The organism is Vibrio hyugaensis, from assembly GCF_002906655.1.
Taxonomy (GTDB): Bacteria; Pseudomonadota; Gammaproteobacteria; order Enterobacterales; family Vibrionaceae; genus Vibrio; species Vibrio hyugaensis.
This window is the reverse complement of sequence record NZ_CP025795.1, coordinates 1,268,770-1,384,112: the sequence shown is the minus strand read 5'-3', so window position 1 is coordinate 1,384,112 and position 115,343 is coordinate 1,268,770. Positions and strand designations below refer to the sequence as shown.

Here is a 115,343-nt window from a genome sequence, read left to right as displayed (position 1 = left end):
GCGCCGCGTGACACATCAAATGCTCTAATGCAGGGAAAACAAAACCTTGGAATTGAAATTCGGCTACAGGTCGTAAACCTTGGCTCGCCATACCAACGGTTACACCGCCAATTAGCGCTTCGGCAAGTGGCGTATCGATAACGCGTTTGAGACCATATTTCTGTTTTAGACCAACGGTTGCACGAAATACACCACCGTTGTCACCCACATCTTCGCCAAGGACGATGACATTAGGATCGTGCTCCATTTCATGGTGCAGTGCGAGGTTCACTGCTTCAACTAACGTGAGTTCAGCCATGTTTCCCTCCCTGCATTCGCATTGCTTTATTGATTAGCTCATCCCTTTGCGCATGAAGCTCTTGGGGTAGGGATTCATAAAGGAAATCGAAGCCCGTTTCAGGCGCTTGATTTGGCATGTTGAGATAACGCTCAACGGCGAGTTCAACTTGTTCTTTACAGTGGGCTTGCCACTCTTGCTCTTTCTCGTTACTCCAAACGCCTTGATTGGTGAGAAAGGCTTTAAGTCGACGAACGGGCTCATATTGCCAAGCTGTTTGAACTTCATCCTCGTTACGATAACGGGTCGCGTCGTCGGCAGTGGTGTGATCGCTCAAGCGGTAACTTACTGCTTCAATTAACGTCGCGCCTTTGCCTTTTCTCGCTCGTTCAAGGGCCGTCATTGTTGCATCAAACACAGCGACTACGTCGTTGCCATCAACCGTAATGCCGGGGATGCCAGCACCTTTGGCTTTTTCTGAGAGAAATTTCGCAGCACATTGCAAACTGCGCGGCACGGAGATCGCCCATTGGTTATTGTTCACCACAAAGACTAAAGGGACGTTCCATGCCCCCGCGCAGTTGATGGATTCAAGGAAATCGCCTTTGGAAGTACCGCCATCACCGCACATCACCAAAGCTGCATCGTGATTGCCTTGGATTTTCAATGCTGCCGCAACACCAACGGCATGGGTGCACTGGGTTGCGATTGGGACACAGAAGGGGAGATCTTTACTAGGAAAAGGACTGCCTTCAGGCGCGAAGTCGCTGCCGCGTTCATCGCCTCCCCAATATTGCAGGTTCTTTTCCATTCCTATGCCACGGCACCACATTGCTGGCATATCACGATAATAAGGCACGAAAACATCGGTGGTGTTAAGCGCTCTGCCCACAGCAATACCAACAGCTTCCGAGCCAAGGTGTGATGGGTAGGTGCCCAATTTCCCCGTGCGTTGCAGGGCAACGGCTTTGTTATCGTAGGTCCGAGTTAATACCATGTCTTGGTAAAATCCGACCAAAGTTTCAAGATCAGCCCAGTTGGGTAGTTGGCTGACGAGGTTCCCATCATGGTCGATAAACCGATGCATGGGTAATGCCTGAACGTTCATCTCAAGCTCCTTTTGACGCTGCAAGTCTTTTGGACAGCAGCTGCTCATTATTAAATCAATGTCTGCATGGGTACTCAGACTTTGATATCAGCGCAAAAGGTCATACCTAGGATTGCAGTTGTTTTTGATAGTTATTGACGCATCTGTCGTTCGTCTCTCTAGCAAAACTGTGTTCTGGAAAAACACAAGGCGTCGCTTGATACTGCTGTCTACACCGCCTAATCCAGTGATGAATCTTGATATAACCAGATACTGTAAGTGTAAACAAATTGTTAAATTGCGCTTTAATTTACGCAATGCTCCACAGTAAAATTTCGCTTACAGTGTGTTTTTATAGGATAAAACACTGGCTTTTAGAATTGTACGTTTTCAGAATTGAATGGAATCACTGACTTTGACAAGAAATTTGCGACAAAATTACGCTGTGAAATTTTACAACTTGAATGGTTTTTCAGCACTTTGAGGTGATAATTCAGTAACACGTTATTCTCGTCGTCACGCTTTGACTAGACAGAGTCACTTGTCACTTCCCAAGGTTGGGGAATGCATGTAGTGTGACCCATAATTAAAGTCTGTGATACTCATGGAGAAGTTATGTACCACATTCATGTTTACTTTCCGCTTCAGCAGCAGGAAAAAGCTCAAGCCTTGAATGAAATTATTCGTCAAGAACGCCAAGATGTACTGCGCGTTTTTCCGTTAGTGTGCAAATTGGTTGGGCCCCATAAGATGCCAATGTTTGAACTGCACGTTGAATCCGTGAGCGAGGAATTTATCGCTTGGTTAGATACCATTCGAGGTGGTTTCTCTGTCTTAATCCATCCAGTCAGCGATAACGAATTACGTGATCACACAGAACATGCGATTTGGCTCGGGCGCGAACTCGGAGTATTTGAGGAAAAGCTCGAAGCGTAAATCGTTGGGGTAGGCGACGTTCCCCCTCCTTGTTCGTCCTACCCAGATTCAGCAATTCCGTCCATCGTGTGCTAAACCTAAATAACGATAGTGATAAAAGAGTCACCATCGTATGTTGTTATATTTGATGTTTAGCAACGCATTAAAACAAGATTAAGCTCAAAAATCAGGGAAGTGCAGTTTACGACCCCAACGCCATTGGCAGTGGAAAAGGACATTTCTAGAGGGGAAAGGGGATGCTAACAATACTCTTGGTAGCACTTGCGCTGTATATCTTTTGGCTGTTGTTTCGTAATGGCCCTGCATTTGCCGAGCGTGTGCCAAGTAAAAAACGCAACTGGGTCGGACCAACCGCTAACCAAGAAGAGTGGCAAGGCTATTGTTCAGAAGTCTTTCAACCATTCAGTTCTCAAACTACCTTTTATGCCATCGCTTATTTTGCCAACTTCGTTGCGGCTGCGAATGCGATTTCGTGGTCGATCATTTATGAAGGTGACTATCCCATCATCATGAGTCGTTTTGGTAGCTATTTCATCGTTAATACGCATGACGCGCTGTTGGTTTCAGGGTTTGTCGCGTTGGCGTGCTTTATTATAAATTGGCAACTTGCTGTCCATTGCGCAGGAATCATGAGCCAATATTTGGTGCGCATACTCATCATTAACCGCACTCGTTTCGTGGCGATTAGCTTAGTGTTTTGTAGCTATTTTGCATACTTACTTACGGTAGGCATTTTTTGGCTCTTTCACGATGGATACTCCATTTGGCATGGGCTTACGCTTACCCCGGTATTTCTGCTTTTAGCGCTGCTTCTTGCGTTTGTACTGCCTTCAATGAAAAAAGAGTCTGTAGAGAAAGACTAAAGCCACATTCAATTCAAGTTGTTGCGCTAGAATTTCCACGGCTGTTGAGGTAGGATTGCCGACCTTTTTTGTCAGTGGGAGGACTTATGTACATCGGCTTTGACTACGGCACCGCAAACTGTTCGGTGGCGAAAATGGAACAAGGTGAGCCTCAGTTGCTTAATCTTGAGGGGAGTAGCCCTTACATTCCTTCCACCCTTGCGTCACCAACGCGTGAATCGGTGTCTGAACACCTATTTCGTCATCGTAATATCAAGCCTTTTGATAAAGTGGGTGAGCAAGTTCTGCGTCGCGCTATGAACTTCAACCGCGAGGAGAGCATTGAACTTGAGCCTGAAGACATGGCGTTTGGACAAGCGGCGCTGAATCGTTATTTAGAAGATCCTCGCGATATTTACTATGTGAAGTCACCGAAGTCTTTCTTAGGTGCATCTGGCCTGCGTGACGTTCAGTTAAGTTTCTTTGAAGATCTAGTGTGCGCCATGATGGACAACATCAAGTCGCAAGCTGAGAGCGATGCGCAGCAAATCATTACTGATGCGGTGATTGGTCGTCCTATCAATTTCCACGGTCGTGGAGGAGAAACGGCGAACATCCAAGCAGAAGGTATTCTCTTAAGAGCTGCAAAACGTGCTGGCTTCCAAAATGTTGAGTTTCAATTTGAGCCTGTTGCCGCGGGTCTGGAATATGAAGCGACGCTAACGGAAGATAAAACCATTCTGGTGGTCGATATCGGCGGTGGTACGACAGACTGTTCTTTGATTCAAATGGGACCATCTTGGCGTGGTAAAGCGGATCGCACAGCAAGTCTGTTGGCGCACAGTGGTCAGCGTGTCGGTGGTAACGATTTGGATATTGCATTGGCGTTCAAACAACTGATGTACCCATTTGGTGTGGAGAGCAAGATGGAGTCGGGCATCGTTATGCCAACCACACAGTTCTGGAACCCAATTGCGATCAACAACGTAGAAGCGCAGAGTGACTTTTATTCTCGTGAGAACCTTTCGGCGTTGAAACTTCTGCACAAGCAAGCGCAAGAGCCACAAAAGCTTGCTCGCTTGTTAGAGGTTTACCATGAGTCTCTGGGTTATAACATTGTCCGTCGTGCGGAAGAGGCGAAAGTCGCGCTTTCTGAACAAGCATCCTACCGTACGGGCATTAACCTGTTGTCTGAGTTGATTGAGGTGGATGTTCAACGTGACGAGATGATCGAAGCGATTGAATCGCCAAAGAACAAGATGACAGCGTTAGTAACAGAAGCGGTAGAGCAAGCCGGCGTGAAACCGGATGCAATCTTTATGACGGGCGGATCGGCACGTTCACCTATTTTGCGTGATGCAGTGCAGACAGTATTGCCAAATATTTCGGTGGTGAGTGGTAACTACTTTGGTTCGGTAACCGCAGGTCTAGCGCGCTGGGCTGAGGTTTGTTTTAAGTAAGACTGAGCTAGCTGCTATTAGATTCCTTATCTCGTCTAGGCTCGTCGCAGTGACGAGTAGGGAGTCTTTCAAGCCCACATGAGTGAAATCAAAGGTGCATACAGCTAAAACAAAAGAACCCGCTGAAATAGCGGGTTCTTCTCGTTTAAGTGATTAATGGTGGTGCATGTGCTTCTCTACGTGATCCTTCTTCTCCACCGCCATTTCGACTTCCACTTTACCTGCTTTTTTGAACGTTAACGTCACAGGGAAACGGTCGCCTTCTTTTAGCGTTTGTGTTGGATTGAAGATCATCAAGTGAAAGCTACCTGGTTTAAATTCAACTTTTTGTTGCGGTTCTACCATTACTTCATCGATCTTAATCATCTTCATCATGCCGTCTTCTTTGGTGTGAGTATGAATCTCAACACGGTCAGCAATCGGCGTTGAAGCTGCAATCAGCGCGTCATCGGCATCTCCTAGATTACTTAACTGGAAGAAACCGCCAATCACAGGCGCATTTGGTGGCGCTTCACGGCTCCAAGGATGATCGATGTGAATCTTGCCTGCTTCGTATTCGTGAGCAAGGCTCAGTGGGCTCGCTAGTAGAGCAATAAGAGCGAAGGCAGTGGTTTTCATTGTTTTAAGCATTGGTGTTTTCCTTTTGAAATTTTGCTTCTCCGAATCGTTTGTTCGATCGGGTTAATTGTTATTGTTGTGCGCCATATGCAGAGCATTAGGCAAGGAAAGCACGAGGTGGTGATTGTTTTGGTGCGACGTGTTTATACACTTGTCGACCACATAGGGCGAAGTCGTAGGATATTAACGTGTGCTTGCTGCGTCGCAGCCAAAAGATGGTGGCAAGAAAGAGCCCTAACGCAACGGAGATAAAGAATTGAGCGGCTTGCAATAACGGACATTCAAATTGAATGCTGTCGTGCAGATTGAGATCTTGGATGAAGTCTGAGTTGGGAAGTGCATTCGCTTGAATTAACTCGTTAACATCGACCCATTTAAAACCGTCTGCTGTACACAGTAGCACCTTCTCATCTTGTACTTGGTTGAGCCAGTTTTCGCCGTGAATTTGCGTAGGGTTGAGCGCGACGGTGGATGTCAGGTACAACTGGAACAGCACTGCGATGATGATCGCTACAGCGCTTACAGTTGGCTTTCCTGATTGTATTTTGACTGTTTCCATACGACGCGATACTTCATTGTTTCGGCGCGGGATACTAACAAATGAGCGTTAAATTGTAACTGGTAGTTTATAAAAAGGTGATGTGAGTGTGTTTTATTTGTTTTATGGATTATTGTTCTAAAGATAAATATCGAAAATTGCGTTGCTCACAGCACTGCTTAACCTATTGACTTGCTGAATGGTGTGGATTTGGCTGGTGATTTTGCGTTCTAGAATCGCGCTTATTCAATTCAAAGTGACTATCTATTCTTCACTTGTTTTCCATTAACGGAATTATGACAGTAATTTAATAAAGGATACGGTATTCTCCGCACCTTTGTAGTTGCCTGAAGCGCCCGTCATATAAGGGCTGCGGAATCTTAAGAAATTTCTCCAATGAAATACGAACAACAGATCGGATATCGATATCCTAAAGGTCGCTTTGCGATGGTGAGCGTGTATGCGTTTACTGGTGCAGCGATTTTAGCATCGACCATTTTCTCTCTTTTACTGTTTTTGTCGATTGACGAAAACCCAATGATGCAGGCGCTATTTGGCGGTCTGGCCATCATATTTGAAGCGGGTAAATTTTACGCTTGGTATGAATATGGTGAGCGTCGTGCCCATCGAAACTACACCGGAGCTTTAACGGCATTGGTGTTTTATTTGGTTCTCGCTGCGATTTCTATTGGTGGCAGTGTCGGTGGCATCAACAGTGCGACCAACAGCGCACAAAGCCATATCTCGGTAGAGCAGGCAAAAGTTGAAGCCTACAACCGTCAGATTGCATCAATCGATAAACAGATTGAACTGAACAACATGGCGGCACAAAAGTACATTGAAATGGAACGCATCGCGACAGGTGTCTCTCGTATTCAAGAGCAAAACAAGAAACTGCGTGAAGAACAGCAACGCCTAGCGACAGAACGCGACAGCTTACCGCCAGTGGCGCAAGGCTCGGTGATTGGTCTGATTGATAGCTTAGCAAAAGCTTTTGGTACGACGTCATCTCAAGCGCAGTTGGGCTTGGTCGTATTCCTGTCTATCTTGCTCGACTTCTTTGCGGCGTTCTTCGTTGGCTTGATTGGTGAAGAAAACCGTTTTCGTCATTTCTTCCGCAGAAATGATGGCATTACGCTAGCAAATGTTCGTGATATTGACCTAGAGCCAGCGGGCTACTTACCTCACCTTAAAGAGGAAGAAGAGCTTGAAATGCCTGCGTCAATCGAGCCGGAAGAACCAAAGTCGCTATTAGAACAGGTGAGTGATGCGCTAAAAGGGCATCAAGTGACGTGTACTAAGAAAGCCGTTGCGAAGCAGTTCCGACTTTCGGCAGAAGAAGTCGATAACGTGTTTGAAGAGCTGACGGAGCTAGGCTTAGTCGGCAAGAAAGCAAACCACCATTATCACTGGATTGGCCAAGCAGAAGCGGTTTAATCAATCCAAATGAACAAAACAAAAGAGCGTCCAATTCGGACGCTCTTTTTTATACTCTTCCCCAATACTAATCAGTGATGATTTTCTTAGTGGTGTTTTTAATTGGCTTTTTCTCTTTTTCAGGCATTGCTGCGTCCACAGCCTTACCTGCAATGCCTTCGTCTGGCAGTGCATCTTTACCGGCTTCTACCGTCGTGTCTTTCAACGCTTCTTTAGGAGTACAACGACCGCCCACACCAACAACAGCTTTAGTGGCCGTCGCTTTGGCTGCTTTTTCTGCGTCACAGTCAGGATCCATTACACCAGCATAGCTTGCAGTTGAACCAAACAAGAAAAGGAGTAGGGCAAGGTTACGTTTTTTCATTACAGTTACCGTTTTCATGTAAACATAAATTAAGTGTAACTGACCAATTAAGATTTGCAGGAAAAGAAAAGCGCCGCCGAAGCGACACTTGTGAGTTTCTGTTGTATTTTCGGAACTTTAGTCGTTTGAGAGCTCAATTTCTCTTGCGATATTTTGATTGTTAATTACCACACCATCGACTTCGATGGTCGCCCCGTCTAGATTGGCCTCTTGTACGCCGTCAATCTGAGTATTGTTATCAATCACGACGGTTTTGGTTTGGAAATCCGGGCCATGTTCATTTTGGCAGGCCAGAACAAAAGTTCGGGAATCCGCGTTGTAACTGTTCACTAAGCCGGTGCACTCAAACGATTCTAGTCGCTCTGGAGTTGCATCACTCTGTGTTGCAGCAAAGCTGCTGGCTGAAGCACAAGCACCAAAAAGCATCATTAGAGGTAGTGTTATTTTACGCATTATTAATCCCTCATTTGGTCATACGTATCTGTTTTAAAAAGGATAGAAGAAAAGTCGATACGAGAGGGGAAAGAAGCACCAAAACTATGATGCTTCTTGGATGTGTGTTTGCGCTTATTTGTTTTTGCTTAGTCGTCGTGACCTTCTGCTTCTACTTCACGAGCCACGTTTTGGTTGTTGATGATCACACCTTCAACTTCTACTTTAGTGCCGTTTAGGTTGTGCTTTTCTAGGCCCTCAAAGCGAGTTTGAGCGTCAATTACAACGGTGTTGTTGGACATGACTTGGTCAGCATCATTTTCACAACGTGAAACTTGGAATGTTTCCGTGTTTACGTTGTAGTTTGATACCACACCTTCACATTCAAACTCTTTACCTTGCCAGTTGCTGTCGTGGTCACCACCAAAATCTGGGCCGTCGATTTCTACTTCGGTGGCCGTGCGAACGCCATTTTTCATTACGGACGTTACTTCAACTTCTTGGCCTTGTTTCAAGTCGGTTTTAGTACCGTCTTCAAAGCGGGTAGCATTATCGACAACGAAGTTACCACGGTAGTTTAGTGAGAATTGGCTGTAGTCATTTGCCACCCAAGTAACAATGCCTTCTACGTCGTTATCACCAACTAAGCTATCGTAGTTTTCTACTTCAACGTCTGTTGCTACGAACACATCGCCTTGCATTGAGCCTTCTGCTTCAACCCATTCACCAACATTCAAACCATCTACACGGTTGTAAGAGACCGTGACGTTTGCACCCAATTTGAATGTGCTGTTGTTGATGTCGATGCTTGAAATTCGACCTTCAATTTCATCAGGGCCAGTGTAGTTGAAGTCAAACTTCACAACGGATAGCACTTTGTAGCCAGCATCAGCGGTTGGTAGTGAAGACACCATGACCCAATCGCCTTGGTCGATTTCATCACTCAAACCTTCAAAATGAAGTTCAACACCGTTTACCGTGAACGTTTTGTTGATGTGGTCAATCGCAGTCACCGTGCCAGTCATGGTCGGCTCAAGCGTAACAACAACAGGATCTTCTGCTGATTTTTCTGTACCAGAGCCGACTTGAACCATCATGTTTGGTTGAACGGCACCAAGATTCGTTTCTGTTGAACCATACATGACTTCAGAAACGTGGTAGGTGTAGCCATTTACCGTAATGGTGCTTTTCGCTTCGTTGACCGATTCAACCGTACCAATCGCAGAGCTAGGTTTTGCTGCCGGTTGAGGTGAAGAGCCACCACCGTCACCAGACCCACCACAACCCGATAATGCCATGCCCACTGTGGCTACAAGCGCTAATTTTTTCATGATTTATACCTGTTTTTGAAAGCTTATTTATGAATTTGGTTGTATCTTATGACGCGTATCGTGAAGTGTTCGTGAAGAAACGTGAGCCTATGAAAATATTAATTGTCGATGATAATCACAATGTTTCAGAAACTATTGCCGACTATCTGGAATTGGAAGGGATGACGATAGATTGCGCTTACCATGGAGAGGCTGCGCTAAATTTAATTCAAGAAAATCATTATGATGTGATCATAATGGACATCATGATGCCGAAACTTGATGGCATCAGTACCGTCCAAAAACTGCGTCAAGAATACCTATGTGGTACACCGATATTGTTCTTAACCGCCAAAGATACGTTAGACGACAAAATCGCAGCGTTTCAAGCGGGTGGTGATGACTATTTGATGAAGCCATTTGCAATGCAAGAGCTCAGCCTGCGTGTGCATGCCTTGGCGAACCGTGGTCCAAGGCAAGACATCGGAACACTCAAATTTGCCGACATCAGTTTGGATGTGCGTACCGACCAAGTCACGCGCATGGGTAAAGTGCTAAAGCTGAGTCGTATTCAAACCAAAATTCTAAAGCTATTGTTGAAGCGTGCACCAGCTTCGGTGTCTCGAACCGAAGTGATTGAAGATGTGTGGGGAGACGAGCCTCCTGGCAGTGACGCATTGCGTAGCCATATTTATGGGCTAAGAACTGCACTCGACAAGGGTTTTGATGATTCCATATTAGAGACCATTCATGGACAAGGCTACCGACTCAAACCATAAAGAATACCCAAGCATCTATCGCAAAATTCGTTGGGGTTTTGGCCTTATGACGTTTGCGATGTTCACGTTGTTTTGGTCATTAATCTACGTTGCTGAAAACAAACTGGAAGTATTGAGCCTACATCACTGGCTCGATACTGAAGTGGCGCTTTACAAAGAGAATTACAAAAAGCAGGGTTGGGATGCCCCTTTGCCAAATGTGATGGAGTTCGATTCCTACTGGAGCAAGGCACCGACACCTGATTGGCTGCTGTCGTTTAAGTTTCCAGGCTTCTATGAATACCTATTAGGTGAAGAGGATAAGCACTTTGTTGTCTTCGAGCACCCATCTGGTGAGGGATTGATGTACATCGTCTTTCAAGATGATTCCGATGATTATCTGGATGAGTACGAAAGCTCGTTGCATCAGTTTACTTTTTTCTTGGGTGGCTTGTTTTCCATCATCATGGTTGGCTACGGTGTTTACATGGTGCGAATTCTTTCTCGTCCACTGGCGAAAATTGAAGGCAAAATCGGCTGTATGCCGCCAGACCAACCCGCGTTTGAAGTCGATACTAAGTTCAGTGAAACACGACATATTGAGCAAACTTTGCTGGACAGTAAAAACAACATCGCAGGTTACTTCCGACGAGAGCAAGAATTTAGCCGATTTGCGTCTCATGAGCTTCGAACACCAATCATGGTGATCAAAGGTTCCGCTGATATTTTAAGCCGAGTGCCAGATCAACCTCGTGTGGCACAAAAAGCCATTGCACGTTTGCAGTCGGCTGGTGAAGAGATGCGAGTTCTCACGGAAGCGTTCCTGTTGTTGGGGAAAGAAAACGTCGAGCCACAGCATTACGGTGACCATGCTTTGATCACTTGTCTAAATCAGCAGTTGGAAGAACTTGCTCCTTTGTTTGCTAAACAAGGGGCAGAGTATCAGTTAAAAGAAATGGATAGCGGTGTGGTGCATGCGCCTGCAAGTTTTATCACCATCGTGATTAATAACCTGATTAAGAATGCATTCAGCTACAGCGTCGGTGACATCGAGATTGAACTGAATGGCACTCAATTGGTGGTTGTGAATCGCCATGATGGTAATGAGACTTACAATGCCGGTTATGGTTGTGGCTTAGTGATTGTGCAACGCATCTGTGAGCGCATGAATTGGCCATTTGAATTAGAGGATGATGGCGCAAGGTTTACGGCCAAAATCGACTTTGTTTCCTAATTCAGCACTTCGCTTACAGACCACTGCAAGCGGTATGAATAACGAAAAGCCAGAGACGTAATTCTGGCTTTTTTGTGCCTAACTGCCAGTGAAAAAAGAAAAAATACCGATTTGAATTAGACTCTAGAGAGTGAAAGGGAAACTCAAGGAGCGACTATGCTTTCGTATCACGTCAGTAAGATCATTGAAATTGAAAAGACGCAGAGCGAGATTGTTGATTACCTCAAAGATTTTAAGAATTGGCCGGAATGGTCTCCTTGGCTCATTTTAGAGCCGGATTGCGAGCTGACTTACAGTGATGAGCAAGGACAAGTCGGATCTGGCTATCAGTGGAACGGGAAGCGTGTCGGTACTGGGGCAATGGTCTTAGAGAGCACACAAGAACATCGTTTAGATATGGAATTGCACTTTTTCCGCCCTTTTAAAAGTCATGCGAAAGTGACGTTAATCGTCACACCATCGGAGAAAGGATCTGCGGTGGAATGGCAGATGCAATCGAGCGTGCCGTGGTTTTTATTCTTCTTGAAAGGCATGTTTAAAAGCATGATTGAGATGGACTATGAACGTGGACTGCGCATGCTGAAGCGCCAATTAGAGACCGGTACTGTCTTATCTGAATTGGTCGAAGTCGGTAGCCGTCGGCAAAATGAAATTAACTACATTGGCTTAACGGGTTCAGGTGTGATGAATGATCTGGGACCAATCATACAAGATCACATTGAACGATTATTTGACCTCGTAGAAAAAGAGAAACTACCTGTGACCGGGGAGCTCTTTTGTTATTACTTCTCCATGGACATGAAGCGTGGATACTTTGAATTTATTACTTGTTTACCAGTTAAAGCTGGCGTTGCCGCGATGGGGGGTTTTGTTGCTGGAACCATTCCTGCCAGTGACACCTTTGTCGTGGAGCATAAAGGTGAATATTGGTTTCTGGGTAATGCGTGGTCGATGGCGATGAGTGTGACCCGACATGATGGTGTTAAAGTGAAAAACAAACCTTTGGGTATTGAACGCTACTTAAACAGTCCGCATGATACGGAGCAGGCTGAGCTGCGCACTGAGGTTATCTTATTTAAGAAATGATGTGCGTTGTAAAACTATGAACTAACGCCATGTTTCATCCTAACTGCATGATAGTATTCGTTAATGCTTTAACATTAGAACGATACTCAAGTTGATGAGTGCCATATTGGCACCATCGCATTATGTCATGGATGAGATATGAAACTGAAAACCCCTCTAATAACTGCCTGCTTATTTGCCAGTCCTGCCTTTGCCAGCGAGGCGCCTAAAAACATCATCTATATGATTGGTGATGGGATGGGACCTGCCTTTACCTCTGCGTACCGTTATTATCATGATGACCCAGCCACAAAAGAGATTGAGCCGACAGTGTTTGACTCCATCTTAGTTGGTATGGCAAAGACGTATCCTGATGACGTCACCTATGTTACTGACAGTGCAGCGAGCGCGACGGCACTGAGCAGTGGCATTAAGAGTTATAACGGTGCTGTGGCGGTCGATGCAAACAAAAAGCCTGTAAAAACCATGCTTGAGATGGCAAAAGAGCAGGGAATGACGACTGGATTAGTTGCAACGTCACAAATTAATCACGCCACGCCAGCGAGCTTTGCGGCTCATAACGAATCACGTCGAAACTATGATGAAATTGCCAATGATTACATTGATAACAAAGTCGATGATCAGCTACCGGTTGATTTATTGCTTGGCGGCGGCGTGCGTTATTTTGAACGTGAAGATCGCAACTTGGTTGAAGAATTTAAACAACAAGGTTATCAGTACATTACCGATTTCAAAGACCTTCCTGCATTGCAAACTTTACCTGCGTTAGGTCTGTTCGCAGATAAGGCATTTCCATTTGCGCTTGATGAGAATCCCACTCGTCTAGCGGAAATGACCAACAAAGCTCTCTCACTGTTGCAACGACGAGATAACGGTTTTTTCGTTATGATTGAAGGCAGTCAAATTGATTGGTGTGGCCACGCGAACGACATTGCGTGCGCGATGGCAGAAATGGATGATTTTGCTAAATCGATTGAATTGGCGAAAGCTTATGTCGATGCGCATCCAGACACTTTGTTGGTGGTGACGGCTGACCACTCCACAGGCGGTTTAACCATCGGTGCAAATGGACAATACCAATGGGATACCGAGGCGATCAAAGGAGTTCATCAAACGGCATGGCCATTAGCGATGTCATTAGCGCAGTCTCACGATATGATCAAAACATGGAATGCTTCTGTGGATTGGGAATTGTCGAAAGAGCAAGGTAGACAACTCGCTTATGCGAAATTAAGTGAAGAACCAGCGAAAGCGCTTTATAAAGAAGTGAAAGACATCATCAACAAGAAGAGTTTTACTGGTTGGACGACGAAGGGCCATACCGCTGTTGATGTTCAAGTGTTCGCTTACGGGAAAGGGGCTGATAAGTTTGTGGGCTCACAGAACAATACCGATATTGCCAAGAAGTTGATCGGGTTTATTCAATAAATCAGATTGAAGCTGATTAGTAAAGAAAATGCCTCAGCGATTGCTGAGGCATTTTTATCAGCCAACTTCTCTTGCTAGAGAATTATTGTGCACGGTATTTACCGCTGTTTAGTTCAATTTTAGACGCTTTTACGCGACTGTCTGCATTCAGGTAATCACTGATGCCAAGAAGATCTTGGCCTTCTGATGCTTTAAACACCGCGGATTCACCCTGTGCGAAGACAACTTCAAGTTTCAGTTCCTTTGCTACGGCTTTTGCATCCGCAGGGCTTTTTACTGTTACAAAGATAAGGCCTGTGGCTTTAGATACGTTACTAAACGCGTTCTTAAACACCTCATCACCTGCATGCAGTTCTGCGGCTTCAGATAAGTTATCGACCGAAAGCTTACGGTAGTCTTGGCCGTTCACTTCTAACGCGTCAGAAGCGACGAATAGCTCAGGAGTTGGTTGCTCTGCCAATTGCTGTGCACTTGCAGTTGCCGCCATTGTTGAAAGAGCCAGAATAGAAAAAGTCATAAATTTCATGTGATTGACTCCTTAGTGACCGAAGATACGCATAGACCAGTTTTTGATAACCCCTGGTTGTGCGTTGTTTGCCATCGGTACATCATAGATAGCAGAAGAGTTGAAATATGCAATGAATGAGAATACTTCATCACCATTGGTATCGATCGCACGTAGCGTCCATTCGCCTTTCGCATTCTCACCGTAGAACTGGTTCGACAGCATTAGTTGGTTTTCGTAACCTGCCACTGTTGGATCAAGTGATTGACCAACAAGACCGTTGCGAGGCGTTTGTAGAACAGAACGCGTACCTGATGGAGAAATTAGTTCAATTGCCAAATCTGGTAGGCGTGAGTGTTCTAGCGTGAGTTTCACTTGAACAGACTCAACCGTTACGTCTTCAGTGATAGCGATAGCAGAAGAGCCGCCCGTTAAGCTTGCATCTGGAACGCTCACTTTAGTTGCATTGTTTGCCCATGGTGTAATTACCTGTGCAGGTAGAACGTTGTTTGTCATACGTGCACGCTTCATTGCTTCATCTAGGTTAACGGCACCAAAACCATAGAAGGAATGGAAATCAACGCCCGCTGCGTTTTTCTGCCATGGTGAAATAGCTTCATAACTGACAACTTCACCTTGGTTGTTGACAAATTCAAGTGCAACACCTGGGTGATCTTTGTCTGTGACACTTGCTGTTTCTGCAAGAAGAGCACGAACATCACGAGCCGATAACGCGTGGTTGGTCGACATGATTGCTGCAATCGCACCAGAGGTGTTTGGCGCAGCAGAAGACGTACCATTCATCGTACTGGTGTAGTTACAGTTTGGATCTTGCTCTGTACCGCCATGCAAGCCATTAATACCCAAATCTGCGCTGGTGTTTTGACCTTCTTCACAGCCCATTAAGTCCGTTGTTACCATTGCTGGAAAGTCTTGACCGTATTCACCCGCTGGCGCAGCAACCCAAACGTTTGTACCTACAGACGAGTAACTTGCACGTGTACCATCGGCACGTAATGCACTGGTGACTAGGTTGTAGTAACTTGCGTTGTCATAAGACTGCTGTGAGTTGTGCATTGGTAAGCCTTTGTTACCACCGCCAGCGAAGAAATCGCCTGGAAGCACAAAGAATCGGCCAGTATTGAAGTAACGATAACCGTTACCAGCAGACTTAACGAAGACCGCTCCACGGCCCCATGCGTTACTTTCACTCACATCTTTCATGACATCTATTTCGAGTTTGAACTGAGGATCGTTCTCGTCGAATGGAATAGGGGTAAGTGGGCTAAAGCCATAACTCTGGTTGAATACGCGCACGTCGCTGGTGGAAGCATCTGCACCGTGAGAGATTAACCAACCTTCAAGCGTTTGGTTAGCGAGCCAGTTAAAGCCCATCAAAGAAGAGCGAGAAGCGACACCGCGAACGCCTTCACCGTTATTACCGACCGCACTGATCAAACCGGCAACGGCAGTACCGTGACCATTTGCATCGACTGGGTAGTCGGCTGGGAATGAAGAGTCTTCAACAAAGTTTCTGCTGCCTGTGACTACGTTACCTGCAAGGTCTGGGTGATCGATTTGAACACCAGAGTCGATAACGGCAACTTTCACACCGACACCTGCAATACCCATTGCTTGTGTCAGTTTGGTGTTTAGATCGTTACCCGCAACCGCAGGGTTGGCTGCGAATGCAGTTTGGCCTGTGTTGTTGAGGTGCCATTGCTCTGAATAGAGCGGATCGTATGCCGAGACGGCAGGAGAAATACCTACTGCCAACATCGCGGCGAATAGGCGATTAATGCGTGTTTCCATTTGTGACCTCATGTCTTTGTTTGGAATTTTTGTCCCTGTTCGATACTCCTTTAAACAGGTCTAAACAAAGCTAGCGGTTAACTATGGAGACGAAAACTGTTTACATCTCATTTACTTTCATTTTTCGACGCACGACAGTATCTTGATGTTAACTACTTGAAGTCACTTAGGATTCTGGATATCTGAATGAAAGATAGCGAGTATAAAAAGCAGGAAAATCAGAGTAATTTCCTGCTTTTTATGGAATGGGGTGATTTATATGGCAGGTTGTATGGTTGCCTCAGGTTCTGTAGGGGCTTGTTCTTTACGAGACAGCAGACCGTCAACGACCTTTTCAACATAAAATTTATTGAATTCTTGATCGCACCATTTTTTGTTCAAACCACGGCGGTTGAACTCAGCACCAATCGCCACGCGAGTTTGATTTGTAGCGCGATTGTAATAGAGCGTTTCACATAACTGCATGTTACTCATTTGCTGAGCATACACATTAACACTGCTGCTTCTCATTCCGAGTTGTGAGGCTTGTTGGTTACTGCAAGCGGCCAAAAAGAAAGGGGCAAATGCAGCAAGAATCCATGTTTTTTTCATTGTGCTTTTCTATGACGTCGAGTGAATTTTGTGCTGGTTACGTCCAGCTTGTTTGGCATCGTAAAGAGCTTGGTCCGCGGCAAAGAACCACTTATCCCACTCTTGTTTGATCGATTGAGCGCTTAACTCGTTGACCGCGCCGAGAGAGATTGTGGCGTTTAGCGATTGTGAGTCAACCTCTAGCTTGTCGTTTTCAACTGCAAGTCTCAAACGTTCCAACGTTTTTGCGCAATCATTCGCGTGACCAATTTCAAATAGAAGGACAAACTCCTCACCACCCCAACGAACCAAAAGGTCGCCAGAGCGAGTTGCCTCGTTCAAGATTGTGGCAACGTGTATCAGCATTTTATCGCCCAAATCGTGCCCGTATTGATCATTGAACGATTTGAAATGGTCGATATCGATGACCGCCAAAGCAAACTTTCTATTTGGATTACGACGTGCCATATTTTCCAACCAACTCGGAAGATAGCGGCGGTTATGAACTTTAGTTAGCGGGTCGGTTGTGTTTTGTTGTGTCAACTCTTCGTTGATCTTATTCATCTGGCGGATGTAGCGGAATAACCAAAAACCGATCGCTGCGACCACACAGAAATAGAAGATTTCACGGTAACGCTGTGATTCAAGCTCAGACGCTTGCAAGGCATTCTTCGCTTCAAGCAGGGTAAGCTCTTTTTGCGCCAACTTCGCCTCAAGGTCGAGCTTGATATTGATCATCTCCTCACCGTGGACATGGCTAGAAAAATTACGTTCCAAACTACGCAACTGCCCCAAGTAATCAAACGCTGCTTCAAATTTCTTCAGCTCTTGGTTTGCTCGAACCATGACAAGCAGAAGATCCATTTTTTGTTTGGTTTCTGCGCTAGCCGATTCATTCAAGCTATCGAGTGCCATCTTCGCGTTCAATATCGCTTGATCAAATTGGTTGTTTGCGAGGTAGGCCTCGGCATACGCCTCATAACAAGCCGCTTTAATAGTCTTTAGATTTTGAGGGTTTGGCAGGGCTAAGCAGGCTTCTGCTAACTCTAAAGACTCATCTATCTTGCCAAGGGTACTTAAAAGCTGGGATAGGTTGGATACCGAATTGTGTTTGATTCTTATCGAGCCTGTTTCCATCGACAGTTTAGCGGCTTGTTCAAAATAGTGTTCAGACTCGAGATATTCTTCCATCCCAAAATAAATCACGCTCATGTTCGCGTACATAATCGCAAGGAACAAACTATTGTCGTAGTGCTTATCGCTGTTCAAGTACCCTTCGATCGCTTGATCCAAGTAGCTTTTGGCGCGTTTCCAATCGGATAGTTCCATATAAAGAGAGGCGATATTGTTGAGCGTCATCGCGATTTGAATTTCAAATTCGGAGTGTTCAAGCAGATCGTAAGCGGTGCGATAGTGTCTTAGGCCTGTTTGCACTTGAGCGCGTTGTACTTCAGCATTACCAAGCCAGCGATACGCACGGCCCTGCAAGGAGTCGTAGCCGATTTCACGTGCTGTGTTGATCACTTCATGCAATAGAAGTTCTCCTTGCCATACTTCGTCAGCTTCGACCAATTCTACTGCTCGATTAAGCTTGGCTTCTGCAATAACCCAAGGCAGTTTGTGCTTTTTACCAAACTCCACAAGGTTAGGGAGTTTAGGTAAAGGCACACCTTCATAACGTTCTAAATAGATACGGGCGAAGTAGTACAACGCTTGAGAATCTGGTGAGGCGCTAGGTGGCAGCGAAAGATCGCTAGATTTAATTGAGCGGGGTTTACCAATGGAGTCAAAGTAAAACTCCAGCATTGGATAATCTGCGGCAGCAAGATGTTGTTTTAGGTAGCTTTCCTTTTTGGGTACGTCAGCAGCAAAGCTGGGCAATGAACACAGCACACTAAATACAATAGGAAAAAGGAATCGTAGCGTTTTTAACGGTAAAGGCATCAGACGGTTGATAGAAAAGCTGACTCTTATAATGAAACACTGGATAAGTTTATCACCTCTTAACCGTGATTACCCATAGATTTAGTTGTTTTGTGCCGCTTATATTTTCTTCACCGAGTCAATAAAACTAGGCATATGAAAGAAGTAAACGTTTAAAAAGTTCAGCTTTGCCTTAGTGGGTCAAGGTAGAGTCAGTTAGTGGTTGTTTATATAAGAAGGGTAGGAGAATCGGTGGGGGAAATTTTCGCTGATAGGTTGAAAGTAAAGACACCATTTGACGAGAATTCAGTCTTAAAAAATTGTTCGTTCCTTAAAAGTTCACATGACTGTAATAAAAATTTAATCTTAGTATGAGTTGTGGAAAAATGCTTTTTTCGACATAGTGTTAGTAAGCCAAGAGAAAATGGCTTGTTTTCACTAAAAAGGAGATTGCCTATGCACAATGAAATGATTCAACCTTCCCACTTCGGTATCATCGGCAGAACTTGTATCGCATCTATTCTTATGCTGGCCGGCGTTTTCACTCTCATTTAACGAGAGCAGTTACTTTCAATACTAACTAGAAAACCATAGCAAAATTCAGGGAATTACCTTAATAAAAAATAAGGTATTCCCCTGAAAATAAAAGCCACGTCTCTTTTCTTAACTCAACAAGCTAAAAACCAACGCACTTACCGCAATAATCCCCGTCATCAGGACAAAGTACGTCGATATTTTCCCACGATACTGCTGTAACGCCTTCACTTTGTATACGGCCATCATTGGCATTATGAATAAGATCATCGCGATAACTGGGCCAGAGAGTGCTTCCATCATACCAAGAATGCTTGGGTTCAAAATGGCTGCAATCCAAATCGAGATAAATAGCACCACGACACTGATGTGATCAACACGTCGTTTTGGTATGTCCGAATGCTTAGTGATCAAACCATTCAAGCTTTCACGCGCACCAAGGAAGTGACCAAGGAAAGAGGAGGTAATCGCGACAAATGCTACAAGTGGGCCAAGCGTTGCAATGAATGGATTGTCTGTTGCATTCGCTAAGTAAGACAGTACTGATACGTTTTGCGATTTCGCCTCTGCCAGTTGCTCTGGAGAAAGAGCAAGTACGCATGAGAAGACAAAAAGCAACACGAATGCGATTAGCATGACGCTTGTACGACGCAGAATCAGCTCTGATTTATTATCGGCCGCATCATCATAATGACGACGTTGAACATTTGCAAAAGTGGAAATTGCTGCTGCGTGACTGAAAGAGAAGATCACCACGGGAATCGCCAACCACATTGTGCTTGCGAAAGACGACATTTCTGGTGCATCCATCACTGGCATGCTCCAGTTTGGCATTAGATAAAATGAAAGAAACGCTAGAATCGCAACCAATGGGTAAACCATGATAGCAAACGCACGTAGCATCACTTTTTCACCCGCCATCATGATAGCAATTAAGCTAAACACCAATACGCCAGACAGTAGGGCACGCGGTAATGGCTCCATACCCGCTTGGTTCACCATAAAACTATCGACGGTGTTGGTAATTCCTACACCATAAATGAGCAGGATCGGGAAGATCGAAAGGAAGTACAAGAGAGAGATAGAGCGTCCCGCTTTTGCGCCAAAGTGTTCTTCAACCACATCGGTAAAATCTGCGTTTTTCACTTTTGATGACAGCACAAATCGTGCTAGGCCACGGTGTGCCAAATAAGTCATAGGGTAGGCGAGTACCGCCATGACGACAAGTGGCCAAAAACCGCCAATACCTAAGTTAATCGGTAAGAATAAAATACCCGCACCCACGGCGGTACCAAACAGGCTTAGTACCCAATGGGTATCATGTTTAGTCCAAGCGTTTGTTGTGTTTAATTCACTAAAATTTAATGTGTATCGAGATTCTTTCACTTAAAACTCGCCTTTATAAAAATAATAATCGCGCGGATGTTAACTGTTTTAGTGATTGTTATCACATGGGGGTGATGGTGAATCATGCTAGTGAAGAGGCAAAGGTGTAAACTATCGAACCATGTAAAATTGAAAAAAGCGATATATAGTTTTATTTTTGTAGGTGATAATTGAAATTATATCGTGAAATATAAGGATTTTTTGGTTTTAGATGTTGTGGTTAAGCTTTGTTCGATAACTTTATAAGGTACTCGGTAAGCGGTTGTGGCCTTGCAACGCCAAACCCTTGAGCAAACTGGATATTTAAGGATTGAAGCGTTTTTTATGTGGGCTTCTGATTCGACGAACTCCGCAACGGTCGTGAGCTTCATGCTACTAGCAACTTGGCTGATAGCTTGGACAATAATCCTGTCGTTCTCACTATCAATGATGTTTTTTACAAACGAACCGTCCACTTTTAGCACATCCAATGGTAATCGACGTAAATAGTCAAAACTTGCATAGCCAGTACCAAAGTCATCAAGCGCAATAGTACTACCGGCCTTTCGCAACTGCTTTAGGTTTTGAATGGCAATGGGCTCGTTACGTAAAGCGTCTGATTCGGTGATCTCAAAGCACAGTTTATTCATTGGAATTCGTTGTTGCTGTGCTTGGGTTTTCACCTGTTCCGCAAAGCCATCCGAATTGAGTGCTTTCGCGGTTAAATTAATGGCACAGCGACCGACTGAGCCCCAATCATTAATTCTCGCTCTAAGCGTAATGAACGTGTGTTGTATTACCCATTCATCGAGTTCAAGCTCTAGGCTGAACTCATTAATTAAAGGGAAGAACTCGGCTGGTGACATCAACTTACCTTGGTGTGGTTTAAGGCGAAGTAAGATTTCAAAGTGGGCTGCTCGAGGGGTTTCAGACAACGAACGGTAGGGTTGACAGTACAGCTCAAACTTGTTTTCCCGAAAGCACTGCTGAATAAAACTGAGTTGGTTAAGCGTTTTATGTTCTTGTTGGTTGTGGGTAACCCAATTCACACAAGCATTATTACCACCTTGTTGCTCGCACAATTTGGAAATCATCGGGTCGAGATTGCGATTGCCTTGGACAGAAGCGCACTGAATCGTTCGTTTTACAAGGCTGACTGCGCTGTCGTCGAAGTAGAAGTAAAAGCGATCTAAAAGCCCAATGAGTGTTGCTAATTCAGTGTCCATATTTGGCAAACGTGGAGCAAAGCAGAGTAGGCCACTGGCAAATGGAGGCAGGTATGCACGTGTTAAGTGATCGGTGTTAGATGCGAGATACTGGCTAAGTTGCTTCATTAACTGTGCACGACCTTGGTGGCCTAATCCATGCAGTTTGGATAATGTAGGCTCAAGATCGATGTAGATAAGCGTTGCATTGACTTGTTTGGCGACATCTTCTTTTAACTGAGCAAGATTATATAACCCAGTGAAGCTGTCGATGCGCTCTTTACGGATAGCATTGCGTGTCGTCACGTAGTTTTTGATCGTATGCGCAACCAGCATAAAAGTCAGCGTGGTAAGTGCAAACAATACCAATAGCATTGCATACACTTGTTCACGAGAAATGAAACCAAGGTTATGGCGGTCAATGATATTTTCTACACACACCAGTAACGTCGCTGCGCCAATCATCATTGGGCGTAATAAGCCGAATTTTCCTAATCCCATGCCTACTAGGCACAGCAACATCAAGCTAAGCGCATTTAGGGTAAGTGGGTTTTGTGCTGATATTCCTGCCACCAAAAATAACCCACATACCATCAGCCAAAATCGATAGTGCAACGGATTTGAATAGGCTGCCATCATTGCTCGGTCGAGCTTAATATACGGTGTATTTTCTCCATCAAGGACATAGCTAAGGCCAAGGCTTAAAAGTGGTGTAAGCACCATTTGTGTCAAAATGGCACTCAAGACGGAATAGGCAATAAACTCAAAAGAAAAACTCGTTGAACTCCCCAAAAGTGCGCTGATCAGCATTAATAGCATGGTGTTCGCAACTGGATAGAGAATACCGATAAACACTGCATAGTAACTAAGCTTTAAGGTGAAGTTATAAGTGGCGACGCGTTTTAATGCTATGCGGTACAAGTGACAAAACAGCAGGGGCAATGCAGGTAGCAACACGGAAAACAGCAAAGCCATTTCCCATGGACGTTTGGAAAACCATCCATAGTGAAACAACAATCCTGTGATTATGGCTGGCAATACGCGCCAACTGTATCGGAGTGTTACTGTTACAACGAAAGCGGCCGTAAAAGAGAGTACGTGAACACGATCTTGTGCAATCACGTAAAAATTTGAGAGGCTATAGCTTACTTGTATTGCGCAAAAGATTAGGGTTTGAATACCTAAAAACTGCCACCACTTTTTATTTTTATAATCGAGCAAAGGGGTTGATTGCTCGAATTCAGACATCGACATTATTCAACTCTAATTCTGACAGCTTAATCGAAGCCCTGACGTAAACGTGAGATCTTCACTTTTATAATGATTCGCCTAGCAAAATGAGCGTAGTTGCTCATGGTGGGCGATGTTCGCCCTTATCGTTTTTATTATTTTTGTATATAAGAACCGCGATTATTCTACAAAAAACAACCAACAATCAAATAAAAACTGGTACGACGTTCTGTTAATATGAAAGAAGACTCATGAATATGGTATTACCTTGGTAAAATCAGGCTTTGCCTAAGGTGTGTAAAGCAATAGAATCTATTAGGCTTTACCAAATTTAGGCTCTATCTATATATCACTTGATGTGCCCCAAGGGAGTGAGTTGTCGTGAAAATTATCGCAGTAGAAAAACAAGATTTAGTCGCACTTTATCAATTAGAAAATGACTTGTTTGGTCATCATGCTTATCCAGGTTTCTTTTTTAGACAGGCCTTTGATTGTTGGCAAAATGGTTTATTGATTGCTAAGGAAGATGACCAAATTGCGGGTTATGTTTTGATGGCGCAGAGCGATGAGGCCAAGACTCATTGGATATTGTCATTAGCGGTTGGTAGCGAATACCGCGGCAAAGGCATCGCACGTTTACTTGTAGAGCAGGTGCTTAATCAAGTGAATGTCAGTGATTTGGTCAAACTCACCGTCGACCCAAATAATGCACCAGCTTGTAGGTTATATCGCTCGCTTGGTTTTGAAGTTGTAAAAGAAGAGGCTAACTATTTTGGTGATGGTGAGGCTCGCTTAGTCATGCAATTGACACGTTAATTCTGCACATCAGTGATTCAACCGCGCACCTAATTTGTGCAAGGTTAAAAATAAACGATCAGCAATGTTGGCTTAAGTAATTGAAAAGTAGTTGTATTTATTTTTGGCATTGCGTTTGCAATCCAGATAGTGTTCATCGTTAACTCGATGCGTCGCTTTCCCTTAGCAGGCGGTAAAGCGGATAGGGTATTACTTTTTGAGCTTTTATAGGCAATGCAGCCTCTCTCGTTTCGGGAGAGGTTTTTTTTCGCTTGTAGCTCGCCATTCAAAGAAAAGAATCAGGGGGCGTAATGTCGCAAGGATGCAAGAAAACCACTTGTCCCTATTGTGGTGTTGGATGTGGTGTCGAGGTCAATGCGAAAGGAATCGTTGGGGATGCGTGTCATCCTGCGAATGCGGGGTCACTGTGCGTAAAGGGCGTCGCGTTGGCAGAGAGTTTGAATATGCCTTCGCGCTTGTTGTATCCAAAACTTGTAAGCCAGGATCGATCCCAGGGTAAGGAAGTGCAATGGCAACAAGCTACGGATCTGATTGCTGAAAAGATCCATCAAGCAAAAGCGGAGTTTGGACCAGATTCTGTCGCTATGTATGTTTCTGGTCAGTTGTTGACGGAAGACTATTACGTCGCCAACAAACTCATGAAAGGCTATGTTGGCAGCGCAAACATCGATACTAACTCGCGTTTGTGTATGTCTTCGGCGGTTGCGGCTCATATACGAGCATTTGGTGAAGATGTCGTTCCCGTCAATTACGACGATATTGATAAGACTGAGCTATTGATCATTTGCGGTGCTAATACCGCTTGGACGCACCCTGTTTTATTTCGACGTATTCAACAAGCGAGAGAAAACAATCCTAATCTCAAACTGGTGGTCATTGACCCTCGTGAAACGGTCACCGCACAGCAAGCCGATTTGCATCTACCGATTAAAAACGATGGGGATGTATCACTTTTTAATGGGCTGCTTAAGTTTCTTATTGAGCAGCAATGCATTGATTCTCAATACATAAACTCCTATACCGATGGGTTTGATGCGCTTGCAGAAGAAGTTTCTGGCTTGCGTTACGATGTCACTAATCTATCGTCTTCCTTTGGTATTTCAGAAGAAAAGCTGACTACATTCTTCCAATGGTTTGCGCAAAGCCCAACCGCAATCACGTTGTTTTGCCAAGGGGTTAACCAAGCCGAAAATGGTGTCGATAAAGGCAATGCCATTATTAATGCACATTTGGCATCAGGTAAAATTGCCAAGTCAGGTTGTGGGCCGTTTTCTATTACAGGTCAGCCGAATGCGATGGGCGGGCGAGAAGTCGGTGGATTGGCAAACCAATTAGCGGTTCATCGTTCTTTTGACGCAGAGTCTATCAAGCAAGTGCAAGCGTTCTGGGATTCACCAGAAATTGCCACTCAGCCCGGATTAAAAGCCGTTGAACTGTTTGAGGCGGTAGAACGTGGTGAGATTAAAGTTCTGTGGATCATGGCAACCAATCCCGTTGTCTCTTTGCCAGATAACCAATTGGTAAAACGTGCACTAGAGATTTGTCCGTTTGTGATTGTTTCTGATATCACAGCGGATTCGGATGTAGCGCATTACGCGGACCTGTTGCTGCCCGCCGCTGGCTGGGGGGAGAAACAAGGCATGGTAACCAACTCTGAGCGTCGACTTTCTAGGCAGCGTCAGTTTCAAACGCCTCCCGGTGAAGCAAAATCAGATTGGTGGGCGATAAGCCAAGTCGGACAAGCTCTGTGTGCATTGGAAAAGACACAAAATGGCTTTGCGTTTACTTCTGAGCGGGCGGTCTTTAGGGAATATGCGGCGATGACAGGCATGAATGCAGATTCGCTATTGAAGCTCGACCTGTCTCAACACGCGAACTTAACCGAGCAAGAATACGAAGAATGGGTGCCGACACAATGGGGAGGAGAACGTCCTTTTGCTGATGGCGTCTATTCGCACCCAGATGGTAAAGCGCGTTTTGTCGTGACCAGTGAATCTCCGATGCGTTTAGAAAGAACAAAAGGTTGGTGGCTCAATACGGGCAGGCAACGCGACCAATGGCATACCATGACGCGCACAGGGCATATCGCCCACCTTGCCGCGTCTGAGTTAGAACCAACGGTCTACATGAACACACTCTCCGCCACCCAAAATCGCTTAAAAGCAGGACAGCTCACCAAGCTGTTTCAGCCTGCTTCAAACACCGGTATTTATGCCAAAGTTGCCATTGATGAAGGTTTGGGTTTTCAGGAGCTGTTTATGTCAATGCACTGGGCGGGTCGATATGGCGGTGAAAGCAGTGTTAACGCGATAGTAAACAGTGCAAAAGACCCTATTTCTGGGCAACCTGCGTTTAAGTCATCTTATGTTGAAGTGCAAGACGCAGCGGTAAAAACCTACGGTGTGTTCATTGGTACACAGTTTGATTCCGGCAAGTTTCTCTACAGCGCATTTCAAGCAGAAAGTAATCTGGGCATCTGGCGCTTTGCACACGACAAACGACCAAAGAAGCAGAGTTTTTGTCGAACAGAAAAGAGCCGCAGGATTACGATAGATATTGCCCAAGGTTGGCTAGCGGTGGATTACGACCTTGTTGGAGACGTTCGTATCATTCGTTCTGTTTTGGTGGTGTCTAGTGAACCGATTCAAACCGACTACACCAACTTTATCGGCTTGATTGGCAAACCGATGGAGCTATCGCAACTGCTTACCATCACTCAATCGCAAAGCAGTGCCAAACTGGTTTGTAGTTGTTTCCGTGTTACTGATAAACAAATACATGATGCTATGGAGAAACAAGACTGTACTTCACTGACCCAGCTTCAAAACAAACTCAAATGCGGTACTAACTGTGGCTCGTGCGTTTCTCAAATCAAACAAATGGTCGACAGCCATCAGCATCAAAAGGGCAAACAGCAAGCGAACCAACAGAGTCTGGCGATTCAAATAAAGTAAGTCACAAAGAGGATAAGCACATGGAAGCGCCTTATCAAAAGTCTTGGTTTAAGAAAGGACAAGCGGACCAGAATCAAGAACGCTCGTCTCGCTTTTCTAAGCATGACCAAGCAAGCAAACTGAACAAGCTTTTAGAAGACCAATCCGTAGATCTAGATGCGAACCACAAAGGTTTTGTCTCGATTGTCGGAGCAGGGCCGCACGATCCAGACTTGTTAACGGTGAAGGCAGTGAAAGCGATTATGTCGGCAGAGGTTCTTCTGTACGACCGTTTGGTTAACAAAGATATTTTGGAGTTGGCTTCGCCACAAGCCGATTGGATTTACGTGGGTAAACGATGCGGACAACCTAGTATTGGTCAGGAAGAAATCTGTGATTTGATGGTATCGCTCGCCCGGCAAGGAAAGCGAGTTGTACGCTTAAAAGGGGGAGATCCTTTCGTATTTGGCCGTGGAGGTGAAGAGGCGTTAGCGCTCGTCAAACACTCTATCGCTTATGAAGTCATCCCCGGTATTACTGCTGCCATCGGTTGTTCGGCAAGTAGCTTGATCCCGCTTACTCATCGTGGCGTTGCTCGTAGCGTTACCTTTGTGACGGGGCAAGTTGTGAAAGGTGCATTTGAGGCTTGGAGCCAACTGATGCAAAGCGGTCAGACGCTGGTATTTTACATGGGTTTGGAAAAGGCTAAAGCGATACAAGCGGGTTTGCTTGGTTCTGGATTAGAGTCTGATTTCCCTGTTGCGATCATTACTCACGGCTGTAGTCCTGAACAGCAAGTTCACGTAGCAAGACTCAATCAGCTCAATGATTTATCGATTACACTCAAAGGAGTCAGCCCAGCATTGATTGTGATGGGAGAAGTTGTCAAACTGCGTGAACAACTAATAGAAACCGTACAGACAGTGACGGAATACGAGGGAATATGAGCAGCATTTTGGAATGTATCAGAACAGTCGGTCGAGGTGAACGTGGCAGAAAGCCACTTAACTTTGATCAAGCCTTTCGAGTTATGGATGAGTATCTAAACGGTGACTGCGAAGATGATCAGATGGCGATGCTACTGATGCTGATCCGTGTACAGAACGAGACTCAACAAGAAATCGCAGGCTTTGTAAAAGCATTCCAATCGCGTATGCCTGCTATCGGTGCAGACATTGACTGGCCGTGTTACGCAGGTAAACGAGAGGCCGCAGGCCAACCTTGGCACTTACTTGCTGCAAAGATTCTTGCCGACAATGGTCACAAGATTTTGATGCACGGTTATCATGACCGTCAATCTGGCCGCTTACATGCTGAAGATTACTTAGAGACATTTGGTATCACTAAAGCAGACTCAGCAGAAGAAGCAAAGCGCGTTCTCGAAACGCAGAATATCATTTATCTACCTCTTAGCGCGTTTGCTCCGCGAGCCGAAACCATGATTGGTTGGAAGAATCGCTATGGGTTAAGAACACCAATCAACACCGTGGTGCGTGCGCTTAATCCTGGACAGGCAACAGTGGGTATTAGGGGCAGTTTTCACCCAGGATTCCAGCAGCTTCATGCGGAAGTGGAATTTGAAATTGGTCAAACCGCGCACGCTGTCGTCTCATTCAAGGGGCAATCGGGCGAGTCTGAATACAACCCGAAAGTGAGTCAAACGGTGTGGTTAAGCCAAACCAGTGGTGTGACGTCGCATTACTGGACCGAGCAAATGTTGTCAGAGGTTCCAATGCCAACACATTGCCCATTTGGCACTGCAGAAGAAGACCTAAATCAAATGGTGAATACAGTGCTTGCGACTATGACCGTGGTCTTGTTTGCTCAAATGCACGACAGAGAAAAAGCCTTTGAGTGTGCGTTCTCTTATTGGCAGGTTTACTGCTCAAATAAGTAAAGCCAAAGTGTAAAAACATGTAAAACCAACAGTGCAAAGTTGTTGAATCTGCATCCATTATCTATTGTATGAAGATGATCCACAGATCTAAGCTCACCAGTGATATGTCTCGCTACTTTGTTCCATATCAAAGTGGTGAACTACAGTTCTAGCTCTCAATCGCGTCCCAATTAAGGTCTGCTATTGAGACTTCGGAAATCCGTTTATGGTAAGAAATAGAGGACAAGGATAATGGTTCTAAAGCATACCACTCCAAGTGAAAAAGCTTCTCACCCGATCCCGCAAGAGGCCTTTGATTGGTACGATGAATACGCGCATGGGAAGATCTCACGTCGAGAGTTTCTAAACAGGCTTGGCGGCCTTGCTGTATTAGGTTTTAGCATGACAGCTCTCGTCGATGCTTTAACGCCGAACTATGCGCTTGCCGAGCAAGTTTCCTTTAATGATCCAGAAATCAAAGCGACTTACGAAACTTTCCCGTCTCCAAATGGGCACGGAGAAGGGCGTGGTTATTTGGTTATGCCGCAGAAAAAGACTCTTAAATCGCCCACGGTACTTGTTATACATGAGAACCGTGGATTAAATCCGTACATCAAAGATGTGACGAGGCGACTTGCTAAAGATGGCTTTATTGCTTTCGCGCCCGATGCCCTATACCCACTTGGCGGTTACCCCGGGAACGATGACGAAGGGCGAGCTATGCAAAAAGAGATGGATAGAGCCAAGATAGAGCAAGATTTCATTGCAGCTGCTAACTTCCTTAAGCAATACGAGGGTGGCAACGGTAAATTGGGAGCGGTTGGATTCTGCTTCGGTGGATACATTGTCAATATGCTTGCAGCGGTAATGCCAGAAGAACTGGATGCGGGCGTGCCTTTTTATGGAACACCTGCTGCGCAAGAGATTCAGAAGCAAGTCAAAGGGCCACTAATGTTGCACTTTGCTGGGCTAGATAAACGCGTCAACGACACTTGGCCAATGTACGAACAACAACTCATTGCGACCGACGCTCAGTATCAGGCGCTAATGTACGAGAACGTGAACCATGGTTTCCATAACGACTCTACTGGGCGCTATGCTCCGGAAGAAGCAGCGTTGGCTTGGGAACGTACCTTAGGCTTTTTCAAAGAACATCTCGCCTCTAGTTAAATACCTTTCATTTGTAGTTGGCACATTCCTTGTTATGTATCTCTTAGTGAGTGAGATATAAACAAGGAATGTGCATGACTCATATAACATCGAAAACCCCCATAATTGTATGCTGTGATAGCTTGCCTGAACAGGCGAGGTTGTCCGGTTTATTGAGCAAAGATTACGATAACATTTTAGGTTGCCAATTAGCGCAACTGGAACCGCTAATGCAGCGTGAACCTACGGCTAAAGTGGTTGTTGGTTGGCAGCAACCGACAGCAGAACTGCGCCTAGTCGTTGATTTTTGTCGCCGAAAATCAGCGCCACTTCTTATCGTGCTAAAGAAATTATCATCTAATGATATCAATCGTTTATCAGAAAAAATGGATTATGTTCTGATGCCGCACGATTCTGACTTTGCGCTACAGCCTTGGATTGAACATGCCACTCTAGTGCGAGCAAGATTCGTGAGTATGGAATCAGAAATTGAATCACTGACCAATAAAATCGAAGAGCGAAAGCTAATTGAAAAAGCCAAAGGGTTACTGATGAAAATGCACAATGTTGATGAAGAACAGGCGTACAAAGCCCTTCGCAATTCCGCCATGCAATCGAGCCAAACGCTCGCTCAAGTTGCCAAGAATTTGATAACAACATTAGAGGTTTTGGATTAGCGCCCCTACCACTTTGGGGTTAGGGTGCATTTTCTAACGTGGTGCGTGTTGCACTATCAATAAGCAATAACGGGGAGTTGAGAAAGGGATGAACAACTAATCTATTGTATTTACAGTGAAAAATAAGTTGGCACAGTAATTGGATTAATAGAAACGGGTTTATTGTTGAATCGCTTACCTCAATTATCAACGGCGGTAATTTGAGACTTAGCAACGGCGCTACTGCTCTTCGGAGTAGTGGCGCTTTTTTTATGGGAGCAAACCAATGAAATGGAGTTCGATACTGAAAGTGTCAGCAATTTCGTTATCGGTATTCACCACGGTCAGCGTAAAGGCAGAGTTGGGTGAGCCAGAAATTGAGGACCTGAAGTTTGGTTTTATTAAATTGACCGATATGGCACCGTTGGCGGTCGCGTATGAGAAAGGCTTTTTTGAAGATGAAGGCTTGTATGTCACCTTAGAAGCGCAAGCAAACTGGAAGGTGCTATTAGACCGAGTCATCGATGGTGAGCTTGCTGGTGCGCACATGCTTGCTGGTCAGCCATTGGGCGCGACGATTGGTGTCGGCACAAAAGCAGAAGTGATTACTGCGTTCAGTATGGATTTGAATGGTAACGCAATCACGGTTTCCAATGATACTTGGGAGCAGATGAAGCAATATATTCCAAAGCAGCCAGATGGCAAACCTGTTCACCCAATCAAAGCGGATGCACTGAAGCCTGTGGTCGACAGCTACCTGGATAAAGGTAAACCGTTCAACATGGGTATGGTGTTCCCTGTGTCGACGCACAACTATGAGTTGCGATACTGGTTAGCGGCAGGTGGGATTCATCCAGGTTTTTACGCACCAGACTCAGGCGATAACAGTGGCCAATTGGATGCTGACGTTCTTTTGAGTGTTACACCGCCACCACAAATGCCAGCCACAATGGAAGCGGGCACGATCAAAGGGTACTGCGTAGGCGAACCTTGGAACCAGCAAGCCGTGTTCAAAGGCATTGGTACGCCAGTAGTGACCGATTACGAGATCTGGAAGAACAACCCAGAGAAAGTGTTTGGTGTTTCCAAAGCTTGGGCTGAGAAGTATCCAAACACGCACATTCGCGTAGTGAAAGCCTTGATTCGAGCTGCACATTGGTTGGATGAAAACGACAACGCTAACCGTCAAGAAGCGGTGAAGATGCTATCAAAAAGCGAGTACGTTGGAGCCGATGCCGAAGTTATCGCCAACTCAATGACCGGCACATTTGAATACGAGAAAGGCGACAAACGAGACGTGCCAGACTTCAACGTGTTCTTCCGTCATAACGCCACTTATCCGTATTACAGCGATGCGATTTGGTATCTGACTCAAATGCGCCGTTGGGGACAAATCTCAAGCGAGAAATCCGATGATTGGTACATGGATGTGGCAAAAGAGGTTTACCGTCCTGATATCTACCAGCAAGCAGCTCAAGCGCTAATTGAAGATGGTGTGTTGAACAAAAAAGACTTCCCAGATTTCAGTGCTGAAGATGGTTTTCGTGCGCCACAAACACACTTTATTGACAACATCGTTTATGACGGTCGTGAGCCAAACAAATATCTAGAAAAGTTCTCTATCGGGCTTAAAGGAAAAGACAAAGTTTAATCATAACGATAAACGCCACAGGCGAGGGGACTCGTTTGTGGCAACAAGGATGTAAATTTCTTAGGAGTGAGTATGTCTAGTAATGTCATTTCCCTTTTTCCTGCTAAGCAGGTAGTGAACCGAAGTCGGCTGGTGCTTTTGCCCGTCATTGGTTTGATGATCTTTTTGGCAATGTGGCACTTAGCGGCGAGAGAAGTGCAAACCTCATTAGGTACGCTGCCGGGACCGGTGCAGACTTTTCAGCAGTTCAGCAACCTTGTCGATGACCATTGGCAAGAGCGAGAAAAGGAACAAGCGTTTATCGAGCGTCAGGAAAAGCGCAATGCTGCAAAATTAGCCAAAAATCCAGATGCGGAAGTGAAGATTCGTCCTTACACAGGTAAGCCGACGTTCTTTGATCAAATCGTGACGAGCTTAGTAACTGTGACAGCGGGCTTTCTGCTGGCGACGGTTATCGCGATTCCACTTGGCATCGTGCTTGGTCTTAATCAAGGGCTGTATCAAGCGTTCAACCCAATCATTCAACTGCTCAAGCCCGTATCACCTTTAGCTTGGCTACCCATCGTTACCATGGTTGTAAGTGCCACTTATGTGAGTGATGACCCGATGTTTGCGAAGTCGTTCATTAACTCTCTGATCACAGTGGCGCTGTGTAGCTTATGGCCGACGCTGATTAATACCGCTGTGGGTGTAACGAGCGTTGATAAAGACTTAGTTAACGTGAGTAAAGTGCTTCAACTTTCGTGGTGGCAGCACATTCGCACCATCGTTTTACCTTCTGCCATTCCAATGATTTTCACTGGTTTACGTCTCTCTTTAGGTATCGCTTGGATGGTATTGATTGCGGCAGAAATGCTCGCGCAGAACCCTGGGTTAGGCAAGTTCGTTTGGGATGAGTTCCAAAACGGCAGCTCAGCGTCATTGGGTCGCATCATGGTGGCGGTCATCACTATCGGCTTTATTGGTTTGATGCTCGATAGAGGCATGCTGCAACTTCAAAAGTGGTTGTCTTGGAATAAACAACAAGCGTTGAGATAAGGGAAAAGATCATGGAAAAGGCATTATTAGATCTAACGCGTTTAGGGATGCGATTCCCAACGCCAGATGGTGAGTTCATCGCGTTAAAGAACGTCGATTTACAAATCAATAAAGGCGAGTTTGTGTCGCTGATTGGCCACTCTGGTTGCGGAAAATCAACGGTATTGAACTTAGTTGCGGGTCTGCACATGCCAACAGACGGCGGTGTGATCGTCGATGGACGAGAAGTAGCTGGACCGGGACCAGACCGCGCAGTGGTGTTCCAAAACCATTCATTATTACCTTGGTTAACCGTGTATCAAAACGTTGAACTCGCAGTAAAACAAATCGCCGGCAAAAAGGGCAAAGCGTGGATTCAGGAGCAAGTGAATCACTATTTGGAGCTGATTCAAATGCAGCATGCTGCGCACAAAAAGCCGGATGAAATCTCGGGTGGTATGAAGCAGCGAGTCGGCATTGCGAGAGCACTGGCACTTCAACCAAAGGTTTTATTGATGGATGAACCATTTGGTGCGTTGGATGCGTTAACACGTGCGCATTTGCAGGATGCACTGATGAAGATCCAAGCCGAGCTAAACAACACCGTCATCATGATTACCCATGACGTGGATGAAGCGGTGCTGCTATCCGACAAAATCGTGATGATGACCAACGGACCGGCTGCAACCATTGGTGAAGTGTTAGAAGTGAATCTACCGCGCCCTCGTGAGCGTGTAGCACTGGCGGATGATGCGCAGTATCAGAAGTGTCGACAAGCGGTGCTGAAGTTCCTTTACGAGAAGCAATCCAAAGTCGAGATTCCGGCTTCGAAAGAAGACAAACCCAAAACCGCAGCGCAAACGGCATAAGGAGGCAGCGATGAACAGTCCTTTAACGATCCCAGTAAAGAACGCATTGAGCCACATCGTTGTGGTAGGTAACGGTATGGTCGGGCAGCATCTCGTCGAGCAATTAGTGCAGAAAAACGCGCATATGGAGCACAGAATTACCGTGATTGGTGCAGAGCGTTTTATCGCGTATGACCGTGTACAACTCTCTTCTTTATTTGCGGGTAAGTCTCATGATGATTTGATGCTGAGTAACCAAGAATGGTACGACATGCATGGCATCCAACTAGTACTTGGCAGCCAAGTAACGGGCATCGACAGAGAGCAAAAGCGTATTCTGCTTGATGGTGAAGATGTGCTGGGTTACGACCAACTCGTGCTCGCTACCGGTTCTTACCCATTTGTGCCACCAATTGAAGGTAAAGACCGCGACAACGTGTTTGTCTACCGCACGCTTGATGACCTTTCACAAATCAAAAAGGCATGTGAAGGCGCAAGAACGGGCGCAAGAACGGGCGCAGTGATTGGCGGTGGCTTGTTGGGTTTAGAAGCTGCAAATGCACTCAAACTATTAGGGCTAGAAACTCATGTCATTGAATTTGCTCCTCGCCTGATGCCCGTGCAGTTAGATGATGGTGCTGGCTTAGTGCTAAAAGAGAAGATTGAAGCGCTAGGGCTAACCGTTCATACCTCAACGGGTACGGAACGAATCTGCGATGGTGAAACGGCTAAGCATCGCATGGTGTTTAAAGACAAAGATCCTCTCGAAGTGGATGTGATTGTCTTCTCCGCAGGGATCCGCCCTCAAGATGAGTTGGCAAGGTTGGCTGAGCTAGAAGTAGGCGAGCGAGGCGGCATTGTGATTAATAACCAATGCCAAACCAGCGATGAGAACATATACGCGATTGGCGAATGTGCCCTTTGGGAGCAGAAGATCTTTGGTTTGGTCGCCCCCGGTTACACCATGGCGAGAACCACCGCCGATGTCTTGACTGGGATGCCGAGCGAAGGTTTTAAAGGTGCAGACATGAGCACTAAACTCAAGCTGCTTGGGGTGGATGTGGCGTCTATCGGCGATGCACAAATGCAAACCGAAGGCGCTCAAGAAATGGTGTTGCAAGATGCGGTCGCAGGCATCTACAAAAAGCTGGTGGTAGATGCGAGTGGTACCCAATTGCTTGGTGCGATTCTCGTTGGTGACAACAGTGACTACGATGCGCTTTTGCAGTGTTATTTGAACAAAACGGTTCTGCCAGACCACGCAGCGAACCTGCTGTTTGATACAGGAATGCTGGACGGAGAGATGCCAGACAGCGCCATCATCTGTTCTTGTCACAACGTCACAAAAGGCGACTTAGTTGCCGAGATTCAAGCTGGCACTACCAACCTGACGGACCTTAAAGCCAACACCAAAGCCGGTACTGGCTGTGGTGGTTGTAGCAATATGGTGAAGTCGGTATTGGATACTCAACTGGCAGCCATGGGGGTAGAGGTTAACAACCACCTTTGTGAGCACTTTGAGCTTAGTCGCCAAGAGATGTTCCATATTTGCCAAGTGGAACAAATCAAAGGCTTCGACACCTTAATTGCACTGCATGGCAAAGGGCATGGGTGTGATATCTGTAAGCCGACAGCGGCATCTGTGTTTGCTTCTTTGTGGAATGAACACATCATGGAGCCACAGCATCAGTCTCTACAAGATTCTAACGATGCCTTTATGGCAAACCTACAAAAAGATGGCTCTTACTCGATTGTGCCTCGTGTACCGGGCGGTGAGATTACTCCAGACAAGCTGATTGTACTTGGCGAAGTCGCGCAACAATATGACTTATATACCAAGATCACTGGCGGTCAGCGTGTGGATTTATTTGGTGCTCAGTTAGAGCAACTTCCGGAAATCTGGCAAACCTTAATTGATGCAGGTTTTGAGACCGGGCATGCCTACGGCAAATCGGTACGCACCGTGAAATCTTGTGTTGGCTCTACTTGGTGTCGTTATGGTGTCGATGATTCGGTCGGTTTAGCCATTGAGCTTGAGAATCGCTACAAAGGATTGCGAGCGCCCCATAAGCTTAAGTTTGCCGTATCGGGTTGTACTCGTGAGTGTGCAGAAGCGCAAAGTAAAGACATTGGAGTGATCGCCACTGAAAACGGCTGGAACCTATACGTGTGTGGTAATGGGGGTATGCGGCCACGACACGCTGACTTGTTTGTATCCGACTTATCCAAACAAGAATTGATCACCATGATCGACCGAGTATTGATGTTCTACGTGAGCACAGCAGACCGCTTGCAGCGCACGTCTGTGTGGATGGAGAACATGGAAGGGGGCTTAGACTACCTCAAACAAGTGATTTTGGATGATTCTCTTAACCTTTGTGACTCTTTGGACGAGCAAATGGCGCGAGTCGTAGATGCCTATCAATGTGAATGGAAGAGTACGTTGGACAACCCGCAGAAACTGCAACGCTTCCGCCCTTTCTTGAACAGCACGTCGGGCAGTAAAGTATTGCCGTATCAACGTGTGCGTGGTCAACGTATTCCAGTGAAACAGGAGGTGTAAATGGCGGCATTAATTAAAGTGAAACTGTGTCAGCTCGGTGACCTTATGCCGTTCATTGGAGCCACAGTGTTGATTGAAGGCGAGCATGTCGCGTTGTTCTACATTCCAGATAGCGGCGTTTATGCAGTTCAAGATTGGGACCCGATAGGCAACGCTTATGTGATGAGCCGAGGGATCGTCGGTGATATTGATGGTGAGATTTGTGTTGCGTCGCCTCTGTACAAACAACACTTCAGCTTGAAGACAGGGCGATGTTTGGAAGATGAAGCTCACAGCCTAAAAACATGGCAAGTCACTATCGACGGTGATGAAGTCTGTTATTTAGTCGAAGAATAAAACCTCGAGTCTAGCTAGATTTCTTATCACGAGTTATAAATAACGAATAAAGCTCCAGAGACCACAAGAGTATGGCTTTGGAGCTTTTTGTTTATTGGTTGTTTATGGAATAGACTTCGAGCTCAGTATAACCAGTGGTTTCGTCCTTGGCTCTTGTAAACTCAAGGTCTGAGTAGGAGTGGATGATCAACTCTGCTGTGGTATCAATAACCGTGCCTTCCATTAAATGCCCACCCCAAACACGTCCTTCATGATCAGAAACCGAAATATGTACGTGCTGATGTTCTGGCGTTAATGTCCCCATCAAAGACACAATCTCAAATGGCTCTTGTCTCGTTAACGCGCTTTCTGCGCCCGCAAGACGAAGCTTGAGGTCAGAGACACAACCGACACAAGAGGCAATCGAGCCTGCTTTGATGCCGTGTTCCTTGACCAATTTCGCTAGGCTCTGCTTCAAATCCAAGCCTTTGGTAAGGCGTACTGCTATCACTTCAATCGACATATTACTTCCTAATCAAGACCAGCAAGCAAGAAAGCGCTGTATCCAAGTCTGCATAACGCTTTGCTTTACCCAACACACGCATGCCTTGCATGTGATTAAGAACAAATCGTGCAAGTTCATCGGGCTTAAGCGTTTTAGGAACCAAGGTTTCTTTCTGTGCGTTGGTGAGAGTGTCAGTAATGATACCGATGAGGTGATCAAACAAGAAGTGACCTTTACGCAACACATCATCATCTTCACCTGCGTGCTCAATCAGTGCGTTTTGAATGAAACAACCACAGTTGCGTTTACGCTGTAACTCAGCAAAAGATTTTAGGAATGATTCAAGCTCTGGCAATGACGCGTTATCTTTCTCTAAGTTATTCAGTGAGGGTAGCGAGACCTTTTTCAAATAGGTATCGAGTGCTGCGTAGTACAACTGCTGCTTGTCACCGTAGGTGTTGTAAAGACTGAAGCGGTTGATGCTAAGTTCATCGGTTAAATCCGAGATAGACGTATTCGCAAATCCTTTGCGCCAAAACACATCCATCGCCACAAGGAGCTTTTCGTCTCGGTCGAAGTTAGCTTTTCTTGCCATAAATTACCTGCCTGGGCCCATTTCTTAAAGATTTTATTGCTTGGAGGGATGGAACAGAGAACCTTCGGTGTTCGAACTGAACCAAAATGGTGAAAACACTCAACCCCAATTTCATGCGAACCCACAAACGGCATCAAAATTCCTCTCGCGGTAAATAGGCCCACAACTGTTTGAAGAATTTTGATAGTGAAGTTCTTGACTGATCGTTTATAAACTGGCTACAGTATATCCTAACCAATCGGTTAGAAAAAGATAAAAGGATGTGAAATGAAGCTCTATGAAACCGCAATGACTCCAAGTTGTAAGCGAGTTAGCATTTTTCTAAAGGAAATCGGTGGCGAGGTTGAGCGAGTTGCGCTGAATGTTCGTGAAGGTGACAACCTGACTGATGTGTTTAAAACAAAGAGTGTCAACGGCAAAGTGCCACTGCTAGAACTAGAAGATGGCACCACAATCTGTGAGAGCGTGGCAATTTGTCGCTACCTCGATGAAGCGTTTGAAAATGACTTGTCGCTGTTTGGCACCAATCAACTCGAACGAGCACAAGTAGAAATGTGGCATCGCGTTGTTGAATTCCAAGGTTTGTACACGGCATTTCAAGCGTTCCGCAACATCACGGCAATTTACCAAGACCGTGAAAATTGCGTAGCGGCGTGGGGTGATGAGTCAAAATCTCGCGTTCTAGAATTCTTACCTATTTTGGAAAAGCGTCTGTCAGAGAGTGAACATATAGCCTCTGATAACTTCACCATAGTGGATATTACCGGCTACATTTTTGTTGGGTTTGCCGTGAATGGCTTGAACATCGAAGTCTTCAAAACTTACCCTAATATCGCACGTTGGTTTGAGCAAGTTTCTGTGCGCGAGGCGTTCCAAAGTTAATATTTCCAAAGCAGCAATCTCGAATTGGGTTTGCTGCTTTCTTTCCTTTATCGGCAAAGATCTTCAATTTCAGCAGGTTTTCTCTTCTTTTCTCCTCATTAATCTATAATTAATTTTATTAGTGCAACAACCTCAATTGGCTTTCACGGCGTTTTGGAACGACGAGTTCTTAGTCTGTAGACGTTCTATTCATCATTGGACTTCACCAAGAAACGAAGGACACCAAACGACAAGGAGAGGTTATGAGTGTTCAGAATAAACCCATCAACACCATGTTGTTTGCTTTGCTCGTGGCATCCGTCTGTGGACTGATTGCGATGTACATGAGCCACAGCCAGCAACACCAACAAATCGAGTCATTGCGTGGGCAGTTGATAGAGAAAGAAAATCAGATCGTCATTTCAAACGAGGCACTGTCTTACACCCGTTATCAACACCAACTTTTATCAGAAGATTACAGTCGATTTAAAGACGAGCAATCCACTAACGCCATACTTCGTTAGGTGTTGCTTCACAAGTAGGGAGCGTTATGAAGTCAATTTTGTTGGTCGACGACAGTAAAACGGTGTTGCTTTACATGACCAGCGCACTACAAAAACAAGGCTATGATGTGATTGCAGTTGAAGACGGTGAGTCTGCACTTGAGGTGTTGACTCACCGTGATGATATCCAGTTCGTGCTGAGTGACTTGATGATGCCTGGCATCAGCGGTATTGAATTGTGTCGCGAACTGAAATCTTCTGCCTTTTCTCGTTATATCTTTTTTGTGTTGCTCTCATCGAGAAATGACCAAGCTTCCATCATTCAAGGTATGGACGCAGGAGCCGATGATTTTGTTGATAAGAAAACGTCGGTAGAGGAGCTTCAAGCTAGAATACGCGCAGGCTTCCGCACTCTTGAGCTGCACAATACGCTCACAACAAGAAATCGCGAACTCGATTTAGCCTATCAAACCATTCAACAAGATCTCGATTCTGCGGGCGATTTGATGGCCCAGTTATTACCAGTGGAAGAACAAATTCACACAGTACAATTTAGTTTTACTTACTTACCCTGCTCCAAGATAGGTGGTGACATGCTTGGGTTTATCGAGCTTGATGAACAACACATCGCTTTCTATGTATTCGATGTATCGGGCCATGGTATCTCTTCTGCGTTGATGGCGTTTTCGGTACAGCAAACTTTGTCACAACGTCACCAATCAGAGTCTGTGACATTAGACTGGCACCAAAATGAATATCAAATAAGTGAGCCAGCGGCCGTGGTTGAAAGGCTTAATCGACGCTATCAGCAAGCCAATAACAGCCAGTTGTATTTCACCATTGAGTACGCGGTACTTAACACCCAAACAGGGGAGCTGAAATACTGTACGGCGGGGCACCCTAAGTTTGTTTGGCAGCGATCTAACCGCGATTCAATAGAACAAGTCGGGGACGGCAACTTCATTGTTGGCGCACTTGACCCCATGACATACCAAGGCGGTACGATTCAGTTAGAACCTCAAGATACGCTATGGTTGTTTTCTGATGGGGTACTTGAGGCAAAACGTGGCGATGAACTTTATGGGATGGAACGGCTGGTGTCTGCAATCAGTCATGCTCAGGTTGAAAGCACGAGACAAACAACGAATGCGGTATTAGAGCAAGTACAACAATGGCAAGAAAAGCCAGAACTGGATGATGATGTCAGTCTACTTAGAGTGAAATGGTTAGGGCCATTAGAGCTTACTGTTGGTGAATTAAACCAAGCCGTTTTTAAGTGTACTTATCATACCTCGTTAGAAACCTCCCGTGAGGCCAGCAAAGAGGTCGTCCAATTTCTTAATCAGCAGTCTGTTTCCACTCAGATAAGTCAGACCTTAGAATTGTGTGTGGTCGAATTGATGAATAATGCCTTTATTCACGCCTACCAAGAGCAGGAACGAACCATCGAGTTAGTCTGTGAAGTCTGCAGTGATAATAATCCTAAGGTGGAACTTCGTATTACGGATGAAGGTAATGCCATCGATGAAAATACCTTTCAAAGTTATACCTCAAAGCAAATCGAAGCTCCCAATCGTTTCGATGAAAGCAGTTGGCTCCCTTCAGGAAGAGGGCTGATGCTGATCTCACAAATGACCGACAAGTTCACCGTTTCTCATGAAGCGGGGCGCAATTGTTTTAGTGTGGAAAAAAGCATTAGTTAACTTGCAACAACTATGCTCTTTACCTATCACTAGTCGAGCAGTGACCAAATCTACAATTGAAATAAAACGAGATTGTCCGCGCGTTGGTTGCATTGTTTCAAAGTGCGCCGCTACTTTAGCGGCGTTCTCTATTGCTATTTTAACGTGAATTTGTGGCGATCACTTGTAACTTAGCTCAGTCGCTTTGCCTTTAAAGATTCGGTACACCATAAAGGTGTAAAGCAGTATCATTGGCATGACGATCATGACGCCATAACCGACAATCATTAATGTCGCAGGAGAGGTCGCAGCTTCTTGCGCGGTCATCAACCCTGGGACCACTTCTGGAAAAAAGCTGTACGCTAGACCTAAAAAGCTCAATGCGAAAATGACGGTGACACCAAAGAAAGGCCAGCGCACGCCCAGATCATTCACCATTGGAACCTGACGTAAATAGCGATCAACTAGAAAGATGGTCGCCAACACAATCAACGGAACTGGGGCTAGCAATAATACTTCAGGGAAACTGAACCATCGTAATGCCACTTGCTCGTTTACAATCGGGTTCACCACACTGACCACTAAGATTCCCAAGGCAGCCAACCAACCAGCTCGACGAGACCAACGAGCAGAGCGAACTTGTAAGTCTCCTTCTGTCTTTAATACCAGCCATGCGCCACCAATGTAAACGTACGCTGCTGCGACACAAAGTGCGCTCAACCAAGCAAAGCCATACGCTTCGGTATTGTGTTCAAAGCCCATGATGTAACGACCAACCATGTAGCCTTGGGTTAAGGCTGTGATTAAAGAACCGATTCTAAAACACCAATCCCATCGAGGTTTATGGTCAGCGTTTGCTTTGGCACGAAAATCGAACGCCACGCCACGCATTATCAAGGCGATCAGCATGATGGCCGTTGGCATATAAAGCTCGGTCAGAATTAAACTGTGCGCGGTAGGAAAGGCAATCAGCAAAATACCGACAGCCAAGACCAGCCAAGTTTCATTTGCGTCCCAAAATGGTCCGATTGAAGCGATCATTCTGTCCCGCTGGGCTTCATTATCACTGGGCAGAAGAATCCCCACGCCAAGGTCATAACCGTCTAAAACGGCGTACATAAAGACCGAGAAACCAAGCAGGAGAAGATAAATTTCCGGTAGATAATCGAGCATGGATTAGGCCTCTTTTTGAGTAAACGTTTCTTGTTGTGTCAACGCTTCTTGCTGTGTCGATAGTACTTGGTGTGCCGCTACGTCTTTGCGCGCGAGATAAAACAGTGTGTGTATGTACGCCACTAACAATACGGCATAGATTGTCAAATACATCACAAGGGAAGTCAGAACACTGCTGCTTGCCACGGTTGTGACTGCTTCTGAGGTGCGTAACACGCCGCTGACTAGCCACGGTTGTCGACCAATTTCTGTTACGTACCAGCCTGCTAATGTCGCAATCCAACCAGAGAAAGTCATGGCTAACACGGTGTATAGATACGGTTTAGACAGGGCTTTTTTGCGAGCCACTTTGGCTGCGCCATACCAACTGACGAGCAGCATGAGCACACCAACCCCAACCATGACTCTAAAACCGAAGAAAATCGGTTTTACTGGTGGATGATCAGGAGCAAACTCGTTCAGTCCTTTGATTTCGCCCTCTAAATCATGCGTAAGAATCAAGCTCGCGAGCTTAGGGACACCAATTTCTAAATCGTTACTTCGGGTTTCTTCATTTGGCATAGCAAAAAGAAGAAGTGGTGCACCTTGCTCGGTTTCCCAAACACCTTCCATCGCTGCGATTTTAGCTGGTTGATGTTCTAGGGTATTCAATCCATGCAGGTCACCAACAAAAATTTGTACTGGAATAAAAGCGGCCGCAGAAAAGAGCGCAACTTTCAGTCCGAGCTTTGCTGAGCGGTGGTCAGGTTTCTTAATCACTTGATAGGCAGAAATGCCAGCAATCAAAAAGCTTGCGGTTAACGCCGAAGCAAGCAAGGTATGGGCGAATCGGTAAGGAAGAGAAGGGTTGAAAATAACTTCCTTCCAGCTTGTCACATGCACAATGCCATCGATGACTTCGTAACCACTTGGGGTATGCATCCAACTATTTAGGACCAAAATCCAAAATGCGGACATGCTCGTACCAACGGCGACGAGAACGGTGGCAAGAGTGTGAACCCATTCTGGCACGCGTCCTCGCCCAAACAGCATCACGCCAAGGAAGGTGGCTTCCATAAAGAAGGCGGTCATGACCTCATAACCTAAAAGAGGGCCTGCGACGTTGCCGACGCGTTCCATAAAGCCCGGCCAGTTAGTACCAAATTGGAAACTCATGGTGATGCCAGACACCACGCCTAGAGCGAAAGTTAATGCAAAGACCTTAACCCAGAAGTAATAAACATCTAGCCAGACGGGGGCTTGGGTACGGATATATCGCCATTTGAAAAACACCAACATCCACGCTAACGCGATGGTGATGGTAGGGAAGAGAATATGAAAGCTGATATTGGCCGCGAACTGAATTCGCGACAACATGAGGGTGTCTAACATCTTGGTTCCTCAAAAACGTGTCGTGCTACAAATCGTGTCTATCTGTAATTTATTTACGAAAAAACGACAGTTTGGATTCATGTATCGAGAAATACAGATCATTCTGTTTTCTTCTAACAATGATTTATATCAACTCATGTGAGAAAAGGAGTGCAGGAAATTGTCTCAAAATGCCGCTCATGGTAGCGAAAAGTGAGCAAAAGAAAGCAAATGTAACTAAGAAGTCTCTAGTGAAAATAACTTCGAATTATCCTTAGTGTTATTTCGTAATATGTGAAATAAAATTACATAAACAAGGTTTTTCGTAAGGATATTCTATTTCGACTTCCAGGCTCGATTAGAACACTGGTGTTTCATTCTTTCTCAAGAGCGTTTCATTCTCCATTTACCAGTAACCAATATATATGTTTGGGTGCATATTTTAGCGATTGGGTATATTCAGTAAATTAGCGAAATTGGGTTGAAATTTGTTTCCTTGGAGGTTAATTTTACTCGGTACCCAGTATTCCGACGTCTTCTTTCTTATCTCTTCCTTAACGGTCGTCGCTGTGACGATACAACCAGACGATAGCTCCACTATTCATTCGACACTCACTTCAAGTTTCGGCTTACCCAAAAGCTAAGTTTTTAAATGCAAGTGGACGTGTACGCTTCTAATTTCTATTGTTTACGAACTAGCTCCTATCAGCACCAGAATGCCGTGTTGAATAACTAGCTTTTTCCAAAGATCCAACAACGGCGACAACACCAATTTGAGAACAACCAACGACGGGCATACAAGGTCGGAGAGCGAACATAATCTTTCAACAATTGAGGTCTATATGAATAATCTAATTGTATTTACAGGTGGCCCCGGTGCGGGTAAAACCTCAGTGATCGAGCACCTTATTGAACTTGGTTATCATTGCGCGCCAGAGGCGGGGCGTAAAGTGATCCAACAACAAGTCGCTATTGATGGTGATGCGCTGCCGTGGCGAGACAAAGTCGCATTTCGGGATGAAATGGTACGAGAAGAAAAGAACAATCACGATACTTATGGGAGCCATCATACGTTCGTATTTTTCGACCGTTGTATTATCGATTCTTATGGCTATAGCAAGTTGGAGAGCCTGCCAGTATCCGATGTTCTGTTGAGTGCTTGTCATCAATTACATTACGCCAAACAAATCTTCATCTTCCCTCCGTGGGAGGCTATCTTTGCCAACGACAAAGAGCGTAAGCAGGACTTTACGGAAGCGATGAGAACTTACGAAGAAATGGTCAAAGCGTACCACCAATTTGGTTATGAATTGATAGAAGTACCAAAACAAAGCGTGGAACAACGAGTGAAATTTATTTTGTCGTTTATCCAAGAGGGGTAAAGACAGAAGTTTTTAACGTTGAAGTGAACTAAATGTCGGTTTGGCCATCATATAAAGGCCATGTTTATTCGCGCTTTTGTCCAAAAGGTTTCTCTTGGTAAAGAGGCACTTAAAGACAACAAAAAAGCTTAAAAACAAAGTTCTCAATTACGCATGGTTTAAATTGCATTTGGTGGATGTTATAACATAACAATTACTATTCCCCGATTTACCTGTGTATTATGAAGTTAGTCCGCTATTCCTTAATTGCTATTGCTGCCACTGCATTTTCTTTTGCAGCTTATCTCACCTATAAAGCAGAAACCGAACCTGAAATAATCTCCATCAAAGTGACGCCATACTCTCAAAAAGAGCAGGCCGAATCGCAAAGTAAACCAGTCACAAAAGAACACGATAATATCGCTCGCATTCACTACTTCGTAAAAGTAGGCGATACGCTTAGTACGATCTTTTCATCGTGGGGCGTACCTTACGAAACCACGCAAAAGCTCCTTGAAGCTGATTTGACGTCACTTAAGCTCGACACGATCAAACCCGGAGACCACTTGGAGTTTATCGTTGATCGAGATTCTATGGTTCTTAAGCAAGTGATCTTTCATGAGAGCCTTGTCGAGCGAGCGATTTATACTCATAACGACGAAGGCACGTTCAGTTATGATTTTGTTGAAGACCCGGGGGAGTGGAGAGATACACTTTACTCAGGGACGATCAATGGCAGCTTCTCCGCATCTGCTCACCGTCAGGGTTTGACCACCACTCAAATCGCCAATATTACTCGCGTACTGAAAGACAAAGTGAACTTTGCACGTGAATTACGAGCAGGTGATAGCTTCCATGTCTTAGTGCGCCGCCAGTACGTCGATGATCATTTGACGGGCAACACTGAAGTGCAGGGTATTGCAATTAGGATGCGTGGCAAGAATGTGGAAGCCTTCTTGGCTAAAGATGGTCGCTTCTATGACAGAGAGGGAAATAGCTTAGAGCAAGCGTTTGATCGTTATCCTATCGATAAACAATTTAGAAGAATTACGTCGCCTTTTAACCCATATCGTAAACACCCAGTAACAGGGCGAATCTCACCACATAATGGTACAGATTTTGCGACGCCAGTTGGTTCCCCAGTCTATTCTACTGGCGATGGTAAAGTGATTGCGATTCGAAATCACCCATATGCAGGTAAGTACTTGGTGATTGAGCACAACAGCGTATACAAGACCCGTTACTTACATTTAAGTCGATTTTTGGTGAAGAAAGGAGATCATGTCAAACGTGGTCAGAAGATTGCTTTGTCTGGTGCGACAGGGCGCTTAACTGGTCCGCATCTCCATTTCGAAGTGCTAGTACGTGATCGTGCTGTTGATGCTATGAAGGTCGATTTGCCTTTGGTTACCTCGATTCCTACAAAAGACAAAGCGTCATTCTTGGCAGGTATTGCTGAGTTCGATGACCTCGTCGCGACAGAACAAAGTGCCAGTAACGTGAAAACAATTCAGAGCAAACCAAACTCTTAATTATTAAATTCTAAAATCAAAGGCAAGCTTCGGCTTGCCTTTGTTGTTTTTGGTTAGCCAAGTTGTTTGAGGCTAAATGTTAGTCAGGGAAAAGCAAACATGTTGAAGGTAGAATGACGATTTATAATACGGATGTAAAATAAAATAGCTAATAAGAAAAATTATATTTATACAAAAATTAACGACATTAGGTAAGTAAGGTGTTTATTAAATTTTTATGACAGTTAAATAGAATTTAAACTCTAACTTTTCCAGTTTTTATTATTTTTGTAATGGGAGGTTCATGTGTGACATTTATTCCAAAAATCCAATTTTGTAAGATGGGTTTTTATATGTAGTTATCTGAAGTAAGTTTATGTCTTATTGTTATGTAATAAGTTAATTCATATTAAAAACTAATGATTTGATTTATCTTGTTTCTATCGAAGGCGAGACTTTACACATTATTTCTCTATGAGAGTAAAGTTTACTGTGTTTCAAGTTATTGTAATTATTGGTATAAATTCGGATTTCATTGTGTTCTAAGGTTATGTTTAAAGAAAGCTACTTAATAATGATAGCAGGATCTTAATTAAATTAAGATAAGCTAATTAAGTGTATTCTTTATCATTGATTTAATCGATTTTTTTATAACTCTGTGGTTTATAAAATAAGCAATAATTAAATAATGTAAGATAAATTTTGATATTTATCCCAGAAGTAAGAATGAATTTTTGCCTTGGTTATTTTTATTTATAAATTAAGTGCGCTTGCAAAAATTAAATGAACCATTAATTGCAGGCCTTTATGCACTACCTAAATAACTATATAAAACTAAGGACGTAATTATGTATCTAAGAAAGAGCAGTGCTACGAAAACAAACTCCATTGGTTATCGCACTTTAGGGCTTACCATGCTTTGTTCTGGCTTATTGCTAAATCCAATTTCACAAGCCATGGCGACGGAATTCAGCGCAGACACCATAGCTCAATCAGAGAGTGAATACTGGAGCACATACAAGCTAGTGGTCAAAAACACAGGAACAGATTCGGCGGACATGCGTGATGCTGTGATTGAGTTTGTGTTGCCTGTCGCGATTAACGACATCGGTTGGGCGTCTAATCATCTTTCATACCCTTCTTGGGAAATCTCCCATACCACACAACCTGATGGTGTTCTAAACGCCGTAACACTGACTTTCCCTGACGGCTCATGGGTCGACAGTGAATTGGCCTCTGGCGAATTTGCGGCATTGACGATTTCGTTTGGTGGTGAACTGGCAGATTTAAACGCGTTTGAAGATTCTGTTGTCGTGAAAGTCGACGGTGAAGTTGTTCCTCCGCCAGAGTTCACTTTGGATATATTGGCTCCCACACAAAACTCTGTGGTTTACACTGGCACTAACGTTGACATTATCACCAGCGTAGAAGGTGAAGGCGTAAGCAAATTAGAGTTCTGGGTAAACAATACTAAGTTAGCAGAGCAACCCGTCGTTGAAGGCACAGCTGAGTATCAACAAGCTTGGCTTCCATCAGAAATTGGCGCTGCCTCTATCGCGGTCATGGCATTCAATGCGAGTGGTGACAAGTTAACTGAACAACATGTCCAAGTAACCGTCGAGTCGGAATCTACAGCGCCAAATCCTCCTGTGATTGAGTTTATCTCTCCTGACGCGGGCTCTTCTCATCAAAAAGGTGACACCATTACGATTTCGGCGAATGTCACTGATGCAGACGACGATTTAGCCACAGTTAAGCTCTTCGCCAATGATGCTGAAGTTTGTAGCCTAGACGCGAAAACGACACAAGATTTCTCATGTGATTGGACGGCACAACCCCCGGGTTCTGCAACGCTTCGCGCTGAAGCTCAGGATGACGAGAATCATGTATCACGCAAGAGCTTAACGGTTACAGTTACTGACACAGGCACAAGTTGTGGTAACGTACCTCCTTACGAAGATGGTGTACCTTACAAAGTCGGTGATGAAGTCACTAACATCGGTAATATCTACTCATGCACGGTTGCGGGTTGGTGTGGTAACCCAGTTTGGACACCGGGTACAGGTCATCCAGACTACCCAGATGCATGGAAAGACGCTTGGAATGAAGTAGGGCAATGTGATCCTAACCCACTCCCAGAAGTCAATGTTCTATCACCGCAAGATGGTCAGAAAATTGCGCCGAACCAACCGTTTGGTGTGATTGTTGAAGCCACGGATGATACAGAGGTCGCACGTGTCGATGTTCAACTGAATGGCGAAGTGGTGGCGACCGCAAACACACCTTCAGAAGGCGATACCTACACCATTACGGTTCCTGCTCAAGATGAAGGACAATACACACTGACGGTTGTCGCTTACGATGATCAAGGGGCGAGTGCTGAAGCCACACCAATTTCACTTGCGATAACCGATAAAGATCTGGTTGTTTCACTTTCGTCTCCGGTGGATGGTTCAAGCTACTTCGAAGGTCGTGCGATTTCTATCAAAGCAGATGCGAAGAGCTACGAAGGAGATATCAAATCAGTGAGTTTTGTCGCCAATGGTAACGAGCTGTATAAAGATACCGAAGCACCATACGAGTACGAATGGCTTGGTGCACAGAAGGGTGCTTACGCCATCACTGCAAAAGCGATGAACACTGCAAACCAAGAGCAAACGTCTGCAACGTCTAACATCACAGTGAAAGAAAGCACTGGCGGCGGCTTGGTGGATAACCCTGATCGCTCAATCAGTTATCTGACTTCTTGGGGCTTAAACGATTATGAGCAACTGTTCAATTCTGAGGGTGATGGTTACCTATTGTCATTTGGTAAGTGGGACGCAAGCGGTAACATCACGATCTCTGATGGCATGCTAACACCACCGGATTACAACCCAGATTGGATGCCAAGTCAGTATCTAGCATGGTCAACGCTTAAGCATGACAACAATAACGTAACCATGATGGTCGCGTTTGGTGGCCAAACTTACGAAAGTATTTGGTCTGCGATTAGCACTCCACAGAGCCGTGAAGCCGTCGCAAATGGTCTGGTTGATTTAGTTCACACGCCATTCCCTGTGTACAAGAAGAACCTAACGGCGGAAGAGGTTGAAGGTGAGTGTCTTGCTACGACATCAGATGGTAGCTGTGACTACAGCAAGTATCAGTTAGCGGGTTACGTACAAATCGATGGTCTGGACTTCGACTTCGAAAAAGCAGCGCGAATCACGGACAAAGAAAACCAAGACCTAACCGCATTGATCAAGTTGATCCGCGAAAAAGTTGGCAACACCAAGGTTCTGTCTCTGACTACTTACCATGTAGGCGCAGACCCTGTTGATTGTATGAATGCTAACGTGTTTGAAAACTGTTCTTACGTTGAGCCATCAGGTCGCTCATCTCACCACGGTGAAGTTATTGATTTATTGAAAGATACGAAGAACGACTTTGATTTCTTCAATGTCATGACTTACGACGCAGGTGAGAACTTCCTCTACGATGTCGCGATGGCGAACTATGCTGAATATATTGGAGACAAGTCGAAGATTGTTTTAGGTAACACGATCAACAGCCAATGGGGCCCAGACGGCAACTTCGTTGAAACACGTCAGAACAACCTAGACCGCGCCAAATGGCAAAAAGACAACGGTTATGGTGGTTTCTTCATGTGGACGCTTGGTTCAAACAACCAAGGTTTGAGCATGGCAGAGCAAGTTGAATACTTCAACGAAATGATCAGTGTAAGCAAGTAGTACCCACCTCATCTTGTAATCTACTTGAAAAACGGAAGGCTCTGATGCCTTCCGTTATTTCTTCAATCTTCATTCATGGGATAGCACTTCGCTCGCAATATTCCCATGCAGGTACCAATTTCTATTCAGTGGTGACAATATGCCCAAACTAGATTCTGGTCAGCACCAGAAAGCGATTCCACACGTCCAAAATAAACCCACTCAACATTATGATGCGTTCAGTAAATGGCTGCATTGGGTGATGGCTGTGATCATCATTTATGCCACTATCGCAGGTTATGGCATGCTCTTCGTGATGGATATGCCGCAGCTGTTCCACGTCCTGTCTACACTTAACATGTCTTTTGCGACCATCGCTTCGGTATTATTGATTGTGCGTTGGGGATGGTCCTACTTTCGTCAATCCCCTGAGCTACCACACACCGTTTCTTGTACGCAAAAAAGCATCGCAAAATTGGCACATAGCATGATCTATTTGGTGATGTTTGTTGTCTTTGTTAGCGGTTTCTTAATGCTAAAACATGAGTTCCCGTTTTTTTGGCAGTTTACTATTCTAAACCCAATTTCTAATGCCGAAGTGAATAACTTTTTCTTTATGGTCCATCGTGTTGGCTGTGCAACGTTGGCTACGTTGGTGGTGGTACATATATTGGCGGCGCTGAAACATCATTATGTGAGTAAGAATGATGTGCTGCGAAGTATGGTGCTGAGCACTTCAAAGCAAGGTTAGTAAAAAAGAGCTGAATTGCGCAAATCAGGGTCGTACAGAAAGAAAAAAGGCTTGGTGAGACTCCAAGCCTTTACTTTCATATATCTAACTATTTTTTAAATGTTAGATTCAGAGTGAGCGGTACTTGGTCTGAAATCGCAATGCCACCAACCGTAGCGGCTAGGTTGGTTAAGTTCTCACTTGGGATGCCAAAGTCTGAGGCGGCGATAATAACTGGTGCGCTTGAGCTAACCATAACAGTATCGCCTGCATTTAGAATGACGACCGGGAATTCAACAGATTTGGCTTTACCAAACAATGTTACTTCCGCTGGCACTTTCACTTTGTGCGAGCCTTTTTCTAGAGAAGCCCAATCCACTTTACCAACCACCTTTACTGGTACGTGTTTCGCTGATTCAAAGAAGATCTCATTTAGGCGTGTGTTACGAATAGGAATGCCAGTATTGATACTGTTGAGATCGACAGAAACGTCAAACTGCCCTTGAGCATCAAGCGTACCGGTTAGAGCATCGATTGTTGCGGGTTCGACAATATATTGCTTTTTGATTGTTGCGAAGCTGAGGGAGGAGAGTTCGGAATCTAACATGTACTTGTCAGCAGCAAATGATGCACTTGAAAACAGTGCCACTGCGATGCTGAGAGTGGATAAAGCCTTTTTCATTATTGTTTACCTTATATACGTTGAGCAACGGTTCTACTCGATAATAGCCCGGATTTATAAAAGTTAATAAGGAATTAAATTGATTAGGCGGAGTGAACTTTTGGTGTGACTTATAACGCAATGGGTGCTCTTTCGAATCAACAAGCTTGATGGTAATCGATTATCTATTGTCAAAATCACGCTAAATAGCAATGGCTTATTAAGTTTGTTTGAATGTAAGAACGCTTATCTCATGCTTCTCCTTCGCTTATTTCCTTTTTGTTTGAAATCCCCCGGAAATTTTTTGGTAAGTGATTGAATATACGGGCGAGTGTACTAGGTTTTATATGAACGTGGATTGTTGGAATTTCGATGCATTGAAGTTTCGAGTTTTTTAACTCTGCGATGAAGACTGTGTTGGGATGTCATTTAAGCGTTAGTGCTCTTCTACGACTTGAAAGTGTATTTATGACGCGAAACCAAAGGGATAAACAGTGAATAACTCAAACGAAAACCTAGAGAAAGTGTTAACTAAGGCGTTTACAACGTCTTTGATAAAATTCTCCGTCACTACGCTCATTGTTATCGTATGTTGGTGGGCGTTCTTACCGTTTCTACCAATTTTGCTTTGGGCGCTTGTGCTTGCTATCGCGTTATACCCAGTCAAGCTTGTTATTGAAAGAAAAGTTGGCCTAAGTTCAACGCGTTCAGCAGTGTTCATTGCGATCATTGGCGTGTTAATTCTCGGAACGCCAACGGCTATGGTAGGGAACTCATTTGCGTCAAAAACACTGGGTGCATTTGAATCATACCGAGATGGCTCTTTAGTTATCACCAAACCTGCGGATAGTGTGAAAACATGGCCGTTAATCGGGGAGAAAGTTCACTCAGTGTGGTATGAGGCGGCAAATGATCTTCCAGTTTTCGTTGAAAAGCGTCAGCCACAAATTAAAGGTGTTTTTAGTTGGTTCGTTGACAGTGCAACGGGCGCAGCGAAAAGTGTGTTCATGTTGATTGGTGCGATTATTATTGCAGGAATTATGCTTGCTTGGGCACAACCCGCAGCAAAATCGATACGAAAAATATTCATTAGTTTCACCGACGAGGTGAGAGGCCCCGAGCTCCATGAACTCACTACGGCGACTATTCGTCAAGTCGCCATCGGTATTATTGGTATTGCGTTCTTAACGGCGATGGTCTTTGGTGGGGTGGTTGCGCTATCTGGTGTACCTGCTGCGGCATTGTTTACTTTGATCGCGTTGATTTTTGCCATCGTCCAGTTACCCGTGACTATTATTGCGCTTGTGGTGGTCGGCCTACTATGGTCTGGTGACAGTGGTACGGTTCACAATGTTATTTTTACCGTTTTGCTCCTTGCGGCGAGTTTAATCGATAACTTCTTAAAGCCGTTGATTCTTGGACGCGGATTAGAAGTGCCCATGCCAATCGTACTGATTGGTGCCGTCGGAGGTATGATGTCCGGTGGTATTCTTGGTATGTTCATCGGTTCGGCTTTTTTAGCGGCAGGTTATCAGGTGTTCATGAAGTGGGTGGATACGGAAACTCAAGACGTGGCTGAGGTGATAAAAAGCGCAGAAGCACAAGAAACGAAAGACTAAGTTTGCTCGCAAAGTAAGTTGAAAGACGGTTTTTATGACCGTCTTTTTCATGTGTGAAATTTGATATAACTGCTTATCCAGTGAGCAATCAATCAGAAAAGGAGTTTCTATGAACCTCAACCAAGTGTTATTGGCCGTAAAAGATATGTAGTAAGCGGTCTCGTTTTACCAAAAGCTAGGATTCCAATTCATTGTTGAAACGGAGTAATACGCTTGTTTTGTATGTCTAGAAGGGGACGCGCCACTTTTTCATTTTCTCACTTTGCTCATGCGTAGTTGCAAATGTTAATTGTCCTAACGGTAGTTATCTGATGCTAGTACACAGAATAGGTTGATATAAAATTGATAGAAATTAACCTTTTTGGTTGCGTTATTTCCGTGAGTATTGAACATCAAAGCTCAATCAGGGTCTTAGGTGTTATCTGTATTGTGAATATATTGGTGGTGTAATGAAACATTGGATGATGGCAGTGACTTTAACAGGTGCTTTCTCAAGTACCATCATGGCGAATGATGTTGTGGAGTTTTCTACAGTCGATGTTGAAGGAAGAGTATGTGAAAGCGTTGTTTGCAAAAATATCATCAAGTCGGAAAGTGTCAATCAAGCAGGCGAATTCTCTGAAAGAAAGGGTAATGAAACCTTGTCAGCGATAGGGAGTGTTCTATATGTAGCTGGTGAAATTGGTCTGGCAGAGAATTTACAGGAAGAAGAGCCAGTTATTAACGCCGTAAACTAGCTCAGTATTCATCAACGGAATGTCAAGTGCGCGGAGAGCAATGCACTGTGTGCACAAGACTTGGATAGAACGTGGGAAAACGCCCAACGAGTGATGAATTAGGCGACTAAAAAATCGCCTGCTTCTTGTCTTTAAAGTAGAAAAACACACTGATGGCGAGAAATAAAAACGTGAAGTAGTAGAAGAATGAAGACAGCGATGCGATGAAATCGATGTGTTGTTCTATCTGCTCCTCGGTATAGTTCTGCGATAGCAACTTGTAGTAGTAGGCATACAACATGCCGATCAAGCCGTAACCTAGGTTAAACATCAAACCTTTAAAACTTAGTACGGTGGCTCTATTGTGTGATTCGGTGTTTTTATTAAGGTGATAACTGATAAAGATGTTCATCGTCATAATAATAAAGATCAGGATCAGAGCAGGAATTACACCGTATATCGACCATCCTAGACTAATCCAATAGTAGGTCGCCATCGTCGCGAGCCCCATCACTGCAATAAACGTCTTCGGTGCCATGCTCTCTGCCAAACGACGACTTTGACCAGCCAAGATAATTTGTAATAGGCTGATGCCAGCACCGATAAAGCCGAAGTAGATAATTGGAATATCAATCGCACGATAGTACTGACTGTTCATGGTCAAAAACATTCGCGATGTGTGTTCGAACAAACTGTAGTAAAGCAAAATGAACAGCACATAAGGCGTGGAAAGTACCCATTTAGCCGTATTGAGCGTCAGCTTCATGCTTGCCATGATTGAAGCCAGCTTGCTTTCGCTGCTTGGTATCACCTTTTTCTCTTCTCTCATGCTAAATGCAGCGTAGATCGCGACCATCGCAACAAACAATGTCGCGTAGACGGGGATGCGCATGATGTCTTGAGTCGTTTCTGGCTCAGCCAACCCGAGGAATTGATAGGCGCTAGCCATAAAGTTTACATCATACATCGCCGCACCAACGAGCGTGACAACAATACTAACGCTCGAAGCAATACGAAGTTGGATCTGTAACACTCGTGGCCACAACGCTTCTTTGCCTTGTTGTTTCAAGGTGTCGTAAGCCAGTGCTTCATCGGCACCACTTGCCAACGCCATCGCTAAGCCACTTAATACTCGGTTAATCAAAAACACAACGAAAACAAAAGTGGGGTTCCCGGTAGGGACAAAGGCGATCATTGCGATTTCGATAAACATGACGATGGAAGACAAGACCACCAGTCTTTTTCGCCCTAACGTATCGGCAAAGGCACCTGATGGGACTTCGGCAAGTACAATAGTGGCTGCCCAAACCACGTTTAGCATGGCAAATTGAGACAAAGTTAGCCCGTAGTCTAAATAGAGCAGAGTGAATACTGGGTAGTAGAAGCGCGCAAAGTAGCTACTTCTAAACATTAAGAAGTAGCGGACGTTGCGTATTTGAAGGATCTCTTTCGACGTCATGAAATATTCAGCACTTTGATTTATATAAGTTATGTATAAACCTTTTTCAGTTTGATGGGAAAGGTTTGTGCTTTGAAATCATGTGTTTTTATGAAATAGCCAGTATGCGTTTATCAGCGACTTAACGCATCACCAAGCGGGCGGAAATAGGCTTGCAGCGCTTTGTGAATGATTTGTCTGTGTTGTAAGTCTGGATAAATAACGAGGTTGTCAGGCTGAGTCGTCCCAGAAACCAAATAGGAATTTTCTATGCCGGAGCAGGATTCGACTACCGCTTCAAACGCTCTTGCCATCATCTCAGTGGGTTGCGAGAAATAACGCGTTCCCATCGCTTTGTCTGCTCTTACACTGCGCGAGACGTAATCATGCCGATCTTGACCATCAAGCGTAAGTAACGTCGCGTCAAAAATCTCGAGCAAACGTTCGTTTAAAGGGTGAGGTAAAAGGGTGGTATTTTGTAGCCAGCAATCACTCGCGAAAATGATTTGGCGCTGAGGACCAGATCTATCACCAATGTCGAAGGCTTTCTCTGCGATGTAGTGGTCGAAAGCGTGCCAAAACTCATGAGCAAGCGCACCCGCACCCGCATTTTTTGCCAAAGCCAACTCACGTTGATTAGGGGCGTAATGGGCTTGAACACCTTTGCTCCCGCCAGTACCGAATGCAAGGTTCAAATTACCACGAAGCCCAATAGCAGAAGGGGGTAATGCCAATAGGTAAGCCAGATCGGCCAACGAATCGAATATCAAGTTCGCCGCGAGCGCTTTTTCTTCATTGTTGACCCATTTACCAATGCGAATCCCGCCGATGCCAAACGTCTCTTTAATATCAATGAATGACACTTGGTCACCATGACGATAGTCAGGACCTTTGCGTGTTTTGTATTTAAAGCTGGTTAACTGCAAAAGATTCCTCGAAGGTGGTACTGGTTGAGCTACGTTGAAACTTATACTCAAAGCATAGGCAGCCAGATTATACCGCAACAGAAGAGATAGTCAGGGGCCCATTAAAGTAGAAGAACGAAAAAGCCTCTTGAATATGGTATTCGCGACAAACTCGCTAACTCCTTTATTCCTTCTACACTAAAAATAAAGCTTTGGTTTCAATAGCTTTAGTATGTGATTCAGTCACTCGGCTCTATTCACCTAAATACGGAGATTTTATGGGACAAAAATTTCTGGTTTTTGAAAGCGACACCGAGAACACGCCATGGACCCGTTAACTCAAGGGTTACTGGGTGCATCATTATCCCAGTCAACGAGTAAGAAACAACACTTGGTTGTTGCTGGTGTATTGGGAATGCTTGCTGGAATGGCTCCGGATTTAGATGTGCTAATTCGTTCATCAAACGATCCGCTGCTGTTTTTGGAATACCACCGACAGTTTACCCACTCAATGATCTTTATCCCCATTGGCGGTTTTATTTGTGCTTTGGTATTACACCAACTCATCGCCAAGAGGTGCGGATTGTCGTTTAAACAAAGCGTGTGGTACTGCACCTTAGGCTACGCCACTCACGGGTTACTCGATGCTTGCACCAGCTATGGCACACAGCTTTTTTGGCCGATAACCGATGTCCGTTATGCGTGGAATACGGTATCGGTGATTGATCCTGCTTTTACGCTCCCCGTTTTTCTATTCCTCCTATTCGCGATACGGAAGCGAAACCCTTGGTATGCGCATTTCGCTTTATTCTGGGCGTTTGCCTATCTCATGTTTGGCATGATTCAACGAGACAGAGCAGAAGAGGTTGGTTGGGCGCTGGCGGAACAAAGACAACATAAGCCAATACGGCTAGAAGCCAAACCTTCGTTCGCCAACTTGCTGGTCTGGAAAGTAATCTACGAAACGCAAGAGAACTACTATGTGGACGCGGTAAGGGCAGGGAAATCAGTAAAAACCTATGCTGGAGAGTCTATCGCCAAGCTAGATGTGACTAAAGACTTTCCGTGGTTAGATCCTCAATCACAACAAGCCAAAGACATAGAGCGCTTTCGCTGGTTTTCAAATGGCTTTATTGCGAGAGATCCTAACGACGAACTGGGTGTCATTGATGTGCGTTACTCAATGATACCAAATCAGATTAACGCGTTGTGGAGTATCCAATTATCACCCGCCATAAGTGGGGCTAGTCATGTCGAGTACACAACGCGTCGCGATATTTCTCCCGAATCTAAGCAAGCCTTTATAGGTATGCTTAGAGGCGTTGATTGAGGCTCATATAAGCAAGAATAAACTATCCACTCAGTCGGCTATTAAGCGCATTCAAAGTCTTTAATCAGAGTTGGTTTTTTAGAGAAGAAGAGTTTGCTAAACCAAGATTTGTATTCCCAGCCCCACGACAACAATCGTTTAGCCAACTTGGTGTTTTCAATGATGGCCACTTCAACACCTTGATAGTGATACGGATTGTTTCTTACGTAATTGATAAACGCCGTTAAAACGCCTTGCCCTCTAACAGAAGGATCAAAGTTGATAGAGACAATCGAAAAGCGCTGGCTCCCTACCGCACAACGGACAAAGCAATGACCTAATGGGTGAGTGATGGTTTCTGAAAACTCAGGAAAAGGGCGAGACTCTAAGTCTTCAGACAATTTATCGTATTGGGTACACAAGTAATGGAAGAGTTGTTTCGCTTTGCTGTTCATAGTGATGGCCCTTTGGATTACGGGGTTAAACGGCAATGACTTCTTGAACTATATAATCACAGCTAGCGACACAAAATGAGGTGAAGTTTTTTAAGACGAACATCCTCTTTTTAACGTTATTTTGTGTCAAGCGAAGAGGGCAGAATGGAACAGATACAATGAAATTTGATAGTCTGAAAGACGGATGTTCAGAACCGAGGATAATTCTTGGATGGAGCGAAAAATGAAGCACAACTCGGCCCCCGTTCTCTATTCTTTGCATAATTGCCCCTATGCGATACGGGCTCGATTTGCTCTACTAAAAGCGCAACAGTCCGTGCGTATTCGCTCAATAAAACGCAATAACAAACCAACAGAAATGTTAGAAGCTTCACCAAAGGGCAGTGTGCCCGTTTTAGTGATTCCCAAGGGAGCATCAGACAAAGGATCAGCAAAACCACGGGTACTGGAAGAGAGCCTGGATATTATGATTTGGGCTTTATCTAAGAATGACCCCGATAATCTATTGAGAACCGATAACCGAGACGTTTTACCTCACATGCTCATGGTGATCGAAGAATTTGAGTCTCGTTTTATCCCAGCACTCAACGCTTTTGGGTGCGCGAAGCGTTACCATGAAGACAACACGGCAGAGCTGCGTAAGGCATGTGAAAGAGAACTCGCCAAGCTCGAATCACGTTTGACCGAGCATTCATATTTGTTCTCGGATCGCGAGACGTTAGTTGATATCGCGATACTGCCTTTTCTACGCAAATATGCTCGGATCGATAAGCAGTGGTTTCGCGAAAGTCCATATCCCAACTTAAAAGCATGGCTGAACCGTTATATTCAAAGTCCGCAGTTTTCCAAAGTCATGAAAAACTATGACTTGTGGCTTGAGGAGCGAAGAGATGAGTACTTTGGGTGTTAAATCGCTCTTATACTTACGCCCATAGGTGACTTAACCGAAGTAATGTAGTGCGTCACCAAATATGCAACATTAGCTTACTTGTTTCTGAGGCTAGCTAGTGTTGACGACCATACGCATGAAGCGCATCCTTTTATGTTCACTCAAGGCAGCATTTGGTTTTATTAGGCAAACCGCTTGATAACGGTATGTTGTTTACAGCGCGTATAATTGAACGGTAGATCGTATGAACAAAATTATTATGTTGGTGATGGGGCTGCTTTTTACCAGTCGATTATTTGCGAGTATTGTCCCGCATGCTAGCCAACTCGAGCATGATGCGCCTATTCTCATTCGCTCTGTTCTGATAGTGGGTGTCGCCGGGTTTCTCATTTGGAAGCTGTTCCAGTACTTCAAAGCAAGGCTATCTTCTGAACAAAAGTAACGTCAGCGAAGCTAGTTTGTCACGAAGCAAATAAATACTGGCATTTGAAACCACAGTGCTTAGAATGCGCAAACTAAAAGTTATAACTGATGTAGAGTGATTTTATGCTTCGTGATTACACCTTCGATTGTCTTGTGACTATGCCGCGCCATGAACTGGAAGAGTTCAGTGTTCGCATGATCAGTAAAATGGTGCCAGAAGACGTGATGAATGAGCTGTTTACTTTCGACCAAGAAGAAGTGGACAGCGAAGACCGCATGTTATCAGCGCGCCTTGATGCAATGTTACGCATGACTGCAATCGCGTTGAGTGAAATTCAACAAGCGTTTGATGATTCAGATAATGCGAAGCAAAACAGCGAACGAATGACTCGCCTCGTCCTTTGGCATTTCTACGCTATCTCATTCCGTCTAGAAGAAGCGATCACGCTAGAAACGCACTGCGAGCAAGTTGAGAAGCTACTAGAAAACGTTCCGACAGACGTATTTGCTTGGGTGAAAACCTTAACAGAGCTCCTGCACACTTACGCAGAAATTAGCGCGAAAGAAAACCCGCAAGATTAATTCTCACTGGGTATATAAGTTATTAAAACAAAGGCGAATCAAATGGTTCGCCTTTGTCTGTTCTTAATCAGTGAAAGTCGGCTATTCCAAGTGCTTAAACTGCAGCGCCACTAAGCGCTGATACAACTCACAGCTTTGCATCAACGATTGGTGGTTACCGAGATCAATAAGCTCACCACCGTCTAGTACCGCAATCTTATCCGCATGTTGGATAGTTGATAGACGATGAGCAATGATCAACGTCGTGCGGTCTTTCATTAGTGCCTCCAGCGCTTGTTGAACATGATGTTCACTTTCACTGTCTAGTGCGCTGGTGGCTTCATCAAGCAATAGGATTTTCGGATCTTTCAGAATCGCACGGGCAATGGCAATCCGCTGCTTTTGCCCACCAGACAACCTCACGCCGCGCTCACCCAAAAAGCTGTGATAACCTTCGGGTAACTTCTCGATAAACTCATGCGCATGGGCTTTCTTGGCCGCTTCAATTACCTGTTCGTCTGTTGCATCTGGATTACCATAACGAATGTTATGGAACACATCGTGGCTAAACAAAGCTGGCTGTTGTGGCACTAATGCCATCTGGCGACGAAGATCGTTTGGATCGAATTGTCGAATATCTTCACCTCCAAACAGTACTTGTCCTTGTTGTGGGTCGTAGAAACGTTGCAGCAATTCAAACAGAGTTGTTTTACCCGCACCAGATGGGCCAACCAACGCCAACACCTTACCTTGTTCAGCTGTCAGGTCTAATGCTTTGATAGCCGGTTGGTCTAGGCGAGAAGGGTAGTTGAAGTTAACCGAATCAAACGTCACTTCTGCAGGCATGCTATCGCTGATCGGCAAGTGGTTGCTTGGTGCGCTGATGTCGCTTTCTACTTGCAGAATCTCAATCAATCTTTCTGTTGCACCAGCGGCTCTCTGTAACTCACCCATCACTTCTGAAATGGTGGCCATGGAAGACGCAACCATGATGGCATAGAACACAAATGCCGCTAGATCACCCGCAGACATTTTGCCGTGGATAACGTCACTACCGCCTACCCAAAGCATGCCAGCGATGGCGCTGAACACAATCACAATAACGCCAGATATCAAAATCGCGCGCTGCTTCACGCGTTGTCTTCCGACCTCATAGGCTTTTTCTACCTCAACGGCAAACGCCGCTCTTTCATGCTGTTCTGAGCCAAAGCTTTGCACGGTTTTGATATGTTCAATTGCTTCACCTGCGTAGCTGCCCACATCTGCCATTGTGTCTTGGCTCTGGCGGGATAGAGCACGAACACGTCGCCCAAAAACCAGAATAGGAACCAGTACAAATGGCACGGAAGCAAGCACAATTAACGTGAGCTTAAAGTTAGTCGCGAACAACATGATAATGGCACCAATACACATTAACGCGCTGCGCATTGCCATAGAAAACGACGAACCAATAATGCTTTGCAGCAAAGTCGTATCCGTGGTGAGGCGAGACATAATATCGCCGCTGCTGTTGGTCTCAAAATAACTGGGATGCAGCGTTATCACGTGGTTAAACACTGCAAGACGTATATCCGCACTGACGCGTTCACCTACTGATGAAACAAGATAAAAACGGAAGAACGTACCAACTGCAATACACAGAGTGACACCAACTATAAACTGAATCGCATTGGTGAGCTCTTGCAATGACTGCTGAGCAAATCCTTGGTCTATGAGGATACGCACGCCGTAGCCAACTGATAAGGTTAGACTTGCCGTCGCAACGAGTGCAATTAAGGCAGTCGCAACACGCCATTTATAAGGTGAAATGAAGGAGTTGAGTTTAAGAAGAATGCTGAGATTTTTGTTATTTTTACGGCTCATGAATGGCTCACAAAGCTTTTTAGGTATCTGGCATAGTAAGCGACTTTGATTGGTGAAACCAGTGATGGGCGGTTTTGTTTATACAGAAACAATAGATAGTCTGATTGGTTGTAAACTTTGTCGAACGTTTGTGTTGAAGGGATTTTTAAAGGTTTGCGAGGGATTGTATGAGCTTGGCTCAATTATGCCTGAAACCTGCATCTGGAGGTCACTTGGTATAGTGTTTTATCTCAAGGAGTCTTCTATGAAAGAGCGCTGTCTGGTCAGAAAAAAAGGACGAACCTGTTAAAAGTAAGAATAGTTATCGTCCTCATTAATTGTTGGGATGAACAATACCGAGTCTTAACCCCATCTTAACCTCTTCGTTGCTATAACTTTATCTATATTTGTAAATGTACTTACACGAAAAGGTTTCAATATGTATATACCCAACTCGTTAAAATTGCCTCTATGCCTCGTGCTCTCTAGCACTTTATTGCTGGGTTGTGGCGAACAAGCTATGGAACAACGACCTGCCCCAGGCCCGCTTCATGTTGATGTTTTAGATTTGACCCCGACGACACTGCGTTTAACGACCGAGTTACCAGGGCGAATTGCTGCGTTCAAACAAGCAGAAGTGAGACCCCAGGTGACGGGTATTCTCAAGAGCCGTCTATACAAAGAGGGCTCTCAGGTAGAAGCAGGTGATGTACTTTATGAAATTGACCCAACCACTTATCAATCCAACGTTAACAGTGCACAAGCTCAACTAGCGAAAGCATTGACGAGCGAAGATACCGCTCGAAAAACAACGGTTCGTTATCAAGAACTACTTAAGAAAAAGTTAACCAGCCAGCAGAATTTTGATGATGCCGACGCAGCCTACAAGGAAGCCCAAGCTGAAGTTGCGATCCGCCAAGCAGAATTGGATTATGCAAATGTTGAACTGTCTTACACCAAAATCAAAGCGCCTATCTCAGGTCAAGCAGGCCTTTCTTTGGTATCCGAAGGCTCTTTATTGACCGCTGAACAGTCTTCTTACCTGACGACAATCGTACAAACCGCGAATGTTTACGTGGATATGCAACAATCTTCGCTAGCGATTACCAAAATCAAAAAAGAGTTTTCTACCTTTACGGACAAAAATGCTGAGATCCCAGTAACGATAACGTTAGAAGACGGCAGTGCTTACAATGAAGCGGGCCATTTAGAGTTTTCGAACACGCTGGTTTCGGACTCGACAGGGACGGTAACGCTACGCGCCATCATCCCAAACCCTGACAATACTTTACTAGCAGGTATGTACGTTCGTGCCCATATCTCGATGCCAGAAGCTCGAGGCTATCTCGTTGTTCCGCAATCTGCTGTGGTAAGAAGCCAGTCTGGTGAGCCTTCAGTATTTGTGGTTAACCAAGACAACAAGGCAGTGAAAAAATCAGTGGTTCTCGGTAATGAAGTTGGCAACGGTTGGGTAGTGAAAGAGGGGCTTTCTAGCGGTGAGCAAGTCGTCATCACCAATATCATCAATATGAAAAATGATGTTGCTGTTGTTGTCGATAGCAGTACAAAAAGTGCCGTTCCTGCTTTGGCGAGCGAGGAATAAACCATGTCCTTATCGAACTTCTTCATTAACAGACCCATTTTTGCTTGGGTGATTTCCATTGTCATTATGCTTTCAGGCATTGCGTCGATCGTATCCTTGCCTATCGCGCAATATCCGACGATTGCACCACCAGCCGTGACTATCTCAACGTCATACCCTGGCGCTTCAGCAAAAACAATTGAAGACAGCGTAACTCAGGTCATCGAACAAGGCATGACAGGGTTAGATAACTTGTTATACATGGCGTCTAAAAGTGACTCTTCTGGTAGTGCGAGTGTTACCTTAACGTTTAGTGCAGACACTGACCCCGATATCGCTCAGGTACAAGTTCAAAATAGCTTACAGCAAGTGAGTAATCGCCTGCCGACAGCGGTACAAAATCAAGGTACGTCTGTGACCAAGAGTACGTCAGGTTTTATGTCGGTAACCAACCTGTATTCTCCTGACGGCAGTATGAGTGCGGGTGATATTCAAGATTACGCAAATTCAAACATCAAAGATATCCTAAGTCGTGTGAACGGCGTGGGAGAAGTGACCATTTTCGGCCCATCCTATGCGATGCGTATCTGGTTAGACCCTGCCAAATTGAACAGCTACAGTCTCACACCTGTTGACGTTTCTAATGCGGTATCTGTTCAAAACAGTCAAGTAACGGTAGGACAATTAGGCGGAACGCCAGCCATTGATTCTCAGTTAATTAATGCCAGTATCACAGCACAAAGCCTATTAACTAGCGTTGAAGAGTTCGAGGATATCTTAATTAAAGTCGACAGTGACGGCTCTCAGATTAAGCTTAAAGATGTCGCTCGTGTAGAGTTAGCCAGTGAAGAATCTTCGGTTATACCTGCCTATATGGGTAAGGAGTCCTCTGGTATTGCAATCACTCTTGCAACTGGCGCGAACTCGTTAGACACACAAAATGCGGTTGATGCAAAACTTGAACAACTTTCAAAAGGGTTTCCGGATGGACTAGAACTGGTTAAAACAACCGATAACAACTTGTTTATCCGTTTATCCATCAGTGAAGTGGTCAAAACCCTCTTTGAAGCGGTTGGGCTTGTATTTGTCGTGATGTTGCTGTTTTTGCAAAACCTACGAGCAACTTTAATCCCAACCATCGCCGTACCAGTCGTACTGCTTGGCACCTTCGGTGTTATGGCCATGCTGGGGTTCTCGATCAATACACTCACCATGTTTGGTTTAGTCTTGGCTATCGGCCTTCTGGTTGATGACGCCATTGTTGTTGTGGAAAACGTTGAACGTTTAATGCATGAAGAGAATCTATCACCTCTTGAAGCAACCAAAAAATCAATGGGACAAATCACCAGTGCCTTAATCGGTATTACGATGGTGTTGTCGGTTGTATTTATTCCTATGGCCTTCATGTCAGGGTCAACGGGCGTTATCTACCAACAGTTCTCTTTGACGATTGTTTCGGCAATGGTGTTGTCTGTTGTTGTGGCATTGATTCTGACTCCCGTATTATGTGCAACGCTTCTAAAGCCTGTCGATAAAGCGTCGAGCAATAAATTTTTTGCACTGTTTAACCAAGGGTTCGACAAGCTATCCAGCCAATACCGAGGTTCAGTTAAACACGCTTTACAACGCCCACTGCGCTTCGTTTTTGTGTACCTGATGCTTTTTGCAGGCACGGCTTATCTATACAATGTGCTGCCAAGTTCATTTTTACCAAATGAAGACCAAGGTGACTTCATGGTCATGGTCACCACACCAACGGGGACCACATTACAAAAGACACAAGAAGTGATGTTGGATATCAAAGATTATTTTGAAGAGAACGAATCACATACCGTCGACCACGTGTTTACCGTGTCTGGATTCAACTTTTCAGGCTCTGGGCAAAATGCAGCGATGGCATTTATTGGCATGAAAGATTGGTCAGAAAGGACTGAACCCGGAACCGATGTGGATTCCATTATCGGTCGTGTAATGGGTGAGTTTTCAAATTACAAACATGCACAGATCTTTGCTTTTAGTAGCCCAGCAATTCGAGAACTTGGTACTTCAACGGGTTTTAACTTCTACCTAGAAGACGTGGGTGCTGTTGGCCATGACAAACTGATTGAGTTCAGAAACCAGTTACTGGCGGCGGCGGCTCAAAGTCCATTATTGCAAAGTACACGACCAAACGGCCTTGAGGATACCGCGCAACTATTCCTTGATGTCGACTATGAAAAAGCCAAAGTGCTAGGTCTAGAAATTGATGACATCAACCAATCATTGTCAATTGCTTGGGCATCGTCATACGTGAATGACTTCATCGATCGTGGTCGCTCTAAGAAGGTTTACATTCAAGCCGATGCTGAATATCGCATGACACCAGAAGACCTTAACCTATGGTTTGTGCGTAACAACAACGGTGAGATGGTGCCAATCTCGGCTTTCAGTACTTATCACTGGGGTCAAGGCTCTCCACAGTTACAACGTTATAACGGCAACCCTGCAGTAGAAATCGTCGGTGAAGCAGCTTCTGGTTACAGTACTGGTGAAGCGATGGATGAAATCGATAGATTAGCCGCAGAGATTTCAAACGATGTACAGGTGAGCTGGACGGGAATGTCCTATCAAGAGATCGAAGCAGGCAACCAAGCGCCAATTCTGTACGCGATCTCCATCTTGATGGTTTTCCTCTGTTTAGCTGCTTTGTATGAAAGCTGGAGTATTCCAATTGCGATTATTCTTGTTGTTCCACTTGGGATACTCGGCGCACTGGCTGCGATCATGTTGCGCGGGCTAGAAAACGATGTTTACTTCCAAGTGGGCGTTTTGACTACTATTGGTTTAACCGCCAAAAACGCAATTCTGATTATTGAGTTTGCTAAAGAGCTTTATGAAAAAGGCGTCAACATTATTGATGCAACGGTACAAGCTTGTGAAATGCGTCTGCGCCCAATCATTATGACGTCACTGGCGTTTGGACTCGGAGTGTTGCCATTAGTGCTTAGTACGGGAGCGGGTGCTAATGCTCGTAACGCGATTGGTACGTCAGTGCTGGGCGGCATGATGGGTGCGACATTATTGGTAATTTACTTCGCTCCGCTATTTTTTGTATTGATCTGCAAACTGTTCAAATCAGATGACAAAGCAAAAATAGCAAACAACGCCGAACAGCCCAACTAAGCAATAATAAAACGAAGAAATGGTGAGCCTAAGTGTGGCTCATCATTACTCGCTGATAACTTTCAAAGGATGAAATAGATATGAAACTGAAAAGTATGACCAAACTCATTGTGGCATCTAGCGTAATTTTTGCTCCTTCATTCCTCTTTGCAGCAGAGCCAAATGTACCGACAGAGCCCCCATACATTGTCTTAAGCGACAACTTAGATGAACCAAACGGTTATGGTTTTTGCATTGATACTTATGGTCGTGGCCACTCAGAATTATTGCAAACTCATACTTGTAAACCCAAGCCAGAAGAAGGCTCTCCTCGAAACCATTCAGGTCATGATGTGAGATTTGAGTACAACAGTGAAACAAATAAGATTCAATCCTATGCGTTTGAAGGGCTGTGTATGCAGGGCCTTTTGGCGACAGGAAAGAGTGAGCTCGCGCTACTAGAATGTAGTGATGCGAAGCACCAATATTTTGTTTATAACGAACAAGACCAAACATTCAGACTTAAAGCGGATACCAGTTATTGTTTGGCGGTTACATCAGAAACTCAAGAAGCCGGCCCATGGGTGAAACGACCACTTGAATTGGCTCAGTGTGACCAAGTAGAACCAAAGCTAATGCAGTGGACGGTCGTCCCTCTTTAAAATTAAGTATTTGAATGTATGTCAACGTTCTAAAGCAAAAAAGGCGAACCAAACGGTTAGCCTTTGCTCATTTAGATTCTACAAAAATTAATATTCGTAGTTATCGATGCTTGAGCACAAGCAGATTAGGTTACGGTCGACGTATACATTATCTAAGCGTTTTATACCCAAGTGACTTCAAGATGTAGGATTCAGAGCGTTGTCATTGAGTCGAGTTCAAGGAAAACAACGCAGCGTAATAGCCAGCTCTTTCCAAGTTGTTTGACGCAGCCATTGGTTTAATAAAAATGCGAGTTCATGACACGCTCTCGAAGGGCACTCTTTAAGAATAGTAAGGGCCTTGGCTTGCATACTTTGTTGCCGATTCTTGATTTAGACCCACTAGACCTTTAAATCGGCGCCGCGTCTACAAACCAAGTCATTCTCGCTGAACCTAGCATCTCGAGGTTACTTGGGTATACAGTTGTTCTATTCTCTATGCACTTTCGTCAGTGCTCGCTTGGCGCTGTAGGTGTTCGATAAATACTGGTATCTTTTTCGCTAAGTGCTTCCTCGATGCGTAAAACGCATACAACACCAAATCTTCTGGTGTGTATTCCAAATCAATCACTTTCAAACCGCCTGAATCTAATTCGTCTCGGCAAAACTCAGCAGGCAGAATCGCAAAGCCCAACCCTGCCAATGCACCGGATTTGGCAAGTTGTCCACTGTTTACTTTAAATGAAGACTTCACTCTTTGGGTTATCAGCTCTCCCTCTGAACTTTTGAAAACCCAAGGTGTTCCTTTTAAGGCCGTAAAGCTACTCACACACGGAACGTGCCTCAAATCTGTGATTTGGTAAGGTTTCTGGCATGTTTGCAGCAGGTTAGGTGAAGCGACGACAACACTCGGCCAGCGCTTAATCTCTTTGGCAATCCAATTGCTATCTTCCAACTTCCCGCGATGAAAGCTCAAGATAACGTCAAACCCGTCCAGTAAGTCTTCTTTCGGGCTCAAGTTTGTTTCGCAGTTCAATGAAATTGAAGGGTGTTGAACACAAAAAGAGACGACAGCTTTTGCTAACTCTGGAGAATCTGGCATCAGAACGTTGAGCTGGCCCATGACCGCTCGAGAGTGTTGCGTTACGTCTTGAAGCGCATCATTCAGTGTGTCGAGTAGCGGCTGTGTACGTAAATAAAGGTGTTCACCAGCGTCTGTCGCGCAAATTCTTCGGGTTGTTCTATCAAACAATCGCACATCAAGTTGTTCTTCCAGTAAAGCAATATGCCGACTGACATTTGATGTGGGTAGGGACAAAAACTCAGCAGCTCTCTTAAAGCTATTGTTCTCATAGACGCAGTGGAAACTCTTAAGCCATTGCGGATCAATTTTATCGAGCATCTTAGTTAATCCCATTTTATTGGATTATGAAGCCTATTAATCACACTTTATTACTCAAAGTAGGTTTATACAATGTTTGCTAACTTGATTTCTCGATAAAGGTTTTCCCTATGAATTGGTTAGAAAAGATATTTGATAACAAGAGCATCATCAGTACGCGGAAAGCGTCAATTCCAGAAGGGGTATGGACCAAGTGTCCGTCTTGCGATCAAGTATTGTATCGGCTTGCCCTTAAGGAGAACTTAGAAGTTTGCCCAAAATGCAAACATCATATGCGGATGTCAGCGCGACATCGTTTGGATAGCCTCTTGGATAAAGGAAAGTGGATAGAAATCGGCAGTGAATATGAGCCAAAAGATCTGCTCAATTTTAAGGATAAAAAGCGCTACAAAGAACGTATCGCCCTTGCTCAAAAGAATACTGGAGAGAAAGATGCGTTAATCGCGATGAAAGGTGAGCTACTCGGTTTACCCGTTGTCGCCTGTGCATTTGAATTTTCCTTTATGGCGGGGTCGATGGGGTCAGTCGTAGGTGCACGTTTTGTTGATGCCGTCGATACGGCAATAGAAGATAATTGTGCATTAGTTTGTTTTTCAGCTTGTGGTGGCGCTCGTATGCAAGAGTCCTTAATGGCGTTAATGCAGATGGCAAAAACCAGCGCAGCATTGGCGCGGCTATCCCACGCACGCTTACCTTATATTTCGGTATTGACCGATCAAACGTTCGGTGGCGTCTCTGCAAGTTTAGCTATGCTGGGGGATATCAATATCGGTGAGCCAGAAGCAAGGATCGGGTTTGCTGGGCGTCGTGTGATTGAACAAACCGTACGAGAAAAGCTACCGGATGGCTTTCAACAAAGTGAGTTCCTTCTGGAGCATGGCGCTTTAGACATGATTGTCGAGAGAAGTGATATGCGAAGGAGGATAGGTGGGTTAATCGCAAAACTGACCAATAAAAATATTCAACCTGAAGAGGAGTAAGTTTCTGTAGCGTATTTCGTCAGCGAAAGGCCAAGACAAAGACTTTTCGCCAATCTATAACTGGGTTTCTTTTCGTGTTTACGGTGAGCTTGATCTTTGTTCTGCATAAATCATTCTTGAGCTGAATCTATGCCCAGTCGGAGGTTCCGCACGGAGGCATACGCAGAAAATACATCGCGAAAATGCAGTTTACGCCTCCGTATTAACAAGTTACATTGTTGAAGCTTTGATTCAAAGGACAGAACAATGAGTGCCCACCTAAAACAGCTTTGTCATACCCATCTCCCTGGTAATAGAGAAGACTCTCCGGCCGAACACTTTGCGAAAATGGCAAAGTGGTGCGAAGAAAACAACGTGAATCATGATGTCTACGGCGAGGGAGAAACGATTCAAGCGTTCGAGCAAAAGGTTGCCGATCTCCTGGGTTATGAGGCAGGGCTTTTTGTTGTGACAGGGACGATGACACAGCCAACAGTGCTCGAAATTGTCACAAGACAAAAGCGTAATCCTATTGTCGCCATGCACGCATCTAGCCATATTCCAGTGCATGAAAAACAAGGTTATCAGCTTCAACATCGCTTTAATATTCTGCCAGTAGGGAACCCTTACCAAACATGGAAGCTTGAAGATCTCACTGCGTGGCCGGATGAAATCGCAGCCGTTCTTTATGAACTCCCGATGCGTGAAATTGGTGGTCAGCTACCTTCATGGCATGAACTAGAAGAAATCAAAGCGTACTGCGCCGAAAATGACATTCATCTCCACATGGATGGAGCAAGACTATGGGAAACCGCAGCGTACTATCAGAAAGAATACCGTGAGATCGCCGCTGGTTTTGATACGACCTATGTTTCACTCTACAAAGGCATCAACGGCATGGGCGGATCTATGCTGCTTGGCTCAAAGTCGTTCATTGAAGTGGCTTCAATGTGGATGAAGCGGCAAGGTGGCAACCTGTATCACAGAACACCTTATGTGGTGTCTGCGGCAATGCAATTTGATGAAAGGTTGTCACAAATGCCGGCTCTGTTTGAGCGAACAAAACAGCTCTACAAAATCATTGAAGAGTTCCCGTCTTTAGCGATAAGACCAACTCAGCCTCAAGCAAACATGTTGCACCTTATCCTGCCATTTAGCTGTGAAGAGTTGAAAGAACTCCAACACACGTTTGCCACGGAAAAGGGCATTTGGTTTGGTAACCCGCAAGTCACGGCACATCCAAATCAATCCATTATTGAATGGTATGTTGGCGACTACCTGCTCAACCTTGATGATGACGAATTAAGGTCATTTTTCAATCAGTTACTCGGTAATAAGGCATAAACTTATCAATATGCGAGCTTATTAACACGTCACTGGCGTTACTTCATGTATTCTGAGGTCAAGCGAACAAGAGGATTTTATCAATGTCAAAAAGCTCCAAGCTTCACAATGAAGATAAACTGGTTAAAAAGGCACTAGAGATTGCCGGGAAGATGGCAAAGATGCAGGGCTTTGACCTTCCTCAGTCACCACAACCAGTAAGAGTAAAAGCGATTTACCTGTTCTTGGTTGATGCTAAACAGATCACGCCACTACCGGACAGCAAATTAGATGGCGCAAACATCAAACACAGACTGGCACTTTGGATTCACAGTGCGTTGCCAGACAATGACCCTCTAAAATAGAAAACTTGAAGAAATAACAACGATTATCAATTAACAAGGCGAGCCAATTGGTTCGCCTTGTTTGATCTTAGCAAGTGCACCGAGGTCTTCTAGCGTTTTGTTATCATTGATTTACAAAACAGAATCAAAAGGACTAAAGATAAGCTCCGAGAAGCGCTACAATGCACGCGTTGCGAGAGTGCAACCAAGAATACTCATTTACAGAAACCTTAAAGTAACCATACATGTCTAAAGATTTCGAATTCACCACAGAATACACACTCGACAAACCTTTCTTTGCTGAGTGTTATGATCAAACTAGTCAGCCAACTAAGTTCCCACATGCGTACCTAAAAGGGATACTGTTTCTTATCTTTGGTGTGGTCTTATTAGAGTTTGAACTGCTACCTAACGGCTATGTCGGTTGGTTCTTTATTGTATTGAGTGTTATTGAAGCATGTAGCGTTTACTTCAAAAGAACTTGGTGGCTGTGGCGTCAAACCATCAGCTCAAGCCGTGGCAGCAAAGTAGTATTTCAAGTGAACGCAGATGGCGTGCGCTACAAAAGCGGTAAAGTTGACCGCAGCCTAGCTTGGAATGAAATCGACCAACTCGAACAAACTGATTTGGGCTTTATTCTTCATCTGGGTAAACAACGCCAATACATCAGCAAATCTTGCTTAAACGCAGAAGTCATCGCGTTTATGGTAGAGCAGCACGCGGCATCAAAAGCGAGCTAACAAATTTCTTTTAACAAAAGAGGCGAGCCAAGCGGTTCGCCTTTTTTGATCTTTGGGGTTTGATCTTCATGAGCTAACTCTAATTCAGACTCAGTGACTGAATCATGACAACTTGCGAGCACAGGGTTCTTTACCATCAGTTTTTTGCCAAGTAGTCGAATCGTCATAGTGTGAGTCTCTTCAATCTTGTGGAGCTCGCTGCTAATGGTGAACTGTATTTGCAAGCTGTTATTTGAGGGACTATCGTTAGGTAGATTTGACTATATCTCTCGTGGGTTTATCTAAGTAGAATAAATCCTCTCGAAAACGTGCCTATTTGTATCAACTTAAACATCGAAGCTAAAAATGAAACAGAGAATTAAACAAATAGTAGAGAGCCGGATCACTGAAGACGGCATCATCGAAACGGGAATCAAAGGTGTCAGTCTGTTCCGAGTGACGCACTCGATTCCTTGTGCGCCAGCGGTATATGAACCGACGGTGGTTGTAATATTGAGTGGCAAGAAAGAAGCGATTCTTGACGGCGAACATTACATCTATGACAACAGTCAATACATGTGCTGCACAGTATCTATGCCCGTCGAAGCGGGGACTCCTGAAGCTTCTTCAGAAACTCCATTGTTGGGAGTCTATATATCTCTAGATACCAAGGTGATGACTGAACTGGCTATTGAAATGGAAAGTACTACTGGCGCGATAAAATTACCCAAAAGTAGTTCACAACCGCCTGGCATGTCATTAGCTAACTGGGATGACCCCTTTTCTGATGCGCTGCTAAGGTTACTCCAACTTTGCGAGAATAGCGCAGATACCGCTATCTTGGGTGAAAGTCGCCTACGCGAATTCTACTACGCAGTCTTGAAAGGTGATGCTGGCATTTCTGCAAGACGAGCGTTTGGTATTGGGAACGAAATCGCTAAGTCGATTGAGTACCTAACACTTAATCTTAGTAAGAACGTTACCATCGATGAACTTGCTTCTATAGTTAGTATGAGTCGTGCAGTTTTCCATCGCAAATTCAAACAAGCAACTCGTATGTCCCCAATCCAATTTATGAAGTCGATGCGCCTAAACAAAGCCGCTATGAAGATAGCTGCAGGGATGAACGTTAACGAGGCGGCGATGGCGGTAGGGTATGTGAGGTCCTCTCAATTTAGCCGAGAGTTTAAACGCATGTTTGGTCAATCGCCTAAACAATGGAGTCGGTCAAAGGACATTATTGAGAATATTACCTAGTTATCGAACCATACAGCGAGGTAGCCTAGAATCTACATGTGATACAAATAGGCATTTTTTCAAGAGTATTTCGCCTAGTTTAGATGCAAATTGATAGATATAGTAATAACACTACGCCAATGAAAGGTTACTTGTCGTGAAAAATATCATTTTATCTACAGGAGTCAGTATGGTACTTGCTGCTACAACCTCTGCGAATGGCATCAACAATGCGCTTTACCAATTAGAAGACACTGTGCGGGACGCAGAAGGTAACATCTACAGAACGGTGACCATCGGCGATCAGGTTTGGTTAGCCGAAGGATTAAGAAGTACTCAATTCCAAGATGGCTCTGCGGTGCGATCTGGCGTCATTCCAAACGATGACGAAGCTAACTTATTAAAGTACGGTCGACTTTACAATTGGCATGACGTTGCTGATGAGAGAAACCTTTGTCCTGAAGGTTGGAGAGTCGCGACTGACGAAGATTGGAAGACGCTTGAGCGAAGCATCGGTATGTCTGAAGAGGAGCTTCACCAAGAGGGTTGGCGCGGCGGTGACCAAGATATTGGTTTGCAACTGAAAGAGGCGCAAACTGACGGACCATTAAAAAAAATGGACCAATCATTGGTCAATAAACATAAGTTTTTCGCAAGGCCTGTTGGTGTGAAATGGAACGGTTTTTATATCACTGAAGGTGCTTACACCGAGTTTTGGACTGCAGATAGCGCTTCTGACTCTAAAGGTATTATTCGCACATTGGCTTACTCGTGGTGGAATTCGCACAAAGGCGAAATTCGTCGTGCTACCAGCTCAAAAGAGTATATGTTCAGTGTTCGCTGCGTAAGAATTTAATGAACTAAAATTTGAGTCATTAATCTTTTTTAATATATCAACAGCTCTTTCACTTCTAATCTTCTATCCCCAACACTAGGTGTTCGATATGACTTATTCTTCAATTTTAATCACCGGGGCGAACTCTGGACTTGGTTTCGAGGCTGCTAGACAGTTTGCCCAAAGAAAAGGTATTTCCAAAATTATTTTGGCGTGTCGAAGTGAAGCGCGAGCTGCAGAGGCGCTTCATCAATTGGAAGAACTAACGGGCAAGAAAATTTTCGAAACATTAATAGTAGATGTGAGTGATTTAGAGTCATGTCGAAAAGCGGCTGAGAATCTTGACGCCAAAGTCGATGGTATCGTATTGAATGCGGGTGGTGCAGGCGGTTCTGAGCCCACAAAACTAACAAAAGATGGTGTTATTTTTACCTTTGCAGTAAATGTGTTAGGAAACATCCATTTGGCTGAGCTTTTAATGGATAACGGCAAGCTAAACACAGGGGGCTCGGTCATGTATGTCGCCAGCTTTGCGGCAAGAGGTGCTCCTGAGATTGGCGCAGCGAAACCTCCAATTACAGAAGGATCTATAAAAGAGTGGATGTCGGTCGTAAATGGAGAAAAATTTGCCAATAACAAGGCTTATACCGACCACTATGGCTCCGTAAAACTTATGGGTGCCCTATGGACCATGAGTATGGCACGAAAACATAAGAACTTTAGGTTCGTTACTATTGATCCAGGAATGGCTGCGGGTACGTCTGGAGCTGATGCTTTTCCTTGGTATCAAAAGTGGGTGACCAATGCCACAATGCGGCTAATGCAGTTCCTTGGTAGAGCCCATTCTGTAGAAGTGGGGGCTAAACGCTATGTCGATGTGATGCTAAATAATGAGGCTTTTGAATCTGGTATTTGGTGGGGCAGTGAAAAAGGACTAACAGGCAAATTGGCAAATCAAGTGACATACTGGCCAGAGATAATTGGTAACGAGTCAGTCCAAGACAATGCTGATGTTGTCATTCATGAGTTTATAAAGTGAGAGTTGTTCTAGCTCTGTCGCGTGAATTGTAATTGGAATATTGGTCGTTTAACTAGTGTTCCATACGCCCTCTAATTATCAAATCCCAAGCTTTACATTATGGATTGGAGTGTGAACATGGATAGCCAGAAACGGGAGTAAAAAGCCAATTAGGCAACGATGTCAGTCCGTTAAACTAAAATTTTTCTTAAAGTGAGTTTATGGAATGGCACCATTGGATACATGAGTTATTGCTGTCTGACGACCACGATATCGAGAGTATTGATGTCTCTTACCTTGGCGAAGGTAAGTATGCCGCTGAATTTGATGTTCGATGGCGCGGTGATTTTAAGGATGGTTCGTTTACTGACCTCACCGTAGCCCAACGTTGGGTGATGTACGAATCGGAACAGTTCGATCACCCAGTGATTGAGAACTACGTTGCGGTGGTGAAGAGCGATAACTTGACCGGCGATTAGGGGAGGTAGGAAGCAACTCTCGTTATTATTAGCTTAGGTTTAACACCTTAAACGTCTCAGTCCTAACTTAATTACTTCATCCTGACCCGTCCTGATATAGGTTGACACTTTTTACGTTAAAACGCTCGATGTACCTCATCGGGCGTTTTGTATTTTAGCGCTGTATGAGGCCTCATCTGATTATAGATTTCTACTGACTCAGCGACCATTTTTCTCGCCTGAGCAATATCTTTGGGCTTTCGCAAGAGGTATTCCATTTTCAAAATGCCGTTTACTCTCTCTGCCAATGCATTCTGGTAACAGTCATACCCATCCGTCATTGAACACACTACCTTGTGCTTAGCATGTAAGTCTTGGTATTCCTTTGAGCAGTACTGGGAACCTCTATCTGAATGATGGATTAAGCTTCCTTTACTTCGACGTTTTTTTAACGCTCCTATAAAAGCTTGTTTTACAACACTCGTTTGCATGTTGTCATCCACACTGTAACCGACGATTTTCCTAGAGTAGGCATCGGTAATCAGGCTAACATAACTATTCCCTTCATAAGTAGGAAGATAGGTAATATCAGCGACCCACAACTCTTCAGGCCTCTCTGGCTTAAAACCATCCTTTATTCTATTTGGGTGGCAGTAAAACCTATGATGGCTATCTGTTGTTCGGTGGTAAGCACGCTTGGTTTTCACAAGCAGGCGATGATGTTTAAGCAGTGTAAAAAGATAGTCCCTGCCTACAGTCATTCCTGCTTGTTCCATCAGATACTTCAGCTTCCTAGTTCCTATGCGGGCTTGTTTGATACGAGTCTCACGAACAAAACTCAGAAGTACTTCATCGCGTCGCAACTTACGAGCGTCAGTAAGGCATTGCTTGTAATAGGCTTGCCTAGTGATATTTACGATTTGGCAAAATTTAGTCACGTTAAGCAGAGCTATGTTTTGCTCTTGGACGACGCACCTTTGTGCTTTTTTACGACTCGAACACCGTGGTCTCGTTCCATAACTTTGACCACTTCTTCAAAGAAGTCGGCTCTTAGCTTGGTATCTTCGAGCAGCTTTTCCAGCTCTTTGATACGTTGCTCTGGTGTAGGAGGTGAATTGAGTTCAGACATAGGCAAGCCTTTTTTCAAGAATCGAGGAGTGCCCCTAGACCAATCGAGTCGACCATGTTTTCGGAGCCACACTAATACTGTAGAACAACCTTGTATGCCGTATTTCTCTTGAGCCTGTTTATAAGTCAGTTCACCTCTTTCAACTTGGTCAACAACATCCAATTTAAAAGCGAGGGAATAGTCACATTGAGTTCGTCTAGTTACTGATTTCATAACACTCTCCAATTTTCTGATTGGGAAGTGTCAACCTTATTTAGGACGGGTCATCCCATACAAAAAAGGCGAACCACGCGGTTCGCCTTTTTCTATCTTGAAGCTTAGTGTTTAGTGGGTTACTCAAATTAAGACGAAACCGCTGAACCACTACACTCGGCGTCTTCAGTCGGGTCATTCCAGCGAGGCTAGGCGAGACTAGGAATCTTACAAAGCGCGCTACGGAGTTAGTGTTTAGTCTGAACAGCACAGAAAGTGATGAGTGGGGAATATTTTAGCAGTTAAAGTAATGGAGTAACGATATTAGCCCTTTAGCTAATAGCGCCCAAGAGTTACTTAGACTATTTACCTTAAGTAGCAGTTGCCGTAATAAATTCTTCTCATGCAGCTCCCAGTTAAGCCACTTTATGTTATTGAAAGCATGAAGTATATCTATTGAGTGAGTCGGTCAATTCGGCACAATGTTCCAAAGAGAATAGATTTATTTGATAAATGTCACATAGGCTCAAAGCTTAGTTAAAACTAATGAGGTCAATTTTGATAAGAGTAATTTCCCCTTCATCTAACAACAATTTAAAAGAAAAAGATGTTACCTTTTATCTTAGGCAAGATAACTGGAATGATCATAGCTTTCAAACTCAATATCACTTGCTTCTTTCTGGAGCGCACAGCTTAGATGGAGATGCAGTATCTATTGGTGATGTCAAAATACTCAAGCGCGGTCAACTATCGAGTGACACACATTTGCTTACGATTGGAGATTTTGAAACCTTAGGGAATGAGTTTTGTTCGCTAGGCCAATCACTAGACTACTATGAGCGCCTAGCTAATATCGATCCTGAAATTAGAAACTATTTATTTTCTGCTTTAAATGATGTTGTAATTAACCCAAGTTTGAAGAGTGAATTCCAAAATGAGGAAGGTTGGAATATTTCCGTAATGCGATATATTGACGAAGATGATGACATTTTTGTTCTTCCTCAAATGATGATTAGTAAAGATTATGAAAAATTACCTAGCATCGACCTAAGCTTTAAATTCAAAAACCATTCTTTACAACAGCCAATTGAGTTTAATTTTGACTCTCCTGAATATGCGTATAATAAAAAACTGCCCAGTAGAATCAGTGTTCTAGTTGGTAGAAATGGTTCCGGTAAAAGTACATTACTATCAAAAATCTCGAGAGTTGCATTTGCTTCAGGAGCAGATCGAAGAGATCCAGTACTTAGACAAGTAGGCGAATTTGAACCTATAGGCTTGGGGTTTCCAAAAATAATAAACATTTCATATAGTGCCTTCGACAGTTTTCAAATTCCAGGGATCTATATTCAAGAAAAAGAACAAATACTCAAGGATATGGGGATTGGTAAAGGCAGATATATATTTTGTGGAATACGAGATATACAAAAAGAGTTAGATTTTTCAATTAGTAGCATGATAACAGATGATAGAGGACGACTGACGGAAGAAGAAATATTAAAAGATCGTCAATCATTTACTAATTTAAAATCTATCGAATCGTTACTTGAAGAAGTTAAGTTACTTTTAGATGTTATTTTAAAACGTAATAAATTAGACTTGCTTTTTGATGTTTTTAATATTCTATCTAAAGAAAGTTCTTTTTATGATCTTGTAAAGGGTATCAAAGAAGATAATATAAAAAGCACGTTACCAGCAATGTTTATAAATTCTTCAACTGGGCATAAGTTTGTTGTTCATTCAATTGTTAGTATAATTGCTCATTCAGAAAAAAGAAGTCTAATTCTGTTTGATGAGCCTGAAACTCACCTACATCCTCCACTACTAGCGGTCTTAATGAGTTCAATAAGACATGTGCTAGGTGAGTTGGATGCATTTGCTATTGTAGCAACACACTCTCCAGTAGTGGTCCAAGAAACGTTGAGTCGTCATGTGAAAATTGTTCGTAGGAAAGGCGATCTTACAAAGGTTATTCCACCTGAAATACAGTCATTCGGAGAAAACCTAGCATCAATAACATCCCATGTCTTCAGTTTGTCAACGGAGGTTACAGACTTTCATGGTGAATTAGACAGATTAGTAAACACACTGCAGTCAGGTTTTATTACTCCAACCGATGAAAAACTCAAAAAACAAATTGAAGAGTTATTTGACGGTGAAATAAGTATGCAGGCTAGAGCTTATATCATGTCCTTATTAGTGAATAAAGGAGACTAGAGATGTGGTCTCTAAATTTACCAGATAACGAAAACAAACTAGGAATTATTAGAAAAGCCCTAACTTATCAGGATGGAACCTCAAAATACGCTTTAAGTGAAGTGGAGTACGAAGCTATCGAGTCTATCTATGATAGGTATGAAGAACTTAATGGAAGAGTTCATGAGGATTTGTTAGCGCCTAATTTATCAGAAGATACTAAGTCAGCTATTCACGATGGATACGGAGAAGTACAAGAGGGCAGACGTTTAGAAAATTATCGCTCTGAGCTTTTACTTTCTGCAGAGCGTTGCCCATGTTGTAGTATTGGTCCGGCTGATGAACTTGATCATCACTTACCACGATCTATATATAAATCTCTAGCCTTATATTCTAGTAATCTCGTACCTATGTGTCATAAGTGTAATAATAAAAAGAGAACAGCGGCAGGAACTGAGCCGTCAAATAGTTTTCTTCATATTTACTATGATAAGGTTCCGTCAGAATATAGGTTTTTCTTCGCTAATGTACAAATTGTTGATAACAAGCTGAGAATTTCGTTTGAATTGGAGAACATCGAGCAGTTAGATGACAACTTGTATGAGATGATGAAATTTCAATCGACTAGAGTTAACTTAAATCGTAGATTGTTGAAAGAGATTAATATATTCATGACGTCATTTTACGTATTAATGGAGCCTTTATACTCAAAAACATCTGATCCCGAAAAAATAAAAACTCTTTTGCTCGATGGAGAAAGGCAGTATAACCAGAAAATGGGTATGAATGATTGGAGGTCGTCATTACTATATGCTCTAGCAAATAATTTTGATTATTGTAATGGTGGATTCAAAGATATTGTAGGTATTGAAGAAGCGAACTGAAAATTTTTTGACAAGTGATTCGCAACGTGGCGTATTTTGTTGCGAATTTCACATCCCTAGTTATTGATATTTTAAATGCTTAATCGTAGTCTACTACTCATATGTCAAGGGTGCGACATGGTTGGGTTTTAAATACCGATGCTACAAAATACTCGATCGAAGAGCTTGTCAAAAACTCCCCAATAACAAAAAGGCGAACCAATCGGTTCGCCTTTGTCTATCAGATTCTACTGATCACAGATAACTAAGATGGAAACTAGCTAGCTTTCTAAATCAGACATCTGGAATACTTCTCAAAAATAACCAAGTTGCAAACTCCCACCGCTTAATGGCAAATGAAGCCATCAGGTTTGGTTAACTAAGTTGAAAACTCTCTCTTCAATAGAACTCTCTCATTTAGAGTGATTGTTCAGTTCGTAAAACCCGAACCGCACTTTACGAGCCGCGAGTTCGTAATGAATCAGCCGCTTGTTTTTTTAAGCAACTCAATATGCTCAGGGCTTACTTACCTCAAGCTTTATCATCTTTGTTCTGTATAAATCCAGGTACTAGGGCTCGAATAGAGTCAACATGCTCTAGCTCGTGTCTATTCATCAACTGCAAGTTGAAGGCATGCGGCGGCAACGAAGCATTAGGCGTACAGTCTACGTGGAGGTCATTTAGCACGTAACCAGCTAACGCTTCATTGGTTGTAATGTTTCGCACGTATTGACCCTCCATACCTAGATCAATAGCTAAGTCATTTCTATTTTCATGCTTAGAGTGCGGTGCAACACTTAGGACAACGTCACGGTTCCAAAGAGTATCGTCCTTTATAGTCTTGTCGTATGAGCTGTCAGTTTGCTGAGCCTTAAGAATTCGACTGACTCTAAAGCACAGGAATTTACGTCTTTTGCTGTCCCAAGCACGGATGTGCCAAGCCCCAAGTCCTTTGAATAGAGAATGAGGCGTCAGGGTTCTAGTCTCGGTGCTAGTTGAGGAACTATACAGGACAGAAATACAGTGTTTATTCAGAATCGACCTTGTGACTTGAGAGACGATATCAATAGATAGTGAATCCAACACTGTCGCAAAGCTGCTTACACCATAAGTTGTTACTGGAATGGAGTTAAGCTCCTGACCCCATGCTATTAACCTCAGAGCTGCTTCTGGGTCATGCTCAAAAGCTGGGCTAAACGATGCTGACCTCATGTATGCTCGCAGGCTTTCGTTGAAAACCGTGTTGTTGGGAAAACGTTCTTTGTAAGCATTAAAAGAGCGGCTTGCTGTTGCAACGGCAATATCACCGTGCTGAATAAGGTCGGAGCGATTCACTTTCCCAAAGAAGCAGAGATAGAAATCAATAAGCCTTAGTCGTTTGGTTTGTGGAGATTCGACACAACGCACAATGATTACCCTTATCAAAATGAACTGTACTAATTTACTCTAACGAATCATTTGATTCCAGTGTAATATGACACTAGTTGATTCTTTGACCGCTAGTAGACACGACACACTTGGCTCTTTTGGGTGTTGAGGCATTTCTATCTTAAACGCAGCCTCTTAACTCTGGTGGAAGTTGGAAGCACAAATAATGGACTTACTTAGTGGCAGCCGAGTCAGTAAGTTTGTTGTAGAACATTCACTAACCGAGGGGTTGAGAATATCTCTACCGCGCTGTGATGAAAGAAATGAATAAATCTGAAACAAAAAGCTCAAAACTACTAGGGATCGTACTTTTCCACTCCTTTATCCCTGGGAAACTATTCAAGGTCAAGGCTATCGGGCATAGCAACAATACGGGTGATAACGGAGCTGGTAAATCCACTTTGTTAAGCTTACTTCCAGCGTTCTATGGAGCCGATCCGAGTAAGCTGGTAGATAGACAAGCGGATAAAGTTTCCTTTGTTGATTACTACTTGCCCACCCCAAAATCTGTCATCGTGTTCGAATATGAAAAGCTTGGTGAGAGAAAGTGTTCTGTAATGTATCGAAATGGCTCCAGTGTCGCTTATAGGTTTTTGACAGGAACCGCTGAACAATTGTTTTCTCAGCATTTGTACGACGAGCTAATTAAGCAAGGAAGTGAAACTCGAACATGGCTTAAAAACCTTGTGTCTCAGTCAATGTCAGTAAGTTCGCAAATTGAAACTAGTGTCGATTACCGTTCAGTAATTCTAAACAATAAAAAGCGTTTGGCCCAAAGACGCAGTGCGGGTAAAAACTTAGTAGCAATCGCCCATGAGTACTCGTTGTGTTCTGCGAGCCATAACATGAATCATATCGACATTTTGACGGCGACAATGATGCGTCACAAGAAGATGTTGAGCCGTTTTAAGACGATGATTGTGGACTGTTTCTTGAACAATACATCGATGGACGATGTTCCATATAAGAAAGAGTATATCAACCTAGCAAATAGCCTAGATGTGTTTGTTCAACTAGACACTAAAAAGAGCAAGTTCGATGAAGCAGTTGCAAGTAAAGACAGCCTTGATGAGTACATCAAGCAACTAAACTCCTATCGAGCTCAAATCGCTTCTTATCAGCGTCAACTGGCACTAAATGACACTCAGTTGTCTGACAAAATTCGTTCGCAGAAGGAGTTGCACGGCTCCCTAGTCAGTGAGAGGAAAGATAGACTTCAAAAGCTTGATACTGAGTTAAGCATTCATCGGACTGAGTTTGAAAGGAAATCCAAAGTAGTTGATGCTATTTACAATAAGCGTGACAAGTACGAGAACGAGGATGATATTTTAGAAAAAATCACGCTTTACAATAGCTTGAGTGACTTGCTGAAGGAAGCAGAATCTGCAAGGAAACATTATGACAACTTACTGGAAGATGTAGAAACCGAAGAAAGTACGTTTAACAGTCAGGTACAAAAATTGGAACTCGAATGTGCTAATTTCCGCTCCAGTAAGCAAAAAGAGATCAATAACATACTTAACACTAAGGAAGAGATATTCGAGCAAAAAAACGACCGCTTAGAGGCGATGCAGAGTGACCTCAACCTTCAAAAGAAAAAGTTGCAAGATGAGTTTGATGAACAGTCTGACAAGATAAGACAAGAACAATTCCGACTTGCAATTCTAGAAGGGCAGTCTTTAGAGTTCACACCAGAACAAAAAGGCGAACTACGTAGTCTGGAAAGTGATCTTGAGAGTAAGCGTGAACAACTTAACGCTTCCCACAATGCAGTAATTCATTTGAATGAGCAACTACGTCAGGCAGAGAAAAATCATGAGAACAGTCTTTCTACTTACCACACATGTACTAGCGAATTAAAAGAAATTTCAGATGAAATTGTTTCTGTTAGTCGTGCATTATTGCCAGCAAAAGGATCGCTCAACGAGTACCTAGATCAAAAAGTGCCTGATTGGCGCGGCAATATAGGCAAAGTAATCACTCCTAGTTTGTTAAATGCGAAAAACTTGAAACCATTTTTCGACCCAGAAGCTACGGAGTCGATTTTTGGTCTTTATTTGGATCTGGATTCAATCGCACTTCCTGATTTTTGTCTGAGTGAAGAGAAGCTTTCAGAGCGATTAGAGACTCTAAAAATCAAGGAGTCAGAAGTAGAAGTTCGGCAAGGTAAAGCGAAGAGCAGGGCCAAAAGTGATGAGCAAGAAGTAGATAAGCTTCACAAAGAAATAAAAATTCAAAGTCAAAGAACAAAAGTCTTTGAGGAAGAACTGAGCAAGCTCAATCTCCTGAAAGATCAAAAAACAGTCCAGTTTGAAAGTGATGCTGAAAGTCGTACATCTGAAGTTAAGAAACAGAAAAGCGTACTAGAGTCGCAATTTTTCGCTATCAAGTCTGAGCTGAAAGAAAAACTTGAAAACGAAGAACAGCGCCATCAACAGGAGCGTGTTCAGGTAAAAGCTAACTTCGACTATCGTTTGTCAGAAGAAGACGCGAAAAAAAGTGCTATTGATGATCTGATTAAAAATAAAGAAAAGATAACTTCAGACAGAGTTAGTGACTACAAGTTAGCGTTCAACCAGGCGTTGATGAATAAAGGAGTGGATCCAGTTAGCATCGAAAGAGCCAAGTTGAACTGGGAATCCCTCGAGCGCCAATGTGAGGAAATAAAAACATTTCAAGCTTTAATTCACGGTTATGGTACTTGGCTAGAATCGGAATGGAAATACATTGATAGCTATAATTCTGAAATTTTGGTTTTAGAGCGCCAGATAGCGAGAGGTGAAGCGAAGAGAGACGACTATGAGAAGTCGGTAAACAAAAGAATTGATGAAGTATTGTCTTCAATTAAGTTAGATGAAGAAGAACTCATTACAGTCAAGGAGGCCATAGCGCAGCTTACTACTTGTACTAACAGTCTAGAAAAAGCGGTCGATGAATCGGATTTAGCTAACGTAGAGGATGTCTCTGTAGATTCGGAATTTCATTCTGTTGAGCACGCAGTGAGTCTAGTGACGGATAAAATCACTGCGATTAACACTCTTAAGAAAGAAATCGTTAGTAAAGTAAAAGACGTAAGTAACACAATCTTAGGGTTGGACGACAACAATGAAATAAAGATGATGTGGGAACAGATGCGCTCTGCGACCATGACGAAGCTCTCAGAAAATTATGACTATGCTATCAACTACGATAGTCCTCAATTTTCCCTTGCTTGCTTGGGAGATCTTGAAGAGCTTGTCCTTAACGTGATTCCAGATGTTAGGGACGTTAAAATTGAGACACTTCGTTCAATATCGACTCAGATTTCTAACTATCACCAAACCCTTAAACAGGTGAATAGTAAAGTAGATTCAGTTTCGAGCACTTTGGACAAGTCGATTGAAACGGGCAATCCTTTCCCTGCTATCGACAGCATACATATCAAATTATCAAGCAAGATACATACTTTTGATCTTTGGAAAGACCTTAATCTATTTAGTGTCGAATTGGATAGATGGTCAGGCGAAACCTCAAGAGGTCTACCTTCCAAAGCGTTTCTTGCTTCCTTCAAGCAACTGTTGGCTTCATTTAAAGAGGCTCAGATATCTAAAAACCTAGAGTCTTTGGTCGAGATGGAGATAACGATTGTTGAGAATGGACGCCCAGCAGTGGTTCGGAATGATGAAGATTTAGAAAAGGTCGGCTCCGAAGGGATTTCCAAACTAGCTATTATCGTTGTTTTCTGTGGGATGACTCGATTCTTGTGTCAGGATGAAGACGTTGCCATTCACTGGCCGCTCGACGAATTAGGGAAAATTTCTATTTCTAACCTGGCTATTTTATTCGACATGATGGCTCAAAAAGGTATTTGCTTGTTCACAGCTCAGCCAGATCTGCATCCAGCTACTTACAAGTACTTCGCCACTAAAAATCACATCGTGAAGAATGTAGGTGTCAAATCATTTATTGGTGGACGTAGAAGCAGAGTCAATCCATTGCTTTCTGAGTCGAAACAAAATCAGTCTACGGAGGTGGTTGAATGAATAAGTTTGAATCGGTTTTCCGAATGCTCATGAGTAAAAAGGTGATATGTGAATATGCATCTCCTATTGAGTACACATACTTATCCGATACCAGAAATCGAAGTGACATGAACCAATACTTGTCTCGAATAAGCATGACAACAGTCGAAACACAAGACGGCCTAGGTTTTTACTGTGGATACGAGAACATCGATAACACTCGAAAGAAAAACGAAGTTCTCAAAGACTTTGAAGTTTTTTCGCAGACGATGGAAGGAATAATCGCTTGGCTCAAACTAGCCCGAAATATTGATTCAGACTCCAGACCTATCATGGCTGGTGGCAAGCTTTCGGAGTCAGAGTTACTCGCAGCAATAGAGGAAAGTAACTCACTTCAAAATCAGCTTGATCATATTGCACACAAGCTTAAAAGAGCCCATAAAAGCAAAGAGAGTAAAACGAAGCTGAGGTCTATCTTAGATTATCTTGTCCAAGAAGGATACTTTGTATCTCCATCATCAACTGGTTCTCTCTTTATCGCTACAGCGAAATGGTCATTGCTTTATGAGACTTTGGAGTTTATCGCTATTAATGAAGGGATGCTGGAAAGTGAAGCTGATGGTGGAAATGAATTAGATACTCAAATGGGGTTGATTTAGATGTCTCGACAAGTGGAGTCAAAAGAAGCTGTGCGAGCTTTAAGCACTCATACTGAGGTAGTAGACGAGGCTTGCTATGAGCAAGCTGGAGTACTTCATCATAGTGAAAGCAATAAAGCTGCAATTGCAGCACTTACAAAACATCAGTTGGCATATCACTTAGATGATGAGCATGGAGTCCAAGTTCATTCGTCTGTTAAACGTTTACTGGATAGGGTAACTAGTCGTTATAGATTCAGAGAACGTCATGGTGAGTTTTCTAATCAGATTGAAAACTTGGATTATGCCGTTGACAGTTACCGACGAGTTAAGGACTTTAATGACGATAAAAAACAACACTACTTAGATGAAATTCGAGAGATAACAGTCGAGATAAATGACGCCTTAGTTGAGACCGTATCTTCTTTTCATAGGATCGTTGCTGATGAATTTAGCATGGTCACTGATGTTGATGACAAAATTCGCCAAATCGGTCGATGCAAACGTGAGATCGGTAGAATCAATAGTATCTTCGAGCATTTAAGTGTGAAAAAGCTAAGGGAGTGGGTACAAACTGACATTCACCTTGAGCGAATTCTTTTGAAGCTACTTAAATCTAAAATCGATATAGCATTGAAGGACTTAAATGTATCAAACAAAAAAATGGTCGATATGTTGGCAAAGCTTCAGCGAGATAAGAAATCTTCCAAGCTTAATCGCATTATTGATGTTTTTGCAGCTAAGTTCCAAGATGACAAAACCTTTTCGCCATCTATAGATTCCATTGAATGTTTGCCTGACTGCTTGTCTCAGGGTTCGGAAACAGAAGTACGAGCCTACGGAAATACTAACAGTGACATTCAAGCTGATGACTTAATTGGTTTGGCTGTAAGGGCTCTTGCTAGCTGTGAGAGGAAAAAAGGTAAAGCTTCAGATTTAGACAGTATCGAAATTACGGATGTCCGTGAAGATGAAGAAGAGTTTGAACTAAACGAGGTAGATGAAGCGCTAGAGTTAATGTTTGAGGCAATAAAATCCAACCCTAACATTCTCCCTCTATCTGCTGCGCAAAGCTATACACTGTTTGATCTCGATATAGAACTGGAGGATTGGCTTTTACTGGTCGATGGTTACATTAGTGCGCAAAAAGTCGGTTTGAAGAGTATCGTTCAAATTAAGGAAGAAAGAGAAGTCGTATTACCTTATGACGGTAATGTTATTATTAGTGATATTGTTTTTGAAACAATCGGAGGTGCTAAATGACGCTATCTCTATCGCTAATTAATGCTGCTAAGAGGATTGTTGTTAATTCAAGGGAGAGGATTCCTGCCAACAAGTCCAATACTGAAGTTTGCAGGCTCGTAGAAGTCGGGGCTGTTAGTGGCAATTCAATTCTTTTATCCCGTTCAGAATTGAGGGAAATTGAAAAGTATTTTACTTCAACATTGGGACAAAATCTTCTGACCTTTCAACAGAGTAGCAACTCTCGGATGGATACTGCACGCCCTGGTATTAGCGAGAAGTCTGCAAAAGGTGGTGTGTTTCAGCAGCTCATTAGCTTAGCTGGTAATGTGAATATCCCTTTAAAGAACCAGCCAGATGTACCAAAAGAAGCTAGGTATGTAGCTTCTGTAGAGTTGGATGATCTAGATTTCCCGCGTTTTAGCCGAGTACTTATTATCGAAAATGGCGAGCTAATGGTTCGATGGAAAGATGTTGTACTCTCTTTGCCAGATGAATGGCAATCCGCTGTGCTCGTTTACCGTGGTCACGGAAAAAACCAAAAAGACCTACCTACTCTGATTGAATGCTTTGACAACAATGCCGTTGAAGTAGGCTTTTTCTATGATTACGATCCAGCAGGCTTGGATATGGTTGAGCAGCTAAGCAATGCTCAGCACTATTGGGTTGTCCCTGCCTTAGATCTGGAGTTATTTCGAAGTATCAATAAGCTCGATGAGTTTTTGAAACAACTAGAGCAGCTTGACAGGCTCAAGAGTAGAGATGTCAGCGCATCGATACGAGAGCATTTAACTTTCATTGAGAAGAATACATTGGCAATAACGCAAGAGCACTTGATCAAGAATCAGTGCCCTCTGGTTATCGAAAGGTTTATCGAATAAACATCTTCTAATTGAATCTCGCTAGACCGAATCAAACATGTGCAATTCCTAAGCTACTCGTTTTTTTGGTTTTTTTTGCGGTTTACCTTTACCTAAAAGTTTAGCTCCATTGTTGATATTGATTTTTGCAATCGAGACATTGTAATTCATTGCTCTGAGGCTTTGATATGCATTCTTTAAAGTTATCTTCGAGAAAAATGGTAATTCATCAGGTAGTATTTTGTCCGTATAGATTGCATAAACTATCTCATACATTGTTGAGTCAGGGGGAATAGCTGTGTCCCGCAATGAGATAGAGGGTGGTAGTTTCTTATTTAAGTCTACCCTAAATTGTTCGCTTTTTTTGAATGCTTCGGCTGAAACCAACCCCTGAGAGAAGAGGTGAGATAATGTACTTGAGCCAGAGTACTTTTTGACGTGTATCAACGTAAACTCGTCTTTTATTAGGTCACAGAACTCAACTCTACTAGATCCCGTACCTAGAGGAATAAGCTTTTTATCCATCAGATCAAATCCATGAGTTTTGGACACTGATTCGTTGTAGTCCCCCTCATCCGAGTGATTGAACTGGGGCAAAGTGCCGCTATATAATGGTATTTGTGCTACCTCTAAATCAATAGATTTAACAAAGTTATCGTCAACTTTGTACCAAATGGCATTTCGCAGTATATACGTTTTCCCATTTACCGTTATTTCAGCAGCTAGACATCGAAAACCACTCCAAGTCATCTGTGTTTCGTGGAGCGCATTTCTTACGTAAATAGAACTACCTCTGATGTCTTCAATATCAATAGTTGTTTTGTTAGCTGTTAGGAAGTCATAGTATTTATCAATACTGAGAAACTGATAACGAGCTGCTTTCTGGTTTCCAGCGAAGGAGTAACCGTCAACTTCAGAAAAATCTACTATTTCAGGCTCTATGAGAGCTATTTTAGCGAAGTTCTTGAAGTTGATGTGGCTGACTAGTTCATCGTTGAGATCTGTAATGAGTCTAGGGTCTTTAATTTTTCGTACATTGTCTACCCACTTGAAGTCGTTGGGTAGAGGAGTACCATAATAAACTAATGCTTTGCGTAGAATGTTTGGCAGGTCGGACAGTGAAGCTTTGACGTTAATCTGGAATGAGTCCCTTCCTGTAACAGAAGAGCCAAATGTTCCCTCTGTACTTTTGCCAGTGATGGCGTAGAGTAAGTCTTTATCAGGGTCAACAAGCATTTCGTATAGATCGACGCCCAGCCCACTTTGAGTTCTTGAGCTTAAAGGTGTTCTCTCGTTTGTTGCTTTGTCTAAACTGTGAATGTCTTCAGGAGCAATCGAGTTTAATGCGACTCTAAGTCCGAAGTCTCGTTCAATAGATTCATCATTCATTAAGTGAAAGCCTTGCCCCAAAGTAACTAAAAATGTTGCCTCAGGTAAATTTATGACAAGAGCTGCACCAGTGCTTTTGCCAAAGCCTATTTGCTCATTCGATACTTGCCCCGTTGATGTGAGTAGAGAGGCCCATTGCGGTGGGTTATCTTTCTGCTTTTTGATGTAAAGGGAGCAATTGCCTCCAGCCAACTCAAGGCTTACGGGTTCTTCTGCACCACCAAGCTCGATTATCGAGGAATGCTTGGCACTCTTGTCTTTAACTAAATAAATAGTCAACTTTACTGTCTTTGCCTTGTTCATCATATTCAACGTTGAATTAAATCAATTGCATATACATTACATTTTTGAAGGTTATAATTCAATCAGTTGTGTTATAGGGTTGCAATCACTGCCCCAGATATAACTATTTTTATATTCTCGCCATTAACGAATGAACATTTGATTTCTACTTACACAAAGCGGTTGTAAGGTAAGGTGAGAATTGTGGTGTTAGTAGCATTTAGAGTACTCTGAAATTATTAAGTTGAGTTTAGTAGCAAGGTGTTGAAATGCGACCAGAAGAAATGCCTGGGTACTCATTACCCACACTCGCAGTATGGCCCCAGCCATGGTACGAAGCGGGCAGATGGCAGATGTATGATCTCAAACTTCAATATGATACTTCCCTTAAATGGTACAAGAGCTTCGTAAAGACGGCATCAGGTCATGTGAAAGCCGAAGTTTATGACAATTATAGCTTAGCTAAAATCGCTGCGGAGGAGAGGAACAAAGGCCTAAACACTGTTGTGGAACAAATCCACTTAACGCAAATAGAGCGAGATTCATTGCGCTTAAAGGTTGAAAAAGCAGTAGTTCGGCAAAGTCGTTTGTTTGGTGAAGAAGAGTTAATGTTGTTGGAAGGAAAGCGTCGTAATAAAAACTATCCCAAGCCAAATGAGAAGGAAATCGTTTTACCTCCGAATTCTCAAGCACTCTTACCGCCTTTGTTAGCTCTCTTACGTGACATGCCTTATCTAAGATTTGTTCGACTAAAGCATCATGGGGTCGGCCTTATACGAACAGGTGATAGTGATTGGTCAACAAAGATCAAGGATAACAAGCAAACTGCAAAATACTTTTACCGAGAGCAAATTGCTTCTGCTTATCAGATGAAAGGAGAATGTCACTGGGGGAAAACTAAAGCTAAGATTCGTAAGTTGCTACTGCCACAAGCAAATAAATTACTTCAATTAGCGAGTGTCAAAAGAATGCTGCTAGAAGCAGAGCTAAAAGGTAATAAGGTAGTGGTTGCATCAGGGTTCGTGTTTTGGTTTGAAGATAATGAAGACATAGGGTGGGTCGTCAAAGAGGCAAGTTATAGCAAGGCTGATGAGAATGGTAATACACTTTGGAAAACAGGGAGTATTCTTTCTAAAAACCATGGTCGTATCGTTGTCTTACCTTATGTGAAGGAAAATGGAGAGTACGTGCAAGGGCACACTAAGAACGCTCCGTTTGATGGAAAAGCAATCCCTCGACACTCTAAGGAATATTTAGAACTACCATATGAAATTCTCGAAGATGATTTGATGATAGGTTTATTTGGTGAACTAAAGTATGATTAATGGAAGTTTTAATTGATTGATTTTATGTTGGTTTTTGCTTTTTGACTAATGTGCGATCACAGAACTGCAATAGCTAACTCAAACAGATAGAAAAAATTATGAAACTAGCTTATGTATACGTAGAGCAACACAATGTCCTTGAAGAGATCGGGGTCAGTTTATCAAACTCACACCGAATAACTTTCGAGAATAGGACGCTATGCCTTAGACGTGTTGAGAACAACCTAGATTATTACTATGGGATTCAAAGTACTGCGATTGTAGGCAAAAATGGTACTGGGAAAAGTACTTTACTAGATTTCATAGAGTCTTCGTATGAAGCTACGGACTCATCTGGGTTCTTTGTGTGGTTCAACGATAAGGAAAAAACCTACCACATTTGCCCTATCAACTATGACATTGAGTCTATTGATATTGAGTCGTCGAATACCGTTAAAGTCAGCAGCAACTATCGAAGATTTCTTAACTATCATAAGGTGAGGTTGATTAAAGCTAACAACTTGTCTGGAGGGGAATCAAGTACGATTTCTCGAAGGACACGAAAGAATGTGTTTTCGCACGATTTGACCTTAGCTCAATACAAAACAGGAAGCTCTACAAAGTTAGCCGAGCGAATATCGCGGCTAATGAGCTTTTTTGCGAACAGTTCTTGGATGGCAACAGAGAAAAATATCAAAGTAGAGTTTGAGTTTTTTTTCAAGTCTTCTTCCTCTACTTATCTCAAGAATCTTTTAGCAAGAGAGCAAGTTGAGGTTGATTTTGACCTTACACCTAAAGAAATTAAACTACTAGAACATATGCTTGTCTCTAAGCCAACACTCGTTTCAAGCTCGATAGATGATCCCAAGGTATCTTTATTTTCAGAACTGCTACGTGCAAACCTTCTGTCGGCCCTTCGGTACGCAACAAAGTACTCTTCATTTCGAGCGAGCTTACAAGATTATATGTTCCTGAAGCTTCTTGCTGGTTTTATGTCTGGGAGGTTAAGTCTTTCAGAACCAGATAAAGTGTTAGATTTATTACTTCGCAGCGACATGTATGAGTATTCAGAAATGAAAGGCGTCTCTCATGCCGATGCCCTTATCGTATGCAAAAGATTTAATGATGTTGTTAGCATTATCAGTGATATATCCGAGTGTATAATGGCTCATAGGAGCGATGTTGGGATTAAGGATGCTGATAGGATTGTTTCCTCCCAGACTTCATTCATTATTGATTTGATGATGTCTATATCCAAGTTACCTAGTAATGTCGTATCTAACTTTCACTATGGTTGGAAAGGGTTTAGCACGGGAGAGTTTGCAAAATTGAATTTGTATGCTCAACTTTTTTACTACATCAAAGATAAAAAACGTGACCATTTAGAAAGTCATCTGATTGTAATGGATGAAGTGGATCTGTACTTACATCCAGACTGGCAGAGGGAGTTTTTGGCGGACACGCTAAGCTTTTTAAAAACAGAGTATCCTACAGAGAGAGTTCAGTTTGTTGTTACTTCTCACTCTCCTATTATTATTGGGGACTTCTTACCTGAAGATATTGTTTCTCTTTACCGTGAATCAGCCAGTGCTCCAAAAGTTGGAGAATCGTACGGGTTTGGTACACAGATATTGCAGCTTTATATGGATGGTATGCACTTAGAATCTACTTTCGGTAAACATTCAAAAACATATATTGACAATATCTTAAACAACAAGCTAAATGGTGAACAGACTGGTTTTGATAAACTGCTGATTTCTAAAGTAAAAAATCCAAATATTAAGCTAATGCTAAGCGAGTAGTAATGATTTATTTGAACGCAAATTATGCTGAAGATTTGGTGAATCGTTACGAGGGTGTATGTAAACAGTACATGCGCGATAGGATAAATCGAATTGTGGAAGATGCGCCTGAAGAATATAGAGATCTACTTGAATGTTTTTTTGGTGAAAGTGGATTAAGTATCCTTATTAAGGGGGACGTACAGTGTCTGCAATTAGCTTTTCAGGAAATTTTTGAAGAATTACCAATTCTATCAGAAAGATATAATCGGAAGGTTTTCTTTCAAAACTTTGCTTTTACTTTTGATCCAACTGACTACAACATTCGACGCAATGTAGACAAAGATAGAATCGTTCTTTTAAAGGATATCGTTATAGAGTGCATCGATGAATTTAACTCCACTAGACGCTCATTACTCCTTGAGTCCTACAGAGAACAGTTAGCTAATACTGTAACGCCCAGAGATTTGAGAGACTTATTTAAAAAGCTGACAACTTTGACCTCTGGTAGTTCTAAACTTTCCGACGCTCAGATTGATTGTTTTCCAAATTGGGTTAATGATTTAGATAGTGCTTTTAATTATGATTACTTAATTCAAAGTTTTGGTAGAGAGATAGTCCAAAGTCTCGAAATTAGCTTTTGCCCATATTGCGCTGAAGAAGTTATTGAGCCATTCGATCGATATAGACCTGCGATTGACCACTTCTATCCTAAGTCGAAGTATCCATTTCTATCCCTTTCTTTATACAATTTCGTTCCCGCAGGAACTCGTTGTAATAGTGACTTCAAGAAAACAAATGAAATGTTGGGGTACTATCATCCACACGAAGAGCCGTTCCCTCAAGAGCAGTTGTTTGAATTCTCTTACCCTGTTGACCGAAGAATATCGAGAGAAGATGTTGAAGTGCTAGTTAAAAGTGTTGGCTGCGGTGCCGATTTAAGCGTTAGCTTATTTGAATTAGAAGCAAGCTATAATAAATTTATTTGTAAACAGCAGTTTATAGACTTAATTGAACGCTATCAGTATCAAGAATCTTTAGGGCAACAAAACTTAGAACAGTGTTTAAATAGTACAGAGAACCTAAGACGTCTATTAAATCTAAATTTGTCCGATAGTCAAAAAAGAGTTCAATACCAAAAATTCTTAGTTGATGCCCTTAACCAAATTGGTGGACTAAATTATGTTGTTAATAACAGATAAATGATGCCCATTTCTGAGTGTGATTACCAATTAAACCAGTCCTCAACGAACACCTCAAACAGCGGGTCATCAATCAAGTCACAGGGCTTAGCGGTTACGTATTTATGACTTTGCGCTTCTGCTGAGACCAATCTCTCGTAGCCTTCTAAGTCACCTTTATCTAGGTATTTAGAAACTAATGCTGGTGGAGCAACTGCTCGCTCCACCAATACCGATTTCTCGGAGACCATCCAAAGTAGAATATCAGTGTCGTCTCGGCCTTCTCGCATGAGACTAAGATTGTTTCTAAGGTTATCTATAAGGTTAAAATGCTCATCGAACTGAAAGGACGGGTAGTACCTCCAGCCGTTCACATTGATACAAAGAGCGTTGTGCTGCTCTTCGGGTAATTCCTCATGAGAAATTAGTTCTAGGCCGTTGAGAAGCGAGACAATAGCTTTTAATCGCTTAGTTTCGAGCTTATTCATCAGATCTCCTCACAGCGATCATTGCGTTGGTCATCATACGGTTAATTTTCGTCGGTTGAGTCTTGGTCATCTTCCAATTTGTTACATTCAGCGATAACTTCTCGGTGACGTCTTTGTTTTTCTTTGTTTTCTTCTTTTTGTGCTTCAATACGCCTGATGTCTGAAAACCACACAAGCCATTCATTCAATGTTATAGATTTGCTCTCAACAGCGATTTGATTAAATGTGAGCATGTAATCACAGAACATGTTGAACACTTTCGCTTCATCGTCTCTTCTTAAGAGTGATGCAGGGCTAGCTGTGACATAGTTACGACTTTGCTCAAACAACTTTTCGGCTTTCATGTATTGCTTCATGCGTGCCTTGAGGAAAGCTGGGCGCCTAACAGGTACTTTGTAATCCCAAATTTGATAAGTTCTTTCAGTAAAGAACCACTTAACTGAGTTTTCTTGTTTGATGATCTTAATCAGGTCAAGACGTGGTGCTAGGTACGGATGAATGTCTCCATTTTCATCAAACTGCTCTCTCGGATAGAGCCTTGTATTATTAAGAGTCACAAACATCGCGATGTCACGTAAGTGAGGTTTGACTTCGTGTGCTTCGAAAATTTGTTTGAATTTACCGAGAAATTTCATAGTAATAGTTCCTAATTTTTGGATTCTGAGACGATTTTTTCCGCTTGCCCAATCGAAAGGGGGAGGCGTTTTCTGTTTTTGATTAATGAGTGTTGTGAGTCCACCTGTCTTTCGACGTGTGACACCGAAGTAGCCTTCTTTACGTGTTGCTTAATTTGTTTAGCCAGCTTTTTATCTACCTGATTCCAATCAATAGATTGATGGTACTTAGCTGGCTCTCGTTTTGGTAAGTGCTGGTTTAGCCAGTCTTTGTCATATCGAAATAGCCACATATAGCAACTGCTCGAATGTTTAATCTCTGTCCGAGTTAATGTTGGGTTTTGGAAAATGATCTTCTGGAGTGTTTGACGATATTGATGTCGTTTTTGGCAGAACCAGAGTCGTTTTCTCCATGCGGATAATCCTGACATTGCATTAATTTGCTGTTCTACTGTACCAACGCTAACACCGCATAACTTGGCAATATCTCGTCTATGGATCCCGCGGAAAGCGAGTCTCAATATTTGGTCGACCAGTGCATCGTTGAGTCTTTTAAATCGATGCTTGATTGTGACCCCATTGCGTTGCGCCATGGCTGCCAAAAAGCCAACCGAACACCCTGTCGCCTTGGCGACAGAACGAAGTGAGCTTCCTGAGGTCAGCTCGGATAGACAGACACGAGGTTTATGAGATTCCCGACTACAGTAATTTGAGACCTGATCAGTTTGTAGAAAGTAACACTTGGCGTTCTTCGCAAAGAAAGCGCCAACCAATGCATGCTGTATGTAATGGTTGTAGTGGTCGTTTAGGAGAAGGCACCTTAAGAAATTGAACTGATATAGTTTCGAAGGCAGTAGCTTTGCACCAGCAAATAGAGGAGCCCAAAAGTCTTGTAGACGATTAATTGCTTCTGATTGCCTGATCTGTCCTTTCTGAGTTAACAAATGGGTCTTATTCAGCCAAGATGAGTGAGTGGTTGTAGCAATATGCTCGGATGGACGTTCGCACTCATAGCGATGCCAACTACTGATGAATTGCGATAACCTCAACGCTCGTTCTAAACAAAGATCAGAACCATGGAAACATCTATCGTAAGGTGTTGGTGGTAGTTCGATGCGTTTGTTAAGGCCATCGGCATCTGTCGGTGTATATTGCAGCCAACAAGCATGCTTTGGACAAACGAACATACCGCAATACTGATGTACGGTACGCCAAATACCATGACCCCATTTCAATGTGTCGTCCTCAAGGCATTGCGGACAGAACTTTAGTGCGCTGCTAAATCGTAGCCGAGAAGAAGTAGTACGTGATAAGACCGCGATGTGACTGCCATCATTGCTCAACAGGTGCCATCTAAGTCTTGCTTTGCTTTTGTTATCTTGAAGGCAAGCGCCGACAACAGGGAAACAAGTACTGTTAAACAACAACCTTTTCGTATCTATTGAGGTCTGTTTGGCAACTTGTTTGAGCATGCAAGGAAGCTGGGGGTTAATGCGAACATCTGTGCGCCCTAGGAGAGCTCGGTTTTTTTCGCGTAGCGAGCGTCTTGGTGAGGCTGCGTGGTGTCGCGCAACAAGGCTATAAAAGGCTTCACCAGCTATTTCGTGCAGGTACATAGGTCTATAACTGTCCTGTAGCAACCAGCATGAGAATGTAGATCAGTGGTGGACTAAATCTGTTTGTTGAAGTCGATAAAAATAAGCGTGTAGTCCTCATAGTGGGAGAAATTATGTGATCATTTACCTTCCTCGTGTTCGAGAAGTACTGCTCTAGAGCGCCTTTCCCTAGAGTCACGAAAATCTCTTTGTACCAATCGCCACAAGCTTTCTTAAAAGCCAACGTTTCAGTTTGCTCAAGCGTAAAACCGATGTGTGCCAACGTATTTTGTTGCACTGATTCAAGGCATAGGGTGAGCGTTTGATCGTTTAACGCCAACATAAGCTGTTCAACTTTTAGCATTGTTTCATCATAATACGCTCTCTGACTTGTCATGCTGGAACCACAGCTCGGACAGATTAATGCTGGGGTTTGCATTCGACTAAGGTTCTTTACAGTGTAAGTGCATGAAGAACAGCTATTAATGAGCCTCGTTCCGTGTTTGTAGCAGTGAAAAACACCCTGTAGTTGGTGCTGTTGGTGAAAATATGAAATACCAACAGTATCTAAGTCTTCAGAAATACAGTCTTTGCAGTAGCGCCAAAAACGATTATGTACCGTTTGGGATTGTGTAAAGTCGATGTCATATGGCTTTCCTTTCAAAAACAATGGTAGTTCGCGCTTCTCTCGCTCGTTGAGGAAAGACTCGATGACGTTACCGTGCATATGCATTTGCCAAATCGAACGATTGTCATCATTAAGAATATTCATCAGAATGGTGTCTAGGTCAGACATGACTGTAACTGGCGACGCACTGAAATTAGCCAGCCCTACACGTTTTGCTGAAGTAGCAAAAGTGCCAAAAGGGGACATAGTATGAACTCGGCTAAGGAAGCTTCTTAGGTGTTCGTTCGGTAGCAGGTTCAAGATGTTATTCATACTTTCTAGCCTGCGCTAATAAGGCTTCAGGAGTTAAGCTCTCTAGCATTTCTTGGTCTTTCTCAGTAAGGTTTACGGCAGAACTAGAGCTTCTAGGTGATTGCTTACAGACTTGGTTGCCGTCAATATTTGAGCCACTTTCTGAAAACAAATCTTGTTGAACCGAGTGCAATTGAGATAAAGGATTGCAATCCTCATATTTATAAAACTGACCACGCTTTAGTGCCGTTAATGCCCCCGAGACCAAGAGAAACTGCTCTTTAAATACATGGTCTAGAGCAGCCATGCTTAGGTCTTGATTGTTTGGTGTTAGATAAGTCAGATAAGACAATGTGGCCTTTATTAGGCTGCTCGCGATAGCAGGGATCCCTGCTGATAAGTAGTGAACATGGCGCGTTAGAGTATCAATGTCAGTTGTCTGATTCTTAAGTAATTGTGTCGGGCACATTTGCTTAATGAAGCGTCTCCAAAACGAACTTTCAACATCACATTGCTCTAAGATTAGCGACCCTGTCTTTCCAATTCGCCTAGCGGCAGTCATCTCTTTAGAAAACAGATTAAGTGTTGATAGTGTCCCGACGAGTAATAGTGGTACACCAACCTTGTTAAACAACTCTTCCACGAACTTTAGTGTGGCGTTCTCGTTGTTACCGACTTTCTCGTACTGTCGAGTTTCAGATAGGTTCTGAGCTTCATCTAGAACAATAATCCCAACACCATGGATGAGTAGAGCCTTACGAACCGCAATCATTAGTGCTGTAACTGAGCTTTTCTGATGTGATTCGTAATAATTCTCACCAGTTACCGAATCGATGGACTCAAGAATCCTCCAGAGTAGTGCACGCTGCCCGCGAGCAGTTGGGATATCGATCTTGAGCCAGACAATCTGTTCGTAGATGAACTTTTGTCCTTGGTACTCTTGATGTGAAATGACTTGAGGAATGGCAGACAAGATGCTTTCTACCATCGCTGACTTTCCGCGACCTGATAGACCTGCTACCAAAAAACTCTGCTGATTTGCTGTTTGCTTTAGAGTGCGCTCTTGCCCTTCAGGTATTTCAATAGAGTCGGCAAATTGCAATTGTTTAATATCGCCATACACCAAAGGGTTGCGATAGATATAGCCTCGCTCAATCATGCGAAATACGGTGTCATAAAGGCGTGGGGCTTCATCCTGAACAACATAGCACTCAGATAGGTTATCAATGAATGTTCTGGTGTAGTAACCATGATGCTCAGTAGGGAGCGAACTGACATCAATCATCATGTCAGGAGATAGTGTTGTTGCCTGGATAAATTGTTTAGGTAGCAATGGCATTCCAAGCGCTTCAATCAGAGGATTTTGTGCCATCTGAGAGTTAGGGTGAGGTATATAATTAGCTATCATCTTGTTCATCATCAAAGTCAAAAAAATCAGGTGTTTCCAAGTGTTGGGTATTCTTTTTAGCAGTGGAGCTAGCGTTACCTTCGGAACTTAACGTTGCTGCTATTTGCTCAGATTGTTTGCTGCGTTCAATAGAAGAGACGATACTCTTTCGTTCTTTGATACCTGTCTGGATAGACTTTGCTGACGATGTTTTTAAGTATCGAGCGTCAGCTTTTGCTTGTTTATCGATTTCATCCAGTTTGTTTAAGAACTCAATTTTGTTAGCGAATGAATGTTCTTCATGAAGGCTTTGTTTTTGTTTGGTTAATTCGATTTCATGAAGGGTCGATTGCCAAATTTGATTACGATACGCTTCAGAGCGATCAGTGAGTTCTAAAGTAATTAGTTCGTTAGATTCAGGGTCTTTACACCAAATAAAGTTCGTTGAATTTTGGTCGTATCGAACTTCCACTGTGTATCGGCCAAAATTACGAGCTTTGTCTAACCATTGTTTATGAATGATTTTGTTAGCGCTGTAATACAGCCCCTTAAAGTAAACGCCCTCCATTCTCACAGTCGCCTTGTCAGCAGGGAGCAATGCGAAACGAAGTCGCTCTTCAGGAATCTGAGCTGGCGGTATCATCATTTCTTCTAGCCCGTAGAGATATAAGTCTCTAGGAGAGAAACCAACATCATCACGAGACATCTCGAAGTTATGGTTGTTCTTTCTAAGGCGGTTGTTATTGGTATAAATGATTGTCCTTATGAGCTTTTCCATGAATGCTTCGAAGGACATCGACGCTTTTCTAGAAGCGTGTTGCTCTTCCTTGCTGGGTACTTTCATGACTTGACCAGGCACAAATCGAACAGCATTTTGATGAAAGATATCAAATGCTTTCTCGACAGTTCCTTTACAATCCCCGCGATGATACGGAGCGAAACTGGCGATTGATAAGCCAATTTCGCCCTTAAGCGTGCTTTCAATGTTACGGTCTGTATACTCGGAACCTCGATCCATGACTAACTGTGAGCAGACATGGTGGCACGGCCATTCGTTTTCAGTAATTTCAACGCCATAGCGTTTAGCAAACTGGACTTTGTTGGTAAAAGCATTGAAAAGGGCTTGTGATGCTCCAGTCCAATCTGGGCCGTGAAAACAAGCGTGAGTGCCAACAAACATGCCAGACCACGTATCTACAACTAGATAGATCACAGGGCGTCCCGTGGCTAACTGATTGGTTTTGTCGTAGGGATAGCGTATGTATTGATCAACGACTGTTGCATCTATTTCATAACGGCTTGTGGGGCCACGAACACCCTGTCGAGCGAGGCCTGCACGGCCTCGGAAGTCTTTTTGAAAATTGGTCGTGCCGACAGCCTTCCTTATCAATTCAAGTTGATCTACGTTTTGCTTAAAATGATATTTAAATGCATTTCGTGAAATGAGTTTGGCCCTTGGAACAGGCAAAGCTATCTCATGTGCTTCTTCAATCATTGGTTTAACACGTGCATACATGAACTTGCGTGTAAACTGATCGTAAAGGTCACTCAGCCTAGCTTTGCCACCGTTTGGAATGGTTTTAGCAAATCGTCGAATATGTTTAATGTCTTGCTGAGTGATTCCACGATAAGGACTTCCATATCTGGTTTTCGGGCCACTTTTGCCTAACTCAGGGTCTTGGTCAAATGACGGTACTTCAGGTAAAGACTGATTCGTTCCGCAATTTCTCCATAGAGGGAGTAGAGCATTGACGTGAGAACCGTAATACCAGTAACGATTTAAAATTTTTGCTACATAACTGCGGCTGCGACCTGATGTTTCTATCAATCGATGTAAGATTGAACTGCTATCGATAAAAAGATAGTTGTAACGTAGTTCGTCGTTATCGATTAACGGGGCAATAATGTTAAAGCTGCTATCTCTGCGTTGTAACCACTTTCTGCGCTTCTTATCCTTCAGTAACTCTTCGTCCGACATGTATAGGTAAGGGCTAAAGGAATGCTCTAGCACTTTCCATTTGCCCAGCTCTATTTGCCTCAACGTATCACTTAGCATAATCGTATGAGGCCTTTTAGGGCGTTCAACATTGAGCTGAGTGACAGCAATTTGGTCGAGGTCTTGGCAAATATCTACGATAAGATATTCAAGCCTTTTTTTGCCATCGACTAATTTTTGATTAATTCTCATCGTGTTGCGTAATCATCATTACAGGGCGAAAAACTTCTATGCGCTCATTCAGGTCAACGTCTAGTTGACCTGAATACGCAAGATGTTGAAATATCTCTAACGCAGCAAGTTCGGTTACATCATGTACTAATGATGCGTGATTCAAATGCTGCTTTAGAGTTTTCTCTGGGTCGTTCATAAGGCTCTTGTTTAGAGTGTTTAACATCCCTTCGCACAGTGGGCCTTCGATTTGGCTCTCGCGTACATGATGGTAAGTCTCTCTAAGCCATTGAAGGTTGTATGTTTTGTTGGGGTTTAAGTCTTCATCTGTTATTTGCGTTAGATGATGGTTGTAATGCCCCCAGTACATCTCTTCAATTTTGAACTTTTGTTGGGTTCGTGTGACTTTTTGGGGAGGCTCAAATTCAGTGCTTAGTGCTGAGGTCGGTTTATAGTTATACGGCTGAACGCCAAGCTGGTCTCTCGTCGCATCATACAAGGTGACAACGAAATCCGTGGTCATGGTTGCAGCAGGAATATCTTTACCATCCCTTTCTTTGTATTTAGCAGGGTGTCGATAATTCAGATGTTTAGCCCACTCGAGAGTTTCATTTATCGGTAAGGGGTATTGCTCTTGTATATCCAAGACTTCAGGATCGTGCTCAAGATGAAAGAATAGAGCAAGCTCACCTAGGCTGAATAAGTGATGGCAGCGTTTCGTCTTGTGACTGAAAACAATATGAGATAGACCGACACTATTTGAACGGCGAACTGTAATATATGGCTCGTACTCGCCATTCTTAATCTTCTTTAAGTGTTTTTCTAATTTTCTGAGCTCATAGTTTGTTATGTATGGTTGCTTAACTATTTTCATATGCCTAATCCTCACTTACTAATATATTGTTAGCAGCCTTTCTAGGGTTTGTCTAACTGGCTGTGCTTATAAGTGGTTGTAAATAAAGGATTTATTATAACTTATATAATTAGTTTAGAGCTTAGGGATCTGAATTAGAAAAGCTTGTAATTCAATGTGATATTTGAAGTGATACATGGAATTTGCAGTTTTTCATTAGGCTTATTTATTATTCCTTATATAAATCGATATAGAATCTAATGCCTTTATATTTCATTGCTTTAAGAAAGGATTGTTCACGGATCGTACACTTGGATCCCTGACTTAAAAAAAACTGATAAAACATGCAAATTTATTGGTCTGGTTGCTTATTTTCGACAGAGTTAGATATCTTTTTTAAAGAGGCTAAAATTACAAACATGTGATGATTAGTTAGGCTTGGTTATGGTTAGCGCAGAAATATTTATCAGTATGGCATGGGAACTAGAGCTCACCATCTGCTCATTGATAACTGAGCATACACCAGAGGGCTACTTGGATGTGTGTAGAGACCGAGCTAAGAGTAGAGGCATAGATGTCTTTAATCTGAACTTTAATGAGTATGCATCCCCCCTAGTTGCTTTCACAGCAGAAGAGAATCGAGAACTGGTTGCTACTTTGGAAGGTTGTAGACGCAAGACACTTGTCATCTTTGAAGGAGCTGACGCGCTGGCACCTTTGGAGTGTAATGAGACTTTCTGGCTGAGGTCGGCTATCGTCGCTGCGAATAACTCTCTGGTTGTTATAATGTCTTTTGAAACTAAAGAATCATATAAGAACTTGCTTTATCACAGGAGTTCACCTTTTTATATGTCAGCAATACCTCTACGGTATGGGCTACAGGCAAGAATGCGATAAAGAGCGCACGGTTTATGGTGTAATTGATACTAATTGCATCTGAATTTGGTGGAGATACTGGGTATCTAACTAGAGCAGCGCGAGCAGTAGGCTCGCGCTTGATGAGTTTGGTGATTAAGCTAAGTATCTCAACTTAAAATATCCATAGTTTCACTGATATACTGGTCGCATTCCCCTCGGTAGTCCGCAAGAAATGATCTTTGCTTAGTATTCTCTCCGATACAAATCAGGTTAGCGTTACCCTCAAAATGTTTTATGTTGTATGACTTAGCAGAATGTGCGTTACTTTTTGAGTCGGCTATTGAAAAAATGAACTGTTGATCTGATGGCGTATGACTTTTGATAAAATGAAGAATCTCATCCTTGCTTTCATCCTCGAAATCACCTTCAAATATGGCATCAAGTACGAACGGCAATACATGCACATACTCAGTTTTTTTAATCGTCTCTACAAAGGTGAAATTGTAAGCCAGAAGAGTCTTCAACAATTCAACGCCTTGTCTTGGAAATGCAGGTATGTCATAGAGTAAGTAGAACCTATCGTCTTCAAAAGGTTTCACGTGCAATTCAGACGTATACTTTTCAAAAGTAGATTTGAATGAATAACTTGCATTTCTTCTTTCTTTTTTAACGGCTTCATCGGTTTTGAATTTGCTTAGTTCTTCTTCAATAGACAGTATTCTTGATGTTATTTCACCAAGCTTACTATTGAGCTCTCCTGATACCTCTACGTTGACTTTATTTTTTAACCATGAGTCTAAGGTTACATCGTCAACCTTATACTCTAAGAGTTCATAATAATCCTGCTCAACCATCTGGCGTTTCTCGTCAATGTCATTGATTATTGAGTTCAATTTTCCTTGAGAATCTTTGAGTGCTTTGATGTTTTTGTTTAACTCTTTTATTTGCGTTTCAGTATCATTCTTGTCTTGGAGAAAATTATAAGTATCTTCTATTGAATGAGATAGTGTGTGCGAGCACGTAGGGCACTTTTCAGCGGCCAGAATATTTGTCTTCAGGTTACGCCTAACCCTAAGCAGAGTTTTTCTACTTTCCTCTAGTAGTGTTATCTTGTTGCATATGGACAAGTATTCTTTTTCTAGCCTAATCAGCTCAGATTTATTCTCTTTATACGGCTCGATGTATTCGTTAGTTTTAGCTGTAAATGCTTCATCCTTCATTTTAGCTAATTTGAACTTCTTGTTGTTTTGCTCGATCTTGTGAAGAAGCCTAGATTCAGCTTCTAGTTCTTTCTTTTCCCGATCGAGGCGAGTTTTTTCAAGGCGGTCGTAATTATTTGTAATACCTAGAAAGTAGTCAAAAAAATCGTTCTTAAAGTTCTTAACAAAGTCCAAACCTCGGAATGATTTGTGGCGATAAACCCAGCCAACGTCTTGTGCTATGTAGTAAGGCAAAAACATCGCTTCCAGCGATGCTGGTTTATATTCATTGTCATACTCTAGTTGTAGGGTAAAGCCCAATAGCTCAGACAAAAACACTTTCAGCTTAACATGTTCTCGCGAGTTATTACCGCCAATACCTATGAACTTAATTGGTGGTTGTTCGCCAACTTTAATAGAAACGATCTCATCATCTCGAACTATCGAAACATTGGTAGGCGCAGGGTTGTGAATAGTCAAATCTAGTCTAAAAATCACATTCTCTGTCAATAAGTCGGCAAGTTTCCTTTTTTCATCATTGATTCCAAAGGTATAGTGCAGTGCCTGAATAAATGTGCTTTTACCAGATGTATTCTTACCATGAACAATATTAATTCCCTTAGAGAAGGTAGAATCAAAATATTTTTCTGCCTTGCTGCTATATGCAAAGAATTTGTTATATTCTACTGAAATTCCCATTTTTAATCGTCCATTTTATTAATAGATTCAAAGTAAGCTGCATACATGGTGGCTTTTAAAGTTTGCTCGTCCAAGTTGGAGTTATGATTTTGATTGAACAAATCTACTAGTTCTTCTATGCAGTCATCTTCACTGAATCCACTACACTTACGATAATTAGATTTTACAAATCTCAGGATCTTCTGATGTTCTGCTTCATCTTTGCTCTTAAATAGGTCAAATGCTAGGCTGAACTTCATTTCAAATGAGTCTCGTTCAAATGGTTTAACTCCTAGCTTTCGGCTAATGTCTCTACTATGGTCTCGCCAAAACTGGAATGCTTTTGATTTGGTGGTTATGATTTCGATAGCATTGTTGATATCTTGACTGTGTACTTGCTTTGACTTATCTGACAGCCGAGCCATACTCTGCTGGTTGTATGTTAATTCAACATCTCTGAACAGCCTAAAGATCGAATCCAGTGCAGCCTTAGAGTCACTTATTTTTCTATCAAAGATATCTTCGAGTTTGGTTCTTAACTGATTTTCTTGTTCTTTATTTGTTCGACTGAAATCGATGTACAAGAATTTTAAATTGTTTAGTTCTTCATACAAATTTTCACTGTTGTATGAATCATGCGTTGTAAGTTTTGTGGTTAGAGCATTTTGTATTATGGGATCTAATTCTGAGTAGATTACTTCTGAGTCTGCTTCACTTACGATTTGGCTATAGGTTTTAGTTGTCTGCTTTCCATCAGCGCCACATTTTACTTTCGTCGTTAATTTCATACTAGAGTTAGAAGAAAAGTGAAGGTCGTGACTATAGTTGCTGCACTTAGGGTGGGGGTCTGCTAATAGCGTTTTCCCTACCTTGAGTATTTTTACTATTATCTCGGCAAGTTCAGCATCAATAGACCAATTGCCAACGGACTTCTTTTTTGATTGATATGTCTCTACTTTGACAGCCTGGCCGTGATCGTCTAGATGACAGAATAATATATCTTCTAAATGTTCTAGGGATAGAAAGTACTTTGAGCCATCAAATTTACTATCGTAGTTGTCCAGTATTAAGAAAAGAGCCATATTCCGCTGTAAGGCGAAGCCCTGCTGTGCAGTAACACCTGCATTTACACTTTGATCGACCAACACCACTTCCTTGAATATAGTTTGTTCTAGTTACCAAGTAATAAATAGTAACGGATTCACTAATTACATGAAAAATATGCTTTTTAATAGCCTAATTAGTGGATTCTTAACAACTGAGTTTGTTTTTTATACAACAGTAAAAGATTCCTAATATTATATCAGTCTCATATTTGATAGGCTATTGATAATGTTTGATTTCTGAGAGTCGGCGCTTCTTGGGAGGGAGGTCGATGAAGAGCCTTATGATATGATCTGAATCTAGTTAACTTTTTACAGAAACCGAGTACTACGAACCAGAAAAAAAATTAAGTCATCTTGTGTGGACTGACATGATGATAGGTGACTGGGGATATGAGGCTTAAAATGAGAAAGGCGAACCAAATGGTTCGCCTTTTGTTTTCAAGTTAGTTTCCAACTTAGTTATCGGTTTCCAACTCGGTTATCACAGTTTCCAACTTGGTTATCTGTGATCATCTACAAAAGTTAATCTTCGTAGTTATCGATGCTTGGGCACGAGCAGATTAGGTTACGGTCGCCGTATACGTTATCTACGCGGTTTACTGTTGGCCAGTACTTCCAAGATTTGGTTGCTTTAGAAGGGAAGCAGCCAAGCTCACGAGAGTAAGGGCGATCCCATTCTTCTTTCGCTAGGTCAACTTGAGTGTGTGGCGCGTTAACAAGTGGGTTGTTATCTAGCGGCCATTCACCGTTCTTAACCTTCGTCATCTCTTCACGGATTGCGATCATCGCATCACAGAAGCGGTCTAGCTCTTCTAGATCTTCCGATTCTGTTGGCTCAACCATTAACGTGCCTGCTACAGGGAACGACATAGTTGGTGCGTGGAAACCGTAGTCCATTAGGCGCTTCGCGATATCTTCTTCGCTGATGCCTGTTTCTTCCTTCAGTGGACGAATGTCGATAATACATTCGTGCGCTACACGGCCGTTTGAGCCACGGTAAAGAACAGGGTAGTGAGGGCGCAGTTGCTCCATCACGTAGTTCGCATTCAGAATCGCTACTTTCGTTGCGTCTGTTAGGCCAGCTTCGCCCATCATTGCGATGTAAGCCCAAGAGATAGGTAGAATAGACGCGCTACCCATGTCCGCTGCGGATACTGCGAAGTTTTCGCCGTCTGCACCGTTTTCAATGTGACCCGGTAGGAAAGGTGCTAGGTGCGATTTCACACCGATAGGACCCATGCCCGGACCGCCACCACCGTGTGGGATACAGAAGGTTTTGTGTAGGTTTAGGTGAGAAACGTCTGAGCCGATGAAGCCCGGCGTTGTTAGACCAACCTGTGCGTTCATGTTTGCGCCGTCTAGGTAAACCTGACCGCCTGCTGCATGAACCATTTCACACACTTCTTTCACTTGCTCTTCGTATACGCCGTGCGTAGAAGGGTAAGTGATCATGATGCTTGATAGGTTGTCTTTGTGTTTCTCGATTTTCGCTGCTAGGTCGTCGATGTCGATGTTGCCTTCTTCATCACACTTAACCACAACCACTTTCATTGACACCATAGACGCTGTCGCAGGGTTAGTACCGTGCGCAGAGCTTGGGATCAAACATACGTTGCGGTGACCTTCGCCACGGCTTTCGTGGTAGCGTTGAATCGCGATAAGACCTGCGTACTCACCTGATGCACCAGAGTTTGGTTGTAGTGAGAATGCGTCGTAGCCTGTGATTTCACATAGCTTCTCTTTAAGGTCTTTTGCTAGTGCTGCGTAACCGGCTGCTTGTTCTGCTGGTGCGAACGGGTGGATCGAACCAAACTCAGGCCATGTTACTGGAATCATCTCTGCTGCTGCGTTCAGCTTCATCGTACAGCTGCCCAGTGGGATCATGCCGTGCGTTAGCGAGAAGTCTTTGTTCTCTAGCTGTTTTAGGTAACGCATCATCTGTGTTTCGCTGTGGTGCGTGTTAAACACAGGGTGCGTTAGATATTCTGTTGTGCGGCGCAGTGCTTCTGGAATCGCTGCAAACTCGTTGCCTGCAATTTCCGTTGATAGTGCTGCGACTTCTTCTTTCACACCGAATACAGCGAATAGGGTTTCTACGTCTGCCACGGTTGTGGTTTCGTCGAAGCTTACACCTAGCTGAGTACCCAACTTACGTAGGTTGATGTCTGCGGCTAGTGCTTTCGCGTATAGGTCTTCAGTTTGTGCACCAGTATTGATGGTAATGGTGTCGAAGAAGCTGTTGTGAGCAAGCTCGAAGCCGCCTTTCGTTAGGCCAGCAGCTAGGATAGCGGTCATGTGGTGCGTACGACGAGCAATCGTGCGTAGGCCTTCTGCGCCGTGGTAAACCGCGTAGAAAGACGCCATGTTCGCTAGTAGTGCTTGAGCGGTACAGATGTTTGATGTCGCTTTTTCACGACGGATGTGCTGCTCACGAGTTTGCATTGCCATGCGCAGTGCTTGGTTGCCGTTGGTATCGATAGAAACACCGATAACACGACCTGGCATTGTACGCTTGTGCTTGTCACGTGTTGCCATGAAGGCTGCGTGTGGACCGCCGTAACCCATAGGTACGCCGAAACGTTGTGCCGAGCCGATTGCAACGTCTGCGCCCATTTCACCCGCAGGTTTCAGTAGGGCAGAAGCCAATAGGTCAGTCGCTACGGTTACTAGCGTTTTGTTTGCTTGTGCTTTTGCGATGATGTCCGTTAAGTCACGAACTTCACCCGTTGTACTTGGATATTGAACTAGCGCGCCGAATACGTCTTGCTCTGGTAGTGATTCTAGAGAACCGACTAGGACTTCAAAGCCGATGAATTTCGCACGAGTTTTTACCACTTCTAGCGTTTGTGGGTGAACGTCGTCGGCAACGAAGAATACGTTGCTCTTGCTCTTACCCGCACGCTTACAAAGTGTCATCGCTTCACCGGCCGCCGTTGCTTCATCAAGCAATGACGCGTTCGCGATTTCCATACCAGTAAGATCCATCACCATTTGTTGGTAGTTTAGAAGCGCTTCTAGACGACCTTGTGAGATCTCTGGTTGGTAAGGGGTGTAAGCGGTGTACCAGCCCGGGTTTTCCATCACGTTACGTAGAATTACGTTTGGCGTGAAGGTGTTGTAGTAACCCTGACCAATGAATGTACGTTTAACTTGGTTCTGATCGGCGAACTCACGCATTGCTGCCAGCATGTCTGCTTCGCTTTTTGCTTCTGCCAAGCTCATTGGCTGCTCTAGGCGAATTTGTGCTGGTACGGTTTCGTCGATAAGCGAATCTAGGCTAACTGCGTTGATCGCTTCCAACATTTTCTGTTGGTCAGATTTGTTTGGTCCGTTGTGGCGAGCAACGAACTCGTTTTGTGTGCTGAGGCTTTGAAGTAATTCAGTCATTGTCCTTTACCTACTCCTTGATTCGGGTAACGGATGAACGCTACTGATAATCTAAATTATACGTCCGAACCTAGAAAAAAAGCTGCCCACTTGGTGTTAAGGGGACAGCTTTCGTCTCATCCTAATTACTCTTCTTCGATAGAGCTTAGGTATTCTTCCGCATCTTTTAAGTCTTCCAACTCAGATGGGTTTGAAAGCTTCACTTTCACAATCCAACCACCTTCGTATGGTTCTTCGTTGATTAGCTCTGGGCTGTCTTCTAGCTCTTCGTTGATTTCAACTACTTCACCAGTGATTGGTGAGTAGATGTCTGAAGCCGCTTTTACAGATTCCACCAAAGAAAAGCTTTCGCCTGATTCGACTTCATCTTCCACGTCTGGTAGGTCAACGAATACCACGTCACCCAGCATTTCTTGAGCGTGCTCTGAAATACCGATAGTTACTGTGCCGTCACCGTTGTCACGTACCCACTCGTGGCTATCTGTAAACTTCAGTGTTTTGTCCATTGCTTAATCTCCAAATAACTTGTCAGGATAGTTTCTGATTTAATAAATCTTTTATTGGTAAAGAGGGTAGCGACTGCAAAGCTCTTTTACTTGCTTGCGCACGCGTTTTTCTACTTCTGCGTCACCTTCAGGGTTGTTTACCAAACCGTCCAGTACGTCACCAATCCAATTACCGATGAGTTTGAATTCTTCAGCGCCAAAGCCGCGGCTTGTACCCGCAGGCGTTCCTAAACGGATGCCCGATGTAATCATAGGCTTCTCTGTGTCGAATGGGATGCCATTTTTGTTACATGTGATGCCTGCACGCTCTAGTGCTTCTTCTGCTTTGTTACCTTTCAAGCCTTTAGGGCGAAGGTCAACCAGCATCAAGTGCGTGTCTGTACCACCAGTTACGATATCGCAACCGCGAGTTTGCAATACTTCTGCCATGACTTTTGCGTTGTTGATCACTGAATCAATATAAGTTTTGAATTCAGGACCGAGCGCCTCACCGAACGCTACTGCTTTAGAAGCAATCACGTGCATCAGTGGGCCGCCTTGTAGACCTGGGAATACCGCTGAGTTGATTTTCTTAATGATGTCTTCGTGGTTGGTCAGAATCATACCGCCACGTGGACCACGCAATGTTTTGTGCGTTGTGGTTGTAACAACGTGTGCGTGAGGAAGCGGGCTAGGGTGCGCGCCTGTTGCGATAAGACCGGCAATGTGTGCCATGTCGACCATAAGAATCGCGTTTACTTCGTCTGCGATTTCACGGAATTTTGCAAAGTCGATCGTACGTGGAATGGCACTACCACCTGCGATGATCATTTTAGGTTGGTGCTCAAGTGCCAGTTGGCGAACGTCTTCGTAGTTAATTTCTAGTGTTTCGCGGTCAACGCCGTACTGAACTGCGTTAAACCATTTACCAGAAAGTGCAGGGCGAGCACCGTGTGTTAGGTGGCCACCTGCGTCTAGAGACATACCAAGAATGGTGTCGCCAGGCTGAAGTAGTGCCAGTTTTACTGCGCCGTTTGCTTGTGCGCCTGAGTGTGGTTGAACGTTTGCGTATTCACAATTGAAAAGTTTTTTCGCGCGTTCGATAGCAATGGCTTCCACTGTATCTACGTGCTCACAACCACCATAGTAACGGCGACCTGGGTAACCTTCAGCGTATTTGTTTGTTAGGCATGTGCCTTGAGCTTGCATTACCGCTTTAGAAACGATGTTCTCAGAAGCGATAAGTTCGATTTGTTCGTTTTGGCGAGCGAATTCTGCCTGAATTCCAGCAAAGACAGCGTCATCTGTCGCAGAGAGGTTGGTAGAGAAAAAGTTTTCCAAGCTGTGGTTAGGGTAACTCTTGTTCATGGTAGTTGACCTTCCAAATCTTAAAATGAACCCGCAGTAGAAATAGTTGTTTGATTGCGATGGTGGCTCATTTGTCCTCAAAACAGCTGAACTGCATAGCAGAACAGAGTGAACTTTCGGCCCGAATAAGTGGGCAAAACTCCGTTGGATTGTGGTTTCTCTTGTCCAATCTCTTACGGAAATGTGCATCTCTACATCTAACAAGTTGGTAACATAGCGCTTGCGGCACGAACAATCAACCAAAAATTTCCTATAGGAAACGAGATTTCTGGTTTTGTTAACAAGAGCACGCTTTAATTAACTCGGTGGACTTTTATCCACTATAGGCTTCATGCACAATGCTAATAGGAAGGAATAAAGGATATTTACAGAGGGATTTATGGCAGAAAGTATTTACGATGAATACCCGTCAATGACGTTGGCGAAAGAGCAGCAAGACCAGAATATTGAACCGCTTAAGCTCGGTCAGCGCATTAAAGATATCCGCTCTAAACTTGGTATTACGTTAGAAGAGGCAAGCCAACGAACTGGCCTTGCGCGTTCTACGCTAAGTAAGATCGAGAACGAACAGATTTCTCCAACGTTCCAAGCGATGCAAAAATTAGCGCATGGTTTGCAAATTGATATGCCGCAACTGTTTGAACCACCGAGAAAAAAGGTCGCGACAGGGCGCAGGGATGTAACCAAGAAAAAAGAGGGTAAACCACACCCAACCCAAACCTACGAACACGAGCTGTTGGCGACTCAACTTTCCAATAAGAAAATGATGCCTTTTAAGAGCCAAATTCGTGCCCGTAGTTTTGACGAATACAAAGACTGGGTTCGTCATGATGGGGAAGAGTTTTTACTCATCTTATCAGGTGAGGTGATGTTTTATTCTGAGTTCTATGAGCCTGTTGTATTAAGCGAAGGCGACAGTGTGTATTACGATGCGAACATGGGTCATATGTTGACCAGTGTGAGTGAGGAAGATGCACACATTTTGTGGGTGACTGCCAAATAGTGATAAATAGTTGTAAATTTCCTATAGTGAAAGCAAACGTTTGCTATCAGTTTTGAATGCGTTATGATGGCGCTCTGTTGATGATATCTCACTCAACAGAGCGCCTTTTTTGTGCGTTCTGTTGTGATTAAAATGTTAAAAGTCACACTTTTGAAAGTCGAGTGATGTCTTGTTCGTGCAAAATTGAATCAAGCGTGTTTATTATTGGAAACAAATACCCAAGTGACTTCAAGATGCAGGATTCAGAGCGTTGTCATTGATTCGAGTTCAAGGAAAACAATGCAGCGTAATAGCCAGCTCTTGCCAAGTTGTTTGACGCAGAAATCGGTTCAATGACACGCTCCCGAAGGGCGAGTTGCCTTGGCTTGCATACTTTGTTGCCGATTCTTGATTTAGAGCCACTAGACCTTTAAATCGCCGCCGCGTCTGCAAACCAAGTCATTCTCGCTGAACCAAGCATCTCGAGGTTACTTGGGTATTATTCAAGTGAATGCCGACAGCATTCTCGGGTCTATCTAAATGGAGACGAAAATGACTCAAGAACTTCTGAAAACACCACTGCATGCACTTCATGTTGAAGTAGGCGCAAAGATGGTCCCGTTCGCGGGTTACGACATGCCAGTTCAATACCCACTAGGCGTAAAGAAAGAACACTTACACACTCGTGATGCAGCAGGTCTGTTCGATGTTTCTCACATGGGTCAACTTCGTTTGATTGGTGATGGCGCAGCAGCGTTCTTAGAGACACTGGTTCCGGTTGATATTGTTGACCTAGGTGCGGGCAAGCAACGTTACGCTTTCTTTACTAATGAGCAGGGCGGCATCATGGACGACTTGATGGTGGCTAACCTTGGCGATCATCTGTTTGTTGTTGTGAATGCAGCATGTAAAGAGCAAGACATCGCGCACCTTCAGGCGCATCTTCCTTCTGGCATTGAGCTAGAGATCATTGATGATCGCGCACTGCTTGCGATTCAAGGTCCTAAAGCGGCAGAAGTACTAGCGCGTTTCGCACCAGAAGTAGCAGAGATGCTGTTTATGGATGTTCGCAAAGTTGAGCTACTAGGCGTTGAGTGCATTGTTTCTCGTAGTGGTTACACAGGCGAAGACGGTTACGAAATCTCTGTCCCTGCGGACAAAGCAGAAGAACTGGCTCGTAAACTCACAGGTGAAGAAGAAGTCGAGTGGATTGGCCTTGGTGCTCGTGACTCACTTCGTCTTGAATGTGGTCTGTGTCTGTACGGTCATGACTTAGACACAACAACAACGCCTGTTGAAGCAAGCCTACTATGGGGCATCCAAAAAGTACGTCGCGCTGATGGCGAGCGTGCAGGTGGCTTCCCTGGTGCTGACATCATTCTTAAGCAGATCGAAACGAAAGATGTTGCACGTAAGCGTATTGGCTTGGTTGGTCAAACCAAAGCGCCAGTTCGTGAAGGCGCTGAGCTGTTCGATGCAGACGGTAATAAGATTGGCGTGGTAACCAGTGGTACAGCTGGCCCTAACGCAGGCAAGCCTGTATCAATGGGTTACGTACGTGCAGATCTAGCGGCTATCGGTACAGAGCTGTTTGCAGAAGTACGTGGCAAGATGCTACCAATGACGGTAGAAAAAATGCCGTTCGTACCACAACGCTACTACCGTGGTTAATTAAGCTAATTCATTGATTTAGAGAGTTAAATAAGGCTCGCCATTTCAGCGAGCCAAAGCGAGACTAGGAATCTACCTCCCACGCGCTGTATAGCTACAGTGTCGTGGTTAGGAATAAGCAACTATGAAGTAGGTTCCATTTCGTTTCCTCATCTAAGATGATAAACACAAACAAAAATGCCGAGCACATTGCTCGGCATTTTTTATGTTCTTTTGAAAGCTCAACTTATGCGGTGAGCTCTTCGATAGGGCAACACATTTCAATCACTACTTCATTCAGTTTGGTTGGATGAATCATGTCTTCTTTGTTCACGCTAAACTGACTTGCCATGATGGTGTTGAACAATTCCCAGTGGTTAATCAGCATTTTCTCGCGATTGTCTGCATCTTCTGGCCACGTTTCTTGCATCATAGGTGCTAGGCTAATCGCACCATGTGCAAACACCAGCATTTGCCACTTTGATTCCCATTGATCAATACGATGCTCTGGGTATTCCACGTTGTAGTCAGCAAATAGGTCGGTAAAGATTGCCGCGAACTCATCTTTGGATCTTAAGAAGTATTGCAGCAATGCATCGTCGCCTTGGCGAATCGCATCGGCAATCATTTGAACTGGGTGCGGGTTAACGAGTGCAAACGCCAGCATTCTTACCATGAACAGGTAGATTTTTTGATTCGATGGCGTATTCGCTGGCATTTCGCTTACCAACTGCGCCATGTAGCTTTGCATGAATTCGTCCATGCCATCGCTGACGGCTTGCCAGATCTTCTCTTTGCTACCGAAGTGGTGGCGAATCAAACTATGAGACACACCAGCTTTCTCACTGATGTTTCGAAGCGAGACACGTTCGTACCCTAACTCACAGAACATATCTGCCGCGACTCTTAGAATCAGACACTTAGTTTGCTCAGCGGCTTCAGCACTTCTACGGCCTTGCTTTCTTTCTGTCATAGTTCGAATTTTCCCGAATATTAATCAACGCGCCTATTTTTACCAGAAACCGGACAGTTTGCCTAATTATTTTATTATCCACATGGAAAATATGTTGATCATTTTTTCGTTATACATATACTGCACACCTGTGTAGTAAATATAAAGTCGATGGAGAAAGCCAGTGCGAAAACAATACTTAAAGCGCACATTTGTCGGAGCAGCGGTGGCATTGAGCCTCGCCACGATGCTGACAGGGTGTAACAAAGCCGTATCAGAACCGTCTGAGCCATTAATCAAACCTGTAAAATTACTTGCTGTTAATGATCTGACTGTTGCCGATTCCGATGCATTCCTTGCACGAATAGATGCAACGTACAGAGCCCAACTTTCATTTCAGGTAGGTGGCGAAATTGAGAAGTTGATCGTGAGAATGGGTGAAGAGGTAAAGCAGGGCGATGTACTTGCAACGCTAGACCCAAAAGACTTGCAGTTAGCTCTTGATGCATCACAAGCACAGTACGCATTAGCGAAAACCCAATGGGAACGCTCGAAAAGCTTGTACAACAAGAAGCTGATCAGTACAGACAGTTACGACCAACAAGAAACGCAATACAAAGCGGCACTGGCAAATCTAGAGCAAGCGAAAACCGATTTGAGCTACACAGAGATTCATGCGCCGTTTGATGGTGTGGTGTCTTATACCTATGTGAAGCCATACCAGGTGGTTGCTGCTAAGCAAGAAATCCTAAATCTAATCGACAACACCACTTTGGATGTGTCGTTTACTTTGCCTGTGACTTACGCCGAAGCGGTGTCATTGAACTCACTTAAAGACGCAGAGATGTGGGTGACGATGGACAGCGAACCAAACAACCGCATCCAAGGCAAATTCAAAGAGATCTCTACTCAACCCAATGCCGATACCAACAGC

At 43.6% G+C, this 115,343-nt stretch carries 94 protein-coding genes (2 of these 94 only partly in view); 55 read left to right on the top strand and 39 right to left on the bottom strand.

The window, feature by feature from the left end:
- Together C1S74_RS23265 and pdhA are read right to left on the bottom strand one after the other, a co-directional pair.
- A protein-coding gene (locus C1S74_RS23265) for an alpha-ketoacid dehydrogenase subunit beta (protein ID WP_045402472.1) crosses the window boundary here: on the bottom strand, nt 1-298 show its 5' end (the start). The gene continues 686 nt to the left of window position 1, outside the view; the window shows 298 of its 984 coding nt (coding positions 1-298); it begins with the start codon at nt 296-298; the stop codon falls past the left edge of the window.
- Nucleotides 291-1,385, bottom strand: a complete 1,095-nt coding sequence (gene pdhA / locus C1S74_RS23260; RefSeq protein WP_045402469.1) for a pyruvate dehydrogenase (acetyl-transferring) E1 component subunit alpha — start codon at nt 1,383-1,385, stop codon at nt 291-293. Before pdhA ends, C1S74_RS23265 begins: the two co-directional genes overlap by 8 nt.
- 594 nt (nt 1,386-1,979) lie before the next feature.
- On the opposite strand from pdhA, the gene C1S74_RS23255 reads away from it, so the two are divergent.
- The 3 genes from C1S74_RS23255 (at nt 1,980) to yegD (ending at nt 4,602) form a co-directional block, all read left to right on the top strand.
- Nucleotides 1,980-2,300 (top strand): DOPA 4,5-dioxygenase family protein, encoded by a 321-nt coding sequence (locus C1S74_RS23255; protein ID WP_038873466.1) that lies wholly within the window; start codon nt 1,980-1,982, stop codon nt 2,298-2,300.
- A 236-nt stretch (nt 2,301-2,536) separates the two neighbouring features.
- The gene (locus tag C1S74_RS23250) at nt 2,537-3,163 is read left to right on the top strand and encodes a hypothetical protein (RefSeq protein ID WP_045402466.1); all 627 of its coding nucleotides are present in this window, start codon (nt 2,537-2,539) and stop codon (nt 3,161-3,163) included.
- 86 nt (nt 3,164-3,249) lie between these two features.
- Nucleotides 3,250-4,602: a molecular chaperone gene (yegD, locus tag C1S74_RS23245; RefSeq protein ID WP_045402464.1), complete on the top strand. Its 1,353-nt coding sequence runs from the start codon at nt 3,250-3,252 to the stop codon at nt 4,600-4,602.
- A 153-nt stretch (nt 4,603-4,755) separates the two neighbouring features.
- Here yegD and C1S74_RS23240 read toward each other — a convergent pair whose 3' ends face one another.
- Together C1S74_RS23240 and C1S74_RS23235 are read right to left on the bottom strand one after the other, a co-directional pair.
- Nucleotides 4,756-5,232 (bottom strand): copper chaperone PCu(A)C, encoded by a 477-nt coding sequence (locus tag C1S74_RS23240; RefSeq protein WP_045402461.1) that lies wholly within the window; start codon nt 5,230-5,232, stop codon nt 4,756-4,758.
- A gap of 85 nt (nt 5,233-5,317) precedes the next feature.
- Entirely contained in the window at nt 5,318-5,779 is a 462-nt protein-coding gene (locus tag C1S74_RS23235) for a hypothetical protein (RefSeq protein ID WP_045402458.1), read from the bottom strand.
- A gap of 375 nt (nt 5,780-6,154) precedes the next feature.
- On the opposite strand from C1S74_RS23235, the gene C1S74_RS23230 reads away from it, so the two are divergent.
- Nucleotides 6,155-7,195, top strand: coding sequence for a hypothetical protein (locus C1S74_RS23230; protein WP_045402455.1), 1,041 nt, complete (start codon nt 6,155-6,157; stop codon nt 7,193-7,195).
- A gap of 67 nt (nt 7,196-7,262) precedes the next feature.
- Here C1S74_RS23230 and C1S74_RS23225 read toward each other — a convergent pair whose 3' ends face one another.
- From C1S74_RS23225 to C1S74_RS23215, 3 genes are all read right to left on the bottom strand, one after another.
- Nucleotides 7,263-7,559, bottom strand: coding sequence for a hypothetical protein (locus C1S74_RS23225; RefSeq protein ID WP_045402452.1), 297 nt, complete (start codon nt 7,557-7,559; stop codon nt 7,263-7,265).
- A gap of 117 nt (nt 7,560-7,676) precedes the next feature.
- Nucleotides 7,677-8,012: a DUF5666 domain-containing protein gene (locus tag C1S74_RS23220; protein ID WP_045402447.1), complete on the bottom strand. Its 336-nt coding sequence runs from the start codon at nt 8,010-8,012 to the stop codon at nt 7,677-7,679.
- Between the two features lie 128 nt (nt 8,013-8,140).
- A complete protein-coding gene (locus C1S74_RS23215) occupies nt 8,141-9,322 on the bottom strand; it encodes a DUF5666 domain-containing protein (RefSeq protein ID WP_045402444.1) in 1,182 nt (393 codons plus the stop codon).
- Between the two features lie 89 nt (nt 9,323-9,411).
- On the opposite strand from C1S74_RS23215, the gene C1S74_RS23210 reads away from it, so the two are divergent.
- The 4 genes from C1S74_RS23210 (at nt 9,412) to C1S74_RS23195 (ending at nt 13,807) form a co-directional block, all read left to right on the top strand.
- Nucleotides 9,412-10,080 (top strand): response regulator transcription factor, encoded by a 669-nt coding sequence (locus tag C1S74_RS23210; protein WP_045402589.1) that lies wholly within the window; start codon nt 9,412-9,414, stop codon nt 10,078-10,080.
- The gene (locus tag C1S74_RS23205; protein ID WP_045402441.1) at nt 10,052-11,293 is read left to right on the top strand and encodes a sensor histidine kinase; all 1,242 of its coding nucleotides are present in this window, start codon (nt 10,052-10,054) and stop codon (nt 11,291-11,293) included. Before C1S74_RS23210 ends, C1S74_RS23205 begins: the two co-directional genes overlap by 29 nt.
- Before the next feature lie 156 nt (nt 11,294-11,449).
- A complete protein-coding gene (locus C1S74_RS23200) occupies nt 11,450-12,379 on the top strand; it encodes an SRPBCC family protein (protein WP_045402438.1) in 930 nt (309 codons plus the stop codon).
- 138 nt (nt 12,380-12,517) lie between these two features.
- Nucleotides 12,518-13,807 (top strand): alkaline phosphatase, encoded by a 1,290-nt coding sequence (locus C1S74_RS23195; RefSeq protein ID WP_045402435.1) that lies wholly within the window; start codon nt 12,518-12,520, stop codon nt 13,805-13,807.
- A gap of 82 nt (nt 13,808-13,889) precedes the next feature.
- Here the strand turns inward: C1S74_RS23195 and C1S74_RS23190 are convergent, their stop codons facing one another.
- The 6 genes from C1S74_RS23190 to C1S74_RS23160 form a co-directional block, all read right to left on the bottom strand.
- Complete coding sequence (locus C1S74_RS23190; protein WP_038873497.1) at nt 13,890-14,333, bottom strand: hypothetical protein; 444 nt, start codon at nt 14,331-14,333, stop codon at nt 13,890-13,892.
- Nucleotides 14,334-14,345: 12 nt separating this feature from the next.
- Nucleotides 14,346-16,124 (bottom strand): S8 family peptidase, encoded by a 1,779-nt coding sequence (locus C1S74_RS23185; protein ID WP_045402433.1) that lies wholly within the window; start codon nt 16,122-16,124, stop codon nt 14,346-14,348.
- A 255-nt stretch (nt 16,125-16,379) separates the two neighbouring features.
- Entirely contained in the window at nt 16,380-16,715 is a 336-nt protein-coding gene (locus tag C1S74_RS23180; protein ID WP_045402431.1) for a hypothetical protein, read from the bottom strand.
- Nucleotides 16,716-16,724: 9 nt separating this feature from the next.
- On the bottom strand, nt 16,725-18,638 hold the full coding sequence (locus C1S74_RS23175; RefSeq protein WP_045402428.1) for a tetratricopeptide repeat-containing diguanylate cyclase: 1,914 nt from the start codon (nt 18,636-18,638) through the stop codon (nt 16,725-16,727).
- A 642-nt stretch (nt 18,639-19,280) separates the two neighbouring features.
- The gene (locus C1S74_RS23165; protein WP_045402425.1) at nt 19,281-20,537 is read right to left on the bottom strand and encodes an aromatic amino acid transport family protein; all 1,257 of its coding nucleotides are present in this window, start codon (nt 20,535-20,537) and stop codon (nt 19,281-19,283) included.
- 176 nt (nt 20,538-20,713) lie between these two features.
- Complete coding sequence (locus tag C1S74_RS23160; protein WP_244184858.1) at nt 20,714-22,696, bottom strand: EAL domain-containing protein; 1,983 nt, start codon at nt 22,694-22,696, stop codon at nt 20,714-20,716.
- A 636-nt stretch (nt 22,697-23,332) separates the two neighbouring features.
- Between C1S74_RS23160 and C1S74_RS23155 the strand changes: the two genes are divergently transcribed.
- The 11 genes from C1S74_RS23155 to nirD all read left to right on the top strand — a co-directional run bounded on the left by C1S74_RS23155 (nt 23,333) and on the right by nirD (nt 36,796).
- The gene (locus tag C1S74_RS23155) at nt 23,333-23,767 is read left to right on the top strand and encodes a GNAT family N-acetyltransferase (protein ID WP_045402421.1); all 435 of its coding nucleotides are present in this window, start codon (nt 23,333-23,335) and stop codon (nt 23,765-23,767) included.
- 290 nt (nt 23,768-24,057) lie between these two features.
- On the top strand, nt 24,058-26,721 hold the full coding sequence (locus C1S74_RS23150; protein WP_045402420.1) for a nitrate reductase: 2,664 nt from the start codon (nt 24,058-24,060) through the stop codon (nt 26,719-26,721).
- A gap of 20 nt (nt 26,722-26,741) precedes the next feature.
- Nucleotides 26,742-27,647 carry a uroporphyrinogen-III C-methyltransferase gene (gene cobA / locus C1S74_RS23145; RefSeq protein ID WP_045402417.1) on the top strand — a complete coding sequence of 302 codons (906 nt, stop codon included), beginning with the start codon at nt 26,742-26,744 and terminating at the stop codon, nt 27,645-27,647.
- Nucleotides 27,644-28,597: a glycosyl transferase family protein gene (locus C1S74_RS23140; protein WP_045402415.1), complete on the top strand. Its 954-nt coding sequence runs from the start codon at nt 27,644-27,646 to the stop codon at nt 28,595-28,597. The genes cobA and C1S74_RS23140 overlap by 4 nt, the downstream gene beginning before the upstream one ends.
- A 231-nt stretch (nt 28,598-28,828) precedes the next feature.
- Nucleotides 28,829-29,746: a dienelactone hydrolase family protein gene (locus C1S74_RS23135; RefSeq protein ID WP_045402413.1), complete on the top strand. Its 918-nt coding sequence runs from the start codon at nt 28,829-28,831 to the stop codon at nt 29,744-29,746.
- Nucleotides 29,747-29,820: 74 nt separating this feature from the next.
- A complete protein-coding gene (locus C1S74_RS23130; RefSeq protein WP_045402411.1) occupies nt 29,821-30,402 on the top strand; it encodes an ANTAR domain-containing response regulator in 582 nt (193 codons plus the stop codon).
- 265 nt (nt 30,403-30,667) lie between these two features.
- Complete coding sequence (locus C1S74_RS23120) at nt 30,668-32,032, top strand: CmpA/NrtA family ABC transporter substrate-binding protein (protein ID WP_045402408.1); 1,365 nt, start codon at nt 30,668-30,670, stop codon at nt 32,030-32,032.
- Nucleotides 32,033-32,104: 72 nt separating this feature from the next.
- Nucleotides 32,105-33,070, top strand: coding sequence for an ABC transporter permease (locus C1S74_RS23115; RefSeq protein WP_045402407.1), 966 nt, complete (start codon nt 32,105-32,107; stop codon nt 33,068-33,070).
- A gap of 11 nt (nt 33,071-33,081) precedes the next feature.
- On the top strand, nt 33,082-33,918 hold the full coding sequence (locus C1S74_RS23110; protein ID WP_005450080.1) for an ABC transporter ATP-binding protein: 837 nt from the start codon (nt 33,082-33,084) through the stop codon (nt 33,916-33,918).
- Between the two features lie 10 nt (nt 33,919-33,928).
- Complete coding sequence (nirB, locus tag C1S74_RS23105; protein WP_045402404.1) at nt 33,929-36,460, top strand: nitrite reductase large subunit NirB; 2,532 nt, start codon at nt 33,929-33,931, stop codon at nt 36,458-36,460.
- Nucleotides 36,461-36,796: a nitrite reductase small subunit NirD gene (gene nirD / locus C1S74_RS23100; RefSeq protein ID WP_045402402.1), complete on the top strand. Its 336-nt coding sequence runs from the start codon at nt 36,461-36,463 to the stop codon at nt 36,794-36,796.
- 91 nt (nt 36,797-36,887) lie between these two features.
- Here the strand turns inward: nirD and C1S74_RS23095 are convergent, their stop codons facing one another.
- Complete coding sequence (locus C1S74_RS23095; RefSeq protein ID WP_045402401.1) at nt 36,888-37,298, bottom strand: PPC domain-containing DNA-binding protein; 411 nt, start codon at nt 37,296-37,298, stop codon at nt 36,888-36,890.
- 1 nt (nt 37,299) lies between these two features.
- Nucleotides 37,300-37,875 carry a TetR/AcrR family transcriptional regulator gene (locus tag C1S74_RS23090; protein ID WP_045402399.1) on the bottom strand — a complete coding sequence of 192 codons (576 nt, stop codon included), beginning with the start codon at nt 37,873-37,875 and terminating at the stop codon, nt 37,300-37,302.
- Nucleotides 37,876-38,142: 267 nt separating this feature from the next.
- Between C1S74_RS23090 and C1S74_RS23085 the strand changes: the two genes are divergently transcribed.
- From C1S74_RS23085 to C1S74_RS23075, 3 genes are all read left to right on the top strand, one after another.
- Nucleotides 38,143-38,757 (top strand): glutathione S-transferase, encoded by a 615-nt coding sequence (locus tag C1S74_RS23085; protein ID WP_045402397.1) that lies wholly within the window; start codon nt 38,143-38,145, stop codon nt 38,755-38,757.
- Between the two features lie 242 nt (nt 38,758-38,999).
- Nucleotides 39,000-39,260 (top strand): hypothetical protein, encoded by a 261-nt coding sequence (locus tag C1S74_RS23080; RefSeq protein WP_045402395.1) that lies wholly within the window; start codon nt 39,000-39,002, stop codon nt 39,258-39,260.
- Nucleotides 39,261-39,286: 26 nt separating this feature from the next.
- A complete protein-coding gene (locus C1S74_RS23075) occupies nt 39,287-40,942 on the top strand; it encodes an ATP-binding SpoIIE family protein phosphatase (protein ID WP_045402393.1) in 1,656 nt (551 codons plus the stop codon).
- A gap of 159 nt (nt 40,943-41,101) precedes the next feature.
- Here the strand turns inward: C1S74_RS23075 and C1S74_RS23070 are convergent, their stop codons facing one another.
- Both C1S74_RS23070 and C1S74_RS23065 read right to left on the bottom strand, forming a co-directional pair.
- Nucleotides 41,102-42,094, bottom strand: a complete 993-nt coding sequence (locus C1S74_RS23070; protein ID WP_045402392.1) for a cytochrome d ubiquinol oxidase subunit II — start codon at nt 42,092-42,094, stop codon at nt 41,102-41,104.
- A gap of 3 nt (nt 42,095-42,097) precedes the next feature.
- Nucleotides 42,098-43,465, bottom strand: coding sequence for a cytochrome ubiquinol oxidase subunit I (locus tag C1S74_RS23065; protein WP_103415376.1), 1,368 nt, complete (start codon nt 43,463-43,465; stop codon nt 42,098-42,100).
- 821 nt (nt 43,466-44,286) lie between these two features.
- Here C1S74_RS23065 and C1S74_RS23060 point away from each other — a divergent pair.
- From C1S74_RS23060 to C1S74_RS23045, 4 genes are all read left to right on the top strand, one after another.
- Nucleotides 44,287-44,826 (top strand): AAA family ATPase, encoded by a 540-nt coding sequence (locus tag C1S74_RS23060; RefSeq protein WP_045396013.1) that lies wholly within the window; start codon nt 44,287-44,289, stop codon nt 44,824-44,826.
- Nucleotides 44,827-45,047: 221 nt separating this feature from the next.
- Nucleotides 45,048-46,337, top strand: a complete 1,290-nt coding sequence (locus tag C1S74_RS23055; RefSeq protein WP_045396011.1) for a peptidoglycan DD-metalloendopeptidase family protein — start codon at nt 45,048-45,050, stop codon at nt 46,335-46,337.
- An 827-nt stretch (nt 46,338-47,164) separates the two neighbouring features.
- The gene (locus tag C1S74_RS23050) at nt 47,165-50,050 is read left to right on the top strand and encodes an Ig-like domain-containing protein (protein ID WP_045396009.1); all 2,886 of its coding nucleotides are present in this window, start codon (nt 47,165-47,167) and stop codon (nt 50,048-50,050) included.
- Between the two features lie 139 nt (nt 50,051-50,189).
- Nucleotides 50,190-50,780, top strand: coding sequence for a cytochrome b (locus C1S74_RS23045; protein ID WP_045396007.1), 591 nt, complete (start codon nt 50,190-50,192; stop codon nt 50,778-50,780).
- 88 nt (nt 50,781-50,868) lie between these two features.
- Here C1S74_RS23045 and C1S74_RS23040 read toward each other — a convergent pair whose 3' ends face one another.
- A complete protein-coding gene (locus C1S74_RS23040) occupies nt 50,869-51,441 on the bottom strand; it encodes a YceI family protein (protein WP_045396005.1) in 573 nt (190 codons plus the stop codon).
- Nucleotides 51,442-51,914: 473 nt separating this feature from the next.
- Between C1S74_RS23040 and C1S74_RS23035 the strand changes: the two genes are divergently transcribed.
- Nucleotides 51,915-53,039 carry an AI-2E family transporter gene (locus C1S74_RS23035; protein WP_045396003.1) on the top strand — a complete coding sequence of 375 codons (1,125 nt, stop codon included), beginning with the start codon at nt 51,915-51,917 and terminating at the stop codon, nt 53,037-53,039.
- A 449-nt stretch (nt 53,040-53,488) separates the two neighbouring features.
- A complete protein-coding gene (locus tag C1S74_RS23030) occupies nt 53,489-53,776 on the top strand; it encodes a hypothetical protein (protein WP_045396001.1) in 288 nt (95 codons plus the stop codon).
- A 106-nt stretch (nt 53,777-53,882) separates the two neighbouring features.
- Here C1S74_RS23030 and C1S74_RS23025 read toward each other — a convergent pair whose 3' ends face one another.
- Both C1S74_RS23025 and C1S74_RS23020 read right to left on the bottom strand, forming a co-directional pair.
- Nucleotides 53,883-55,214, bottom strand: coding sequence for an MFS transporter (locus C1S74_RS23025; RefSeq protein WP_045395999.1), 1,332 nt, complete (start codon nt 55,212-55,214; stop codon nt 53,883-53,885).
- A 113-nt stretch (nt 55,215-55,327) separates the two neighbouring features.
- The gene (locus C1S74_RS23020) at nt 55,328-56,119 is read right to left on the bottom strand and encodes a CLCA_X family protein (RefSeq protein WP_045395997.1); all 792 of its coding nucleotides are present in this window, start codon (nt 56,117-56,119) and stop codon (nt 55,328-55,330) included.
- A 304-nt stretch (nt 56,120-56,423) separates the two neighbouring features.
- Between C1S74_RS23020 and C1S74_RS23015 the strand changes: the two genes are divergently transcribed.
- Nucleotides 56,424-57,428: a metal-dependent hydrolase gene (locus C1S74_RS23015; RefSeq protein ID WP_045395994.1), complete on the top strand. Its 1,005-nt coding sequence runs from the start codon at nt 56,424-56,426 to the stop codon at nt 57,426-57,428.
- Between the two features lie 41 nt (nt 57,429-57,469).
- Here C1S74_RS23015 and C1S74_RS23010 read toward each other — a convergent pair whose 3' ends face one another.
- Nucleotides 57,470-57,862, bottom strand: coding sequence for a hypothetical protein (locus C1S74_RS23010; protein ID WP_045395992.1), 393 nt, complete (start codon nt 57,860-57,862; stop codon nt 57,470-57,472).
- A 223-nt stretch (nt 57,863-58,085) separates the two neighbouring features.
- Here C1S74_RS23010 and C1S74_RS23005 point away from each other — a divergent pair, with 223 nt between their 5' ends.
- The 3 genes from C1S74_RS23005 (at nt 58,086) to C1S74_RS22995 (ending at nt 59,756) form a co-directional block, all read left to right on the top strand.
- Nucleotides 58,086-58,772 carry a glutathione S-transferase gene (locus C1S74_RS23005; RefSeq protein ID WP_197064535.1) on the top strand — a complete coding sequence of 229 codons (687 nt, stop codon included), beginning with the start codon at nt 58,086-58,088 and terminating at the stop codon, nt 58,770-58,772.
- A gap of 223 nt (nt 58,773-58,995) precedes the next feature.
- Nucleotides 58,996-59,193: a membrane protein gene (locus tag C1S74_RS23000; protein WP_045395990.1), complete on the top strand. Its 198-nt coding sequence runs from the start codon at nt 58,996-58,998 to the stop codon at nt 59,191-59,193.
- A gap of 104 nt (nt 59,194-59,297) precedes the next feature.
- Nucleotides 59,298-59,756, top strand: coding sequence for a hypothetical protein (locus C1S74_RS22995; protein ID WP_045395989.1), 459 nt, complete (start codon nt 59,298-59,300; stop codon nt 59,754-59,756).
- Nucleotides 59,757-59,837: 81 nt separating this feature from the next.
- On the opposite strand, the gene C1S74_RS22990 is transcribed toward C1S74_RS22995, so the two are convergent.
- On the bottom strand, nt 59,838-61,598 hold the full coding sequence (locus C1S74_RS22990) for an ABC transporter ATP-binding protein/permease (protein WP_045395987.1): 1,761 nt from the start codon (nt 61,596-61,598) through the stop codon (nt 59,838-59,840).
- A 418-nt stretch (nt 61,599-62,016) separates the two neighbouring features.
- On the opposite strand from C1S74_RS22990, the gene C1S74_RS22985 reads away from it, so the two are divergent.
- The 3 genes from C1S74_RS22985 to C1S74_RS22975 all read left to right on the top strand — a co-directional run bounded on the left by C1S74_RS22985 (nt 62,017) and on the right by C1S74_RS22975 (nt 66,962).
- Nucleotides 62,017-63,180, top strand: a complete 1,164-nt coding sequence (locus C1S74_RS22985) for an efflux RND transporter periplasmic adaptor subunit (RefSeq protein WP_045395985.1) — start codon at nt 62,017-62,019, stop codon at nt 63,178-63,180.
- Between the two features lie 3 nt (nt 63,181-63,183).
- Nucleotides 63,184-66,321, top strand: coding sequence for an efflux RND transporter permease subunit (locus C1S74_RS22980; protein WP_045395983.1), 3,138 nt, complete (start codon nt 63,184-63,186; stop codon nt 66,319-66,321).
- 80 nt (nt 66,322-66,401) lie between these two features.
- Nucleotides 66,402-66,962, top strand: coding sequence for an RICIN domain-containing protein (locus C1S74_RS22975; protein ID WP_045395980.1), 561 nt, complete (start codon nt 66,402-66,404; stop codon nt 66,960-66,962).
- Between the two features lie 475 nt (nt 66,963-67,437).
- Here the strand turns inward: C1S74_RS22975 and C1S74_RS22970 are convergent, their stop codons facing one another.
- The gene (locus C1S74_RS22970; protein ID WP_045395977.1) at nt 67,438-68,343 is read right to left on the bottom strand and encodes a LysR family transcriptional regulator; all 906 of its coding nucleotides are present in this window, start codon (nt 68,341-68,343) and stop codon (nt 67,438-67,440) included.
- Between the two features lie 110 nt (nt 68,344-68,453).
- Here C1S74_RS22970 and accD point away from each other — a divergent pair, with 110 nt between their 5' ends.
- The 8 genes from accD to C1S74_RS22930 all read left to right on the top strand — a co-directional run bounded on the left by accD (nt 68,454) and on the right by C1S74_RS22930 (nt 75,256).
- Nucleotides 68,454-69,323, top strand: coding sequence for an acetyl-CoA carboxylase, carboxyltransferase subunit beta (gene accD / locus C1S74_RS22965; protein ID WP_045395975.1), 870 nt, complete (start codon nt 68,454-68,456; stop codon nt 69,321-69,323).
- A 246-nt stretch (nt 69,324-69,569) separates the two neighbouring features.
- Complete coding sequence (locus C1S74_RS22960; protein ID WP_045395972.1) at nt 69,570-70,646, top strand: threonine aldolase family protein; 1,077 nt, start codon at nt 69,570-69,572, stop codon at nt 70,644-70,646.
- A gap of 83 nt (nt 70,647-70,729) precedes the next feature.
- Nucleotides 70,730-70,990: a DUF5062 family protein gene (locus C1S74_RS22955; RefSeq protein ID WP_038870892.1), complete on the top strand. Its 261-nt coding sequence runs from the start codon at nt 70,730-70,732 to the stop codon at nt 70,988-70,990.
- A 224-nt stretch (nt 70,991-71,214) separates the two neighbouring features.
- Entirely contained in the window at nt 71,215-71,709 is a 495-nt protein-coding gene (locus C1S74_RS22950) for a YcxB family protein (protein ID WP_045395969.1), read from the top strand.
- 345 nt (nt 71,710-72,054) lie between these two features.
- Nucleotides 72,055-72,945, top strand: coding sequence for an AraC family transcriptional regulator (locus C1S74_RS22945; protein ID WP_045395967.1), 891 nt, complete (start codon nt 72,055-72,057; stop codon nt 72,943-72,945).
- Between the two features lie 136 nt (nt 72,946-73,081).
- Nucleotides 73,082-73,780, top strand: coding sequence for a fibrobacter succinogenes major paralogous domain-containing protein (locus C1S74_RS22940; protein ID WP_231578726.1), 699 nt, complete (start codon nt 73,082-73,084; stop codon nt 73,778-73,780).
- Between the two features lie 88 nt (nt 73,781-73,868).
- Nucleotides 73,869-74,798: an SDR family NAD(P)-dependent oxidoreductase gene (locus C1S74_RS22935; protein ID WP_045395961.1), complete on the top strand. Its 930-nt coding sequence runs from the start codon at nt 73,869-73,871 to the stop codon at nt 74,796-74,798.
- A gap of 200 nt (nt 74,799-74,998) precedes the next feature.
- Nucleotides 74,999-75,256: a hypothetical protein gene (locus C1S74_RS22930; RefSeq protein WP_045395959.1), complete on the top strand. Its 258-nt coding sequence runs from the start codon at nt 74,999-75,001 to the stop codon at nt 75,254-75,256.
- 116 nt (nt 75,257-75,372) lie between these two features.
- Here C1S74_RS22930 and C1S74_RS22925 read toward each other — a convergent pair.
- Nucleotides 75,373-76,577 (bottom strand): IS3 family transposase gene (locus C1S74_RS22925; RefSeq protein ID WP_103415374.1). Its coding sequence is split into 2 segments (ribosomal slippage): nt 75,373-76,208 and nt 76,208-76,577, totalling 1,206 coding nucleotides; the frame shifts between segments, so codons are not numbered across the junction.
- 537 nt (nt 76,578-77,114) lie between these two features.
- Between C1S74_RS22925 and C1S74_RS22920 the strand changes: the two genes are divergently transcribed.
- Together C1S74_RS22920 and C1S74_RS22915 are read left to right on the top strand one after the other, a co-directional pair.
- The gene (locus C1S74_RS22920) at nt 77,115-78,773 is read left to right on the top strand and encodes an AAA family ATPase (RefSeq protein WP_045401995.1); all 1,659 of its coding nucleotides are present in this window, start codon (nt 77,115-77,117) and stop codon (nt 78,771-78,773) included.
- A 2-nt stretch (nt 78,774-78,775) separates the two neighbouring features.
- The gene (locus tag C1S74_RS22915) at nt 78,776-79,636 is read left to right on the top strand and encodes an HNH endonuclease (protein WP_045401992.1); all 861 of its coding nucleotides are present in this window, start codon (nt 78,776-78,778) and stop codon (nt 79,634-79,636) included.
- 510 nt (nt 79,637-80,146) lie between these two features.
- Here the strand turns inward: C1S74_RS22915 and C1S74_RS22910 are convergent.
- Nucleotides 80,147-81,022, bottom strand: coding sequence for a BrxR family helix-turn-helix transcriptional regulator (locus C1S74_RS22910; protein ID WP_045401989.1), 876 nt, complete (start codon nt 81,020-81,022; stop codon nt 80,147-80,149).
- 284 nt (nt 81,023-81,306) lie between these two features.
- On the opposite strand from C1S74_RS22910, the gene C1S74_RS22905 reads away from it, so the two are divergent.
- From C1S74_RS22905 to C1S74_RS22890, 4 genes are all read left to right on the top strand, one after another.
- On the top strand, nt 81,307-85,065 hold the full coding sequence (locus tag C1S74_RS22905) for an ATP-binding protein (RefSeq protein ID WP_158652393.1): 3,759 nt from the start codon (nt 81,307-81,309) through the stop codon (nt 85,063-85,065).
- Nucleotides 85,062-85,703, top strand: coding sequence for a condensin complex protein MksE (locus C1S74_RS22900; RefSeq protein WP_045401984.1), 642 nt, complete (start codon nt 85,062-85,064; stop codon nt 85,701-85,703). The genes C1S74_RS22905 and C1S74_RS22900 overlap by 4 nt, the downstream gene beginning before the upstream one ends.
- The gene (locus C1S74_RS22895; protein WP_045401982.1) at nt 85,704-86,945 is read left to right on the top strand and encodes a hypothetical protein; all 1,242 of its coding nucleotides are present in this window, start codon (nt 85,704-85,706) and stop codon (nt 86,943-86,945) included. It begins immediately after the preceding gene.
- Between the two features lie 227 nt (nt 86,946-87,172).
- Nucleotides 87,173-87,805 (top strand): DUF7281 domain-containing protein, encoded by a 633-nt coding sequence (locus C1S74_RS22890; protein ID WP_156145325.1) that lies wholly within the window; start codon nt 87,173-87,175, stop codon nt 87,803-87,805.
- Nucleotides 87,806-87,853: 48 nt separating this feature from the next.
- Here C1S74_RS22890 and C1S74_RS22885 read toward each other — a convergent pair whose 3' ends face one another.
- Nucleotides 87,854-89,479: a TIGR04141 family sporadically distributed protein gene (locus C1S74_RS22885; protein ID WP_052437315.1), complete on the bottom strand. Its 1,626-nt coding sequence runs from the start codon at nt 89,477-89,479 to the stop codon at nt 87,854-87,856.
- Between the two features lie 245 nt (nt 89,480-89,724).
- Between C1S74_RS22885 and C1S74_RS22880 the strand changes: the two genes are divergently transcribed.
- From C1S74_RS22880 to C1S74_RS22870, 3 genes are all read left to right on the top strand, one after another.
- Nucleotides 89,725-90,780, top strand: a complete 1,056-nt coding sequence (locus tag C1S74_RS22880; protein ID WP_045401976.1) for a hypothetical protein — start codon at nt 89,725-89,727, stop codon at nt 90,778-90,780.
- A gap of 98 nt (nt 90,781-90,878) precedes the next feature.
- Nucleotides 90,879-92,561, top strand: a complete 1,683-nt coding sequence (locus C1S74_RS22875) for an AAA family ATPase (protein ID WP_045401973.1) — start codon at nt 90,879-90,881, stop codon at nt 92,559-92,561.
- A 2-nt stretch (nt 92,562-92,563) separates the two neighbouring features.
- Nucleotides 92,564-93,742: a hypothetical protein gene (locus C1S74_RS22870; RefSeq protein ID WP_045401970.1), complete on the top strand. Its 1,179-nt coding sequence runs from the start codon at nt 92,564-92,566 to the stop codon at nt 93,740-93,742.
- A 23-nt stretch (nt 93,743-93,765) separates the two neighbouring features.
- Here the strand turns inward: C1S74_RS22870 and C1S74_RS26945 are convergent, their stop codons facing one another.
- The 12 genes from C1S74_RS26945 to C1S74_RS22805 form a co-directional block, all read right to left on the bottom strand.
- The gene (locus C1S74_RS26945) at nt 93,766-94,209 is read right to left on the bottom strand and encodes a hypothetical protein (RefSeq protein WP_231578917.1); all 444 of its coding nucleotides are present in this window, start codon (nt 94,207-94,209) and stop codon (nt 93,766-93,768) included.
- 41 nt (nt 94,210-94,250) lie between these two features.
- Nucleotides 94,251-94,844: a hypothetical protein gene (locus C1S74_RS22860; RefSeq protein WP_045401967.1), complete on the bottom strand. Its 594-nt coding sequence runs from the start codon at nt 94,842-94,844 to the stop codon at nt 94,251-94,253.
- A gap of 11 nt (nt 94,845-94,855) precedes the next feature.
- Nucleotides 94,856-96,439: a TnsD family Tn7-like transposition protein gene (locus C1S74_RS22855; protein ID WP_045401964.1), complete on the bottom strand. Its 1,584-nt coding sequence runs from the start codon at nt 96,437-96,439 to the stop codon at nt 94,856-94,858.
- Nucleotides 96,440-96,443: 4 nt separating this feature from the next.
- Nucleotides 96,444-97,358, bottom strand: a complete 915-nt coding sequence (locus C1S74_RS22850) for a TniQ family protein (protein WP_045401962.1) — start codon at nt 97,356-97,358, stop codon at nt 96,444-96,446.
- The gene (locus C1S74_RS22845) at nt 97,351-98,745 is read right to left on the bottom strand and encodes an ATP-binding protein (protein WP_045402016.1); all 1,395 of its coding nucleotides are present in this window, start codon (nt 98,743-98,745) and stop codon (nt 97,351-97,353) included. Before C1S74_RS22845 ends, C1S74_RS22850 begins: the two co-directional genes overlap by 8 nt.
- The gene (locus C1S74_RS22840) at nt 98,735-100,912 is read right to left on the bottom strand and encodes a Mu transposase C-terminal domain-containing protein (RefSeq protein ID WP_045401960.1); all 2,178 of its coding nucleotides are present in this window, start codon (nt 100,910-100,912) and stop codon (nt 98,735-98,737) included. The genes C1S74_RS22845 and C1S74_RS22840 overlap by 11 nt, the downstream gene beginning before the upstream one ends.
- Nucleotides 100,902-101,765, bottom strand: a complete 864-nt coding sequence (locus C1S74_RS22835) for a heteromeric transposase endonuclease subunit TnsA (protein WP_045401958.1) — start codon at nt 101,763-101,765, stop codon at nt 100,902-100,904. Before C1S74_RS22835 ends, C1S74_RS22840 begins: the two co-directional genes overlap by 11 nt.
- Before the next feature lie 1,004 nt (nt 101,766-102,769).
- Entirely contained in the window at nt 102,770-104,500 is a 1,731-nt protein-coding gene (locus C1S74_RS22825; protein WP_045401957.1) for a hypothetical protein, read from the bottom strand.
- 2 nt (nt 104,501-104,502) lie between these two features.
- Nucleotides 104,503-105,624 (bottom strand): dsDNA nuclease domain-containing protein, encoded by a 1,122-nt coding sequence (locus C1S74_RS22820; protein ID WP_045401955.1) that lies wholly within the window; start codon nt 105,622-105,624, stop codon nt 104,503-104,505.
- A gap of 483 nt (nt 105,625-106,107) precedes the next feature.
- Nucleotides 106,108-108,972 carry an aminomethyl-transferring glycine dehydrogenase gene (gcvP, locus tag C1S74_RS22815; protein ID WP_045401953.1) on the bottom strand — a complete coding sequence of 955 codons (2,865 nt, stop codon included), beginning with the start codon at nt 108,970-108,972 and terminating at the stop codon, nt 106,108-106,110.
- A 125-nt stretch (nt 108,973-109,097) separates the two neighbouring features.
- Nucleotides 109,098-109,478, bottom strand: coding sequence for a glycine cleavage system protein GcvH (gcvH, locus tag C1S74_RS22810; protein WP_045401952.1), 381 nt, complete (start codon nt 109,476-109,478; stop codon nt 109,098-109,100).
- Between the two features lie 51 nt (nt 109,479-109,529).
- On the bottom strand, nt 109,530-110,825 hold the full coding sequence (locus C1S74_RS22805) for a serine hydroxymethyltransferase (RefSeq protein WP_045401951.1): 1,296 nt from the start codon (nt 110,823-110,825) through the stop codon (nt 109,530-109,532).
- Between the two features lie 379 nt (nt 110,826-111,204).
- Here C1S74_RS22805 and C1S74_RS22800 point away from each other — a divergent pair, with 379 nt between their 5' ends.
- Nucleotides 111,205-111,828: a helix-turn-helix domain-containing protein gene (locus C1S74_RS22800; RefSeq protein ID WP_005431308.1), complete on the top strand. Its 624-nt coding sequence runs from the start codon at nt 111,205-111,207 to the stop codon at nt 111,826-111,828.
- A 531-nt stretch (nt 111,829-112,359) separates the two neighbouring features.
- On the top strand, nt 112,360-113,478 hold the full coding sequence (gene gcvT, locus C1S74_RS22795) for a glycine cleavage system aminomethyltransferase GcvT (RefSeq protein ID WP_020197065.1): 1,119 nt from the start codon (nt 112,360-112,362) through the stop codon (nt 113,476-113,478).
- 226 nt (nt 113,479-113,704) lie between these two features.
- Here gcvT and C1S74_RS22790 read toward each other — a convergent pair whose 3' ends face one another.
- Nucleotides 113,705-114,430 carry a TetR/AcrR family transcriptional regulator gene (locus tag C1S74_RS22790; protein ID WP_045401950.1) on the bottom strand — a complete coding sequence of 242 codons (726 nt, stop codon included), beginning with the start codon at nt 114,428-114,430 and terminating at the stop codon, nt 113,705-113,707.
- 163 nt (nt 114,431-114,593) lie between these two features.
- Here C1S74_RS22790 and C1S74_RS22785 point away from each other — a divergent pair, with 163 nt between their 5' ends.
- Nucleotides 114,594-115,343, top strand: partial view of an efflux RND transporter periplasmic adaptor subunit gene (locus tag C1S74_RS22785; protein WP_042602810.1) — the 5' portion only. Its footprint extends 324 nt past the window's final position; the window shows 750 of its 1,074 coding nt (coding positions 1-750); its start codon is at nt 114,594-114,596; the stop codon falls past the right edge of the window.

Coding starts and splice junctions, on each gene's coding strand:
- pdhA (WP_045402469.1), bottom strand. CDS start 1,385: ATGAACGTTCAGGCATTACCCATGCATCGGTTTATCGACCATGATGGG.
- C1S74_RS23255 (WP_038873466.1), top strand. CDS start 1,980: ATGTACCACATTCATGTTTACTTTCCGCTTCAGCAGCAGGAAAAAGCT.
- C1S74_RS23250 (WP_045402466.1), top strand. CDS start 2,537: ATGCTAACAATACTCTTGGTAGCACTTGCGCTGTATATCTTTTGGCTG.
- yegD (WP_045402464.1), top strand. CDS start 3,250: ATGTACATCGGCTTTGACTACGGCACCGCAAACTGTTCGGTGGCGAAA.
- C1S74_RS23240 (WP_045402461.1), bottom strand. CDS start 5,232: ATGCTTAAAACAATGAAAACCACTGCCTTCGCTCTTATTGCTCTACTA.
- C1S74_RS23235 (WP_045402458.1), bottom strand. CDS start 5,779: ATGGAAACAGTCAAAATACAATCAGGAAAGCCAACTGTAAGCGCTGTA.
- C1S74_RS23230 (WP_045402455.1), top strand. CDS start 6,155: ATGAAATACGAACAACAGATCGGATATCGATATCCTAAAGGTCGCTTT.
- C1S74_RS23225 (WP_045402452.1), bottom strand. CDS start 7,559: ATGAAAAAACGTAACCTTGCCCTACTCCTTTTCTTGTTTGGTTCAACT.
- C1S74_RS23220 (WP_045402447.1), bottom strand. CDS start 8,012: ATGCGTAAAATAACACTACCTCTAATGATGCTTTTTGGTGCTTGTGCT.
- C1S74_RS23215 (WP_045402444.1), bottom strand. CDS start 9,322: ATGAAAAAATTAGCGCTTGTAGCCACAGTGGGCATGGCATTATCGGGT.
- C1S74_RS23210 (WP_045402589.1), top strand. CDS start 9,412: ATGAAAATATTAATTGTCGATGATAATCACAATGTTTCAGAAACTATT.
- C1S74_RS23205 (WP_045402441.1), top strand. CDS start 10,052: ATGGACAAGGCTACCGACTCAAACCATAAAGAATACCCAAGCATCTAT.
- C1S74_RS23200 (WP_045402438.1), top strand. CDS start 11,450: ATGCTTTCGTATCACGTCAGTAAGATCATTGAAATTGAAAAGACGCAG.
- C1S74_RS23195 (WP_045402435.1), top strand. CDS start 12,518: ATGAAACTGAAAACCCCTCTAATAACTGCCTGCTTATTTGCCAGTCCT.
- C1S74_RS23190 (WP_038873497.1), bottom strand. CDS start 14,333: ATGAAATTTATGACTTTTTCTATTCTGGCTCTTTCAACAATGGCGGCA.
- C1S74_RS23185 (WP_045402433.1), bottom strand. CDS start 16,124: ATGGAAACACGCATTAATCGCCTATTCGCCGCGATGTTGGCAGTAGGT.
- C1S74_RS23180 (WP_045402431.1), bottom strand. CDS start 16,715: ATGAAAAAAACATGGATTCTTGCTGCATTTGCCCCTTTCTTTTTGGCC.
- C1S74_RS23175 (WP_045402428.1), bottom strand. CDS start 18,638: ATGCCTTTACCGTTAAAAACGCTACGATTCCTTTTTCCTATTGTATTT.
- C1S74_RS23160 (WP_244184858.1), bottom strand. CDS start 22,696: ATGGCTTTGCTGTTTTCCGTGTTGCTACCTGCATTGCCCCTGCTGTTT.
- C1S74_RS23150 (WP_045402420.1), top strand. CDS start 24,058: ATGTCGCAAGGATGCAAGAAAACCACTTGTCCCTATTGTGGTGTTGGA.
- cobA (WP_045402417.1), top strand. CDS start 26,742: ATGGAAGCGCCTTATCAAAAGTCTTGGTTTAAGAAAGGACAAGCGGAC.
- C1S74_RS23140 (WP_045402415.1), top strand. CDS start 27,644: ATGAGCAGCATTTTGGAATGTATCAGAACAGTCGGTCGAGGTGAACGT.
- C1S74_RS23135 (WP_045402413.1), top strand. CDS start 28,829: ATGGTTCTAAAGCATACCACTCCAAGTGAAAAAGCTTCTCACCCGATC.
- C1S74_RS23130 (WP_045402411.1), top strand. CDS start 29,821: ATGACTCATATAACATCGAAAACCCCCATAATTGTATGCTGTGATAGC.
- C1S74_RS23120 (WP_045402408.1), top strand. CDS start 30,668: ATGAAATGGAGTTCGATACTGAAAGTGTCAGCAATTTCGTTATCGGTA.
- C1S74_RS23115 (WP_045402407.1), top strand. CDS start 32,105: ATGTCTAGTAATGTCATTTCCCTTTTTCCTGCTAAGCAGGTAGTGAAC.
- C1S74_RS23110 (WP_005450080.1), top strand. CDS start 33,082: ATGGAAAAGGCATTATTAGATCTAACGCGTTTAGGGATGCGATTCCCA.
- nirB (WP_045402404.1), top strand. CDS start 33,929: ATGAACAGTCCTTTAACGATCCCAGTAAAGAACGCATTGAGCCACATC.
- nirD (WP_045402402.1), top strand. CDS start 36,461: ATGGCGGCATTAATTAAAGTGAAACTGTGTCAGCTCGGTGACCTTATG.
- C1S74_RS23095 (WP_045402401.1), bottom strand. CDS start 37,298: ATGTCGATTGAAGTGATAGCAGTACGCCTTACCAAAGGCTTGGATTTG.
- C1S74_RS23090 (WP_045402399.1), bottom strand. CDS start 37,875: ATGGCAAGAAAAGCTAACTTCGACCGAGACGAAAAGCTCCTTGTGGCG.
- C1S74_RS23085 (WP_045402397.1), top strand. CDS start 38,143: ATGAAGCTCTATGAAACCGCAATGACTCCAAGTTGTAAGCGAGTTAGC.
- C1S74_RS23080 (WP_045402395.1), top strand. CDS start 39,000: ATGAGTGTTCAGAATAAACCCATCAACACCATGTTGTTTGCTTTGCTC.
- C1S74_RS23075 (WP_045402393.1), top strand. CDS start 39,287: ATGAAGTCAATTTTGTTGGTCGACGACAGTAAAACGGTGTTGCTTTAC.
- C1S74_RS23070 (WP_045402392.1), bottom strand. CDS start 42,094: ATGCTCGATTATCTACCGGAAATTTATCTTCTCCTGCTTGGTTTCTCG.
- C1S74_RS23065 (WP_103415376.1), bottom strand. CDS start 43,465: ATGTTAGACACCCTCATGTTGTCGCGAATTCAGTTCGCGGCCAATATC.
- C1S74_RS23060 (WP_045396013.1), top strand. CDS start 44,287: ATGAATAATCTAATTGTATTTACAGGTGGCCCCGGTGCGGGTAAAACC.
- C1S74_RS23055 (WP_045396011.1), top strand. CDS start 45,048: ATGAAGTTAGTCCGCTATTCCTTAATTGCTATTGCTGCCACTGCATTT.
- C1S74_RS23050 (WP_045396009.1), top strand. CDS start 47,165: ATGTATCTAAGAAAGAGCAGTGCTACGAAAACAAACTCCATTGGTTAT.
- C1S74_RS23045 (WP_045396007.1), top strand. CDS start 50,190: ATGCCCAAACTAGATTCTGGTCAGCACCAGAAAGCGATTCCACACGTC.
- C1S74_RS23040 (WP_045396005.1), bottom strand. CDS start 51,441: ATGAAAAAGGCTTTATCCACTCTCAGCATCGCAGTGGCACTGTTTTCA.
- C1S74_RS23030 (WP_045396001.1), top strand. CDS start 53,489: ATGAAACATTGGATGATGGCAGTGACTTTAACAGGTGCTTTCTCAAGT.
- C1S74_RS23025 (WP_045395999.1), bottom strand. CDS start 55,214: ATGACGTCGAAAGAGATCCTTCAAATACGCAACGTCCGCTACTTCTTA.
- C1S74_RS23015 (WP_045395994.1), top strand. CDS start 56,424: ATGGACCCGTTAACTCAAGGGTTACTGGGTGCATCATTATCCCAGTCA.
- C1S74_RS23010 (WP_045395992.1), bottom strand. CDS start 57,862: ATGAACAGCAAAGCGAAACAACTCTTCCATTACTTGTGTACCCAATAC.
- C1S74_RS23005 (WP_197064535.1), top strand. CDS start 58,086: ATGAAGCACAACTCGGCCCCCGTTCTCTATTCTTTGCATAATTGCCCC.
- C1S74_RS23000 (WP_045395990.1), top strand. CDS start 58,996: ATGAACAAAATTATTATGTTGGTGATGGGGCTGCTTTTTACCAGTCGA.
- C1S74_RS22995 (WP_045395989.1), top strand. CDS start 59,298: ATGCTTCGTGATTACACCTTCGATTGTCTTGTGACTATGCCGCGCCAT.
- C1S74_RS22990 (WP_045395987.1), bottom strand. CDS start 61,598: ATGAGCCGTAAAAATAACAAAAATCTCAGCATTCTTCTTAAACTCAAC.
- C1S74_RS22985 (WP_045395985.1), top strand. CDS start 62,017: ATGTATATACCCAACTCGTTAAAATTGCCTCTATGCCTCGTGCTCTCT.
- C1S74_RS22980 (WP_045395983.1), top strand. CDS start 63,184: ATGTCCTTATCGAACTTCTTCATTAACAGACCCATTTTTGCTTGGGTG.
- C1S74_RS22975 (WP_045395980.1), top strand. CDS start 66,402: ATGAAACTGAAAAGTATGACCAAACTCATTGTGGCATCTAGCGTAATT.
- C1S74_RS22970 (WP_045395977.1), bottom strand. CDS start 68,343: ATGCTCGATAAAATTGATCCGCAATGGCTTAAGAGTTTCCACTGCGTC.
- accD (WP_045395975.1), top strand. CDS start 68,454: ATGAATTGGTTAGAAAAGATATTTGATAACAAGAGCATCATCAGTACG.
- C1S74_RS22960 (WP_045395972.1), top strand. CDS start 69,570: ATGAGTGCCCACCTAAAACAGCTTTGTCATACCCATCTCCCTGGTAAT.
- C1S74_RS22955 (WP_038870892.1), top strand. CDS start 70,730: ATGTCAAAAAGCTCCAAGCTTCACAATGAAGATAAACTGGTTAAAAAG.
- C1S74_RS22950 (WP_045395969.1), top strand. CDS start 71,215: ATGTCTAAAGATTTCGAATTCACCACAGAATACACACTCGACAAACCT.
- C1S74_RS22945 (WP_045395967.1), top strand. CDS start 72,055: ATGAAACAGAGAATTAAACAAATAGTAGAGAGCCGGATCACTGAAGAC.
- C1S74_RS22935 (WP_045395961.1), top strand. CDS start 73,869: ATGACTTATTCTTCAATTTTAATCACCGGGGCGAACTCTGGACTTGGT.
- C1S74_RS22930 (WP_045395959.1), top strand. CDS start 74,999: ATGGAATGGCACCATTGGATACATGAGTTATTGCTGTCTGACGACCAC.
- C1S74_RS22915 (WP_045401992.1), top strand. CDS start 78,776: ATGTGGTCTCTAAATTTACCAGATAACGAAAACAAACTAGGAATTATT.
- C1S74_RS22905 (WP_158652393.1), top strand. CDS start 81,307: ATGAATAAATCTGAAACAAAAAGCTCAAAACTACTAGGGATCGTACTT.
- C1S74_RS22900 (WP_045401984.1), top strand. CDS start 85,062: ATGAATAAGTTTGAATCGGTTTTCCGAATGCTCATGAGTAAAAAGGTG.
- C1S74_RS22895 (WP_045401982.1), top strand. CDS start 85,704: ATGTCTCGACAAGTGGAGTCAAAAGAAGCTGTGCGAGCTTTAAGCACT.
- C1S74_RS22890 (WP_156145325.1), top strand. CDS start 87,173: ATGGATACTGCACGCCCTGGTATTAGCGAGAAGTCTGCAAAAGGTGGT.
- C1S74_RS22885 (WP_052437315.1), bottom strand. CDS start 89,479: ATGATGAACAAGGCAAAGACAGTAAAGTTGACTATTTATTTAGTTAAA.
- C1S74_RS22880 (WP_045401976.1), top strand. CDS start 89,725: ATGCGACCAGAAGAAATGCCTGGGTACTCATTACCCACACTCGCAGTA.
- C1S74_RS22875 (WP_045401973.1), top strand. CDS start 90,879: ATGAAACTAGCTTATGTATACGTAGAGCAACACAATGTCCTTGAAGAG.
- C1S74_RS22870 (WP_045401970.1), top strand. CDS start 92,564: ATGATTTATTTGAACGCAAATTATGCTGAAGATTTGGTGAATCGTTAC.
- C1S74_RS26945 (WP_231578917.1), bottom strand. CDS start 94,209: ATGAATAAGCTCGAAACTAAGCGATTAAAAGCTATTGTCTCGCTTCTC.
- C1S74_RS22860 (WP_045401967.1), bottom strand. CDS start 94,844: ATGAAATTTCTCGGTAAATTCAAACAAATTTTCGAAGCACACGAAGTC.
- C1S74_RS22855 (WP_045401964.1), bottom strand. CDS start 96,439: ATGTACCTGCACGAAATAGCTGGTGAAGCCTTTTATAGCCTTGTTGCG.
- C1S74_RS22850 (WP_045401962.1), bottom strand. CDS start 97,358: ATGAATAACATCTTGAACCTGCTACCGAACGAACACCTAAGAAGCTTC.
- C1S74_RS22845 (WP_045402016.1), bottom strand. CDS start 98,745: ATGATAGCTAATTATATACCTCACCCTAACTCTCAGATGGCACAAAAT.
- C1S74_RS22840 (WP_045401960.1), bottom strand. CDS start 100,912: ATGAGAATTAATCAAAAATTAGTCGATGGCAAAAAAAGGCTTGAATAT.
- C1S74_RS22835 (WP_045401958.1), bottom strand. CDS start 101,765: ATGAAAATAGTTAAGCAACCATACATAACAAACTATGAGCTCAGAAAA.
- C1S74_RS22825 (WP_045401957.1), bottom strand. CDS start 104,500: ATGGGAATTTCAGTAGAATATAACAAATTCTTTGCATATAGCAGCAAG.
- gcvP (WP_045401953.1), bottom strand. CDS start 108,972: ATGACTGAATTACTTCAAAGCCTCAGCACACAAAACGAGTTCGTTGCT.
- gcvH (WP_045401952.1), bottom strand. CDS start 109,478: ATGGACAAAACACTGAAGTTTACAGATAGCCACGAGTGGGTACGTGAC.
- C1S74_RS22805 (WP_045401951.1), bottom strand. CDS start 110,825: ATGAACAAGAGTTACCCTAACCACAGCTTGGAAAACTTTTTCTCTACC.
- C1S74_RS22800 (WP_005431308.1), top strand. CDS start 111,205: ATGGCAGAAAGTATTTACGATGAATACCCGTCAATGACGTTGGCGAAA.
- gcvT (WP_020197065.1), top strand. CDS start 112,360: ATGACTCAAGAACTTCTGAAAACACCACTGCATGCACTTCATGTTGAA.
- C1S74_RS22790 (WP_045401950.1), bottom strand. CDS start 114,430: ATGACAGAAAGAAAGCAAGGCCGTAGAAGTGCTGAAGCCGCTGAGCAA.